This window comes from Rhizobium rhizogenes NBRC 13257 (assembly GCF_000696095.1).
GTDB lineage: Bacteria > Pseudomonadota > Alphaproteobacteria > Rhizobiales > Rhizobiaceae > Rhizobium > Rhizobium rhizogenes.
The window spans coordinates 1-115343 of the sequence record NZ_BAYX01000016.1 but is presented as its reverse complement, the minus strand read 5'-3'; the positions used below and the strand labels follow the sequence as shown (position 1 = coordinate 115343).

The window sequence follows — 115343 nt, the reverse complement described above, 5'->3', positions numbered from 1 at the left end:
ACTGCGAGTTGAGCGATTACGAAGGAGAGGCGCCTGGAAGCAATGACGCCGACACGGACCTCCTGATCCACCCCAAAGTTCCGGAGAAGTCGAGCTAGTCTGTTGGCGGCAGCGTTCATATCGCAATATGTCAGGCATGCGCTATGCGTCTTCACCGCAATCTTGTCGGGATGCTTTAGAGCCTGAGCTTCGAACATGTGATGCAGGGCGGCCTCTGCGGGTGGAGGGCCGGCAGTTTCATTCCAGCTGTCCAGAAGCGCAATCTCACGCTCCGGAAGCCGCGACAGTTCCGACAACCTTCGGTCAGGCGCAGCCGTCGCCTCTTCCAGGAACACAAGCAACTGCTCGGCCAGCCGCACAATCGTCGCATCATCAAAGAGATCCGTGGCGTATTCAATCTTGCCCTCAAGATGAGAGCCACGCTTCAGCAAATGAAGAGAAAGGTCGAACTTCGCATTGCCGAGATCGACATCCATGCGCTGCAGATCAAGGCCCGCGCACTGCCGCTCTCCTTCGGCCACGCTATGCATGGCAAGCATCACTTGAAAGACCGGATGCCGGCTCATATCCCGTGCAGGCTGAAGATGTTGAACAATGCGCTCGAATGGCACATCCTGATGCATATATGCTTCAAGACACATCTGGCGTACGCGATGCAATACGCTCCGGAACTCCGGATCACCCGACGAATCGATGCGCAAAGCCAGAGTGTTGACGAACAAGCCGACGAGACTCTCGCTCTTCGAATCCGTTCGGCCCGCGACAGGTGTTCCGACCACCACCTCGGGCGCATTCGACCATCGCGACAGGATAACGCCGAACGCAGCGACAAAGACCATAAACTCGGTAACACTTTCCTGGCGCGCGAGGGACTGCAGGTGTTTGAGGAGTTCCGGCGCCAAAGCGAACCGATGCACGGCTCCGGCATACGATTGCACGGCGGGGCGGGGATGATCCGTTGGAAGATCCAGCACTGGAGGCCCATTCGCCAAACGTCCGGCCCAGTAGCTCAACTGATCCTCAAGTAGTTTCCCGTGCAACCAGCTGCGCTGCCAGATTGTATGGTCCGCATAGTGAAGCTTTGGTTCGCTCAGCTGGGGCTTCTTGTCCTGCGCAAGGGCATCGTAAAGCTGCCCCAACTCATTGAACAATACTTCGGTCGACCAGCCGTCTGACACGATATGATGCATGACGAGCGTCAGGACATGAACCGTGTCCGACAACGCAAAAACCTTGAAACGCACGAGCGGACCGGTCGCAAGGTCGAAGGGACGACTGGCCTCTGCAAGGATATGCCGGCGGACCAGATTCTCGCTGTTCTGCGAAAGCCGTTCAATGTCAAGATCTACCGTCGTGGGGGGAGGGTCTATGACCTGGACCGGAACTCCATCACAGGTTTCTATCCGCGTCCGAAGACTTTCATGCCGATTCACGAGGGCATGGACAGCACCCGTCAGGGCAGAAAGGTCGAGGGGGCCGCTCAGCCGCACCGGCAGCACCATGTTATAAGCCGAACCAACGGCGTTGATCTGATCGAGAATCCAAAGTCGCTCCTGCGCAAAGGAAGCAGGTACCCGATCAGGACGCGGCTGTGCTTCCAAGGGCGGCAGGATATGCCCTGTTTCCTGTCGGCGTGCTCTGCCAATTTGACCTTCGAGTGCAGCGATCGTGGGATGCTCGAAGAGCGCGCGGATCGGCAGATCAACGTCGAATGCCGCGCGAACACGACTAATGATCTGGATCGCCAGAAGCGAATGGCCACCAAGATCAAAGAAGCTGTCGGTCATCCCAATGCCCTCGATCTGCAGTACATCCTGCCAGATCGCGAGCAGTACATCCTGCATCGGCGTCGTCGGCGCAACTCGCTCACCCGCGTGCATGAGTGCACCGTCGGGCTGCGGCAGTGCCTTGCGGTCTGTCTTGCCATTTGGCGTCAGCGGCAACTCATCGAGCGTGACCAGAGAAGAAGGCACCATGTAATCCGGCAACCGCGCCTTCAGGTGCTCCCGGAGCGCAGCCATATCATCAGCCGTGTTATCGCCACTCACGACATATCCCACCAGACGCCGGTCGCCCGGATTGTCCTCACGCAGGATCACCACAGACTGCCGCACACCAGGGTGCTCAAGAAGCGCAGCCTCGATCTCGCCAAGCTCGATCCGGAACCCGCGAAGCTTGACCTGATGGTCGATCCGCCCAAGAAAGACAATCGTTCCGTCCGTATTCCACATGCACCGATCGCCGGTGCGATAAAACCGCTCTCCAATACTAAAAGGATTCGGGACGAATCGGTCTGCAGTCAGATCAGGCCGACCCACATATCCGCGCGATACCCCAAGCCCGCCAAGGTAAAGGTCGCCAACCACTCCAAATGGACATAGCTGGCCGGCCTCATTGAGAATGTAGGCTTTGTACCCCTTGTGAGGTCGACCAATGGGTAGTGGTCCTGACGCAACATCTTTGGGAACCACATAAGCCGCGCAAGTCATCGTCGACTCCGTGGGGCCGTACTGATTGACAATATCGAAGTGTTCTCCAAAACGCTTTCTCAAACGCTTAACCAGGTCAACCTGCAAGACCTCCCCCGATATCCCGATTGTTCGTAGATCAGGACATGACAGGGTACCATCAACAGAGTCGACGACCGCGCCTAGGAGGGAGGGGGTAATGCTTAAAATTGCCGTCACACCATTTTCCAGCTCCCGACAAATCGCGGCAGGGTCCTTTGCCTCGGCCTGGTTCAAAAACCGTAATTCTGCCCCTGCGACCATCGCCCCTACGATGTCTCGTATGGATGGATCAAATGATATCGGCGGGATCTGAAGGACCACATCTCCTGGCCCGACACCCCGTTCTTCCACGATGTAGCGAAAATAGTTGACCGCGTTTCGGTGCTCGACCATCACCCCCTTTGGTCGCCCCGTGGATCCCGAAGTGAATAGAATATACGCAAGGTCTGAACTCAGTCGAGTAGGCGCGTCCTCATTCGGGGGCGCAATATCAGACATCTCTTTCAACTTTGAAACGTTTATTCTGCGAACCTTCGAACTCGGACATGTCGCGCAGTAGGTGTCATCTGTGATGACGATCTGGCATGCAGCATCATCCATCATGCGCTCGATCCGGCTCGGTGGGTAATCAGTATCGAGGGGGAGATAAACGGCTCCAGTCTTCCAGATTGCCAGTATTACGGCAACAAGGTCGATGGAGCGTCCTAAATAAACGCCACAGATATCCCCATGGCCAACGCCCAATTGCTTGAAATGACTGCATAGCCGCTCCACTTCGGTCCCAAGCTGTTCATAGTTGACCGCCTGCGAACTTGTTCTCACGGCAATAGAGTGGCCGTATCTCTCACACGTCTTCTCGAAAAGCGTGTCCAAACGCTCTTCGGAGAAAACGGCAGGCTCCGCCATCCTGCCAACCGTCTCGATATTACTCTGAACAGACGAAGAAAGAAGGCCGAGGGCATTCACTGGCGTTTCAGGAAACGCGATGACCCCGCGCACAAGCGTCTCGAAAGCGTCAGCCAAGAGTGCGACTTGATCCGCTGAGTAAACGTCCGTGCGATATTCGAAGCGAACTCGAATTGAAGGGTCACTCGTCCACAGATAGAGACCAAGGTCGACCTTGGCGTCTGCATTCGGATTTGGAATTTCCACAATTTCAAGGTCTGAAAGATGTAAATCCGCGAGGCCCGCATCCTGCGCGTTGACCATGACCTGAAAGACCGGATTACGGCCGGCCCGCCGTTCGGGATTCACGGCTTCAACAATTTTTTGAAACGGGAAGGCTTGATGCTTTAGCGCGCGCGACAGCTGTTCACTGACCTCGCCGACAACATCACGAAATGTCTTGTTGACAATGTTGCGTAGCCGAACCGGCAGGATATTGATAAAGCAACCGATAACACTGTCAAAGTCAGCCCTTCTCCGGTTGGCGGCCGGTGTTCCGACAACCAGATCCGAAGCACCGGAAAACCGCATTGCTATGATCGAAAATAATGCCAAGATGATCGCATAAAGTGTAGTTTTGTCCTGCCGCGCAATGTCGCGCAACGCCGTGCTAACCTGATTTTCAAGACTCAGGCTTCTTGTAGCAGTCGTAAAACCGTTCGTGGAATCGGGGCGCCCCGGGAATATTTTGAAATCAGCGGGGATGCCTGCGAGTTGACCCGCCCAATATCGAGTCGCGTCAGTAAGATAAGCCGGAGAAAGGTCCTTTTCCTCAGACACGACAAAATCGCTGTATGACGCCCTTGAGAACTCGTCCCTTTTCTCAGCTACGTCACGTTCGTTGTACCTGCGCACCAACTCTTCAAAGAAGACACGAACCGACCAGCCATCAGCGATCAGGTGATGAAACCTGAACACGACAACATGCGTCAAGCTGTCGATCCTTAGTGCTGCAAAATCAAAAAGAGGACCGCCCTCTAGAACAAAGTCCTGGCGACTAACAGCATCAATCCACGCCTCACTGCTTTCAAACGACGACGAACAAAGATCGAGAGGCTCATCAATCAAAGGTGCCGCTGAATCGAACGACTGGACGGCCTCACCATCTCGTGCAGCAACAACAGTACGAAGCGCCGCATGATCGTGCAGTATGGCCCGGACAGCATCACGGAAAACGGCAAAATTGAACTGCCCATTCAGGCGATAAATTGTGACAATATGATAGGCTCTGGTGTTCGGCTCAAAGGCCTCAGCGAACCATATTCTTTTTTGCGCATAGGAAAGCGCATCACTCTCATCCTCCCGTACCTCCGCCTGCACCGCCATCGAGGTGATCTGCGGGACTTTGACGCTTTGCGCAAATTGCCGGATGGTATCTGCCTCAACCAGTTGTTCCCACACCACCTCGAAGTCTACGTGAAATCGTTCGCATATCCACGCCACCAATCGCGATGCCGTAAGGGAGTCGCCACCGACCTCGAGAAAGTTGTAATCTCCCAACGGGTCGGGTGTTCCGAATATCTCGGCAGCTCTTTCGCATATTTGCCTCTCGGCATTCGAAGCACTGAAGTTCAGCGTCATCCGCGGCTCCCACTTCTCACAATCGCCGGAAAATCAAAAGTTTACTGCTATTCCCTATAAGTTCGAAGAAACGGGATATGCGCCGCAATTTTCAGTAAAGCGCCCGCGAAAAACATGGCGAAGGCCAGTCGGAAGTCGAGATCAATTGCGAGTCCGTAGAGCCCAAAACCAAAGATGCGGCCAAAGCCATGATTCACGACCAATAGAGACTGCAGACGTCCGACCATGTTCGCTTCCACGTCCGTCTGAAAAAATGACAGAAAGAACGTGACATAGTAGGAAAGGAAGAAATATACGAGCAGTCCAGCGACAGCAAAGCCAGCCATGCGTGCTCCAGCATTATTGCTCAACCAAGCCGACACGTTACTGTTTAACGCCAGCAGATATAGGCCCGCGGGAAGCAGAAGCCCGACGATTCCTAGAAGAAGGTTTTTGGACCTGCTAACCTTTTCGAACAGCACCGCGAGAGGTGTAGCCGCGATTCCACCGATCGCATAAACGCTTTGGACAGTGCCGAGCTCGACTTCCGTGCCCGAAAAAAACTTCAGATACATGAAAGGCACTGCAAGCAGCATAAATGGAAAAATCAAAAAGTGCGACAGAAAGCCGTTTACGGCCAGTGACACGTGCGGGATACGGACAAGGAGATAGGAGACAGAGGCTTTGAAGTCTTTCAAAATGCCGGACAATGTCGGCATTTGCCTATTTCTAGACGCCCCTTCAGGAACTCGCAGAAGAAGCAATTGTAGAATGAGCGCAACAAAAAGAATAAAACTCGCGCAGATCAAAACGGCTCGAATATTTCCTAGACTGTAAAGCAGGCCTCCGGCAGCCGGTGCGGCAATTGCAGCAGTTTGCCGACATCCCAACAGAATGGCGTTCATCCTCACCACTCTGTCCTTAGGCAGCATTGAAGGGATCAGACTCGCGATCAGCGGGTTCATGAAAGCTTCACTGCACGCCAATATGAATGTTGTGATATAGACTGCCGCCATCGGATTCAGCGCTGTTTGTACATAAAGATATAGCGCGACGCTAACGAACAACCGGATGCCGTTAATCAGCCAAAACAAACGACCCCGATTGAACCGATCCACCAATGGTCCCGCAACCGGCGAGAGGACAATAAGTGCAGAGGCACCAGAGATAAGCACCAGTGAAAATATACTTGCCTGTCCCGTTGCATTGAGTGCGTGGAGCGCGATACCAAATGTCACAAGGAGAGCACCAAATTCACCCAGGACGGTCACACTCAACAACGCAGACATAGCGCGACCGTCCTGAATACGCGTTGCTACTCGGCCCAAATTTATCAAAATCCTGCCTCCATCTTCATCGCTCACACTCCATCATCCCTAACCAGCTTTGGTTTCTCTCAGACTTCTGGGGCGTAGATCCGTCCATAATTCCGCGATCCTCTCCAGTCGGCTCTGCTTGCTGCCCGGTTCACCCACAATGGACCAGCCCTCGGGCAGCCGACTCCCGGCAGGCCAAAGTGAGTACTGTTCTTCACCATTGACTACGATGAAATAATCGACCTCCTCATCATCCCACATGTTTTGTACTCCTTTTACTCGTGTGTCTGAGAGTCTCCGTAAATTCAAATTACAACTAAGAAGTGAACTGAATGGGCTGGGGCAGGAATTTCATAGCTCCCATCACGGCAATATATTTGTCTATGTCGGCCGCACTCGGTGAAGTTGGCACCTTGGCTCCTCCGTTAGATTTCAGCACGCTGACATCAAAGGTTGCCCTAAACGGACGTCGAAAATCACCGTGGCCGTCGAAAACCCAAAGATATGCGTTTGCACTTTTGTCAGCCTTCCTTTTGGCGGCAACACGGCTACGCCATTGGGACTGGCTTACTCGACCGAGATCATAACCCCTGTATCGCAGGTGATCGACAAAGGTCTTCAAGGGAACCTTACGCTCAGGAAAAACGTGGAACCTTCGCCCCGCGCTCCAATCTGTCTCCATGAGTTCGATGATCGCATCGGCTATTGAATTCGCAGGAGACATGGGCAAGGCGATTGTTTCGTCCAGATCAACTATTTCTGGTACGGCTTCCAGCATGACCATCGATTTGACGAACGCCCAAATGCTGTCCTTGAGGTTGCAAATTCCGTGGATTGTGTGGCCCGAGATGTTAGGGAGCCTGTAAATTGCAGCAGGTACACCTTGGGCTATTGCTTGCTGCGTAACCTGTTCCGCAACAGCTTTTGTTCTGGAATATCCTCGATCGAAAGGAGGCAGGATATCAGGGCAATGTGCCTCAGTTATCACCTCGTAATTGTGGTATTCTTCACTGTCGAAAACCGCGTAGGTGGACATTAGGTGAAACCGTTTGGCTTTCGTTTTGGCGGCCAGTCGCAGGAAGTCTACCGTGCTTCCGACGTTAACGTTGTAGAGTTTGTCGTATGGGTAGATGTGATTAACGGCGGCCCCGGAATGCACGATATGGTCGATGCGGTCGGCCAGTGCCTCCCACATCGCTGGATTCAGTCCAGCGTTCGATTCGCTAAGATCTCCAATCACGATCTCAATGCGTGCAGCGTCCTCTGGGCGCCAAAGGCCCAAATCGTTCATCGCGGCACGGAGCCTGCCCAGTGCCCGGTCGGGGCTCTCGGCCCGGATAACGCATGTTACTGTCTTATAGGAACGATCAAGTAAGCCGCGCAGGAGATGTGCGCCGAGAAATCCCGTTGCGCCTGTCAGCAGCACGGTTTGATCTGTCTGCGGCGCGTTGACCCGCGCTATTGGCTGGCCGGCAGTAAACGTGATCTCGGTTTGGGTATCGTCACGTTGCTCTGCCGTTTCCCGAGCACTTTTGGGTGATCTTTTGGCCAGTAACGCTTTCACTCCCCGAACCGTTGGATCGTCCAGGAATTCAGCAACGGTTATCGCCCCTTCCTTCAAGGCAGATATCTCGTTTAGCAACGCGACACTCGCTAGCGAGTCGCCTCCCAAATCGAAGAAAGACGCGGTCTCGCTAGTGATCTCTACCCCGAGTACGATCTCGAATGCCCGCTTTACAGAACACGGTTGACTTTCTTTTGACAACAACTTTGTGGGAACTACAGTCGTCTCGCGCGGGGCGGCTCGCGGCTCCGTTGGCCCACGTTCGTGAATCATTGAATAGTGTTTGCGTTGAAAACTGTATGTCGGCAACGATACACGCGACCAGTCCCTTGCCGGGCTCAACCTTTCCCAATCGATGTTACATCCATGGACCCACGCAAGTCCGATAGCTTGCTTTACATCTGAAAGATTGGAGGATGGCTTCTGGCCGGTTACAGCGACCGCCCTAACGTTGGTGGATAGTGCGTTGCTACGCACAGCATTCTGGACGAGTCGTGTGAGGGTTGAACCTGGGCCGCATTCAATAAAGAGGGAGCAAGTCTCGGCAGCAGATTGGCACGCGTCATGAAAGCGAACCGAGTCGTCGATATTTCTGCGCCAATAATCTTCTCCGTACAGGTCGTCACAATTAAATCGGCGACCCAGAGTGGACGAGATCACTTCGAATTTTGGCTCGGCATATGAACGCCGAGCAGCAAAGCTGGCAAACTCCTTTGCTGCCTCACTCATAAGACTTGAGTGGAATGCATGATTAGACACAAGATCCACAGCAGGAACATTCTCTTTGGATAGGTCTCGTTTCAACTGCTCGATAGCTGACGACGGCCCACTTAGCACTATCTCGGATGGCCCATTTAACGCCGCTATGGACAAGCCACGGATATCAAAGCGCCCACGCAAGTCACCTTCAGTTGCCTTGATTGCCAGCATTCGCCCTTCAGGCGCGCGTGCCATAACCTCACCGCGCTTGACAACCAAGTCGAGCGCGGCGTGTAGCGGCATCGCGCCGGCAACACAGAGCGCCGCCAGTTCGCCTAGACTGTGCCCGATCAAAGCAGACGGCATGATCCGCCAGAAGACTAGGGCGTCGGCTATCGCAAATTCGACGGCAAACAAAACTGGCTGAAGCAGAGCCGTGGCGAGTGGAATGTCCTTCACCGTATCTGACTTAATGGCCGCCAAAACAGCAATTCCATGCTCATGCTCAAGATACCTGACACACTTCTCGAACGCTTTCCGTATCTGGGGTACAGCATCTATGAAACTCAGAATTCCACCTGGGACCGCAGCGCCTTGTCCAGGAAACAGAAAACACGTCCCAAGTCCCTCAGCGGGCGCAGCGCTCAGCATTTTTGTGCCTCTGTCTTCCTGAAACAGAATTGCGCGTCTGTGATCGAAAGAAACTCGGCCGTACTGAAGTGATCTGCAAATATCGACGGTACGGATTCCTGGGGTTGATCCAATATAGTCGGTCAGCCTATCAACTGCCCGCTCGGCGGATTTTTCATTCTTTGCGCTGATCGGAGCGATTGAATCCCCAAGATTCAGTGACGGAAGCTGGTTTGTCCCGACACCCGATAACACCGCGGGGTTAGCCTCTTGAAGCGCGACATAGGCGTTCGTCCCGCCTATGCCTAGTGAGCAGACCAATGCACATCTTGGCGACGACGAGAACGTTATCCAATCTTCGGTTTTAAGATTTACCCGAAAAGACGACTGTTCCATTTCGAGCAAAGGGTTTGGCGCGCGGAAGTGAACAGTGGGAGGAATCTTTTTGTAATAGAGCGCAAGGGTGGTCTTTATGAGCCCCATGATTCCTGCCGCCGAGTCCAGATGGCCAACATTCGACTTGACAGAACCTATGACACATCGCTCCGGCCCCGAATAATGTCCCGAATATGCTTTTTTGATTGCAGCAATTTCAATGGGATCGCCAATTCGAGTGCCTGTCCCATGTGCTTCAACAAAGCTGACCCTGCGATTGTTTTTTGACAAGATGTCGAATATCCCACGCATCGCCTCGATCTGACCGTCCACACTTGGCGCCGCGTAGCCCGCTTTACGGTTTCCATCGTTGTTGACGGACTTTGCTGTGATCGAGGCGTACACTCTGTCACCATCGCGCTCTGCGTCGATCAATCTCTTGAGCAGAACAACCCCACCTCCCTGTCCCGGAACAGTACCATTGGCGCGAGCATCGAACGGTCTGCAATACCCTTCCGGGGAGTGAATTCCACCCTCTTCAACGTCATAGTCTGTGGTCCGGCGGATGTTCGAAGCGCCAACCAAAGCAAGATCGCATTTCTTGTCCCGTAGTGCATCGACTGCAATCGAGATTGCACTCAGCGACGATGAACACGCTGTGCCGACGCTCATCGCCGGCCCGTGAAAATCAAAAGAATACGCGATCCGGCTTGCAGCGTAGTCAGCATAACAGCCGTGCTGCGCCAGTGTACGCATCGACGCATTATTTCGCAAAAGATCGGTGTCTAGTATTTCCAGTAAATAGCGAGAGAAGGATGTGGCCGTAAACACACCGACATCACCACCCGTCCGGTCGATTCTGATGCCGGCGTCCTCGAACGCTTCCCAACTCATCTCCAGCAAAAGTCGCTGCTGGGGGTCCATCAAACGCACCTCTGTGGGCGTCAGGTTGAAGAATGGCGCGTCAAACTCTTCCCAGTTCGGAACCTCCGATTTGATAGAGACAACGGGCCTGCCTTGCTCTTCGCGAACAGTTCTGTCCAGAAAATCTGATCCACGCAGGAGCTCTGTCCAAAACTGTTGGGGGGTCTCGATGCCGGGTGCCCGAACAGATAAACCGATAATACCGATTTCCTGAAAAGGTTGTTCACTATCAATCATCTACACCTCACCTGCTGGGTGGAAGAAGAGTGCTTTGACGCGAATAGGGCAGCAAACTTTTTGCGTTACCCAAAAATATAAAATTGCCCTGCCCTCTAGGTCCCGTTTCCGAGGGAAAACTGCCTTTTGCTCTATCTTCTCAATCGCGAGAGAAGAGACGTTTCAACTGGTTCAACCAAAACAGGCGATGATCTTCACCCGACTGTAACCTTCCTACACTCCGACAAAAGTCGAAAAACTGATGATTGGGCGCAGAGTATAGATCCTCAATCACCAATGCACTTAGCAATGCTGGAGGCATGTTACGTTGCTGGATAGTGTTCAACGACATAAGCATGAATCGCAGCGACATGACGCGCTCTAAGCCTTGATAGTTCCAGCCAAGCGCCGACATCGTTTCCTGTTCCGATACAGTTTTCCGCTGCTGCCGCGCGTTTACCAAAATCAAGCAGAGTCGGTCGAAGTCGTTTTCCATTGGCACTCCGCTCTAGGCCGCCGCAGTGTAAAGTGGATTCAGTGTGCCTTCTTTGTACATTTGTCGGCAGAGTCCTCTTTGTATTTTACCGCTAGACGTTTTGGGAACAGTCAATGGCCTGACAAAGACGATATCGTGAACGGCAACCTCATGCTCTGCGAAAACCCTGCTTCTCGCCCGCCGGGCCAATTCGGACAAATTCACGCCATCGAGTTGACGCCTCTCAATTTCCTGGACAATAACGACCTCCTCTCCGAGGTCCGAAGGGACCGAAAACGCCGCTCCACCAGACGGTCGAAATGACGGATCGACCATTAGTACGCTATACTCGATATCCTGCGGATAATGGTTTCTTCCACGGACGATCATGACTTCCTTGATGCGCCCAGTAACAAACAACTCGCCTTCGATGAGGCAACCCAAATCACCAGTCCGCAAAAATACTCGATGTGTCCCGCCAGCCTCTAACTCAATATACTTTTGATTCGTCTCCTGGGTGTTGTTCCAATAACCTTTCGTGATATTCGATCCGGACACACAAATCTCGCCGATACGATTCTGCGCGACCGGAGTACTGCTATCCGGCTCTAGTATCTTGACCAACTGATCACCAAGCAAAACACCACAACTTACGAGCTGCCTTGCTGTCGGAGCCTCGGAGCGGAATATCTCCCCCTTTTCCAGTTGCACTGGATCAACACCAATAATTCTGGGCTGTTCACTGAACTTCGTCGCCGAAACGATAAGGGTGGCCTCGGCCAGACCATATACAATACTGGAGGTTCCCGCACGGTAGCCGTAATGAGCACACGCTTCGTCGAACTTCCTTATAGTCTCGAATTTTACCGGTTCTGAGGCATTGATCGCTACCTGTAAGCTTGTTAGATCGAGTTTTTCCAAGCCTTCACTAGCGAGTCGCCGCGCGCACAACTCAAACGCAAAGTTCGGCGCCATTGTAACCGACGCCCTTGTCTGCTCGATGATTTGTAGCCACCGTAAAGGGTTTTGCATGAACATCACAGGCGCCATGAGAATGCAGTGGGCACCGGCGAATAAGGATTGCAAGACATTTCCAACCAAGCCAAGGTCATGATGCATCGGCAACCACGTCAGAACGACCGAATTCCTTAATATTTGTAGAGGCTCGACAGAGTTTTTCGCATTTTCCACGAGATTTCGATGACTGACAATTATGCCTTTAGGCGCTCCGGTCGATCCTGAGGAATATTGCAAGTAGGCAACCGCCTCAGTTTCCAATTGCGGGAATATATGGGCATTGCTAAAGGGGACGGATAGGTCAGTGGTAATGTAAGTTTTTGAGCGAAGCTCGGGAGACGGTTGAAACCAATCCCTTAATTTCTCGCTGTACTGCTTCGTTGAAAGGATTGCGTCTGCCTCGCAATCTATTGCTACTGACAATAGACGCGCCCAGCTATTCTTTCCCAAGCGGGATGTGTGGCAAGGTACTGCAATCACGCCTGCGTAGAGACAACCCAGAAAGCCAATTACGAAGTCTATACCTGGCGGATAGATCAGAAGAGCCGTTTTACCGGCCAATTGAGCTTCTGTGAGTGTGGACGCTACACGTAGGCTCTCTGCTCGGACTTCGAAATAAGAAAACGTCGTTTCAACGCGGCTTACGCTATCGATAAATCCTATGCAATTCGCTTCCGGGTATTGCCGAACATTTTCATCAAAGTAATCTGTCAACACCTTCATACTTTGCCTCTATATTTTCTATTTATACTGCATTTAATCTCACTGCATTATTCGTTGACGTACCGAACCTACGCTTGTTCGGGATAATTCCCAAGCGTCACGCTATCGTGATTTTCGCTTCCCCGAGAGGATGGACGGGACAAATAGTGAGCACACTTATTCTGAGCATGCTGCATTGCACCGCAATCTAAAGGGGATTCACACTATCTGTCTAGCTAAAAATAATTGATCCTGCTGAATGATCACGTAAAATTGAATATTAGGCCTTGGGTTGGCCGTCACGGTTTTTACCAAAAAAGCTTGCCCATGATCACACCTGCTAAAATCTGAACTATTGAGTAAGGGGATGCCAAGGGGCGCTGCCCCTTTCTCCCCTCAAACGCCGCCTGCACATGGCAGGGCCGCCAGCTCTCAGACCGGTCATATCGGGTCAGAACAAGATTAGGGCGAAATCGTACGCTAGCCGAAATTGTGGGTGTTTTCGGTACTTTGCCGCCTGCACCAAACGTCAGGTTTTAGGGAGAAATGCATCAGGAGCGCCCAGTTTTGGGGACGAATATCGATCTCGATCATTGTTTTCTCACCTAAACGTACGATTTCGCCCTAATCTTGTTCTGATCCCAGTTTAGGATGCCAACGCTGGACAGTTCCGCCAGCGCCCGAAGCCATCAGCAATGGCCTCGGTACATACCATTTTACCTGTCGGTCTCCCTAGGTGACAACAAATCGCTCAATCATCTTCTCGAGCTGTAAGTTCTGCCCGCGAAGCTGTTCAACCAACAGCCTCTTGAGCCGCTTGTTTTCTGCATCAAGGACGGCCACTTCGTCGAAGGAAATCGGATTCACGGCAGTCTCGGATTGCCCGCCTTGATCTCCAAGCGCGGTCATGGAAATATGCGGGATCCGGCGACCGGAAGCACGCTTGCCGCGATTTTGAGTAACGCCGATTGTTGTTGCATGGGGGTGAGATGCTGGACCACTTTCCTGCACCTGCGCAACACCCTCATCTGCCGAGTGATTTGCTTGGTGCTGCGTCGTAACGTCAGCCTCCACAGCTTTGGCCGATGGTACCGCCGGTCGTGTAACATCAAGATCGACCGCGTCTTCGCTGGCAGAAGCCGTATAGATCAGATCAGACGGCATGTCGCCGTCTATATCGGGCGTGCTCGATGCCTCTTTTGAACTAAACAGATGGGATGCCTTATCTTCGACTTCGCGCGCCAAAGCCTTAAGGTCCGTGTCACCCCAAATTGACTTCGGTCCCATTTTTAGCTGTCGCCGCCCTGACTTGAATGCAACAACGAAGCTCCGTTGTGTCGTTTTCATATACTCTTGACCTCAAGCAAAGCCGTAAAATCGACGCCGATCAGCGTCACGTCATTCCTGCCGGCGGGCGAATACAGTTCTTCACTGCGCTCTGCAACCGTTACCAGCGGGAGGAAACACATTCATAACTCTAATGGCTCACCCTAGTGGGGAAATTGGAGAGACGCCCAAATTTTTGCTATAACGCTGGAACGTGCAGCCAATGGAAAAACTGAGCGCCAGTTCAGTCCCAATTCTAAATTATTCCAGCCCGAGCCTCTTGCGCAGTTCGGCATTTTCCGCACGCAGCTTTTCCGCGAGAATCTGGCGTAGCCGCTGGTTCTCTCTTTCAAGTTGAACAAGATCCGCAAACTCATCGCCGACCGGAATGGGCTGCTTGTTCTCTTGATCAACGGGCCTTACAGCCCGTTTCCAGTTATAATAAGTCTGTTCGGATATGCCGGCGCTCTTGATGACGTCCTTGAGCATGGCTGTGCCTTCGGCAACGCGCATCTCTATCATCTTGAGCTTCTCGGTTCTTTCCTGTTCGCTAGACCTTTTGGATTTAACAATCGGCGACCTTGCAGCTGTCGCCTTTGATGCTGCTCCAACCAAGTTGGCAGCTTCCTTCTTGCGTGGTGGCGATTTCTGCTTCTTGGTCGTCGATGCTTTGGCCACGCCATCCTGGCCCACAACCGCAGCAATTGCTCCGGTGTTACTCTCATCGGTCATTAGTATTTTTCTCCATAGCCATTGCCTATTTTCGGCGGAGTGAACTACAGAGTCAACATAAACCGTCGGCACCCACCCTTACGGGTAGGTTGATATCGAGTCCGTGTTGGCACGAAGCTTGTGTTAGAACGAGATTTCTACTGTTAACACGCCAAAATTGAATTTTACAAAACTCTATTTGCTTTGACTGAGTTTTGAAAAGCAAAGAGTGGGGAACTTCATTCTCCTGACCATTTTGTGCTGCACCAATCGATGAAGGGCCACCGACCTCTCGTGAATACTTTCAAGGTGTAGCTGGAGCAACTCTTGTTCTGGCCCAATAATGCGGCGACTTCCCAGACATTGACCCACATCGCTAAAGGCAGGCCAGTATCCGACGCGCTTAGGTAACGGCAGTCCAGGTCCGAAGCCATCAGCTACGACCATTGCATGCACGCTTTTTCTCGACTATCCACATGGCAGCTACCGTCATCTTCTTTGTTTGGCTAACGAGCCCTGAGCCTAGCGGATCTACAGAAACCGCTTCAGGCTCAAACCCGCCAACAAAATGTAAGGCGGCATGCCGAGCGAATAGTGACCACAGTTTAATTCCAAAATATTTGGCTGAGCGCCGGCATCCTTCAGCCTTTTCATGAACCTCTGCGATAGCTCCGGCAAAACGACCTTGTCTCTCTTAGCCAACACAACGTGAAGATCGAGATCACGCCGTGCCAAATTATGCGCGTAATTCTCCAGGTTGAGTGGAGCCCAAGCCCTACGGAGGTCAGTCAGCTTTATTTCAGGCTCAAGACTTTCACGTATCGATCGTGTCGCGCGCCCCGTCCAAACCATATCCGCGAGACTTCCCGCCGTCAGAAACAACGAGGCTTTTGACACAGCCGGTTCGTGCGCGGCGATCAACCCTGCGACCCAGGAACCTAAGCTCATACCAAGAACGGAAATCTCTCGATAGCCCTCGCTTTTCAACCAGCGAATGAGTTTTCGCCCGTCCCATACTGCCTGCCTTACAGACTGAATGGTTCGACCGAGATTCGAGCTAAGCATGTAATCGGCGTGCGCGGAGCCCGGGCGTCTGCGCTCGAAATGATAAGGCATAGCAATCTCGACAACCGTGATGCCACGTTTCGAGAAAAAGCTGGCAATCTGTTGATTCCGTGCACTTGCATTCCAGTGATGAAAAATCACCATCACCTGATCGAAAGACCCGCTTTCTGTGATTTTCGCCCAGACGACATTGTTCTCTTCAACGTCAGTGGACATGTCCGATGGAAATTTGAGCCACCCATCTTGCTTTTGAAACCCTTGATCGCTCCCACTCGGTTCATCGAAGAAGGCTGGATCAGCCACGGCCTGGTCCGCAAGAACACAAAACTCCTCTAGACTTGCTGTCTTCCTCGCGCCCGGAAAGGCCCGTTCCGCGTCGAGGACGAAATCCGATGTTTTCTTCCCCTCCTCGCCGCGCCGCGCCCGCCGCTCATCCCATCGATCAAGCCAACTATGATACACTCTGATTTCCTATTTCACTCGTTCGCGATGCCCCAAACCCTGGATCGCACAGGCCATATATCCCGAGGAGCACTCCAATGCCCAGAAGGATCGAAAAGCCTGCGAATGCATCGATCAACAAGTAGCTGACAAAGAGTAACGCTACGACCGCCGACATCTTCCACAAGGGCAGTTGAAATCGACTTCCGCCACCTAAACGGATGGAACCATACAGAAAAACAACACAGGCTGAAACAGCGACAAGAAGGCTGCTGTAATGCGTCGGCATTCTATAGCTGAACCTGTTGCTGACATCCGCGTGGTGATGCAGGGCTGATGAGATATCACCGACAAACCAAGCCACGATGTCCTCTCGATTCGATGTCAGGTAAGCGCTTTGGGCTTTCATGCATACGGCGACCAGAACACCCAAAACCGTACACCGAAAAATTCCGCGCATCAGTCTGAGGCCGAGTTGATTGAGTTCACGTCGATATTCAGCCTCCGGCCGCGACTTCGATGCCTCTTCAAGTCTCCAAAGATCATGGACCATCGTGTGAAGCAAAATGAGACCCACGAAAAACAGGTAAAAGCACAGGCACATGTATAGATAGGCGAGCGCTGTGAACACAATCGACATTGGCACCGATATAATTTCGGGGCGCACAACAGCTAGTGAACCCCAACTTGTCGCGTAGTCGGCACCGCCTTTCATGAGTGGGATCAAACACACGCCGATCCATTGGAAAACACCGGCGAACAATACGCAAATCAAAAACACCGCCCAATATGAATAGGAAGAAGCCTCTACATTGCGCCCCCAATCATGGTCGCTTTCCATCTGGCCGCCCTGCGCTAATAGCTTCAAGCGCCCTTCACCTTTCCAAAAGACAAGCAGCTCTGTCACAAGCGAAAAAAACAGTGGCAAAAGCACCATGAAGAGGAATGTCCAATTCGGTGCCCAAAGAAACCCAACCTGCTTCACGACGCCATCCGCCCGAATGTAAGTGGCGCTATGAATGCCCGTGATATACGACAAGAACCCAAGAGCGGTGGCACCCGCAAAGACCGACGCCGGTAAATTCAAGGGAGATCCGTGAGAAAAAAGTGCTTCCGATCTCAGAGCCAAACCGGGACGCCGGTCCGGCCGCTTGATATCGGTCTCGCGTGCCAACTCCGCCGGCGCTCGTGTTACATCATCGCCACTCGCGGTCCACGCCACTTCTGGAACCTCGGGGGCAGCGCTGGCGCTGCTTCTCGCATTCTTTGATTCTCGTCTCTTTGCCGTGAACCGAGATTGCGCCTCGCTAAGCTGCATCTGCCATTCACTGGTTGCGACTGGATCATCGCACCCAAAAATCCTTGCAAGCCAACGAATGTTGGCAGTGCTGATCCCCTTCTCGTTCTCTTGAAACCAAAGCTGTACCGTTCGCAGATCCACCCCAACCCGGTTCGAATCAATCTGTGAAATCGCCAATGCAAGAAGCTCGGGCGTCCACGGCCCTGCAGGGAAACCGTCACTGCCTAAAGGCCGGCCCGCTCCGGCTGCAGCCAATCGCTTGAATAATTCTTTGAAATCACTCCCGTCGTTTGGCGGAGGGATAAATAATTTTCTGTTTTTTAACAAAAGCTTACCGGCTTTGATTTCGTTGTATTTCGTATCTTATCGTGCCTTTGTCCTCAATCAACCGCTATATCAACCCACCTGCATCGTCCATCAGAGGGACGAGGTATGCCTCGACACTCGACCGTCTCCGCGTTGTCAATCATCACTTTAGGAAAGTGAGTTCGAATATGGCTAATGCCGCTAACACCATTGTCGTAAATGTCCCCCATATCGGCTTGAGCAAGGACAGTGCGCGAGGTTTCGCGCTAGACCAGCTCGCCCGGCAACAGGGCTACCAATCCTTTGCTGAATGGTCAGTCAATTGCTTCGATCAGGGGCTGCAAATTTCTGGCGAAGTTCGTGAAAGCGACTCCATAGACGTCGTCACGGATGAGGCCGGACCAGCAGGATTACTCCTAAAAACTTTTGGATACGAGGTCGTTCTCCGTCTGCGAAAAACCGATAGCTGACGCACGACTTCCACAAGCATGCCCTCAAACTGATCCTGACGGTGGCTTCTCCAGCGTCATCAGTGACTTTGCCGTATGAGCGGATCCTGACGATCATTAATGTGCCTTTCGAGTTGATGCCGCCATCCCGAATAGAGATCGGCTTAGTCTCAAAGTCCCTTGGCGGCTCCGATTGACCAGTTCTCGCAAATAGCCGCCCGCGTTCGAAACGGAGCCATTTGCATTGCGTTCAGCGGTCAGCGCCAAGGCGACGATCGCAAGATCCTGCCCAAGCACCTCCACGGCCTCCTGATAGACTTGAGAATTGACGTAACAAAGCCGGCAAAGAAGCCCGCCCGATGAGCGGAACGCCGCCCAGTGATCGAATACCTCGGGTACCATCTGAGACAAATGGACAAACGCCGAGCGCAGCAGCGGCAACGAAACATTGATGACGTCGTCATCCGACGACGACGCCGGCGTATTTCGCTTGCCTGGCACGGAAGTCTCCGCAGGCTTGTTTTCATAAGCCGTTGCGCCATCAGCGCCATTTTCATCAGTGTATTGCGCGTCAGCGCAATTCCGCTCGTCATTACAAGATTCAGAATCTGGAGTTTCAGCTGTAGTTTGTAGAGGCCGAAATTTCGCCACCGCAGTGTCGGAATCTCGACTGTCATAAAGAGCTTCGAGGAGATCGACTGCCTCGGCACGCAGGGTTACAAGCGCGTCAACGACGTCCGCCAATTCGACCGATCCCCGCCCGCGTTGCTCACGAAGTCGATCAAGGCGTGCTAGCAGCGAATTCCACTCATCGTTGAGTGATCCCAGTTCCAGTCTCGCCGCCTCTATGATTGCCGCGATGCCCCTCCTGAGCAGAGTGCGCCGATTGGAGAGGCCCTTGCACTTCCGTGCTTCAAAGTCCGCTGCATCTGCGAGATCGAGTAGTTCGCTGTACTGGGCCGCAATCGGCGATAAATTGATGCCATAGGCCTCGACGATGCGGCCATCCTCGCTGCGCCGGCCGCGACGCTGGTAGGTCGGATGATCCGAGTAACAAATCAGGCCTGCTTCGACCAAGCCGGCAAGATGGTATTTCAGCGTCGATACCTTGATGCCCAGTCGCCGCGCCAACAGTTCATTTGATGGCCAAACGACAGGAACAATCTCAGTGTCGGACCAGTCGAGAGTCTTCGAAAACGCAAACAACTGGTCGATGAGCGCAATCTTTGCAGCTTTAAGCCCGATTGCCGACGCAAAGCGTTTGGCCACCTGCAGCGCCTGCGTCCGCGACGGGCGGATCATGCTGGATCCGCTTCGACGATCCGATTGGAAATCTGCAACGATGCGATCAGTCTCAAGGCTAGCGGCAGTTACTCGCCGGTTTGCATAGGCTCGATGGGAGTTTGGGATGCTTGCCATTCGCGTCCTCTTCCAAGGACACGGCAACAGAAAACCATTCGCCAAAGCGGCGTCACTGCTTGACAACTATGCGTTTTATGGAGAAGATCACCGTACTTCTTGTGGGTGATGAACCCCGTATTCAAGCATTGAGCTTTGACGGATAGACCTTGAAAGCGCCAACTTTCAGGGTCTTTTTCGTTGTGCCGTGTGCTGTCCTTTCACCTCATCAATCGAATCATCGAATGCCCGATCAATGGTGTAAATCGTTGATATTGAACCCGTTCGCTTTCAAGCAGTTCAGGGGGAACCGCTTAAACGAGCAATATAGCAAACGATAAGGTGAATACAAGCAGCTGCGAATCTTCCCGGGCGACTGGGCGGTCACGACGGCATCTCAGCAAGAGAATTTCAGGAGGGCGTGATGTCGTCGATCACCTGCCCCGTGACCTCGAGGTGAGCGGCATGGATCGCTTTGAGAGCATCCGGGCGGATACTAAAGATCTTGGCGGCCTTGCCCTTTCGAACCGACGGGGCGCTGCGAACATCAATGACGCCTCGGTCCTTCATGATCTTTGCCAACCCGGTGATTTGCGAAACGTGGTTGTCCGTGCAGTTCGCGATGGAGCTCGCCGTCGGCTTTCGGCCAGCGGCAATCTCTGCCGCTACTGCTCCTAGAAAACCAACCTGCCTCAACCGCGTGGATCCCGTATCATTGGGGAAGCGCGACGCCAGGACGACATAGAATAGCTTATGAAGGCTATCAGCCGAGATAGGCTCGACGCTGTTCGTCTTTTCAATGGCTTCGTCTTGCGGCTGAGCCGGGAAGACAGGTTCGGTCTCGGCCTTCTCTTCTACGCCCTTTATCTGTGCAACAACGAGCTTACCCAGAACGAAAGGAAGTCGCTCCTCGACTTCTGCTGCAAAGCGCACAACCCAGTCATGAGCTTCCCGCGGCAGGAACACACGCGATTCCGTCAGGTGGTCACCGAGCGATTTCGCCCACCAGGCCCGGCGATAAGCGTTGTATTTGTCGCGTGATGTCATGATGAACGTAAAGCCAAGAAAGCAGGTCGACGGAAATGGGCCGAGCGATATGGACGCTCTTCGTCTTCATATAGATCAGAGATGCGACCTGCAAGGCAACAGCCGTTGCGCGTATAAATTGATAGTCAAACTTAAACTTTATCGCGATTTTCCAGCTTTGCTGACGATCCCGTTGTTGTTCGATTTACCAGGAGGAAACTGGTAGACGGTTCTCCTCTTCGAATTCCGTCATGGAATGTTCCAATGCAGCCTTAAGATTGCCGAGAGCCGCCGCGAGTGCGTTCGGATCGCTATTCTGCTCATTGCCGATCGCGGCTTCCGCAACGTCCGTGACCTGGTCTATGACCACCTGGGCCGATGAGAAACCCAAGTGCAGATGGTTGGTCTCGTCCTCGTCGGCATTAAGATCACCCGCCACAATTGAATTGATGCCGCGCGAGAAAAACAATTCCTCACGCTCCGCCCTGTCGGAGAGCCGTGCGCCAATGACAGCCCATCGCGCTTCAGAGATCGCCTTGCGCAGCGGCCAGACCGACGCCAGCGCCTGCTCTCTTGCGCGTCTGTCCTGGCGAACAAAGCGGCTTTTCTCTCCTTTTATATCCCCGATCGTTCCAGGCGCCGTCCTCAGTCGAAATAGGATATCGGCGGTTAGCTGGTCGTCGATCGCCGCTATCGCCGATCGATAGATATGCATGAGCCGCGCTGGCTCGACGAACACAGCGCCCGCGTGCTCCAGCACGATCATCTCGTGGTCAATGGCCCGGGATTCCCGCTGTTCAGCCCGAACTTCTGGCAATTCCACGATCAACCCCAGTGGCTGAGGCTCGAATAGTGGCCATTCGGTCCTGATCCTGACCTGCGGAATCACAAGCTCGCTCTTCCATCCCTCAACCTCCCGCCGTCGCGCTATAAACCTGATATCGCTATAGAAGTTCAGCTTGTTCAGGATCGCGCCATAGCCGCCGCGTATCTGCAAAATGGTATTGTTGTCATCCAACCGCTGCACCGAACCTGGATCCATCAGCGGCACCAATTCAAACCGGCCCGACGATGCCTGCTTTCCAAAGAGAAGCCCAGTCTGCCGCCCCCAGCCCTCACGCTCCACATATTTGCGACCGAGATTGTCGGAGACGATTTTCGCCGTGGCGTCATCGCCAACGGCGATGCTGAGCTTGACGTCCATGTTGCCCAGAAGCGCATTCCGGGTTTGCTGGCCGTACCGCTCGTCGAGTTGCGGAATGTTTTGGGCGACGAGCGCGATCGTTAGTCCGTAGCCAGCGACGAGAGGGGCGCGCTTGATGATCTCGGGCAATCGCTCGAACTGGTAGAACTCGTCGAGCATCATCAGGATCTTGTGCGGTTCGTCGGCGCCAGGTAGCGATCGTAACATCACATCATGGATCTGCTGGATCAGAAGCCGGATAATCGGTTCCACCGTCCCGAAGTCCGAGACAGGTGCTGCGATGAACAACGAGAACGGCTTGCGACGCAGGCTACGGATGTCGAAATCACTGCCTGAGCAAGCCTCAGCGATCAGGAGGTTGTTGAACCCAGCAAGCGCCGTCGTCACATGCCCCTCGAACGAAGGCCGCTGTTCCTCGTCACGCCCGAGATGTTGGCGAAAGCTTCCCAGAATAAACTGGTCGAGCTCCGGTTCATTGTCGATGATCTCTTGCAGTACGGCCGAGAACGAACGGCCGGTCGAGAATAGCCGCAGCACGGAGCGCAAATCTCGCCTGCCCTCCATTGTCGCCGACTCCAGCACATAGCCTAGAGCGCCGGCAAGCAGCCCTCGAGCGGTTTGTTTCCAATAGGCCTCCTCCTTCTCACCGATCGGTAACAGGGTTGCTGCCAGATTGATCAGATCCGTCGACCGCTCCGGCCAATCGCGCACGAAGTCGAGAGGGTTCCAACGATGCGAGCGAGCCGATCCGGGCGCGAAGACATAGCACTGCTGTCCCATCGCTAGACGCGCCGACCCGGCCAGCGTGTAGTTTTCGAGCTTCACGTCAAGCACGATGACCGATCCCTCATACTCGAGAAGGTTCGGCATGACGAAACCGCGACCTTTGCCGGAGCGGGATGGGCCGTTGACGAAGAAGTGGCTGTCACCGCTATAGCGGACGTCGACCGCATTGCGGCCCTTGCCGAAGGTGCCGAGCAGCACCGACTTGCCAGTTGCGCCGCCCAGTAGCCCCGCACTCTCGAGATCCTTGAGGGTCGCGAAGCGGGAGCCGTCAGCTGGTGGACGGACTTGCCAGGGCCGCTTGATCGCCAGTGTGATCGCAACAGCGACCACGGCACCCAATACCAGCGTCGAGACCGTGGCAGCGGAAATCAACTTCGTGACGATCGGATTGCCAAGATAGGTCCAGGCTTGCTTTGCCGGCATTAGCACGTCGCCGCTCACAAAACTCTTCCACATGGTCGAACTTTTCAGCATCAGATAAGAGCCGGCCGCGTAGCTCGCCGACCAGGTGTAGAAGGCAGCACCTGCGCCCACGATCGGTCCCGCGACGAGAGCCACGACTTTCTCGAAGCGGTTCATCGACTGCTCCATTTGCTGAAATAGATCTCGCGCACGCCGCGCTTCATGGTGGCGGGATCGCGGGCCACCTGGATGACCACGGGCACGACGAAGCGCACGAACTCCATCAGCTCCGCCTTCGTCAGCCCAAGCCCCGCCTGCATCGTCGCCATGGCGAGCCGCTCATAGGCGCCGCGTGGATTGTCGGCATGCAGCGTCGATAGCGACCCTGGATGCCCGGTATTGACCGCCTGCAGGAAACTGAAGGCTTCTGCACCGCGGATCTCGCCCATGAAAATCCGGTCCGGACGGAGACGCAGTGCTGCCTCGAGGCATTCCTGCATCGTGGTCCGTGCCCTGCCCTGCCCGCCTTTGGAGGTAACGAGCGCCAGATAGTTCGGCTGCGAGGGTTTTAGCTCCCGCGTGTCTTCGATCGACACCAGCCGCTCCCATTCCGGCACGTCCTTCAGGAGGCCGTTGAAGAAGGTGGTCTTGCCGCTCGATGTTCCCCCGGAAATCAGCATCGTGATGCGGCTTTCGACCGCAAAGCGCAGCCATTCACGCCGCGCCGCCGGCGATGGATCCGTTAAGCGGGCGATCAGTTCCTGCTCGAGATCGCTTAAGTCCTCACCAGCCGCCATACCGGCCCCGGTCACCCTGACATCATCGAGCCCGCCGAGCGCGACATAGTCATCGAGCGTCATGTCGCGGATGACCTGCTTGCGGATTGCGAAGGCGCCGCCCAAAACCGCGACCGGAGACAGCACCGCCTGAAACCGCTCGCCATGCGGCATGGCGGCGGACAGAAGCGGCGTCTCCTCGTTGACGCTTTGCTGTGTCGTTCCGGCAATCATCTGCGCCAGTGCCGTAATCGCCCTCTCATCGAGCGCCGGCACGTCGTAACGGATCATATGATGGCTATTGAGGCTCTCGATCCAGATTTCTCCAGGTCGATTGCACATGATCTCGATCACGGTTGGATCTTCCAACCACTTCCGGATCGGCTGGGCCGTCTGCCTGACATAGACGGGCAGGCTGTCCCATAGGGATTTTGGATCCTCGGACACTGGCTCTTCGGACGTCAGCACGTCATTGGCCGGAGGTGCCGGCCGTATTCCTGATCCGGGCGCGACGAAGTTCATTGACGGCTTCCTTGACTGGGTCAGGGTACAATGAGGAGAAATCGAGATCCTTTCGGACGAACACCATGATCTGAGTGCCCTGATCGACATAGATCGTCGGCGGAATATTGATCGAATCCTTCAGCGCTATGTTCGCCATCTCAGCCATCGTCTGAGAAAGGGTTTGTTGTGCCTGGGTTTGTGCGTCCGAGCTCGTTGACGACGACGAGTCTGAGCTGCTGGATCCATCACTGTTCAGGCCGGCAACAAAGGAGGAGATACCTCCGACCATGCTCAGCACCGCAGCGGCGCCGAAACGCTCGAGATAGTGCTTGTCGACGAAGCCGGCCAAGCCTGAGCGGCCGAGATCGTCCGTTCCGTAGGAACCGAGGGCGACAGATGTCCCGTCGCTGCGCAGCGCTCGCGTCCAGACGATCAGGATACGTGTCTGACCACGCGCCATCCCGCTCTTATACTCGCCTGTCAGCATGGTCCCTTTCGGCAAAAGGACCCGCCGCCCATCGAAGGAATAGACATCGGTCGAGATCACGGCTCTGACCATGCCAGGCAGATCGGACTGGATCGCCGTTTCGAGCACACCGCGGATCAACGTTCCCTGGGGAATAAGCGCATCAATCCGATCGTTGCGGGAGGCCGTCACCGTCTCGATGTCCTGAGATCCCACCGACTGCACGAACCTGCGGTTCGGGTCTTCGTCGGCACTGGCATTCGCATTGCCACCGGAGCCGGCATTTTGCGCAGATGCCGCACCAACAACGGAAGCAGCACTTTCGCCCCTGACGGATTGATCAACGACCAGCATGTTTGAGCGGAGCCGGGCCTGGCGCAGCTCCTCTTCTTTCCTTGCCCGCTCCGCCTCTTCAGCAGCACGCCGTGCCGCCTCCTCGTCGATGACCGGCGGCATGACGACCGGGGCGGTGATCTGTGGTGGCGGAATTACCGTCGGAGTGGGTGTCGGCGGCACAAGAACGAGCTTGTTGTCAGAAGGCGGTGGGCTCAAGTTTGCCGGGTCGAAGTTCAGGTGAGCGGCGTGGCTCGCCGTCTTGAACTCCTCATTTGCCTCCGTCTTCCGGGCAGCCTGTGGCTTGATGAAACTGACATAGCCGGCATAGCCAAGCACCACCAGAGCAACTGAGGCCAACAAAACCGGCATCAACCTGCCACGCCGGCTATCCACGGGCTTGGCGACCGTCTCGACAATGCGCGCCTCTTCCTCGAAATCAATGGCCATGGCTGAGCTCCTGCGGCTTTCCTTCTGCCGGCTTCGGGGTGCCGATCGGGGGCTTCATATTGAAGACACAGGTCACGACATTGCCGGACCGCAGGGTCCATTGGCGGGCAACCTTATCGACGACGATGTAGTCGCCCTCGCGCCGGTAGTTGACGAGAGATTCGCTGCCATCGGATTTGACGGCGAAGAATGCCGGAACTTCTCCGCTGAACTGAAAGAAGGTCTTCGTGCCGTCGTCGAACGTGGATGTCGGCCTGGCATCGACAGCGCCCTTATAGCCATAGTCGTAATTGATCCGGCCTGGGTTCGCCAAAGCCGCGCGAACATTGGGCATGGCCGCATTCAGGCGGGCGGCCGCCAGCAGATTGGCATCCAGCGACTCCTCCGGATAGGAAAAACGGAGTTTAATGACGGCACTTTTCGTGTTGCCGGGCTTCGCCCCATTCAGAAAGAAGGTGTAGACCCGCTTCGAGGTCACGACATTCATATTGGTTTGCGCGTCAGGCTGCAGTGGCTTGATGAACAAGAAGCGCTTCGATTGATCCGGAACGGCTTGCCAGGCCAGGCTGTCACCCATGGCAACTGTTGCGATCTGTTCGTCCTCATTGAAGACGATCATCGTCGACACGCCCATCATGCCGGCGAGATAGACGACATTGTCCTTCTGAAACGGAACAGTGCGAATGCGGGCGTCGGCCCGTACAGACTGCGGCTGCACTTCCGCCAAGGCGATCGGCGCGCGCGCGACCATCATTGCGGCGGCAGCCGCTACAAGAAAATGCCTTGTCCTCACTGGGCATCCTCCCCAGAGGTGACCGTTTCCTGATCGCGGCGATATTCGGTCACCTGGAACCCCAAGGGATTGTCGAAGCGCCAGTCGTTTCGCATTGGCTCCGAGGTATATTTGAAACGGACATTGGCGACCCAATGGTCCGTGACAGTCGGACCTGATGTGCCGGAGCGGGTCGTCGAGAAGCGAACAGCCGCCGTATTGTCGTTCAGGAAAATCACGCTTTTGACGAAGACACTGACCGTCGTGTTGGCGCCGTAGACCTTGACGGGATTGGCCAGGTTCGCGCCGGAATAAGCGTTCGCCAGATCGGCGGCAGCTTTGCCCGTTGAATAAAGCGATGCCAGGTCGAAATTATCGCGCAACCCCTTCGGGTCATAGGTTTCGCGGGCACGAATGAAGCGCACGATATTCGCCCGTGTCACGGCTTCATTTTGCGTGAGGTCGCCGCGCTCCTGCAGCGGCCGGCTTGCCTCGATATAGCCCGTCGTCTTGTCCACCTCGAGCACAACGACATCAAAGGATTTGAGTGGCAAGAGCATCCAGAGAAGACCGATCGCCGCCGCCAAGGCAAAGCCAAGCAGCACCGCAACCACTCTCCATACGCCGCGAGACATGGCCACCGAACGATAAACCGAGCGCTCCCACCGTTCGCCCTCGCTGTAATAGCGGGAATCGATCACGCCGGAATTCGTCACTCGGGCAGGCGTACCGAATTCGGCCGCCGCATTGTCAGTCTTCACCATTCCCAGATCTCCGAGGGTCGCTATTCGACAGGCTTATTTGCGAGCATTTGCGGCGGCGGCGCGGACCTGCGCTGCCGCGGGATCGCCGTCCCCGATCGTCGCCGGGCCGCCGGGCCTTTGATTGAACAGATATCCGCCAGCCTGGGCGGCGCCTCGCCCGGAACCGGCGGCAGCTCTCCAGGCAAGCCTCGCCGTCATCAAGCCTGCCGCTGCACCGAGTGCGTCAATTCTTGGGCCCCCGCCGGCGATTGCCAGTGCGATCGAAATCGAGTGGGTCAAGAGGAAGGCTGTCACGATCGACATCAGCATGAACGGAGCCAATGTCGTCATGTTTGCAGCACTGGCATCGGCGGTCAGCGCATCGACCCTGCCCTTCAGCAGGGTCAGCATAAAGCCCAGGATGACATAGACGATGATCGGCAACAGCGCATAGCCTGCAAGACTGGAGATCCAGCCGTCCACGACCCGTGAGGTCACATTGAAGAGCGCGCAACACAAGACGATCGGCCCGATCGCCAGCAGAATGAACATCGTCATCTTGCCGATCATCAGCAGCGTGACGGCGATAGCGCAGAGAATGCAGACGACCGCCAGCACGACGATCGCAAGGATGTACATGCCGACAGCCGTGATGCCACCGGCATCCGCCATCGCCTTGACCACCGCAAGCCCGCTATTCCAGATATCGGTCAGGCCTTGGGTGACGGACGATCCGGAACTACCGTCCCCGCCGCAATTGCTGCCGCCGGTCGACTGGCAGACAATAGTCGCCATACCATCGGGCGCTTCCAGGAGGGGCTTTACGATCAATGGCTGATAGGTGGCCCAGGACACGATCAGGGTGTAGCAGATGAATGCCCGACCAAACCGCCAGACGAAGGTGCCCGCGGTCATCTGGGCACGACCGAACAGCATCTCATATCCCCACCAGACCACATAGACGGTGAGGGCCGCCAGAAACAGCGGCCCGAGATAGCTGGCAAGCGTCGTATACATCGTCTGCACCGCACTGACGCCCATGCTGTCGATTTTGCCAAACAGGATATCGAACGGGTTCATGCTGCCTCGCTGCTCAAAGAATGGTCACGGCCTTTTGGCGGACCATCGGCCCGCAGCGATCATTGGCGGGACTGGCATAGGCTTGCGTGGAAAAGACGGAGCTGATCCCGGCCGAGCACGGAGCCTTGAGCTCCTTATGGCTGGCGCATCCCGGCAAGGCAGCAAAGGCAGCGACTACCAATGCGAGGAACTGCACTTTCAGCATTTGCATCATCTGCCCCTTTCACTGGCCCACGAAGGAGACTTGGCCTGCCTCATAGGTCATGAATGCCGCCGTCGCGGCTTCCGCCGCCAACTGACGCACCTGTTCGGCATTAAGGGCTGCGTTTCCGGCATTCACAGCACCGACGAGTTCGTTGACCGTTTGCGCGGTCTGGGTCTGCACTTGCGAATTCTGATCGATCGAGCCCTTGATGTCGGTTGCCGTCCCGATCTGCCCCTGAACCGCCTGGAAGGCGGTCGAGCGTTGCTGGGCGCTGTTTTGCGTTCCGGCGATGGAGGCGGTCAGCGCCGTCGCCGTATTCACCAGGCCCTGATAGGCCTTGTCGCCCCGCGTCAAATTTGCACTTCCGGTCTGGCCGGACAGGGTTTTGACCAGGTTCAACCCGTTCAGGATCGTTGCAGCGGTATTGCCGAACGAACCGAGATTGCCCCAGGACATCTGACCGCTGAGAAGTGAGGAAAAATCGGGCGCGCTCCCGATCGAAAAGCCCGAGCCAAGAGCCGTGCCCGCGATCTCACTGGTCGAGCGATTTCCCGTGACCGCAGCAAGCGTCCTGTTTACCGTTTGCAGGATATCGCTGTTCGACGACATGATCTGAGCAGTGTTCGAGGCGGTCTTGGTGGCCTGTGACAGGGTCGCGTCGTCGATGACAGGCACCTGGGCAAAGACACCGCCGCATGGAGCCACTGCAATGACGACGACCAGGGCAGCCGGCAGGGTTTTGAATATTTTCATCCAGTGATTTCTCCTATTCATTGCCGCCGACGAACGAGACCGAGCCCGGATCGTAGGTCATGACTTTTGTCGCGGCGCTTTCGGCCGCGGCTTGATCGACAAGCCGCTGGTTTCGTAATTGAACCGTTGTTGTCACCGCCTGGATTGTCTGGTTCCAGATCTGCGCGCCGGATAGACGCGCCGCCGTGTTCTGGTCGAAGGCGCCCTGCAGGGAATTGGCGGTGCCAATCGCGGTCGCCTGGTTCTTGAGTGTCGACGTGTTGGCGCTGATCGCGGCGGCGACCGCCGCCAACGCGCTCACCACCTGGCCTGTGTTCTTCGTCTTCAATGCCTGCACGCTTTGACCGACGGCCAGAAGGATCGACAGGTCGCTATTGGCTATCGAGGTTCCTGAAAACGGCGACCCGGAAATACCTGCTCCACTGACCTGCTTAATGCCGGCGAGATCACCCTTCGATGTCACGCTGGTTGTCACGCCACGCGAGGGGGTGACGGAGGACTGTTTGAAAGTGCGTGCTCGTTGCATGCAGGCGGCGGTATTCGTCTCCTTCGTCGTCCGTGCCGCATCATTGACCGGCACCTGTGCCAGCGCCGGTGAGATGGCCGAGGCTGCGATCAGCAGCGCGAGGCACAATTGAATGTCCCGGTCGCGTGCCCTCATTGCGCTTCCTCCTGAATTCCTGAGGGATTGGAGGGCTCTTGCCGCCAGCCGCAGAAATACGGGAGCCAGTTTTCCGGAGCGTCGCCGTAGCGGTGGCGCAGGCGCTCACACTCCGCGACCGTCTCCGCGCGGCCGGACAGGACCTTAATGAATTCAGGGAGTGCGGAGAGATCCAGACGTGCGATCACGCTGTCGTGATCATGTTTGACCAGGAATTGCCGGCTCGTCGACGAGGTCGATTTGACCCATTCGAACTCGACCTCGGAAAGCCCGAAGCTCGTCACATAGCTTTCCCGGTCCGCCTTCGGATTCGGGAAGAAGATGTTCGTCGGGCTCTGCTCAAGAAGCGTGTGGGCGATCCGCGATGTCGTGATGTCACGGGCTGACTGCGTGCCGATCCCGACAATGCCGTTCTTCTTGCGGATGGTTTTGAGCTGGTCGTTGATGAAGGCGCCGGCCTTATCGTCGCCGAGAAGTTTCCAGCCCTCGTCGACGAAGAGCATCATCGGCCGCTCACCATCCAGCATCTGGCCGATCCGGAAGAAGATATAGCCAAGTGCTGCTGTGCGGATTTCCGGATCGTCAAGCACTGCCGTCAGATCAAAGCCGAAGACGCCACGATCCGAATCCCAGAGATCCACCGGGTTGTTGAACAGCCATCCACGCGTGTCACACCAGGCCTCAAAACGCGATGCCAGATCGTCCCGCCCGGCAGCCTCGCCACCGCGCAACAGATGGATGACATCGGAGAACAATCGCTCCCGAATCGGCACGTTGAAGATATGGTCGACCGCCCGAGCAAGAATCTTCTCCTGTTCGGCCGACAGCTTTTCGGCCTCATTCTTCGGCCGCACCAGATAGCTCAAGAGATCGTAGACGAACGCCCGGTTGTCGGGACTGTCTTCGAGCTGCAACGGGTTGAAACCTGAGGGCGTGCCGGGCTGCAGCACCTCATATTGGCCGCAGCAGGCACGGATAAAAATCTCGCCGCCGCGGTCCTTGTCGAAGAAGGCGCAACGTGGCTGCGGCCTTGCCCGCATTGCCTGCGACAAGAGAAACAGCAGCGCCACCGTCTTGCCCGACCCTGTCGGGCCGGTGACGATGAAATTGCCGACTTCGCCCTTATGGAAGTTGAAAAAGTAAGGCGTCATCGACGTGGTCTGCAGCAACGACACCGCCGGCCCCCAGTGATTGCCGCTGGGCTTGCCGAGCGCAAAATTATGGTACGACGCCAGGCCGCAAAAATTCCGTGACGAGATCAGCGCCCGCCTGGCAATATAGGCAAAATTGCCCGGAAGCTGCGCATAGAAGGCGGGCTCGGCATTCAGATCCTCGCGCACCGCCACCATGCCCGCATTTTGCAGTTCCTTGGTGATTGCCTGGGCGCTGGACTCGGTTTCCTTGATGGTATTGCCGAGCGCCATGACCGTCAGATGGTGATAGCCCATGACGCTGCGACCATTGACTAGCTCGTCCTTGGCAATCGAGATCGCGCTTTCAAGGCTGGTGCCACGTTCGTCCGAAACGCTGATCTGACGTTCGATCCGATCCATCTCGGACAGGATTGGCGCGCGATCCTGCAGTGCAAAGCTTTGCGAGACGACAAATTCGCCGGGGATTTTTAACAGCCCGTCGATCATGCCTGAAGCGGTGTAGGGCGGGTATTCCCGGATCGACAGCATCGCGCCAAAACGGGTGTCATCGTCGCTTCCACCTCGCATCTCGAACATGCGACGCCCGAAGGTAATACGGCGTGTCGGCAGATATTGGTCGAGCGGCATGCGTGGCAGTACCATGTTGACCTGTTGGCCGCCATTCAAAAGCATGGCCAGAAACTCCAACGGCTCAGAGGCAACACTATACTCGCGCAACGCTGCCTTCAGGATCCGAGCGCCATAATGCTCCATGCCCTTGACGATATTGGCGACATGCTGGCGAAGCTCCTGGAGTGCTTCTCGATCGAGCGCCTCCTCGGACAGGCCGGCGGCCTTGCGGAAATGAGACATCAGCGCATCGGCAAGGCCCACCCTCCCCTGAAAACCGCGCCGGATGATCGTCAAATAGAGTTCGTTGGTATACATGCGGCTGTCAGCCAGACTCGCCATATAGCGCTCGTCGAGATCTCTGCAGAACGGAATATCGAACGCGCCGCCGATATCAGGCGGAATACGACGCCGGACGATATGGGAGTAGACTGCAAACCGGCTGTCGGCGAGTGCGCGGATCAACGTGTTGCGCGCCGTCGCCTCGACATCGATGATTTGTTGATCGGCGGTCTGGTGACAAAAGCCATCGACCTTGATGATCGTCAGCAGCATGCCGTCTTTGGTCCGAAGCGTCTCCTCATCGACATGCCGCAGATAGGGGACATGCGCTGAGATCGGTTTTTCGCGGGCGATCTCGGCGCCGAAGCGAAGATCCTTGCGAACTGCCTTTTCCATCGCTGCCCCTTACTGTTCTGAAGAGTTACGGTTCATAGGAATTGCCACCCCAGAAGTGACGGTTCTTCGTCCAGGGGCATTTGGCGATCCGCACCCGAACGACGTTCGGCAGATGCGGATCGCGCACGGTGATGACGTAAGCCACGGCATGCAGAGGCAGGAAGAGAAGGAACATGGCCAGGTTCTTGGTGTTAAGGAATGTCATGACGACGATCATCAACTCACCGACGAACAGACCGATCGGCACGCCCCAGAACATCCTCGGCCGGGTGAGACCGAGAACGAGGGGTGCCACCTCCGCCTTTGCCTGGGCTTCGCTCATCAGCCGCCCAAACCGGAAGACATGGAGGATACCAGCTGCGCGCCGCCAAAGATGAAGGCGATACCGACGATAATGGAGAAGCACCAGCTCCACGGAATACGGCTCGTCAGCGCCATATAGCCGACCGCGGCGCATGCGATGGTCGCCGCGGTCGTGGCGAAGGTTCCGGTCATGAAGTTGAGAAGCGTCGTGAACACCGAATTGATCGGTTGGAAAATGTCACCGGCGGCATAAGCCATATCGGCATTGCCGATCGCCACGGCCCCGGCAATGCTCGCAAGGACAAGAACATTTCCTTTGATCGGTATCGAGGACATCGCGGACTGGACGAGTTCGTACAATTTTGACTTCATTTAGGTCTCCTTCTGGCTACTGCACGTAGAGAACCGAACCGCCGATCCAATCGCGATCGCGGGCTTCAGTTCTGGTTTGATTGATGGGAATTGGTTTGTCTGAGGATGGCGTTTCCGCCAGCAGGTTGACATCCGCCACAGCAGTTCTAGTGCCTGGTTTGATTGCCTGGCCGGACCGCTTGCCCCCCTCCATGACATTATCGAAGCCAAAATAGGCGTTGGTGACGAGTGCTGTGTAGGAAACGGTCTCGGCAATCGCCGGCACGCCACGGGCTGCAACGACGCGGCCCTCTCCTGCATTATAGGCGGCAACCACCAGCATGATGTTGCCGCCGAACATGGCGGAGAGATCCTTGAGGTAGCTGACGCCACCGCGAATGTTCTGAGCCGCATCGCAAATGTCCGCCACCTTGTAGCGTGCGGCCGTTGCCGGCATGAGCTGCATGGGGCCGCGCGCACCCGCCGGCGAATTGACGTGGGCGCCGAAGCCGGACTCCTGATCGGCAATGGCAAGCGCCAACCTGGCGTCAACACCCTGTCGCGCCGCTTCTTTCGTGATCAGCTGCCGAATAGTCTCCGCATCCGCCGCACCATCGGGGCAATAGGAAGAGACTGTGACGGAGGCAGCGGTCGAAATTGGCGACACGCCATTTGCCAGAACCAGCGACGGAAAAACAAGGGTTGTGACAAGCGCCGCAGCGCGCACGGAGGCTATGGACATTTGCGTCTCCTGATTTATATAGTGCATATATATAAAATCATGATCCATACGCAAGTGGCTTTGTAAACAGTTTGTAACGGGTGGGTATTCGTATGTTGCCGATCACTAGATGCGGTGTTTTTGCCTCGGCCACGCTCGCTTTTTGGCTCTCTGAGCACCAGCTGGCCCGAGCCGCGGATGCAGATTGGGGGTGTCAGATTGTCCTTTGCGTCGCAGCGCAAACCCCAAGCTGGCACGGCATCCCCTACTGTGTTCCGCCAATGCAAAAGCTGATTGCCGCAATGGCGTTGCCCGGTTTTTCCTGGCCGATCTGTACCGCTGCTGGCACCGGAGCACCCGGCTATGACGCGTTTGAAGATTGTCCGAGCGGGTATGTCGAAGCGGAAGCCCAATCCGGACACGGGGGCAACTCGGAACAATATTGCGCCAGGTACACGACCGAGCGCGGCGAGCGGATCGAGCTCGACCGTAAACCGCGACCCCGGAGGGACAGGCCCTGGTATTTCGACATCAGGCAGACGAGCGGCACAAGCACCCGTGCATGGTTCGATTTGAAGAAATAGCAGGCGAGCATCCGCTCGCCGAAACGCAGGTTCAAAGGAATATGCTGATGCGCAAGGAGATCTGGTTCTTCCATCGCCTGGGTTTGATAGAGATCGTCATTGCCGCGATTGCAATCAGCGTGACGACCACGATCGGCGGGATATGGGTCACGACCGCGGCGAAGTCCGTCTACATCAATCCGACGGACAACCTCCCCTACACTGTTCTGGTGTTGGTGCTCTATTTGCTCTTCAACGGCTTGCTCATCGGACTTTGCTGTGCGGCAGCACTATGCATCCTGAAGTTCCTATACGTCGCCCTCGGTGCATTCTATCGACTTTTGCGCACATTGCTGGCCCAGCCAATCCATCTTGCGCGCCTCATCACCGCGGGTTTTGCCGCGCTGATCGACAAGGCTCGTGCGATCCGGCGTCGTCTGTCACGCTAACCTTCCTCGAGGCCTCTCATGAAACCAATCCTCGCCGTTTTGGCCACGACCCTGATCCTCGGCCTAGCCTCCACTGACCCTGCTGCCGCCCAGGATGGCTATAAGCTTGCGCTCAAACTCACCGCCAAGGATGCCACGCATGATCCTGATGGCGTTTGGACCGACGACGATCTCGCCGGAATTCGACAGGCGGTAGGAACCGCCAAAATCTACACGGCGCGCATCGCAACGCCATCGGGGACGTGGCTACTGTCCCAAACAAATGGCGATTGCAATTTGCAGGGCATGTGCACCGCTCTGCTTGTGCAGATCAGGACCGGCACACCACCGACGCAAATGGCTAATCCACAGATGCCGCTTGGTGGCACGGCCATCCTATCGCCTGACACGAGGAAGCTCACGACCTCTGAAATCGGTGAGAACGGCAAGGCCTTCACCGGCTCCTATGAGGTGGAGCCCATTCGATGACATCTGTTGCTCTATCCACGCTTCCTTCCCCTTGGTTGCCCAACAAAAGGGATGTCTTCGCAAATCTCGGCCTGGCATTTGGTCTTGCCGCGTCCTTGGCATTCGCCGGCGAAAGTGCGGTCAGCCTTCTGAACGCCGGAATGCCGGCCGAATGTGCCGAGTACGCCTCCAACGTCAGCCAAAGCGAAGGAAATTTCAGCAGCGTTTCTCCCGTCGTCAACGGAACGCGCTGTTATGGCGCGTTCCAATTCTGCGATAGCGGCACGCTGCAAGCCTATTGGGACGGCTCGCGCGAAGATTTTTTGAACAGCCCTTCAGCACAGGTGACAGCCTGGCAGCGCTATCAGCGCGGCCAATGGTACGCGGCCCAGAAAAACGGCATGACGAGCCTGATCGGACAGCAGGTCTGCTACCAGGGGACATGCGCCACGATCTCGCAGTCGTCGATCCTCAAGGCATGTCAATTCGGCTGTGGGGTCGGCGGAAAGCTCTATAACCTCGCGAAGTCCGGCCTCGACTGCAACGCGGCCGGTACGCGCGATGGCGCCGGCACCAGCGTCTGTTCCTACCTCATCTCTGGAGCTGGCTACAATGTCGGCTGCATCACCAATTCCAATGATGGTGTGGACTGCACGCCTGTTGCTGCGAAAGAGGTGCGGCAATGAAGCCGGCGAGCCTTGGGGCAGTGAGCTTGGTGTTCACCGCAAGCGTCTTGGCAGCGACGGCATCCTATATCCCCGCGAACGCACAGTCCGCACAGCCATCATCCCACGTATTTGCGGTTCCGCAGTCCGGCGTCACCTTCCTGACCGGGGATAGCTGGCAACAGGCAGGTCAAACCATGCGCCTCTACGGTGTCCAGGCCTGCATTCGTGGCACGACCTATACCGACACGTCCGGCCAGAAGCAGGACTGTGGAGCTGTATCGCTGGCCATACTGGCTGCGATCGTCAAGGATACAAAGCCCACCTGTGCGCCGGTCGCCCAATTGACGGCGCCAGCCCCCGGCGAAGCCTCCACCATCCTCGTGATCTGCTCGGCCCATATCGGCAACAACGCCCTCGACGTCGGCACTCTGCTGATCACGCAGGGGTTTGCCTTCGCCGCCTTGGCCAACACCGGCAAGCCCGTCTACCTGCCCTATAGCCTTGAGGAATCGATCGCCCAGCAATCGCGCGTCGGGCTTTGGGCCTATCCCGATATGCCGCATCCCAATCGGATGCTCTTCTCCCGCCAATGAGATGCTCGTCGCCTGCGCCAACGATCTCGGTTCAATTCTAACAACGGAGAATGCTCTATGACTGCAAATACAAAAGAGCTGACGAACTATGTCGCGTTTTCCAAGGACAGGAAAAGCCTAAGAGGGAATTTCGCTTCGATTTCCTACGACATCGATGTTGCCGGCGAAACCTACATCAGCGACAACCCCAAAGCTCCGGCCTACCGCCTCTTTGCCGAGAGCCCAGTGGGCAGGCGCATCGAAATCGGCGGGATTTGGAAAAAGCAGAACCAAAGCGGCGGCGAATATTTTACCCTCGCCGTCAATACCGGGTACGGCAAGCTCAACGCCAATCTCGGCCGCCACCCCGGCCAGGGCAACGATGACCTGATGGCCATCATTCCATGGGATTGAGCGTGATGGGGAGGTTTTGCACTGCTATTGCGGTTCTCGCGCCTCTTTCCATGGGCATTACAGCGCCTGTCGATGCTCGAGGGGGAGTGGCCAATGTTTCGTTCAGCGTTCACGCGACCTATTGCGAGAACAGCGCCTGCGAACCCGTCACCTTGCGGATTTCGAGCGGTGACAGTTTCGTCATGCACAGATGGGGCGATCATCGAGAGCAGGTCAGGATCGCGAATATTGATGCACCGGACGAACACGCCCGATGCTTCGGCGAACGGACAAGCGCCGAACGAGCGGCCGATAGGCTCAGCCAACTCTTGAACCGATCGACCTTCACGATGGCCCGCATAGACACCGACCAACGCGGGAACTCGATCGCATTCGTCTCTATCAGCCGCCGCGACCTCGGTCATCAATTGGTGCGCGAACGGCTCGTCTGGCCGTGGGAACCGAGACACCGGTCCTGGTGCTGATTTTGGTAGTCACGGCCCTAGATTCCGAGCCGGCCTCGTATTCGATCCCATTCCTCCGTAAGAGCGATGTTGTGCTCATGGAACAGCTTCGAGGATAGGGAAATTGCGGCCGTCGTCTTAGCGGTTTCATAAGCGGAGAAGAAATCGATTGCCTGCGCTTGCGCGAGAGGCTTCGTGAATGGCTTCTTATTGGTGAAAAGCCTGTTCAGGTTGTCGAAGACCTGCTCGCTGCGGAAACGGAGCCACTCCATGCGAAGCCAGCGCGCTATGATCTCTTCGCTAAACAGGGCCTGCGCCGCTATTGCAAGAAACTCAAGATTGGAGGACCGGTTCAGCGCGGCGATGAGATAGACGACGACATATGCCACGGTTGTCGCCCGTTGCATCCGAAGCATCCTTCGCACGATAGCATTCGTGAAGAAGCTGCTTTCCATGACCGAGGCCGCCAAACGCTTGAACGGATTGGTCTGGTCGTTGTTGTAGTAGCCGACCGTCTCTTCGTGGGTCAGCGCTACGCCGAAGCTGTTAGAAAGTAGTTCCTGCTTGCGTTTATCTTCGGCGCGGGGGAAAAGATAGAGCCGCTGCATCAAGCCTAGGATGAAGAACAGGAATGCAAAGATGATGAAGGCTACCTGCAGGACGTCGTAAGTTGTGGGATGGGCCACCTTATCGGTCAGTAGCGCCAATACCGACAGAATGCAGCCTCCCCAGAAAAGACAACCGCCGAAAGACTCGGCATACTCCAATGGCTTATAATAGTTGTCACCGACGGTATCGACCTTCGCCATTTCTTCTCCCCTGCTCTTACTTGATGACGACGTAGAACGGCTCGCTGTAGCCTACCAGCCGATCATCTCGCCGCCTGATGATGAATGCTTCCGCCATGTGGACGCCGCGGTACTGCAGTTCTTCCCACCGCCTGTCACCTTCAGTGGGCTTCTCGAACCAGCCTCGCCCCTTGTTCAGCGCCATCGCGACCGCCCCGGTATTGGTGATGCGCCAACGGACGTAGCAGTCTGAAGGCACGGTCTGGAACTTATTGACGCGGACGTCGAACCACAGCCCGCCCCGCGGCGGCAGCGCTTCGCCCGGGTTGACCGGATGCCCCCTGCCCGAATGTTTCGATGCACGGTACTCGGCTGATATTCGAACGCTGCGAGAGATATGTTCAGCGGCAGCCCACGGAGGTCTGTGAAGATGGGTGGGCGTTCGGAACGACGATGGCAGGATGCTGATGCCGAAGTCGATGACCGTCTCGACTAGGGCGTCGAGGTGGGCCGCACCGTCGCGCAGAAGAGCAAGAGCCTGACTGCTGGCGGATGCTTCTGCCTTCTTGACGTTTTCGCTCTTGGCGAACTCGTCGCCGAACACCTTGCGCCACTTCTCGATACTATCGGTGCGGGTCTCCGCGGCGATCGCCTCGTCGATCCACTTCCGATACTTGTTCACGAAATTACGAAAGTTGGCATACTGGGTCTCGTTCCAGAGATCGGCGAAATCCTCCGACGGCAAGGATGGGTTCTCGACCTGCGGCTTCTCGGGACGATCCTGCAGCCAGTCGTCCAGTTTCCCAATGATCGTCTGCAGCGCGGTCGGTGTGTCGGCAAAACCCGCCGAATCCTTGTCCCACCACTCGATCCGATGGCCGATGAGGGTCGTCAGCAGCACCGACTGGCAACTGAAACGCTTCTTGATATTCCGGATGTACTTGATGAGCCGCGTGGCCTTGCGGAAGGAGTTGTTCCCGGAATAGCCGTTCTTCTCGCGGATCCATCGTGTGTATTCGACCGGCGACGACTCCTCGAAGCAGTCTTCTTGCTTGTTACAGACTTCAAGCGTTCCCTGATAATCGCGGTCCATTACCAGAGGCGCGATATCGATCTTGCAATCGTCGGCGTAAATGATCGTCACGCAGTAGTCATCGACCTGTGTCTTGTCGGAGTACCGGCCGCTTTCACGGAAGACCCGCCCCAGTTCCTTCACATATTGAGCTGCACTCCATCCGTCGACAGGCTTGACCATGACAAGAAGATCCGCGTCGAATTCACCGCCATCGACCGGACGAATGATCGTGTCGTGAGCCCACGACCCCTGCTCGAGGAATTTGGAGATTTTGGGCTCCCAGTCCGAAGCCCTCAGGAATGTTTTTATCGTCTCCACACGTTCTTCAAGTTGAGTAATGCGGGTTTGATTGAGATTGACAGTATCACGAAGAAATTCTTTGAAATCATCTGCAAGTTTCATTTTAGCCTCCGCAATACACGTAGGCTCACGAAGCATTGATTTCAACTGATGCGATCATTTTTCTTCGATAGAACAACTACCTTCTTTTCGCGAGGGAGCGAAGGCGTTCTCTCCACGTGGTTCGAATACCGCAACTGGGTATTCGATAACCCTGCATCAGAATCGCAATTTCCTCATTGCGAACAACACGGATTCCTCTCGCATTGGCTGTCTGATATAGACCGCTTTGCGCTGCCGCTGATGTATGCCGGATGGGCGCATCAGCGGTGCCTCGCCCTGTTGCTACCTGCCACGCGGTAGCGACAGGGCGATTTCCTCCGCAACAGCTGACCACGCCACGCGAATTCCATAGCGATTCTCGTGTTCGGAGTTGAATCTGATCGCCATAATGTATATCTTCCCCTGTATGGGAATATTTTATGGAGAGCAAAGTGCTCCGCGAGTCAAACCTGCTAAAGACGACCGAAGCGGCCATCGTCGCCAACGTCGATGTGCACCACGTTAACAAGCTGATCGACGAAGGTATCCTCCCAGGGGAACTCTTCGTCCTCAATCATGCCCGACGCGTGCTCCTTGGCGGCTGCGTGGCGATTAACTTCTACATTAATACCGCCGACATTCTTGACGCGTCGGCGCGCAGATATGCTATCCGCTTTCTCATGCCTCGACTACGCGATCTCTGGGCGTTCGATATTGACGGCAGCTCACCGGAAGACTGGTCCGTACATCGCAAGTTCGTAACCATCGATTTCGGTGACGTGGTTGCCGATACAAGAACCAGGCTCGACGTGCTGGAACGGGCGCGGGAAGCTGTCACATCAGATCCGGAAATACTTGGCGGGACGCTGGTTTTGAAGGGTACACGTGTTCCAGTCTACGGTGTCGCCGCAATGTTGTTGTCCGGCATTCCCCATGAGGAAATCCTTGAAGACTATCCGAGCTTGGACAAACTAAAGCTTGAACTCGCAGCGATCTACGCAAAGGCCAATCCGCAACGCGGCCGCCCTTCTGAGCGGATGAAGGTGCCAGCAGGCTCCAAACTCGAGGCCTACAAGACCTTTCCGCGCAGGAAAGCGGGATGAAGCTGCTAGTCGATGAATGCCTCAGTCCCCAGCTCGCGCAACGAGCTCGGGACGCAGGTTTTGGCGAGTCGTCACATGTCACGTGGATGAACAAGGCGGGCTGGAAGGACTGGGAGCTCAAGGGCTTCATTCTGGAGGGAGACTGGACGTTCGTCACAATTAATTCGGTCGACTTCCGCGGTCCTCGATCAAATCCTGGCTCGTCTGGTGAATATGCCGGCGTCGATCTCCATGCAGGCCTGATCTGTTTCAATGCCCCAGATGGAATTCGTCGAGACGCGCAGCTTGAGATGCTCGACGCCGCAATCCAGATCATAGAAGAGCACGGCGGGGAGATCATCAACATGCTTATCGAAGTCACGCTTGAAGACGATGGTATCGAAGCACAAATCTTCTCCCTGCCGCCGCAGGAACTGGACTGAGCGGTGGGACGACAGGCGCTCCAAGCATCGCGTTCAAGGCGTTGGTAAAAGATCGCGTTTCATCGAGCGAGCGGATCTACTTGAATATGATCGAGGACAACCCAAGAGGGGGAATCTTCTAGTCGAGTACGGGCTTTCGTCCTTACGGAACAATTGTGGGGTATGTGATAAATGACACCCTTTGAGACCACCGCTTCCAATCGAGAAAAGCCATTCCCGGATCTAACGCTTCGGACGGCAACCCCGGCGGACTATCCAATGCTTGCGCAGATGAATCTTGAGTTGATTCAGGACGAAGGTCACCGAAGTAACCTCGGACTTCCAGAACTCGAGAAGCGCTTCGAGCACTTCCAGTCGAAAGAAGATTGGATTGTCGAAGTGGTTGAACTCTCAGATGAACCGGTTGGCTTTGTCACATACCGCTTCGAGAAGGATGACACATTGTCTGCTGGCAAGCGTGCTTACCTCCGACAATTCTTCATTGCTCGCAAGAGCAGGCGGTCCGGGCTTGGCCGCGCTGCGATTGAATTGTTGCTAGATGAGCGTTTTAAGGAGCTCATGATCGTCCGACTCGAAGTTTGATTCCAACCCGAAAGGGTTTGGGTTTTGGACGGCCGTTGGCTTCCAGGGATACTCAAGAAATCTGGAACGCACGTCCGCGGCATCCAGCTAAGCAGAATATCTGCAATAGAACCCTTGAGATCATATTCTCTTGAAAAGCGGTTGTCTCACGCCGGATTCCTTTTTCTGTCAGCATCAAGCCAAAGAGTGGCCGGCAAATCCGAGCATATATTGTTTTGTGAACTCGACGACAGCTTCAATGAAGGACGCCTGCCTCGTCATCTTATCACTGCCTCGGCGCCAAAATATCACATATTCGTAGTTGACGGGCGGATGAAACGGAACAACCTTCAGGTCGAACATCTCGCACTGCCGAGCGATGAATTCATTGACGATGGTAACGCCGGACCCATGTGCGGCGAATGCAGCTGCAAAACCGATGGCGTCCGTGCGCACTTTCACCGTTGGACTGCGCCCTTTGTAGGAAAGGCCCTTCAAGGCCAGCGTGTTCGACGAAAACTCACGATCGAGTGTAATCATCCGCTCCGATGAAGTGTCCTCAGCAGTGATACGCTCCTTGTTCGCGAGAGGATGTTCAGGGTTCACCAGGCAGACGCTCTTGCTTTCGCAGATCGTCCGCCACTCGAAAAAGCGCTCGTCCAAAGGTAGTCTGGAAATGCCGATATCCGCCTCGCCGGTCAGCACATGCTGGGCGATTTGATCGTAACCTTGAGCCCGGATATAGAACTCCAACGAAGGGTCGATGCGCTCGAACTCCGCGACGAGCTTGGGAAGCAGCGAGAGACAGACCAGATGTGGAGCAGCGATGCTCAAGCTGTTTCGAGCGACGGCGAAGGACCCCAATATTTCCCGTTCGATATGGCCAAGGGTTTCGAAATAACGGTCAATCCTGCTGTAGATTTCGATCGCGCGGGTCGTGGGGATGAGGCCGCGGTGATCGCGCACGAATAGCTTCTCGCCTACCAGCTCCTCGAACTGCTTCAGGTGCTGACTGACGGCCGACTGAGTGATCTGTAATACCCTGGAGGCACGTCTCGTCGATCCCGATCGGATGATCTCCCGGAAGATCTGGGCTCGCCGTAACCCGATACCCTGCTCCTCGTGAATTTCGATCATGCTACGCTCCGTTCACTTGTCATCAGACGACCGTCCGACAAGCCTATTAGTAAAGCTAATAGGGCGGCGAGAAAACTTAATAAATTGACGGGTCTCCAAGATTTTCGAATTGTGTCGAGCAGGATTGCGTGAGGCGGAGGGAACGATCTTTCGATCGAATTACCGCTATTTACGTTGATAATAAGGGGAACTCCGGATGGGAACATCAACCCGCTTTCGCTCCGCCGCCCTGGGCGCAGCCGCCGTATTAATCACACTGTTCACTGGAGGTGCTGCACCTGTGGTAGCCCAGGAATTGCGCATCGCCACGTCGTACAAGCTGATGACGCTCGATCCACATTACTCGACGCTGAATGAGAACTCGTCGCTTCTTTCGCAAATCTACGAACGGCTGGTCTATCAGGACGAAAAGTTCAACTTGAAGCCCGACCTGGCCACCTCTTGGCAGCGGCTTTCGGATACGCGATGGGAATTCAAACTCCGGGAGAACGTCCGATTTCACGACGGATCGCCCTTCACGTCGGAAGATGTGATCTACAGCATCAATCGTATCCAAGCCTTCCTGAAGCCGCCAGGTGGCGGTTTCCAACCCTATACGAAGGCCATCAAGTCCGTCTCGGCTCCAGATCCGCGGACTGTCATCTTCGACACCAATGGCAGCCAGCCGACATTGCCCCTTTCGCTCTCCTCGATTTTCATCATGCCGAAGAGCGCGTCGGGGTTTAAAACCACGGACGACTTGAATGGCGGCGTGCCCCCGATCGGGACCGGACCCTACAAGTTCAAGAGCTGGCGCTCGGGCGAGGTTTTGGAGCTTACCCGAAACGAGGACTATTGGGGTGGGCGCCCTTCCTGGTCTGATGTCACCTTCCGGATTATCGAGAGCCCTGCCGCCCGCGTCGCGGCGCTCTCGACGAATGATGTCGACATAGCGGATTTCATTCCGGCGCGGGACGTTCCCTCCTTGAAGCAGCATGGGTTCAAGGTGGCGAACATCAGCGCCGCCCGCGTCAATTTTGTGCAATTCGACCTTGCGAGCGACAAGGCTCCGGGCGTCACGAACAAGGCCGGTGAACCGATCCCGAACCCGTTCCGTGATCCGAGGGTTCGGCGAGCGCTTTCCATGGTCGTGGATCGAGGCGTTCTCGTTGACAAGATCCTCTCCGGTTTTGGCACGGCCGCCGCACAGGTTTTTCCTCAAGGGTTGCCGGGCACCTCCCCCTACCTGACGGCAGGACCGCCCCGCTATCCCGAAGCCAAGGCCCTCTTGGCGGAAGCTGGTTATCCGAAGGGCTTCAATGTAGTTCTGGCCGGCCCCACCGGACGGTATCCGGGCGACGCGGAGTCGCTGCAGGCAATCGCGCAAAACTGGGCGCGCATCGGCGTCGGTGTACAGCCAGTTGCGGTTCCGTTTTCCGTATTCAACACAAAGCGCGCCGTGGGCGAGTACGGAATCTGGTATGGCGGCGGGTCCGGTGAGTCGGTGGACATTCTGCTCGACGCGCTCGTGGCATCACCGAATTCTCAACGCGGAACAGGAGCACTGAACTACGGGAAATACATGAACCACGCTTTCGACGAGATGCTCATCAAGGCGGAAACCCTCGAAGTCGGCCCCGACCGCGACAAGGCACTTGCGGATGCAACGGAATTCGTGATGCGCGACCAACCAATCATTCCGCTTTATCATTTCGATCATCTGTTCGGTTACGGTGCCCGTGTTGCATCCTACACCATGCATCCGCGTGGGTGGACGACCGCCATGCAAGCCGCACCGACTGCGAGGTGAGCGACCATGGCTCTTTTGTCCGCTATCGCTGGAAGGCTGTCACAAACCTTTCTCCTCATCTTCGTGATGTCGCTGGTGGGGTTCGTCGGCATTCATAGTGTCGGAAACCCCATTTACAACATCGTCAACATCGAAACCGCAACCCAGGAAGATATCAGACGCGCGACGATCCTCCTCGGCCTCGACCAGCCGCTATGGCAACAATATCTGGTCTTTGTCGAAAACGTCGCGACGGGAAGTTTTGGGATCTCCTATATTTACCACCAGCCGGCATTAGGGCTGGTTTTAAGCAAGCTGCCGGCGACACTCGAGCTTGCTGTGTTCGCGATCGTCTTCGCCACAGTTATTGGAACCGGTCTCGGACTGCTGGCAGGCACGCGTCCTGGTTCGACGCTCGACCGCCTCATCGTCACCTCGAGTGTTTATGCGCTCAGCATTCCGTCCTTCTGGCTGAGTATGATGCTCATCCTCGTCGGCGCCGTCATGACAGGCTGGTTTCCGCCGGGAGGTCGAGGCGCCACCGTAAGTCTCTTGGGCTACGACTGGAGCTTCTTGACCGGCGACGGGCTGAAGCATCTCGTTCTTCCGGCTCTGGCGCTCGCCATACCGAACATCGCGCTCATCGCGCGCCTTGCCCGCGCTGGCACGATTGAGGTCGAAAGAATGGAATTCACTCGATTCTGCTTGGCGAAAGGCTTGTCGAAGCAACGGATCCTCATCCGCCACACATTGCCGAACATCAGCCTGCCGATCGTGACGATCGTCGGGCTCCAGTTCGGCGGCATGTTGGCTTTCGCGGTGGTGGTCGAAACGATCTTTGCATGGCCAGGGGTTGGCAAGCTGCTGATCGATTCCATTCAGCTTCTCGATCGTCCGGTCGTCATGGCGACCTTGACCTTCACGGCGATCGCGTTCGTTGCCCTGAACACGCTCGTGGACCTCTTCTATGCGGTGCTCGACCCGCGCGTGCGGATTTCGGCCTAAGCGAGGAACGATGATGAAAGTCGAAGCTATCAAAATGCTGGAACGAGTTTCCTATCGGCACCTCCTGACGGTTCCGAACGTTGTATTGACCTGCTATGTCGCGGTCGCCGTCGCCGCTCCGTTCATCGCGCCGCAAAACCCTTACGATCCGCTACAGATTTATGGCTGGGAGGCGTCCTCTCCTCCCGGAACCGTAGGCACCGGCGGATTCACCTACCTCCTCGGTACCGACGGCCTCGGCAGGGATATCGCCAGCTGCATCATCTACGGCCTTCGGATCAGCCTTCTGGTGTCGATCACAAGCGCGATTGTTGCCGCATTCATCGGCCTGATCGCCGGAGTGAGCGCCGCCTATTTCGGCAAGTGGGCCGACGCGGTGATCATGCGGCTTGTCGATCTTCAGCTCAGCCTGCCCACCATGCTTGTGGCACTGATCGCAATCGTCACTCTGGGGCCGGGCGTGGACCGCATCATCCTCGCACTCATCATCGTCCAGTGGGCGATCTATGCCCGGGTCGTGCGAAGCGTTGCTCTCAGCGAGACGGGCAAGTCCTATATCGACGCGGCACGCTCAATGCCTTTGCCAAGCGCGCGGATCATCCTGCGACATCTGCTGCCGAACAGCATTGCCCCCGCTGTAACCCTGCTACCGATCGAAATCGGCCATGCCGTGGCGCTGGAAGCGACACTCTCCTTCCTGGGGCTGGGCGTTCCTCTCGATCGGCCGTCCCTCGGCTCCACCGTCGCCAACGGATTTCAATATCTGCTGACCGGGCAATATTGGATCAGTCTTTTTCCCGGCTTCGCACTGTTTGGGCTGATCGCAACGATAAATTTCGTCGGCGAGGACGTCCGCCGCCTGTGGGATCCAAGGAGCAGATTAACATGAACGTATACAGCAAGACGCCTCCCCTGCTCGAGGTGCGGGATCTCACCCTCCGGCACAAAGGGGAATGCGGCCCGACGACCATCGTGCGGAACGTTAGCTTCGACCTAGGACGCGGCGAGGTTCTTGGCATCATCGGTGAATCCGGCGCCGGCAAGTCGACCATCGGAAATGCTGTCATCGGCCTGCTCGGAAAGTCCTTCGAGCAATCCGCCGGAACGATCCGACTAAACAACGTCGCGATCGAGACGCTGGGCCACAAGGAGCGCCAGAGGCTACGGGGAAGAACCATCGCAAGCGTCTTCCAGGACCACACATCCTCGCTAGATCCGCTCATGACCGTCGGCGCGCAGCTTAGCGAAACGATATCGACGATCCTTCCCGACCTTTCGCGAAAGGAGGTTTACGCTCGCGCCATAGAGCTTCTCGGGCGCGTCGGTATCTCTGATCCAGTCGGGCGCTATCATAGCTACCCGCACCAGCTCTCCGGCGGGCAGCGCCAGCGGGTCGTCATCGCGACAGCCTTGGCCGGATCGCCGTCCATCATCGTCGCCGACGAGCCGACCTCCGCGCTCGACGCCACCGTCCAGAAGCAGATTCTCGACGTTTTGCGGCAAATGGCCGACGACACAGGCCTCTCCCTTATTCTCATCACACACGACATGGGCGTCATCGCCCAGATCGCCGACAAGGTCCTGGTGATGAAGGACGGCGAGGTGGTGGAGCATAATTCGACATCCGAGCTTCTCGAAAGTCCGCAGGACGCCTACACGCGAAGCCTGCTTGCGGCAGTGCCACGCCTGCGCCTCTCACCATCGGCATCACAGGAAGCCGGCCATCCCACACTGGGACTCGATGGCACGCAAGCGGCGCCTATTCTCATCGTTGAAAATCTCTCGAAGACATTCAATGGGAGAAACCTCCGCAATGTATTTGGCAAGGCATCGACCAGGTTCGCTCTAGAGAACCTTAGCCTTGAGGTGGCGCGCGGTGGTGTGCTCGGAATTGTCGGCGAAAGCGGCAGTGGCAAGACGACGATCGGCCGCATCCTTGCCGGGCTGGAGACTGGAGATACCGGAAACGTCATTTTGGATGGCGAGGCCCGCAGCATCTCCCGGCGAGATGCTGGCCTCGGCCTGCTCGGCCATGTTCAGATGATCTTTCAGGATCCGTCCCTCTCGCTCAATCCCAGAATGACGGTGGCCGAGACCCTGAGCGAGTGCCTTCGTTTCACCGCAAGAGCCGGGGCCGACTGCAAGCCCTCCCGTGTCACGGAGGTGACCAACAGATTAGGCCTTGCGCACATTCTGCTGTCTCGCTACCCGCATCAGCTTTCCGGAGGTCAGAAGCAGCGCGTCTCTATTGCTCGCGCGCTTCTCGCGCAGCCGGCTCTGATCATTGCCGACGAACCAACGTCCGCCCTCGATGTTTCGGTGCAGGCCGAAATCATCGCTCTCCTCAAGGAGACGATTGCGGAAAGCAACCTATCGATGATCTTCATCTCTCACGATCTCGCGGTGGTCCAGGACATCTGCGACACGGTGTGCATCATGAAGGACGGCCGGATGGAGGATTTTGGCCCATCAGATTTCATCTTCGGCCGATCGGAGAATTCTTACACGCGGCGCTTGATCAATGCCCGCCCGACGATTTTTACCCACTGAGCGCCTCATGAGCGGACAGCCCTGAGGTCTGCCGGTTCCCGGCGGATCGGATGGATTCGTGCGTCCTGAAGGCAGAGATTTTTGAGCCGGCATGGATTTGCCGCACTAGGCGAGGTGTTCCGATGAATAAGGATTTTACGCTGGCCGTCACCGGTCAATCACTCATAAAATATAATATGAGGCAGGCAAATACGGCGGCCTTCCGGGAGGTGAGCGCTCTTCTGCAGGAGGCGGACTTAGCCTTCACCAATTTTGAAAGCACCATATTCGGAGCCCACGGCGGCTGGCCTTTGAAAGGGTCCTTTTTCGGAAGCAGCGCGCCGGACGTGCTCGATGCATTGAAGGAAATCGGCTTTGGAGCGCTTTCACTGTCGAATAATCACGCCTTCGACCTCGGGCCCTCAGGTGTGCTCTCTACCCTGGAAGAAGTCGAACGGCGCGGCTTCCTACATGCCGGGCTCGGGCACAACAAAGCGGAGGCTTCCCGTCCGGCGGTGGGAAAGATCGGCCAACGATCCGTCGCGGTCGTGGCAATGGACGGAGGTCCAGGCCCGGACTTCATGTACGCTGCAGGCGCGGCCAATGACCGACCAGAGCGCCCTGGCGTCAATCGGCTTCGTTTGTCGCAAATACTGGAGGTCGAAAGCGTCGCTTTCGAGCAGCTCAGGGAAATGCGTGACAAGATCGGTTATACCACCATAGATCTGATCAACGACAGCCAACCGGATGACGCACCTGTGATTGATCAGGACAGCGAGATCGGCATAGGACGTGCCATTTTTCGTCGTGCCGATCAATATGGGCGAACTGTCCGAATTGACGATGCGGATCTTGCCCGGAATCTCGACGCAATTTCCGACGCGGCGAATTCGGGCAGTCTGGTAGTGGCCTACCTCCACCACCACCATTGGGCCTCAGACTGGCTGGAGGTCCCCAATTGGGTCGGGGGCCTGGCGCGGCAATGCATCGACGCCGGTGCGTCTATTTTCGTGAGCCACGGCGCGCCGGTCCTGCAACCACTCGAAATCTACAAGGGCCGGCCGATCTTCTACAGCCTCGGCAATTTCATCTTTCACACCCGATCAGATATATCGACCTGGAAAAGAACGGAGGTTTGGGAGAGCGTGGTCGGTCTCTGCTCCTTCGGTTTCGACAATCGCCTGACCAGCCTGAAGCTTTATCCCGTGCTCATCGGCGGCGAGGAAGGCCTGCAGGATCCTACGATCGAGCGGCGTCTCGTCCCCCATCTTGCGATCGGTGCCAGTGCGGAAAGAATATTGCAAAGGCTCGCTACCCAATCCGAGAGGCTAGGCACCCGAATCGATATCGTGGAGGGCGTGGGCATACTCCGATTGAGCTAGGATAGCCTGCCACACATGATATCCCCTTTACCACCCAAGCCACGGACAGGAACTACCATGGATCCTTGCGACGAACTGATCGAGAGATTCTTTCGCTATCTCGCAATCGAAAGCCAGAGTGATGCCAAGTCTCCGACGCTGCCTTCGACGCCGGGTCAAGCCAGGCTTGCGGCATTACTCGCCGATGAATTGCGAGGTTTCGGCCTCGATAACGTGACCATCGATGACCATGCCATCGTGACCGCGATGAAGCCCGGCACACGGCCGGAAGCGCCGCGCATCGGATTTATTGCGCATCTCGACACCGTGGATGTCGGCCTGTCGCCGACCATTCGCCCGCAAATCCTGCGTTTCGACGGAGAGGACCTGTGTCTCAATCGTGATCGAGACATATGGCTTCGGGTTAATGCACATCCCGAAATACGCGGTTGGGAAGGTCAAGACATCATTTTCAGCGATGGGACAAGCGTGCTCGGCGCGGACAACAAGGCGGCGATCGCCGTTATCATGACATTGCTCGGCCGGCTCAATGCTTTGGGATCGCATGGCGACATCTGCGTTGCCTTCGTCCCGGACGAGGAAATCGGCTTGCGGGGCACAAAAGCGCTCGATCTTGGCCGTTTCCCCTGTGACTTCGCCTATACGATCGATTGCTGTGAACTCGGCGAAGTCGTCTTCGAGAATTTCAATGCCGCCTCTGGTGAGGTCGTTTTCACCGGGGTTAGCGCTCATCCCATGTCCGCCAAGGGCGTCCTCGTGAACCCGCTTCTAATGGCGATCGACTTCATCGCCCAGTTCAATCGTGCTGAGACCCCCGAGCGAACCTCCGGACGTGAAGGATATTTCTGGTTCAAAGACATCATAGCGAACGATACGGAAGCCCGGCTCAAAGTCATGATCCGGGATTTTGACAAGGAGAGCTTCGAGCGGCGCAAGCGGCGGATCGCAGAAGCAGCCGATACGGTTGGCTCGATCTACCCAGCAGGGCAGATCGTGCATCAAGTAAGCGACACCTACCACAACATCCACGATCACTTGGGTGATGACAGACGTTCCATAGACCTGCTCTTTGCTGCTTTCGACAGGCTAGGTATCGAACCGAAGCCAATTCCCATGCGGGGAGGAACCGATGGAGCCGCCCTCTCTGCAAGAGGATTGGTGACGCCGAATTTCTTCACGGGCGCCTACAATTTTCATTCCCGCTTCGAATTCCTTCCAGTGCCTGCATTCGAGAGATCGTTCCAAGTCGCGCAGACCATCTGCGTTTTGGCGGCTGGCGATGTCCGACACTACCCGTAAAATGGGCCCGAACACGACTATTGCCGATAACACTTTTGTCGTGAGCATCGCTCATATCGGCTTGGGCAAAAACAGCGCGAGAGCCTTCGCCCTAGATCAGTTCGAAGGCAACAGGGATATCAATCATTCGCCGAATGGTCGGTCTATTGCTTTGATCAGGCGCCACGGATTTCTGGTGAAGTCCGTGAAAGCGACTTCATCGACGTTGTAGCTGACGGGGATGCATCAGCAGGCTCTTTGCTCAAAACTTTCGGATACGAAGTTATGTTGCGTCTTCGTAAGTCAGATAACGCGCCTAGCATCAGGCGATCTTAGAAGAAGAAAATAGTTACAACAGAGCGGAATTTCACTCGCAGTGTCTCGGAGCCGCAAGGCTCTTCACAAGCCTTTCGACGATAGCACCATATCGCTTTTGGTCGACTTGTGGGTATTCGAGCGAAAAATTGCCCATGGCATCATCGCAGAGCGCAATCTCTCTCACATAAAGGATGCGGCCGTCTCGGACCCCGGAATAACTCGCCCAAGCCGTCGCGTGCTTCTCGTAAGAAATCTGCCAACCTTCGTCAGAGTACGACTTGCGTCGGTAGTCGCTCTCCGCTTTGAATCCTCCCTGCATGATTTGGTTGCCCCACACCAACAGCATCGCCGATCCATTCAGCGAAACCAGCTTCATACCGTCATTATTGTCGGCGACCGAAACGACCTTGAACTCCGATGGGAGATCGATCGAATAGCCGAACCTCGAATTCTGGTAGGGCTTGTAGTCAGCAGCCACAGCCGATGTTGACAACAAACATAAAGTGACTACAGCGCGCCCAATCATGCATTTCCTCCTGTAGAATACCAAGATGCCGACCTTGGATTTCTTGTCACCAGCGATCATCGTGGGCGGCGTCAGTCGTCTTTTGCATACTGCGTAGTTCTGCAATTTTCCACTCGACAGACTGAAGCTGCGCGTTTCTGTGCGTTCCATGTCAGTAGATGATTTCGATGACTTCGTAGCTCTTCACAAAGGCGCCTGCGCCTTCATTCAGCAACGCAAAGATGCTTTTCTTCGAGATCGGAACAGTTTCGATCTTCTCAAGCTGCATGGGCGACCACGTGTTCTCCGGCTCGCTCTCGACGTCTGCGCGCAGATCATGAAGCGCCTCGCGTGCACTGCTCTCGTCGTGAAAGAAAATCTCTGGAATACCCGTATAGGCCCACCGATCATCGCGGCCCTTGCCAGCAGTTGAGTAAGTGTAAAAGGTGAACGTCTCGCCATGGGACATGCTGTACCTCCAAATGCTTTCCGATACTGTGAGTGGCTATCCAGATCGAATATGACCAACATTCGAGCCGGGTCGCTACTCATAAAAGTATTAGCTCGCCGTCAATTGTAGGATCCTACAGTCCCCGCGATATGTGTTGCAGTCTGCCCCCCCAAAGCCAGCAAGGAATCGCGTTAAAGGTCATGACTGACACAGAAACAGCCGTTCGAGGCCGGGAGACTCTGACTGGCATTAAGCCTCTCGCTGCGGAATATTACCGGCTGACCCGCAAGCTGCGCGCCTGACGGGAGCGGGGAACGCATCCAGATCCAGGGACGAGCTTTCAACTCGCGCCAGAGGCTCGGCCGGATTAAGCAAGCTGCAACACGGTCCTGCGAGTGCTTCTCGACCACGCCACTTGGATCTTCGCGAGATCTGGGAGGCACCCTACACGGCCGTCGCAGAGCGGCTTGCGCGGCCAAGGCCCAAAGCTCGGAAGCGGCGCGCGCTTGGTGTGCTCGAGTTCAAGCGCCTTGCCGTCAAAGTCTGGCCAACTGGCTGATGGCACCTGTCGTGGCCGTTGGCCTGGTGTTCTCACCTGCGGGTCACCGCGCCATACATACTTTGTGGCCTGCCGCTCCGAGTTCTCTCATGTTCGTCAGAAGAGCCAAACCCTCGAGAACCTATTGCCTCTGACGTGGCTTCCGTGACTGCTTTTGCGCTTCGACCTGACGGTTCTCTTGTTTCTCAGCTAGCAGCTCCTGTTGGATCTGACGTTGGCGCTCGATTTCAGGCGACTGATTCACATCGACCGGGATCGGCTTTGACGGATTCTGATCCACCACGCGTTCGGCGCGAACGGCCGCACTTGCCTCGGCCTGGGTGCGATATGCATGATCCTCGCCGCCGCCGTCGACCGGCCGCTCATTCGTGGCGGCACCGCGCTCGGCTTGGCGAACCTCGCGCTGCGCCTCGGCATCCGTTCGATCACGAACGGTTTCAAGCGCGATGGCAATTTTAGCATCGCTTCGACCTATAGTATTGTCGGTAAGCTTGTCCGAAGGACCCGCCCGCCCGATCTGCCAATTATGGCGATTCCTGAGTTCACCATCGACAACGACCGGCTCGGAACCGGTATAGCTTACGGTGATATGCTCGCCGATCTCAGGCCTATGCGTCCGCATTTCCCTTTCGAGGCCGACACCCCAGATTGTTTGCTGGTCGCCATTGGCCCGCGCAAGCGTAACATAATAGCTCGCGTCATTTTCCGGATTCTGCTCGTAAGGCGCAGCACCATGAGCAACAAGCCGACCTTGTCTCATGGTCGCGCTGACGGAGCCGGCCTCCCTGCCCTCTCCGACCGGGCGATCGAGCTCGGTGTCGCGCAGTGTCTGTGAGCCGTCGACGAACCCCGTCAGTTTTTCTTCCCGGGCCAGCTCTCTTTGCCGGCGCTGATCGACCTTCTCCCTGGCGGCAGCGAGCTTCTCCTGCAGCTCGGGATTGGAAATCTGGAAACCGTGTTCGACCGCAAGCTCGACAGCCAGCGCCTTATCCTTTGCGGATCCGTTGACGGTGATTGTATCCCATTTTTTCGCGGCCTCGCGCATTGCTGCGAGCATCGCGCCCCGGTCGCGGTCGGCAGGCCTGACCTTGTCGCCGTCGATCACCGGTTCCGACGACCTTTCTGGAATGACGAGCTCAGTAGCAGACGCCGGGGTCTCTATTTGTGTCTCAGGCTTTGCGCTCTCGGGGAGTACGCCTGGGGCAATCCCGGCACGACCAGCCCGATTTCGGGCAATCCGCTCACTCGCCACGACGAGCTTGTCCTGCAGCTCAGGGTTGGTGATCTTGAACCCATGCTCCGCGGCAAGCTCGACGGCGATCGCTTTGTAGCTGTCGGTTCCATTGATCGTCAAAGCGTCCCATTTCTGCGAAGCCACCTGCATGGCCGCCAGCACTGCCTCGCGATCCTTCCAACGGGCAATCTCGACTTTGTCGCCATGATCGGTAAACGCAACGGCGCCGGCGCTGCCGTTCGCCGTCCGATTGACATAGCGGATCACCTCACCCCGCTCCTCGGCAGCAAATTGGCTGAACTCATGTTTTATGGGCTGGACAAAGCTCTCGCCCTCGACCGTTCCCCGTCTCTTCTCGATCGTCTCTTGCGCCTTGAGCATCTCCTGCTGCGTCCGCTTCAGCTTGCCATGCAGTTCGTCGATTTGCGGTTGGCGGTCGGTCGGAAGATTTTTCCTGATGACCTCCATCTGCTCGTCCATCTCCGCGAAGGAGGTTTTCATAGTATCGAGATTTGCCATGTCGTCGGTCTCCTTTGTCGCAGTGCCTATCTGATATCCGGGGGATTGGTCTTCGTTGGCGATCTCCTCGATCGCTCGAACAGCAATCTCGCTGCGTTGGCGAAACCGCATAATCCTTGCAGTGGTTGCTTCTGCCGGAGGAACCAGGCGCATCGTGTCCGCCAGTTCGCGGGCGACCACGAAGCGGTCATCGCCGCCGCCCATGCGAGACTGACCGCGCGCCGGCTTGATCTGATGCATCTCGGTCGGACGAACATCGATGAAGCTCAGCGCTCCGCCATACCGCTCGGCCAATTCCGCAGCCTGGGCGCGATCACGGGTAAAGATCGGCGCCGACGAACGGGAGGCCGGCCGTTCGGCACGATAGAGACGCAGCACACCGGCCTCCGGAGCGATCTCAGGAACCGCCTGCGTGGTAACAGCTGCCACGTGACCCCAACCATGCGCCGAGGCCGCCGCACGGCGCTTGCCCTCTTCCCGAGCCGGAATATGAACGGCACCATTCTTCACCGCTTCGACGCGTCGGCGCGCGTTGTCCGTGGCGATGCCGCGTTGAATGCGACGAATATCCTTCAGCTTGTAGCCGGGCGGATTGGCCCGCTCGAAACGGCTTACCGCATCCATCGGGATATCCCGCTCCCGCGCTTCTTCGGCGAGTGTCTGGCGCCAGCGCTTAAAATCCTGGATGCGCGGATGAAGACGCTGGCCGGTCTCAGACTGCATTTTCACCGCCGCGTGAACATGCAGATGTTGCCGATCCTCATGCAACACAAAGGCGTAACGATGCCCGGCAAACTCCCGGGCAAGTGTTTCGCGCACGGCGTCAACGAAGCGTTCGCGCGATGTGCCAGGTTTGGCGCTGAAGATGATATGGGCGACGTCGCGTCGTTCCTGCGAGCGAAGATCCCGCTTCCAGTCCTTTGCTTCTGCCAGAGAGCTCGCGCCGGCGCCAACCAAGACATCTCCAACGAAAGTTCCACCCTTGTCCATGCGAGCCGACCACACGGCATGGCGCGTCCCCTTGCGGACCTGGGCAAGATAGCGGCCGACACCCTCAACTCCATGCGCAAAGCCATGAACCTCGATTGCCGTGCCAGCACCGAATGTGTCTTCGAGCCGTGCCGCGAGGCCGGCCAGTGATTTCCGATTGTTGTAGATGCGCTGCACGTGGTGCTGCCTGGGATGAGCGCGCGCCGCGGCACTCATGACGAGGTCGACGATCCGCCCCTCTCCCGCGTCAGTCGGCCGGCTCGCCCATGCTATCCGATGACCGGGCAATGCCACCTTCAACGCCGCGCCGATGGTTTCATCAGAATCCGAACGAACTGACAGCGAGAGCCGCAGTACATCCTTTGACGGCTGCCGGCCGTCCTCTTCCGCCCATTCGTCGGCGAGCGCCTGGATCCATTGCCCACCCGCCATTTGCGCACCGGTCTCGCGCTCGACGGCCAATTCACCATCCCGGTTCTGATAGGTGAGAAGTTTTGCGACACGGCTGCTTCCGGCGGCATAGCTGACGAGCTTAACGACAGCCGGCTGTGATCCCCCGGCGATCGCAAGGCGTTCCTGCGGACCAGCGATCCGGATGCGAGTTTCCGCCTTCGCTCCCGCAGTGCCAGTGCCGGTATTCGGCCCAGGTTTCAGCTTGGTCTTATCAGGCTGACTGAGGCTGCGAGCGGGTAAGCTGCCCCCGCCTCCCCCACCCCTACGACGCTTGCGCCACTCATCTTCGAGCAGCAGATCCATCGGTGCGGCACCCGTGCGCGGCTTGCTGCCCGTATATGGTAGACCAACGGGCCCATGCCGCTTCGGCTTTGGTCCGGGCTTCTGCCGCACCTTCTTCATGGGCAGTATATCGACGCCCTGCTGCGACGGGAAACTGGCGGCTATACGCTGCCTTTTGCGTCGCTCGATGTCATCAAGCAGTTCGACGAAGGCGTCGACGTCAAACATCGGTTCTCACCAGACGCAGTCCGCGAGTGCGCCCCCTCGCCCTCAGCTCGTCGAGATCACGTTCGTGCTGCGCGACGAGCCTTGCGAGCCTTTCGACACCGCCCAGCAGAGGCTCATAACCGGGTGTGCTGCCGCTGTTCAGAACACGCGCAATCTGGTTCAGGTTGACGCCGATCTTACGAAGCTGAACGATTGTCGATTGAATTTTCTTCGACATATCTCCCTCGAAAGTTGGACCAAGGCCAGAAGCCTCGCGGGCCAATCGCCTCAACACCTCGCTGGTGGGCAGTGCGGCATCCGTGGCAAAGGCGATAAGGGCGCAGAATTCGGCCTCCGACAGCCTGACACGCACCGATCTGTTTCGGTTCGTTCGCCTTTGTCCAATCCCGATCTCGCTCATGCCTTCTCGCTCCGGTCGCCCTTATGGCGACTGCCGGACGAGCCAATCAGCCGTTAGGCCGCCCATCGGGCACAGACAGTTTTCGTACACCGAAAACTGCTATCCTGCCAACCAAATAATTCACTTTATCATTATATTTCAGTTACTTATATAACTTCTAGAAGTGGCCACACTGCAATCATTTCCGGCAGTATCAGTAGTGATGACAGTACGCGCACTCCCAAAACGGAGCACAGTGGCAAGAGCGCATGACGGGCTGGAGCTGATATCAGTGATGCAAGCAACGGCCCTGCACAAAGTCAGATCAGCGACCGCAGCTTTGGGACTAATGCTGCTGGCAGAAGCGCCGGCACATGCACAGCTGGGACCAGCACCCAACCTGCGATCAGTGCCTGTAGCAATAACGCTTGCAAAAGGTGGAACCGGTATTTATTTGGTATATATAAATACATTCACCACACCATGGGGACTTGCTCAATGACCATCATCGCTGTGGCGAACTCAAAAGGCGGTGTCGGCAAATCCACCTTATGCCTTCTCATCGCATCCGAGCTTGCCCAGAACGGCGCCAAGGTTCTGATCATCGATGCCGACCAAAAGCAACAATCCTGTCTTCAGTGGGTGAACCGATGCCAGCGCGCTGGCACCTTGCCGCCATCACTGATGGTGGTACCGGCAAACACGCCACAGGATCTGAAAGTCGCGCTCACGACATCGAATGCCGAAATCATCCTGATCGACGTCCAGGGTTCCATGAACGATCTGTTGATCGCGTCGATTGTCTCGAGCGACATCACACTGGTGCCGACCAAGGCCAATGTGATGGAAATGGTGGAGACCGTAAAACTCTTCGAGTGGGCTGAGAACAATCTGAAACGAGCACCCCTCAGGCTCATACTCAATCGCGTTGAAGGCATCGACACCAACACGACGGCGTTTCAGGACGCGGTGAAGATGATCCGCGACAACAGGCTTCCGGCTCTGCCGACATTCGTGCGAGCGCGGAAAGTCTACGAGCAATTTTCGAAAGAGGCGGGCTCGCTTGCCCATATCGGAAAAGACCCAGGCAAATCCGAGCAGGTGGCCAAGGCTCGAGGGAACATTATCAGCGTGATCACCGATATCACCAGGATCGTAAGCGACGCTGCATGAAGCGAACGGAGGACGACATGACGGATATTCCGCCTCTGCCAAAGTCACGCCGCAATTTGACAGACCTGGATTCCTTGATCGCCGATTCCATCGGAAGACTAGGTTCCTATGATGGAATGCACGGGGCGTCGGCAGGCAGCCGGAATGTCGTCGACCCATCAACCACGGAAGAAAAACCACAAGCGGCCGCCCCTCCTAATCCTGGCTCCATCGACGAAAAGCCGGAACGGTTTCAGATCGCTTTGTCCGGTGCTGTGATCATTGCCGCTAAGCTCGAGGCATTGAAACAAAAGACGACGGCCAGCGATATTACAGAGCGCGCCCTCAGGTCATATCTGGGGATGCCTCCCAAAGCTTGATCTCGAATTGGACACACCACTCCGGGAGGCTAAGGCTTGATCGAACGAGTATCACCTGCATCTTCAGTCAGGTTTCCCACAAGGCTCCGCGATGAATTTTTGCGAGCTTGACTCCGCGTCGAAATGAGAACATTTTGAGAACAAACGCGAGCTGCGCCCCGGCCTGAGTTTTCAAACAATTTGATGAAGCGAACCGCCCCATCCGGCGGAATGGAGACGTGCGTCCAATGAGTATCGAAGCCGCTGCAATAGTAGAAGAACCTGCAATCGATCCGATCGATGCGATCATTGCCGCCCATAATGGGGACGCCAGGGCAGCCGTCACTGATCTCGTGCATAGGATTCAGCACCTTCGACATCAGCTTTCTCTTTCCTCCGCCGTGATGAGCAAAGGCATGACGCGCGGTTGGCAGCCGAGCCTTGACCAAACCTGAGGGAGAGAGATGATGAGTAATGCCATCTATCGAAGTGGGAGCGCGCGCATGCCAGGGGATATGGCGGGACAGCTTGAGTATATGGCCGATCGCATTGGCGACGCATCCCGCGCCGATCTACAGGTGCTGCTGCGACGTGCGGCGCTCCTGATCCGCAACGCCGCGCCGATTGGTCTTGAAGCGGAAATAGAAGACGCCTTGCAATCCATCGCCGGCGAGCTCGGTATGACGAGGAGCGACATGATCCGTCATATCGTCAAGGAATGGCTGGAAACGAATGCCTATCTACCGGTGCGCGAATTGGACGAGGATAGCGAGTTCAGCGGAAACGCCTAACGCAATAATTGCAGACGGACATTTCTCGAATGTGGGACGGTCTTCTCGCCGCCACCGCTCTCGGCATCCAGACACGGATAGCGTAGGGACACACTCAATGCGGTGATGCCTGCACAGACAGGAGCAGTTCGTGCACCGCTGCATTCACGATCTCCTCGAGTTTACGCCAGCCGTAAAGATTGCGTTCGGACACACGCTCTTGAATCGCGGCCAGCATCCAACCCGCTGAGGCGACGTCACCTGCGTCCTTATGGATGTTAAAGTGTTTCAGGCATGCCTCGATACACGGGCCAGCCGAACCGCCATCACGATCTATCGACATCGCCAGGGAACAGGCGTCATGATAGGCGTTCGCTATACGCTGCTTGCCTTGAGCACCGCTCTCAACGATTTTCCTGATTGTAAAAAGCAAGGCTTCCAGCAGATCGACCGTCTCATCGGGTATCACCTTCATACACCTCCTGCGACCTCAGACGCATTAAGGCCTAGCTGCGGTCAGAATGGCTGCATCGTTTTGTCGCCCACATGCAGATAAATCGAGCCCCACTTACGAAAACGCCCGGTTTCAAAGAATATCTGAATTTAAGATAACTGAAAAGCAGATATATTGAAAGCCCCATCTTGTCCGAAGATGGGTGATGACGTGACGAAAACTCTCGGCACGAAACGACATCGGGCGCTGATAGCGCTTCTAATTGAAAACCGTGAGGCCAAAGGCCTGACGCAGACGGATCTTGCCGGGAAGCTCGGCGAATATCAGTCTTTTGTCGCACGCCTTGAAAGTGGGCAGCGTAGAGTGGATGTGATCGAATTTCTTGAGCTTGCCGAAATCTTGGGCTTCGATGCAGCACAAGCTCTCAGTGCCGTCGCAAAAGCAAACTAGGCCTCAGTCTCGCTGCGCCAGGATGTGGGCCTTTGTCTCCTATTAGGCCAAGAATTTATGTGATGGCACTGCCCCCTATTCAATCAAGCCAATCAATTGAACGGGAGCCCCCTCGAAGGCGAACGGATTGAGGAATTGCCGACGCCAGAGAAGGTTTCTGTCGATCTCAGTCAGTCCACCTTCATCACAAACCTCGGACCAGCGATCCCGCACGGTAATAATCTGTCGCTCTATGATGCCGATAGCCTCCTCGACGCCCAGTTGAAACTGCGCGGCGGCCTCGATGCAGACAGAGAGACGGCTCTGCCTGTTGTCGCCGGCAATCAGCATCGCCTGCGTTGCCTCGTTGCCGGTTCGACCCTGCGGGCAGATATCGTAGGCGGGGGTCAGAGCAAGCGAAGTCCCATCCCAGAAGGCGGCATGATTTCGCGCGTGGTCGTCGGTGTTTCCGCACAGGATGTTGAAGACAAGTCGGCCAAAGAGCTCGTGTAAGGTCGCGCGGGGTGCCGCAAAGCGGTGGCGAATGATTTCGGTCAGATCCTGATAGCTCGCATAGCGGGCCATAAACTCATCCAGTTCGAAGAGGGTCAGTGCCGAAACTATCGCCTTTCTACGCCAGCCTCCTAGTAACCACAGGCGATCGAAACGCTGAATAAGCAGCACATCTTTACCAGCCGCACCCACAAGACGCACCCGCGCCACTTCCAACCCGGCAAGAGCGGCAAGCCGCATGGCGACGAACTCGGCCTTGACCACATTGTAGACGTCGGTTCGGGAGGAGAACTTAGCGATGTATTTGGTATCAGGCTCCTCGATGATTGCCTTGGGCCTTGCTCCTCCGAGCGAACTGCCATGAAAAAGCGCCTGATCAAGTTCCGGCGTGATTGGTACACCGGCCTCGACCCTCTCGGCAGCCGTCAGCAACTCCTCGAGAGAGGCCGTGTGCGCCTGTCGTGGCTCATACGCGGTTGCCGAGCGCTGGAAATCAAGGGCTCCGATGCGATCCGAGCCGGACTCAATCAGATAGGTCAGTTCGTCCAACTGGCCGATATCGATCGCCGCCCCCTTCTGTCCGAACCGGCGATTGACGATGACACGCCTCCCCCAGGCGTCGGGCGCAGCATCACGCAAGCTGCTCGGCATGGACAATCCGGCAGGAAGGGGAAGAACTCCCACTTTGAGCGGTAGTTCTGGATCGTAGATTGAAATAGCGTCGGGCCGTTCCAGATAGGAGCGGCCATAGTTGAACACCAACGTCGATCCGGCGCGTGACAACAGGCCGGCCACGACCGGCTCGGTTTTGCCCGGAAGCCAGATCCAGACATAGACTTCATCGAGTGCGACCTCAGAAGTCATCCTTGGCTCTCCGGGCGGGGTTACGTACGGATTGAGGAAGCAAGGTCAAGAGCTGATCATTCGTCGCGACCTTCGCGGCGATAGTCGTCTGGTCGGCGTCAAAAAGCCGAACGCCAACGATGGCGGCTGCCTCAAACACCGCACCAATCGCGCAGCCCATGTCGCCCTTCTCAATACGCTGGACAAGGCCCCGCGACATGCCAGCACGTTCCGCCAGTTCCTCGACAGTCAGCTTGCGATCTATCCGCGCCAGCTTGATGGATTGACCCAGCAAACGCGCTGCCTCCTCACTATACCGCGAATAGCTTCTAGCGGCTGGTTTGGCCATAAGCCTACTGCTCCATTAATCAGTCACGAACACATCTTGCGATCTATTTATGGGGATATTACCGCGCGAATGAGGCGAGCGCAATGATGCATAAATAGGGCACTGAAGAGATTTACGCACCATTTATGGATCAAATTTTTCGATTTTTGCCAAATGGAGATCACTAGAGGACATCTATTTGCCTTTAAAGGTAAGCTTCAATCAAAAAATCAGGCTAAGATTGTCCAATGCGCCATACCGTAATCCGCCGCTCGCAACACGCGGTCAGCCAGGGCGCGTTCCATACCGGCACTATTACGACTCTCGAGCAGATAAGAATGGCGAACCCTGAATCACCCGAACGACAGACCGCACGCTTCACCTACGTCTACGACTCTGAACAGAATTCGGCATTCAACGGCCAAATGGCATCGCATAGAATAGCGAGTTCCCGACGAACCGACATCCTATTCATCTCCACTTGCACTCCGACCACATCAATGGGATCGATAGATTGCAAGCTATGGCGCACGCCTTCCCAGTTGCACTTAATTTGACAATCTCGATACGCCGAATCTCAAATTATCTGTCAGACCAAACTGAAACGGTCGCATTCTTACGTCTAAATACCAAAGGACATCCGTGCCGATTGACAGCGGTTGAACCCGGCCGATGCGCTGGCATGTTTTCAAACAATTGGCTCGGCGCCATCACCACGCCGAAAGGCGGCGTGGTGATCTCACAAATGCGGCCGGTCATCTGCCGGCCGAAGAACTAAAGCTCACTATTGGAGCGTCAACGAGAACTGTCCGTCCTTGACATTAGCCTGCCAAGTACCATGGGTGGCTTGTGCTTGAGACAGCGTCCCCTGTTCCAGCACCTTGTCGCCCCGCATTTTTTGCACGATTACGTTAAAGGTAAATTGCATCTCTTCTTTCTTCCCGGCTGCGGTTGGAAAAGGAAACGAGAAAAGCGTCTCGCCAGGAATTCCTTCTTTCTCAATGTCGGAATGGCCTGCCTCGGTCATCACCCTATCCTTTCGATAAAGCTGATAGTCGTATTTAACCCATCCTCTTCCCTTGCAGCCCGCCCACACATTGAAAGGACCACGAATCGCGCCGCATCCTTGAACATGACCGCCAACGAAAACACAATGATCGCCCGATGGATTGATAGGACCAATGGAGCTTCCACAATTTGCCGATGGGTTAGAGATGTCCACGTGGTCAAAGCCTCCATTCTTGTCGATCAGACAGTAGTTTTGATCGACTGAATAGGAATCGTCGCAATGGCCGTTACCAGTATTGGAAAATTGCCCCTTGAGGTCAGGCAGAACCGTATCGACAAGATGACTTGTCGTAAGCGTTCCTTGTACATGGAAAGTTATCGGCGGATTGATCAAAAACTGAACGGATGGCGCAGTTTCAAGGCTGCGCGATTTCTCGGAACATCCAAGAACAAATCTTATTTTCCGTGTAATTGTCGTTAGTCCGTCGAGCGTGGCGCTAATCGCAATTTGCTTGCCTTTTGCGTCATCCAAAACGGATTGCGGTACAGCAAAGGATATTTCGGTATCTGTCCTTTGAAGCACCTGGGCTTCCGTTTTCGCGAACGAGACCTTTAGGCCTTTTCCCTGCAGCAAGAAGTTGCCGCGGACATGAATGACAGGTGCCTCATCATCCGCGCTTATCTCGACCGGTTCGACCTGCATCACTCTTGGTTTTGTGGTTCGACATGGCAAAGAATAGCTTGTGTCATACGCCACAATGTCACCCTCAATCATTAGGCTTCTTGCTCGATCAAAATTTTTCTTTGTAAGCTCGTCTGTGGCTTCTTTGGTCAGTGCAACAAGACGCTCGCCGTTCTGGACAAGTTGTCGCTGCTGATCAGTCATCTTATCAAACGCTAAGTTCAGATTCTTACCGAACATCTTATCGATATCAGTTAGAACGTTCTGAGCGTTTGCTTGATATGAGTTCCCTACACTTTTTGCATCATTGGTCGCCTCGTTTAGCGCCGACCGCATATCACCAATTGCTTGGGTAAGGCCTTGAACCACAATCCCCGCTGTTATCGGGTCAGCCTGCGCGAATGCCAGGGACGTCGATACCAAAACTATACCTGCGAATGAAATCAATGCGCTAATAGTTTTCATTTTCCCCTCCGTCAAAACTATAGCAATGATCGCACTTCAAGCTCTCACAACTCCCAAGAATAAGCAACTTATTCTTTTACATTAAATATCATTCATACAACTTAAGGTAATTTCGGATGAGATTCGGTTGTTAATACTTGAAATAATGTAGATATGGTCCAGATCCGCCAATCATGACACCGAAGGAAACACGCATTTGTCGACTCCGGTTCATAGCTACCTTGTAAATAACCTTTATCTGCCGTCGGTATGCTGCAAACTTCGTTTAATAAAAATAACTGTAGTCAAAAACATGATCAGGTATCCTTTGCCCAAACCTTGATCTGTGCGACATCGTTTTACGCGCGGATCTTCGCAGTTCGGGATGGAAATAGGTTGAATATCCAAAATTCTGATCAGGATATTCCACACCAATTGGCCGACAGACTTCCATATCCATGACTTGCCGCTCATAGGCTTGATGCAGAATATATGTTCCGCACTTACGCAATCACAGGCGAATTCCGGTGATAAGAATGTAGCAAGATTTCGAAAGTTTCGGCGCCGCCCTTCTCTATCATCGTCATCTCCAAAATCGGGGTATGACATGAGCAAACAACGAACGACATTCACCAAGATACGCCGGCACAAGGCGACACCTCAGGCGGAAACACTATCCAGAATCCATCCCGTCGACTTTTACGTCGGGCAACAGATCCGCATTCAACGAGTTCGTGCCAACCTCTCCCAAACCGAACTGGGAAAAGGGGTCGGTATCAGTTACCAGCAAGTTCAAAAATACGAGGTCGGCACAAATCGTGTCAGCGCTTCCATGCTTTGGGAAATTGGCAATTTCCTGAACGTGTTGCCGGCAATGTTCTTCGACGGGCTCCCGGAATCCGGCGCCGGAGATCTCACTCAAATTTCCCCACAAGCCAACGAAAGTCTTGCGTTCATTGCGACAACGGAAGGGCGCGAGTTGGTCGAACGACTGACGGATATGACGCCAGTGGCGAGACGCCGTCTTCTACTGTTGCTCAATGCCCTGGCGCAGGCATAGGGCTGGAACCACGCTCCGGTGGGCTAACCGGGCAGCGGAACTTATCGCTCCCCACTTCCCGGCTTCTTCCTGATTGCCTCCCAACCTCAAAATGAGACGATCGAAGCGCCAAATATTGCGGCCAGCTTTACATGCCTGCCCTATCCTCCTCTATTCCATCAAATGGTTGAATCGTTTGGGCCAGACCGATTCAAACCTCTGATTGGACGCAAAACCGCACCCGTGCGACTCTTCCGCCATGAGCCCGCAACCTTATCGACTTCACATCCAGCGCGTCGACCCCAGCAGGAACATGGCGCGCTTCTATGAGCTCGCGCTCGAGCCGACGCTGTTTGGCGAGACTTCGCTGGTGCGGATATGGGGTCGCCTTGGCACCAGGGGACAGCAACGCATAGACGTGTTTCCGAGTGAAAAGCCAGCTGTAGAAGCGTTCCTGGAACTCTTGCGGCAAAAGCGCGCAAAGGGTTACAGGCCTGGTCGGGTTGTAAATGGTCTAGAGAAACCCATTTTATAAAAGGGTATCTCTGTAACCTAACGGCGCAGCGACACCGCCATTTTATTGCGAAACCCTTTCAGGGCTGTCATCAAAATTGCACGTTCCAGTGTTTATCGGAACCGAGCAAGGAGAATGACCGATGACAAAACCCTGGACGGAGAGCCAAGGCGTGATCCCCGCAGCCTCTTCTGACCTCAACAAGGCTGAAGCCATTTCCGTATTGCTGATCCGCCCGATCGATCTTCTTCCCAAGTCAGCTGGTGACCCAATCCGCCCTTTTGCCATTGGCATTTGGAACGATATTCGCGCACTCCTGAAACCTGATACCGCCGTTACCGCGCTTCGGCGCGCAGTTTCCGCCTACACCCACTCGAAACGCTATTTTCTCGCCTGCGCCCAACCGGATGCTTTCCGGCATGATATCGACGGCAACGCGATCGCCCCAATTACGGAAGAAAATCGGATGGCCGCGCAGCTGGCGTTCACGAAAGTGGCAAAGCGTTCATCGGATGCTCCCGCCCCTCCCCTCGAACCGACGCCAGAACCACCGGAGGTTTCACGAGCAGCTCAAATCCGCGCCGGCCTGCTCAGCCGAAGCAAACCGAAAGCAGCGCAACCTACCCCGTCCTCCGTCCAGTAGGAGCATTTGCGCGCACCAGCGACATCAGCATCGGACCGATCGCAAACTGTCCTTGTTCAGTTCGCCGGGTCAGATCACGAAGATAGCCGCCAGCCGAGTTGATATGGCCGCCACGTTCGAGAATGCAGGCCATCACCGTCGCCGCATTTTCAGGCCCCATGGCCAAACAGGCATCTTGATAGGCAGACGGGCTCACTTTCAGCATGGTTCTGACGACGACAGCAGCTGACAACAGGTCACGCCAACTGCCGATCACACCGCTCGGGCCGTAATCGACAATCTGCGGGCAGGCTTGCAAGACCAGGCCCAGCGGAAATGATTTCAAATCCCCGTGGTTTTCCGCATTCGTGCCACCTACCGCGCCGGCTGATTTTCGCCTACCCACTTGCCGCGGGCTAACGGATACATCTGCCTTTTCAGCTGTCGGCACGGTTAGCGGGTCAGGTTTGTCTTCCGCTGGCGCGCCCTGCTTCGTTTCGAAGCTCGGTTCAAATTCAGTTGTAGATTCGGGGTTTGAATTCTGTATGTGACGCTCATTTTGATAGGGATTGCCGCTTTGATTTTGTGTTTTCAGCTGCATTTCCAATTGGATGACGATGTCGTCACGCAAAACGACCAGTTCATCGAGCAGATTCTCCAGCGCTGCTGTGGTCGGAAAGCGTGGGAGGCCCTCAATTAGGCTTCTGAAGCCCGTATGGATGCCCTGCCAATCTCCGCGGATCTGCTCAGCGAGTGCCGTCTCGATCAGTTTTGCGATATCGCGACGGCAAAGACTGATGCGTTCACGCAGCTGTTGGATATGGAGCCGCTCGGCTACCACTGTGGCGGCGAGATGCTCGATCTCTTCGGCTCGAGAAAGCAATGGGGCCAATGAAAAGCCAAAAGCCTCACTGACCTCCCCTTCCCTACCTCGGCGAGCGTAACGCTTGCCGTTCGGGCTATCCTTGCGAATGAGAAGCCCCGCATCGACCAGGGCGGCGAGATGGCGCCTAATCGTCTGCTCGGCCATGCCATGCGAGCGCAGTGACAGCTGAGCGTTCGAGGGGAACACGACCAGGCCGTTATCCTCGGACAATTCGTTCTTCGGATAGAAGCTCAGAAGCGCGTTCAGAACAGCGAGCGCACGATCAGTAACACCGAGCAATGGCTTGGCTTCACAGAGGGCACGGTAGATCTTCCATTTGTCGACCGACGTGGCAGGGTCGATTTCGCGCGTTAGCTTTTGGCTTGCGAGCATCCCAAGCGTCATCGGCCGCCGCCCAAAGGGCGTCGTCACATATCCAGTTTCCATTTGCCTTCACCTACGTTGAGGCAAAAAAAATCCGCTCATCAAAACGATGCCAAAGACTCTTGACTGTGATTCGTGAAAATGCGATTCTTGATTTGCTTAAGATCAGAGAAGGGCTTCCACGACAGCGTCGTTTTGGGGGCCTTTTTCTTTTGCGGCTTACGCTCCTTTACCTTGCTGAAATTCCGCAAAGAGATCCTGAAGTCTCTCCTGCACAAACTGATCGAAACCAGGTGCGGCCTTGCTATCGAAGACAAAGGTTGCACTGGATGCTGTCTTTTTGAATTTTACCGGAACGCCTGATATTTCCGACCTCGCGACCGATGATTCAGGAACTTGAGATTTCTTGGTCGCCAAAACCAGCGCACGCTGAAAGCGCTCATCACTTGAGAGCTTTCGAGAGTGGTCCGCGGACAACTCGACAATGATTGGTTCTGGAGCAACGCTCTCCAACCGCTCTCCCAGTTCAAGCCAACGTCTGCGGCCAATCTCTGGAGCAGCGCCGATGGTACTTATGAGATCCAATGGTACCTGCCTAGTGATAATCAGCATTTTAGAGAGCGCGGCCTTGTCCACTCCCAGCGCCGCCATGATGATATCTCGGCGGAAGCTGCGCTCTTCAAGCCGCAAAGCAAATAGTGCTTTCTCGATGTAGGAAAGATCAGTTCGCGCACTGTTTTCTTGCCCCTGGCTCACCACCAACTGATCGTCCGTCAGGTCTCGGACAACCGCTCGAACCTTGAAACCAAGCTCCCTTGCCGCCGCTAATCGGCGATGTCCATAGGCTACCTGATAGCGTCCCTTGGATGTGGGATGCGGGCGCACGAGGATCGGAACTTGCTGCCCATGCTCGCGGATCTGGTCTACGAGTTGAGCGAGTTTAACTGGGTCAATCTCCAATCGATCTGTGACGAAAGATCCATCAATCAGATCAGGATCAACGTCGATGATCGCCTGCCCTTCGGCAAGTTGCCGCTCGAGATCATTGGCGCGTTCCATTTTTTCGGTGATATTTCCAAGAGTCTTGGTAATGCCGCCAACCGGAATTGCGCTTCTCGTCTGAGGTACAAAACCGGCAATGGGTCGCGTGTCCCTCGGGGACTCAGCGTCGGACCGTGTTGTACTTGGCATGGAAACTTCAATGAGATTCTTTCTCGCCATCTACCTATTTCCTTCCCCAGGTCGACCGGATATGAGCCTCGATCTCGGCGTTCACTAGGTTAAGCGACTCCAACGCGCGATCATAAGTTCCCCGCGTGAACTGAGCCCGCTCAACTTCATAAAGGGTCTGCTTCGTCACGCCGGCGTCAGCAACCGCCGTCGATTTCAGCATGGCATTATGGAGCATGCGATTCCCGAAGATCGCCCTCATGAAGCCGGTCATTTGGCTTTGCGGGCCGTCATTAGGCTCAAACCGCGTAACGAGGTAACGCATCCAGTCGTAACTGGTGCGCCCCCCGGCCTTCTCCACAACAGACATGAGCTCGCTCGTCATGGTCAAGAATTGTGACATTGACATCACGTCCAGCATTTGCGGATGAACTGTGATCAAAATCGATGTCGCGGCGCACAGCGCCGACATTGTCAAGAAGCCAAGCTGTGGTGGGCAGTCGATAACCACGACATCGTAGAGGCTTTCGATTTCCGTCAATGCCTCCCCGATACGGGCAAAAAACATTGTCTCTGCCGTACCCGCCACCATTGCTCTGGGCGTCTCATGCTCGAACTCCATCAATTCGAGATTTCCCGGGATTAAATGCAGGTTCGGCGTATAGGTCGCTCGCACGATCTCAGCGATTGGTCGCGGTTCATCATAGCGGATCGCACCATAGAGTGTCTCTCCTTCCCCGACATCTAGCTCAGGCTGATGACCAAACAGGGCGGAAAGGGAAGCCTGCGGATCAAGGTCAACCGCCAATACTCGATGACCCCTCAACGCCAGATATTGCGCGAGATGCGCGGCTGTCGTCGTCTTTCCAGATCCCCCTTTGAAGTTCATGACGGAAACGATTTGCAGCTTTTCGGATCCCCTGCGGGCCGGCACATATTTCGGGGTTCCGTTACGTTCATCCAGGACCCGGCGGATACGATCCATATCGTCGGCACTATACAACCGCCGTCCATTTGGGAGCGGATCTGGGCCATGCCCATCAGCTGCAACCTGCCGAAGATAACCCTCACCAATACCTATGAAGCTTGCAGCTTCAGCAGGTGAAAACGCCCGCATCGTCTTTTGCGAATGCGGCGGGAAGATTTTAGCCTGGTGCTGCTGAAGCTGATAGGATAGCTCCTGCGCATCTGTTGCCAGAAGCGACGGAAGGTGCTCTTGATCGTCCTGGAGAACGAGACTCGGCTGCATAATGGTTTTCCCGTATAACTGCGCAATTTTTGCGGAATGCCCTCAAACTGCGCAGTTATAGTATGCCCCGATTCGTTACCAATTTACAAACGCTTAACCAAACCGCAAATTCCAGCAGTTTTCCGGGTGTCGCGCCCGAATATCAGGTACTGGCCATGGCAGAGTACGGTGTCAACTTGCGTTGGCGATGACCGGTTAAAAGGCTGCCCTAACCTCTCTGGTTCGTTGATCTCATCGCTGTGCAAGTACCACGGTACCTAAGGACTACTTATTCCGACTTGCGACCCAACCGCCACTTCCAGCCGTTTTGCCTTGCAATGTTGAAGTGGCGCTATTCGCGTACAGAGCGCGTTTTCGATCGCATGACGCTTGGTAGTCCGCGGACTACCAAGCGTCATAGCTAGACTACTTGCGAAGGGCACTACTCCTTCGCTTTTTAAAGGAAGAGCGAAGTTCGTAGTCCTCGCGTTCCGAATCGCGCTCATTTTGACGGGCAGCCATATCTTTCCGAGGGATCAGCCAAAGGGCTCCGCTTCGATCTTGTCACGCGCGCTTTCGTCGCTATTGATCACAGCCGGCTCCTCCAAAGTAGTCCGCGGACTACTCACCACGACGAACAGCTCAGCCGCCGGCACAACTACCTGTCTACGCAACGGCGACAGCGACGTCCTCGTGCGTGGTCTACGAACCGAACAAATGGCTGCTGATACAAGCGGGCGTTATCATCGAAGTTGCGTCGCTGGGCAGGCATTTGACGTCAGGCGAAGCCTGGTCGGGATTATTTTGCCATCGCCGACGGGGAGACGGCAGCCTTAGAACCCGAGTCTGGCGACGCAACAACCCCGGCCTTCCGGCCGGGGTTGTTGCGTCTTTACGATCAATCCCAGGGGATGACGGCCATGAGGTCGTCGTCGTCCTGACCTGGATAACGGCCGAGATTGGCGTTGAGCCTGCCGTATCCGATATTGACGGTGACGGTGAAGTAGTCGCCGCCGTTCTGGTTCTGCTTCTTCCAGATGCCACCGATCTCGACGCGTTTGCCGCGAGGGCTCTTGGCGAAGAGTCGATAGGCGGGTGCCTTGGCGTTGGTGCTCTCAAATTCCTCGCCCGAAATGTCGAGGTCGTAGGCGATGGAGGCGATATTGCCGGACAGCATGCCGTTGTCGTTGAAGCGGATGAAGTTAACGAGATCGGTCACTGCAGTGTCTCCTTTGTTTGCGTTGCCGATGGTCACGACAAACGGCGGTGCTTCGTTGCACTGCACCCGAAGTGCCCGCGGCACCGGAGGGGCGCAGTGCAACGAAGCACCGCCGCAGAAGGGGATTTTGCCGCGCGAGGAATGGCGCTCAGCGCGACAAGCGGAGCTTGCGCTGGGCGACAGGGGGAAATCATCCGCGCAGGCGGTTGCTGGCTGTCCGGCCCGCCGTAGTGGTCCATCACTCAAGGCAACACGAACAAGGAGATACGCAAGACGTGTGGTTTCGTCTCATCCGCGTTCAACGATAGATGCCCAGACGAGCAACATCGCCTCTATCGCTGCCCGCGGCTGATTTGGGCTGGTGGATACGAAGCACCACATCTGTCGGCGCGGCGGCCAAACGTTTGATCCCGAATGCCATGCGCAGGAATCGGTGGCATCTGGAAATACAAAGAAATGGAGCCGGCTGTCGTGGCCACATAACAAGCGGCGCGTTGGGAGATGCGACCCACCATATGTCCGCCAGAAGGTTGTCAGACCATGCCTCAAGCCTCGACGCGGGACCGATCTCGGAGGCGCAACACCTGGCTTTCGGCCGGGGTTGCCGCCTCGGGCCAACATATGTCCAAAGGACATTCCGCTCCTGGGCGGGCGGGGAGTATCGAGGGGAGGGGATCGGGACTTCCCTCGGGCCTGATCCGCGCTGCTCGATGCGGCACGGAACAGGGAGGCGCGGTAATGGCGCTCAAGCCGCCGGTCGAGCGTCAGATTTCGCAACAAGGGATAGTCTGAAGCCAAGAGCGTCCGCCACTTTGACAATTGTTCCGAGCTCCGGATTTCCTTCTCCGCTCAATGCCACGATTGCCAAACACTAGCCTCTTGTTAACAGCGCCGCCCAAAATGACGGCGCCTCTGTGTTTACATCCCGACTCAACGGATATGCCCGATCACTATCTTGCCGCCTTCAGCTCAGCCATCTTCTCACCGATCAGCCAAAGCGCCTTATTCAGCTTGATATCCTGATCGATGCCATTGACCGCACGCGACTTTACGCGGCGAGGCCGGCCAAGGTCCTCCCGGCCGATGCCACGCAACCCCCCTCTTATGACATTTTCCTGCGTCACGTTCCAAACGGTCCAAAGATCGTCGGCGCGATCGTCGTGCCGGCGAGGCAACAAAAGCTGTTCCGGCTTGATCGGTGTTTTCGTTTCGCCGTCATTATCACCAAAACGCAAGACATGGGCTGCCTCGGCCATGATCTGCTGTTCGTCACGATTGAGCTTGTGGGTTGCCCAATCCTGTGGCGCTACAAGCGTGCGCTCGGCCTCATTCAGGACCCGGTAAGTGCCCTCAATGACCTTGGCACTGACATCGCCGGAATGGCGGATCTTGATGGCATCGATGGTGCCGGTCTGGGTGACGAGGGAATTCATGCAGCGGATACGGAAAAGGCCCGCCAGCAGCTCGTAGGCGCTCGTGCCATCATTGGCGTTCTTCAGCAGGATTTCGCAGACGGTATCGCCCACTCGATAGGTCTTCCCGTCATCGACGCGACGCAGACGAATAAGGTGTTTTGTGAAGTCGGCTTTTCCTTCGGTGCGGCTTGCCGATTGTTTGGCACCGACAGGGACAAACCCCTCTGCCATCAGTCCACGCAACACCTCGATCGTTGGAATCGGCTTGAAGCGGTCGGACCGGCTTTCATGGGCGGTCGTCGCAAAGATCGAAGGGGCGACCTTCCACATCTCAGTTTCGGTCATTGTTCTTGCGGTGTCGAAGCGTGCGGTTTCGGTATAAATAGTCATCTCGTCTCTCCTTTTTGATCCAGCGAAGCGGGAGCGCCTGCTCCTGCTTCCCGAGTTCGCGCGGAGCAGCGGGGGAGTGGGGGGCAGGGAGAAAAACCGAGGGGTATCGCCCACCGCGTCAGCGGCCGGCCGAACATGTTCGGCCAGGTCCTGCAGGCCTTCGGGCCGAAGGATGGGGAAACGGCTTTTTGTCCTTGCTGGGGAGAGGGGGCAGAGCCTCATAGGCGCTAACTTAAGAGTGAGTTTCCTCTAAGTTGCGCGGAAGCGGTTTTGCGCTTTCGGGGCGGATCGCAGATGTGACGAATGATCCGGCCAAAGGAAGATCGGATTTGCGTCGTTCCCAACGCCTTCAATATTACGTTGAGAATAGCATCGCGCAAAAGGCTATGAAGTCTCCACAGGGATAGAGACGCAGCAACCTGTTTCTCCTTCCCAGGGGGGAGAGTCGAGGACATCGGTGATGGCCTCGTCGATCATTATCGCCATGATCAGGTGGGCCATCAGCCAACTTCGAGCCAGCTGCGGGTCTTTGGCAGGCAATTTATGGATTCCGAGCCCGCTTTTCAAACGCTTGAAGGCAAGTTCAATTTGCCATCGTAACCGGTAGGTTCCGACGATCTGGCTGGCACTCATTTCTTCCGAGGACAGCGACGTCAGTAACAGAAGGAAACCCGCTGAGGTTATCGTCATTGGCTGCAATTGCTTTTGATTTCGCCGCCGCTGATGATCTCTGCGGGCTGTCTTTTCAGCTTTCTCAGTGCCCGCGGCATCTTTGCGCTGAACAACAAGCCTGGCATGGAAAATCGGTTTGCCCTGGCCTCTGCCTTTTGGCCCTGCATGCTCGACAAAGATCTTCTGTTCGTAGAGATCGCCATGCTGCATAGAGGCAAAGACGGTGTTCCAGTCCAATAGTTCTCCATCTTCTGAAGTCAATCTAATAGTCGACCAACCCACTCTGACAATGAAGTCGGCGCCAGTATCCAGCACCTTTTTCAAAGCAGGGGCCCGGCCATAGGCGCGATCGCCAAGCGCGATATCGCCGCCACGCAAGGGAAGGTGAGAAAAACCTTCCGCGCTGTGAATATCGCCAAGTTCGAAATGTGTGAAGCGAGCAAGTGCAGGTTCATATGTGGCATGAAGCCGCCAGTTTATGCCGCCGCCGCCAGGGTGGCCAATCGAACTTCCATCGGCAATCCGCAAGCGGCGATCCGTAGAAATTGATCCTGGAACAGCAGCATTTTTAAGCAACGCACCCGCAAGGTCGCCCAACCAATCAGCGGCCCCACGCAGGCGTTTCAGCAGGCCTACATTTGATAGGTTCGCTACGTCATTCAAACCCGCCCAGGCTGCCGCAGAACGAAGGCTCATGCCGCCAGGACCATAGGCCAGCGCCAGGCGCAGCAAGGTAGACGCGTCCCCGACGCAACGCCGCCGCACGAGCGCACCCGAAGTTCTCGCCGTTGCTTCGAGATCAATCACTGCTGACAGCTTCGATAGCAGGGCCTGCCAGTCGGTTTCGATGGAATCAATCGTTCGCATCTATCCGATGAATCACATCACGATTCTTGCTGTCTAGCCTTAAGTTAGCGCCTATGGGGCAGAGCCTTCTTTCCCCGCTCAAAGGAAAGATCTCGCCGGCGCCGGCGACATGATGCCGCTTCAGCGGCCTGATTGCGTGATCCTCATCGACATCGATGAGGCCTAACATTTGTGATATACGATCCTAGCCGAATGAATTTTGAGCAGCTCTCGGTCCGACCCTCGATTGGCAAATGTTCGTAAGCAAACCGCTTCTCAACCATGATGAATTTCTGGTTTGGGCCAAATCCGAAGGTTTTGCGGATACCGTGGCCTCGGACAAGCTGCATGTAACGATCGCAACCTCCCACGGTATGGTGAACTGGGAACAGATATTGCCATGCGTAAGCGATTTGACAGTGCGCGTTGGGGGCCGAAGATCGGTGCGGAATTTCGGCGGGGTGATCGTGTTGATCTTCGGCTGCCAGCGGCTCACTCAGCGCCATGCTGAGTTTCGCCGGCTCGGAATGAGCTGGGATTTTCCCAGCTATACGCCGCATATTTCGTTTGCGTTTGACGAGGGTGTCGATCTAGCCAAAATTCAACCCTTTCTTGGTCAACTTCATTTTGGCCCGGAATGCTTCCAAGTCGACACGATGCATTCCCTCGGCTTCTCTCCCTTTATGGATTGACCGTGAGCCGGAAATATCCTCGATGTTAAACAGATGGAGGGGTGTTGCCCGCCAATTGCGAGGACCCATGACGATCAAAACGCTGACCCGTGCGGATATCACGCATTCGATCATTCGACAGATTGGTCTGTCACGGACCGAGTCAGCAGAGCTGGTTGACACCATTTTAGAAGAAATTTGTAGTGCTTTAATACGTGGTGAGAACGTGGGGCTTTCCTCTTTCGCGGCATTCAACGTACGTGAGAAGAGTAGGCGGCCAGGACGCAATCCGAAAACGGGAGAGGATTACCAAATTGCAGCCCGTCGTGTCATATCCTTTACGGCATCAGATGCGGTAAAGACCCAGATACAAAAGGCTCATGTTGGGCGAAAGATGAAGGCGAAAGCGCGACCGATTGATCCTACGTCCGGCCCCACGTAATCGTCCATCGCCTCCGGCAGAAGCAGCAGTTGCGCGCGATCTGCTCCTGAAAGATGGGCCATGGCATAAACTACTATGGACGCGGCTTGCTTTGAATCCCAACGTATCGCCAATTGCACGAAGGTGAGCAGATGACAGCACAACCGCGCCTGTTTGGAGCAGATTATAGCGTTTACGTCCGGATTGCTCGACTATGCTTGATTGAGAAAGGCATCGAACATGAACTTGTGCCACTCGATATCTTTGCAGATGGTGGTCCTCCAGCCGACTACTTAGCGAAGCATCCTTTCGGGCGCATTCCTGCATTCGAGCATGAAGAATTTAGTCTCTATGAGACCAGTGCGATCACTCGATATATAGATGAAGCTTTCGAAGGGCCGCAGCTTCAGCCCTTAGAGTCGGTGCACCGTGCAAGATGCAATCAGTTGATCAGCATTGCTGACAACTATGCGTATCCTCAACTGGTGTGGGGAGTTTACGTGGAGCGGATATCGAAGCCTGGCAGAGGCGTTCCCACTGACGAGGAAAAGCTTGCCGCGGCTCTCCCGAAAGCACGCAACTGCTTAGCGGCGATGTCCCACCTGATGGGAGATGCTCCATGGTTCGTTGGCCAACACCTAACACTTGCCGATCTGTACGCCGCTCCAATGTTTGACTATTTCCTTATGACACCCGAGGGGGCGGAACTCATCCGCCAACACGCAAATCTACAGGAATGGTGGGGACGCATGGCATCACGGCCTTCAATGGCCGTAACTAAACCGTCTTAGTTTTGGTCACCTGCGGTGTGTATTTGTTGCGTCGCGCCTTTTGAGGTGGGTCGTAGCGTAAGATTCCGTCCCTCCCGCAAATGACCCCAATCAGTCGTGGGAGAACATACGTCTAACTAGAACGGACGCTTGGAACGTCTAAGTGAACAGAAGCTCACGTGGCGACAAGCGTATCGAGGTCAGGACGTGCAGTTAATATCGCATTGCGAAGCACTTTAGCGCCCTCCTCACCAAGGCGTCGCTGCGACACCCCAATGTATTGAAGATTGGCACCCGGCGACGCACGCCACGAGATAATCGCCGGCGCGCGGCCTTCAGGAAGCTTGGCCGTTTCGATCTGCTTCCATAGGATTTGCACCGGCGAGCGGACCATCCGGTTTATGACCAAGGATGTTTCATCCAGGCTCACATGGATTCGACAGCATATCAAATTAAACGCGACGACAACGGCCCATAGGGCAAAGAAAGAGCCGATGATTAGCGCGGTTGAGGAGCCGAGCAGCCCGTCCCGGATATTCCAAACAGCAACTGCCACCATGAGGAATAAATTGACCAGCATCTTTACAGTCTGGCGTGGAGGTCGGCGAAGTTCTTGCAACGAATCGGCTCCTGATGCGACATAGATTTCAATTCCTATCGAATCTTGAATGGACCGCCAAGCTTGTGAGCATTGCGTAAAGCACTTGACGTCAGCAGCGGGAAATAGCTTATTTTTGAAATTCGCCTGCATAGCAAGGGCGGTATGCGTCCATTAAGGCTTCGCCTTAGACGACTAAGGCAAGGCTCCTCGTCTTCCACCCACACGCTGCAGAAAAGAATTTTCGAGTTTTGCGACGGATTTCGTTCGCTCGCCCGTTCAACCAGCGCAAATCTGACAAGAACCCTGAGTGATGAGGGCCTTTGAAGTCAGGAACATCATGGTTCGATGCTGGAGAGCGAGAATGGTTGTATCATCCCACGCACCATTGCGCCGAAGCTGCGAGTTTCCGGCCTTCACCTCAACGCAACAAGATCTTTTCCGTGGAAAATCGCCAGCGAACTCGCTTGGACGGAGCCTACCAAACGCCCTTTAGAGGAGGCGCGCCGCCCGCCCACTGCGTCGGGTCGCGCTGTTATAGTAGCTTGAGGCTTGCTGAACCGAACGGTGGCGAGACTGCTCCATGGCCTCGGGGAGGGGGATGCCGCGGTTGGCAGCTTCGGTCAAGTAGCCGGACCGCAACCCATGCGCGGAAAACTCCCCACTATCTAATCCCGCCATCTCCGCCCGCTGCTTCAGGATCGCATTAATCGACTGCGGATCGAGCGCCCGCCGCGAAAGAGTCCCCCAGCGCCCGATCCCCCGAAACACGCTCCCGCCCTCGATCTTGGCGGCCACCATCCAGGCATTCAGCGCCTCGACCGGCCGGCCGGTGAGATAGACGATCTCCTCCTCCTCGCCACTGCTGGTCTTGGTGCGGCCGAGATGGATGGCGACAGAGGGGAGGGGAGGGCCGTCTTCGACGGGAATCGGCGGCTCGGTACTCAGCTGCTCAACCCGCAGTCCAGCAATCTCACTGCGCCGTCGGCCGCCGGAGGCAAACGCCACCATCAGGATCGCCCGGTCGCGCAGATCGCGCAGATTGTCGGTGGCGCAAGTCGCCAGCAGCTTTGCCAAGATATCGCCGGTGACCGCCTTGGCGCTCTTCCGGCGTCGCGTCCGGGGGACGGCGCGCACCGCGAGGCGAATGGCCGACTTGAGGGCAGGGGAGGCGAAGCCGCCGTCAAAACCGCGCCATTTGCTCAGGGTCGACCAGTTCGCCAGCCGCCGGCGCACGGTTCCTGGCGCATGCGGGCCGACGGTTTTGAGAAATCCCTGGCGTCGAAGGTTTTCATCAATGTTGGCCGGCATGCCGTGATCGGAATCGGTTTCGCGGCGTTTTGGATCCCACAGGTGATGGGCGACAAATTTCAGCAGCAGCGCTTCGGGCGCCGGCCACGGCAGGGATTGTCCGGTCGCCGCCATCCCCCAGGCTTCGAGATAGGCGAGATCCGAGGTCAGGGCGCGCAGGGTGTTGTCGCCCATGCCCTGGTTGACGAGATGGCGCAGCGTCTCGACGTCCTGGTCGGTGAGCAGCTCGGCAAGTTCGTCGCGGCGCTCGATCGGCAACACGGCGGCAATCGTGTCGAGCTCTTCGGCACGGCGCTCGACGGGAGTTTGGATTTTCCTGGTTTTGGCCACGGGCACTCCAAAAGGACGGTTTCGGCGGCCGCCAGGACCGTGAATCTGTACGATTCTTGCTGATTTGCGCCGCGAAATCAATCTACCATCGATAACCAGTACTTATCGATGGCTAGGCGTGGCCTAGTGCATCATAGGAAGTGAGGAACTTCAATTTTGATATAGAGTTCCTTTAGAAAATCATTTACCATGATTTCAATGGCTTACGATCTCGCGAAAATCAGCATGACAGCCCTGCTGCGGCCGGCTTTCGACGCCGGCGTCGCTATGGCGCGTCTCGACGAGCGCATCGCCCGCTCGCCGGTCGGCCAAGGATGGATCGAGCGGTCCCACTTCGCCGATGCCTGCGCCTCGCTGTGGATCGACGGCGAACTCGTGCATCTCGAAGACCTGGTGCTGCACGACGCCACACGGGATATCCGCACACCGACCCATGAGTTGACAATCGCTCGTGACGTGCTGCGCACCCGCCGGCGCATCGCTGGCCAGTTACCAGACTGGGCATTGTCCGCAGATGGTTTGCGGACACTCCGGCAGACATCGGAGATCACGTCGGCCGACGCTGACGAGGCGGGGACCGCCAAGGCGATCCGGCACTCGGTAGTGATCGACGCGCAAGGGGAGGGGGAAGATGTCGACGACATCGAAAATCTCACCGGCGTCGACTACGCCGCCATTGATGCCGTGCTCGCCCGATCGGATGCGGCGATCGAGAACGCAACGCGGCCCGGCCGCGCCAGCGCGGCAGACAGAGACGCACTGGTCTATGATCTCGACTGGGACGAGGATTCCAGGCTCGACGAATGGCGCGGCGTGCTGCGTCAGGCTGAACACTTGCCGGGGGTGCTGCAGGCCATCGTCGCCCTCGATGCCTGGAACGAGCTCTCCGTCCTTCAGCACGCGCCCTGGCTTGGCAGGCTGCTTTCCGCCTCGATCCTGCGCCAGGCGGGCATCACCATCGGAGCGCATCTCCCGGCGATCAATCTCGGCCTGAAAACTATTCCCGTCGATCGGCGCCGGCATCGTGATCGGGAGACCCGGCTGCTCGCCATCGCCCACGGATTTTTGGCGGCCGCCGAGATCGGCATGAAAGAGCATGACCGGCTGGCACTGGCTCGGCAAATGATGGAGCGTAAATTGTCGGGAAGACGAACGTCTTCGAAACTGCCGGAATTGGTCGAGCTGGTGATGGCAAAGCCGTTGGTGTCGGCCGGGATGGTGGCCAACGCACTCGACGTGACGCCGCAGGCGGCGAGGCGGATTGTTTTGGAGCTGGGGTTGCGGGAGATGACCGGGAGGGGGAGGTTTCGGGCGTGGGGGGGCATCTGACATGGCGGCGCCCTGAGGCGGTAAACCAAGATTGCTTAACCTTGCGGAAAGCTGCATTTCAAATGCAAAAACCTCCGCGCGGGCGGAAAGTTTTATTCGCTCTTCGCTCTTCAAAAGACAAGCAAATTTCAGTATTGCCTATCGTATAAATTGTATTGGGGGGGAGGCCTCGAGCCTATGCATGACTGCAGGCCGCCATCGCGTGCACTACGGCGGTGGCTTAGAATTTTTGACTCAGATCCGGTTGACGGCAGGTACGGGCATTTACTCCTCGTTGAAAATCCTGAGAGGGATGATGACCTCGGCAACCAACTCAGGCCTTACTTCGAGTCAGCCCACGGCGACGCCCGCGAGTATTTCGCTGGGGAAATTGGGATATCTCTTCACCCGGACGCCGATGAAGATGATGACGACGCGTCCTTGCTTTATCCCGGCTGTCTCCCCGACACAGCCAAACGCGGGCTGTTTGGCGAGGTAATGGCCGGCTTGGTCACCGAGCACTATGAATTCGTCGGGGGTCACGAATGGAGGATCCCGATTTTCTTGTTTCGGTACCATGCCGACGTCGAAAAATACCTGTTTGATTTAGCTCGGGACGCTGCACGCGAGCGTGCGGTCTTCGGGCGGTTCGGATCTGATTTTATTGGCCTCAAACTCGATGACGACGGTGCGGTCGTTCGATTGATTGTCGGGGAAGCAAAGTGGAGAGCGGAACTGAGCGACAGCGAGGTCCAGACGCTGATGCTCGGTAAGTGGAAAAAGAACAAGCGCACCGGGGAGCGAAAGCGCGCTGGAGGTATATGGTTCGAGATCAACCGCGATCTCGATGTCCCGCATGGGGTGCGCCAGCTGCAGAGACTTCTGAAGGAGCGTGACCGAGATGGCCATGCCGCAGCGATCGTCTCGATGGACAAGGCCTTGGCGTTGAGAAACCCGGTCCCAATGCCTCGCACCAACCTGATCATGATCGTTGGAAACGGTAAGGCGACGAGAGACGAGGGCGAGCCGCTACTGGTATGGAAGACCATACCCGAAGAATATACCTCTCGACACGATCTTCAGGTCGTCGAAGTCATCCTGAAGGATGGTGAAGATCTGATCGACGAAATTTACGACCTCCTCTGGACGGTGTGATCATGGCTGAACGGGATCAAGAACGTTTAGAAGTCGCAAACACCGTTCGAATCGAGATCGGCATTGAGAATGTTTTGTCGGCCAGGCAGGCTCGCTCCTTCGTCCGATGCCTGCAGACCGCTTGGGAGGTGCCGCTGATCCAATGGGGCGCCAATGAGTCGCTGCTTGAACTCGCCGACGCACGCCGTCTTCTACACGTCGCGGAGATCTATCGCGAAATCGAAGGGGCGGACTCTGCAGGCGCTATCGAGTGTTATAGGCGGGCCGGTGAGCTGCTTGAATGGCTTTCTAGGGCCAAAGACCGGACCCGGACGACCGCACCTATCGAACTGTTCGCAGCGGCGGCTTATCAGTTGGGCGGTCTTCCAGCGATGGCAAGTGGTCTCATCGGCGAAGTCGAGATGCTGGACGATGGTACGCGGCTATATGGGGCCTTTTTGAGAGCCGACTTCGACGGCGTCCTTGAAGCAGTTGCAACCTTCTGGGCTCGTCATCCTGACTTGACCGATCAAGCGGCACCCCGACGGCTCTTAGACGCCGAGAGCGACGGTGGGGTGTCATGGTATTTCACGGTCGAACTGGTCCGAGTTCTTGGTCTTTTCGCCGATACTCTTCGACGGGGGCAGAACGAAAGATTGGATCGGGCGATACAAAAGCTCGATGCCTTGGAACGGATGGCAACGCGCACCTTCAGTGCGGACAGTTCGCTTCTGATCACGCTTCTCCGGGCAGTGGCGAACGGCTACGTGCAGGCTTCGATCCATCGACCGATCGTGGAATTATCGGCGCTCAACCCGGGCAGAAGTCGACGTCTCACCCGATTTGCTCGCGGTCAATTTAGCCGCGGGCGCGGCATTTTGTGGACGTCGCAACGTGCTGGGCTTGACCGTCTTTTGAGCGAATCCTCCTTCGCTCTCTGCACACCGACCGGATCCGGCAAGACGCTTGTTGCTAATCTCGCGCTGGTGAAGGAACTGCTGCTCCCTACAGGTCTAGAAAGGTCACCACTTGCGCTTTATCTCGTTCCATCGCGCGCATTGGCAGGTGAAGTCGAAGCGAAACTGAAGAGCGAACTCGGTGAAGACTTGACGATCACCGGGCTTTACGGCGGGACGGACTGGGGAATTACCGACTATTGGCTGCAAGCTGAAACGCCGACTGTCCTGATCGCGACTGTCGAGAAGGCCGAGGCACTCATGCGCTACGTCGGCCCTCTTCTGCTTGCACGCTTGCGGCTCTTGATCGTCGATGAAGCTCATCAAGTCGTTGCCGTCGACGATGACCGGACCAAAGCCGACCTCGCTGAACACGGGAACCGAGCAATTCGTCTGGAGAGCTTTGTTTCTAGGCTGCTGGCGCGGGCCCCCGAAATTGTCCGCATTGCGTTGACAGCTGTCGCCGGAGGTGCAGCACCCTCGGTCGCGAAGTGGATCGAAAAACGGGACGACGCATCAGCGATCGGAACGCGGTATCGCAGCACACGCCAGCTGATTGGGGTCTTAGAGACGACGCCAAAGGCGTCCGACCGCGTCTCGCTCGAAATCCTGAATGGCCGACGGCTGTTCGTGCGGGACCGAGACCAGCCGGTCTATCTACCGTTGCGCACGCCGGTCATGCCGGACCTACCAAATCAGTGGCAACAAAGCGTGTTTCGATTCAACGAGTTGGCAGTGCTTTGGACGGCGCTACACCTCCTTGAAACCGAGCGGCGCATCTTGATTTCGGTCCTGCAGGAGCCGGAACAGACGATGCGATGGTATCGGAAAGCTTTGGAGCTTGAGGATTGGTCCAGCATTCCGCCCTTCAAGGTCCCTGAAGGATACTTGGGGGAAGTCTTTCAGGAAGCGCGTAACGCGACGATAGATTATTGTGGCGAAGATTCACATGAGTTGGCCCTTCTCGATCGCGGTATCGCGACAAATCACGGGCAGATGCCCCAGCGTCTTCGCCGTCTCATGGTCGAATTAATCGACAAGCGGATTTGCCCTATCACCGTGGCGACAGCGACCCTCACGGAGGGGGTCAATCTCCCGTTCGACATCATTTTTCTGACGTCTCTGCGGAGGGAGTCTTTCGATGTAGTCAATGATACGCGCGAGATCACGCCACTCTCGGTCGCTGAATTCCGCAACCTTGCTGGGCGCGCTGGAAGACCCGGAGCCTCGAGTGGTCTTGAAGGAATGACGCTTGTGGCGGTCCCGCAGGCGAATTCAAGTCAGAGGGCGTCTGCTCGGTCGACGCAGGACCGACAGCGTCGACAGATACAAAGAGACTACGACAATCTATTGTTGAAAGTTGTAAGAGAAGAGCGGCAAGATGGTTCAGTTCAAAGTCCGCTTGCACTTCTGCTTAACGCGATCGCGCAACGCGCTGCATCGATCGGCGTTCGCCCGTCAGACTTCCTGGATTGGCTCGATAGGATAACACCGGCAGCGATCAGTCTAAGCGCCGGCGTGGCGGCGACGACGCCGGCAGCCCGGCTGGCTGATAGTCTCGATGAGCTGGACGGCTTCCTTTTGACTGCGCTTGAAGAGCTTGAGCTCGGAGATGGACGAGAACTTGATGGTGCCGCAGCAGAAGCTTTTTTGGTCAGCCTTTGGCAACGCACGTTCACCAAGGTTGCTGCGAGCCAGGAGCAGTGGATGGAAGATGCATTCATCAGGCGCGGAAGAGCGATCGTAGAGACGATCTATCCCGAGCCTGAAGAGCGCGAGCGTCTCTACCAGTATGGATTTACGCCACACGTGGGCCGCCGTTTTGCGGCTGTCGCAGATGAGATCGAGAGGATTCTATCCGAAGCAACGGATTATGGAAATTTCAACGATGAAGCTCGACTTCAGGTGTTCAAAGACATCGGTGAGCGGATCGAAAACGACCGCGGATATGGCTTCCGTGTAAGGCAAACGCAGACGGATCAAAGGTTGCTCGCAAACTGGAATGGTGTTTTGGCTTGGTGGATGAGATCTGGCGGCGCGGCTGCACCTGATGCTGATGCACTGCGGGCTTGGCAGCGGTTCGTATCTGATAACCTCGAGTTTCGGCTTGGCACGGCTATCGGAGCAGTTGTTGCCCAGACCTGGTCCAACGGCGCTGACGATGGCGCAGAGGTCCCCACACTGGAGGACTGGCGCGAAACGACGGGCCTACCATGGTTTGCGTTTTGGGCTCGCGAACTCCTGAGATGGGGAACGCTCGACCCGTTTGTGGCTTTTAGTCTCGCTCAAGGCCTTGCAAAGACGCGAGAGCAAGCAGCGAGTAGACGAGCGGAATTCGATGGATGGCTTTCTGCCGAAGGGTATGACGTCGACGCCGAAAACAAGATTGACCCGCAGCTCTTTTTGAAATGGGAGAGCAGTCTCCCAGGCCGTTTTGACGATTTGTTCGACGAATTGCCGGACGCCGCGACCTTGCTCGGAACCGACGGCCGGAAACGCCGCTACCCGGTCATTCCTGTCGACACCGAGGGAGGAGTGGAATGGCTCGATCCGGCCGGCTTCCGGCTGGCCCGAACGGAAAATGACGATGGCGATCTCACTGCTCATACTCAAAAGGATGATTTCGAACTTCTGGTTGGCAAGCGAGAAGTCACCGTCTCTCGCGTTTTCACAGCCCATCAATAGCAGTGCCGCCGAGGAATTCGTGTCCCTAACGGTGGGGTAGGTCGATAGGGGGGCATTGGGATTTTCCGGTAGGGTTGGGTTGTCCAAGCACAACCTGTTGGAAAGTCCACCGATGACCAAAGACATGATGGACCCTCGCTCGCTCGTTGAGAGGAGCGTGATGCGGATTTGCTGCGCGAGATGATCGGCTTTGCGGCCGAGAAGCTGATGGAGTCGGAGGTTGGGGCGAAGACCAGCGGCTTATGGGGAGAAGAACGACACTCGACTTGCTCAATGTAACGGAATCGAGATCGCGACTGTGAGACCCCGACGTGAGGCCACAGGCAGCGCGGCGGATTGTTTGGAGCTGGGCTTAAGGGAGATGACGGGGAGGGGGAGGTTTTCGGCGTGGGGCACAGTATAAACATGCCGAGCCACGCGGAAAAATCGGTGAAGATATGAGCGAGCGAACGAAACGACAGCATGTGGTCCCCAGGTTTTATCTGAGGCATTTTACACAGTCCGATGGAGAACTTTGGACCCACGACTCCGTGACCGGGACTGTTCGTAAATCAACACCCGAAAAGACCGCATTCGAGACCAATATCTACACGCCAACAGGCGAAGATGGGGGCCGGATCGACTTAATCGAGGACACGCTCGCGAAGATTGAGTCGCAAGCCGCAACTATATATCCCGACCTCCTTGCCTTCAGGCCCCTCGACCCAGTCGCGAAGCTCGATTTTGCGGCGTTTCTCGGCACCATGTTTGCGCGAAGTCCTGCGCAGCTCCGGCAGTTCGCTCGAACCATGGGTCAAATGTTCTTGTGGGGTGGCAGGCATGAAATGGACCGCGATTTTCGGGAGAAGGAGAAACAAGGCGAGGTTTCGACCGTAGACAGGGCCGTCCATAAGATACTGCACGACAACGAAATGTTCACAGTTGACGTTGACCGGCGGGTCGGGCTCCTGGCTTTCCAACAAGCAAAGCCCTTGATGGACCTTATGTCACAAATGAGCTGGAGCTATGAAATTTCCGAAAACCAGCAGCTGGCCACGAGTGACAATCCCGTTTTCTGGGTGAAAGGGGGCGGCCCGTCGGATCCCCGGGGTTATGGTTTTGGGTTGGGCAATCCCTTCGCGGTCATTCCGTTTCCTTTAAGTCCAGGCGTGATACTTCGGCTTGACTGGCGCCGCGATGGGGCATGGAAGAAGGCCAAGCTTGAACGTCGGCGCGCAATGCTTGCAAATCAGTATCAGGCTAAACACAAGGAGCGGCTTCTGTTCTTCCGTGACACCGATCAGGGGCTTTGCTCCCTCGCGATGAAGTACAAGGCTCCTGTGAACCAGATTGACCTTGGAGTGCCATCTCCGATCATTGATGTCGTTCGGAAATTGAAGGCTCCGTGAAGCGGGCGTTTGCGCTTTGATTTAACTGGCTTTCAAGTGAGGAGGGTGAGAGATGCGAATAGCAGTACTTGGTTGGGGTTCGCTCATTTGGAATCCTCAGCAGCTCGAGGTCATCGGGCATTTCAACGCCGGCGGGCCGCCGCTTCAGATCGAGTTCAGCAGAGTTTCTGGAAACGGACGGTTGACGCTTGTAGTCGATGAGCAAAACGGGACCGTGTGCCCGACATTCTACGCCGTCAGTTCATCCGATGACCTGGGCAAAGCGCGCGAGAATCTTCGTAGCCGTGAGGGTATGACACACATCAATGGCGCAGGGTTCATCGACCTGACGACTGGCGATTTAAGTGAGCGCGCAAAAGAGCGCCATCCCCAAGCTATTCCCGGTATAGAGGAATGGGGACGGCGTAATGGGTTTGACGCGATAGTTTGGACAGCGCTTGCATCCAACTTCGCCGAGGTCACAGGACGTGAATTTTCCACGGACGAGGCGATCGCGTATCTAAGCGCTCTGTCCTCCGAAAATTTTGCTCTTGCAGCTGAGTATATCAGAATGGCGCCGCCGCAAGTCCAGACACCTGTCAGGGCAGCATTCGCCGCGAGATGGCCTCATACCTAGCGCGGCTTTTCGTAGTCAGTTCCGGAGGCAACGCCATGACCATGTCGCGAATTGTTTAGAACTTTGCTCAAGAGGGGCAGATCGAAGGCGGCTTAGCTCGATGAGGGCTTCGTTACCCCTTGCCGCCCATGAGGTTGAGCTTGTCGAAGAATACGCGGTTTCGTTTCTTCGCGTCGGTCAAAAGCTTTGCGTAATCAATGACTTCGAAATAGACCGAGTGGTTCTTGTGATACCCGTAATAGCTCAGACCGTCGGGGGTCCCCGTTGCATCCCGATCAACAAGGACTTCCCGCAGCGAGGGAGTGATGTCGCAGATGATATAGGCGAACGTCGGCACCTTTTCATAGGCCAGCACGATCGGCCGACCCTTCTCGTCTTTGACCTGGCCCTTGCGAATGTCACGAATTTGGTCGAGCACCTGCTGCAGGGGATTGTCCTGGTCAGAATAGTCGTCCCGTTGGGGACGTTTGAACTCGACCACCACCAAGCTGTTGACCGGCTGCTGGCCTTCTTCACCCTCTGAGAATGTAATCTTCCGGTCAAATATGAAGAGATCTGGTCTTAGAGGGGACGTTGACTGAAAATCATCAAGTTTCTTGAGCGGTTTGTCAGAAGACAAAAACCAGTGATAGGTAAGTCGCTCGTCAATCATCCACAAATTATGCTGAGAATAGAGCGTATCTCTGTCCGTCGATCGCATAGGGAACAGAATATTGTGAACCGCCTCTTCCAACGGATACTTCTCCGTTTTTCGGTCTGCGGAAAGTGCTTTATCGAAAAGCTGTAGAACAATCTTTCGATGCATTACGTACTGAGCTAAGGCACTTGCGCCCAGCTCGTTAGACTGTTCGAGGAATTCGGCAAGTCTGTCCCGATATCCATCGTAGTCTTTGAGCTTTGCCGCCTCTATCAGGATTTTCCCGCTTTCTCGTTTGAGCGCGACTTCCCGCCGATGGAGTTCTCGATGCAACGCGAACTCAATATCCGTTTTGCTGGCATTCGGAGCGATGTCTCTGATGAAGAACGGTAGATAGCGCAGCAGGGGCTTGTATTGGGGTGCGTCTGTTTGGACGAACGACATAACACGCTGCGTCTTGATCTCATTCAGCGTGGCGATCAGTGTCGCCAGGTCGCGTTCGATGAAGTCGATAGATGCATCCCTGATCTCGGAACGCCGAATTTCGCCGGTAACAACACCTAACAATTCTTCTTCAGTGTCCTCACTCATCTCGAAGTCAGTGCGAAAATTGTTGACCTTGTCGTTCAGATAGTCCCCTTGAACCACGGCTAGGTAGGCGAAGCTCTTTCCATCCACATTCTGCAATTTAGTCGCGAGGTTCGGGACGAACTTGTCGAGCATCTCAGACAGCACACCACGTGAATTGGCGGCATAGATCAGTTTATGCTTCGTCGCACGCGGCGCCGTAAGTCGGAACCCATGGATTGTGAACGTCCTGTCGCCGATTGTGAAGGAGCTATCAGAAGCGTACTTCGCGAAATGATCACGGTAGACCTTGTTCAGCGAAGTTTTGACACCGCCGTCAATCAGGTCAACGAATGGGCAATCCGGGCTCATCAAGACAACAATAAAGTGCTCCGCGAGACGTAGTGCGAGCTGGTCCACATCGCGTGGACATTCTTCACTATAGGGACGCTTGAAATTTTCGAGCCGAACTATCGTCCGCGAAAGTTGAGATCCGGCCTCTGACAATGACGCGAATTCCGGATCATAGGCAAAATCGAAAGTGAATCTTCGCCTCCAGCGAGTGATTTCACCGCTGTCGTTAGCTTCAAAGACACTATCCACCTCCACCCGATCAAATGCCTTGAGCCACATAAAGCGGCCGAGACCTTTGCCGCCCCGATCATACTTGTGGTCTGAATACGCTGTGTTGAAGGATTCGAAATTGTCATCATCGAATCCCACACCGGTATCTGTAATTACGAAACCCTTCACTGCTGGCGTCTCGTCAACGAAGAGGCCGGGTTCGTCGCGTTCGATTTCGATTGTAATGCGGTGTTCCCGATCAGCGCTGGAGTCTTGTACCGCCTGAAACGAATTCATCACCGCTTCGAAAAGCGGCAAAAGCGACTTCCACTTTGGAAGAGGCGTCTGCCTGATCTGATTTCGCAGGTTCGTGCGGAGCATTCCCGCTTGCGTTGGCTTGATTTGGTCCACTTTCGACACCCGCGAATATATCTTTGGGTTGTAGCAGGTATCCCTTCCGCTCGCTACCTGCGACCGCAAGATAAGGCGCGGAAATCAGCATAGCGAGGGGAGCGGACGCGCGGGCACAGAGCGGCGTCTCCTGCATTAATTTTTTTGTTGGAGATCATGGCCGGCGCAACCTCATGCGTGCAATAAAGTAGGTATGCTTAGAGTGGAACGTTCTGCGTCTCAAGGGAGGGGAAATGGCGACGAATACTACTGGTCGGTTGCAACAACATCTCCCATTGCGGCATCTATCGGTTCGAGTGCCATGGCATGATGCAGGTTGGAATGGAACCGTCTGCATCCGCCCCAGCGAAAATTCGAGTTGTCTGGCGCTCAACAGGATCGGCGCCGTCCGAAACGACGGCGTCGAGACCGTTTATGCGGGGAGGTTCTTGCACGACATTCCGTCCGAGCACGCTCCGCCCTGCTTTGCCGAACGGGTCAACTTTCTGTCGCCGAAGCCGCAGCGGCGGATGACGCGCCATGCCTACGCCAGCACCAGCGAAGATCATCGCCACATCGCTGACACCCAGTTCATGCACCCCGCGTTCTCGACAGCGGCGACGCCGTTCGGCTGGCTTCTCAAGGAACGAGCCTGGGGGGCACGGTGGCGGCAGGGCGAGATCGATCCTCAGTCGATCGTCGAACGCTATGGGATCGACGCTCGTCCGGATTACGAGCCGTCCGAGCCAGAGTGGCTGGCTGAACGCCCATGGATCCAGGGCGAGGCCAACCAGAAGGCTCTTCTCAATGCGTTCTTTAGTGCGATCCAGCCGCAACGGAGCTTGGTGTTCGTCTATGCGAAGCGCGCACCGCTGATCGATGATGACCAGTGGATGATCGTCGGTGTCGGCCGTGTCACCTCGATCGGGAATCTCCAGGAGTGGGACTACGAGGCACCAGCCGATGGTGCGCTGCGATCGTACCTATGGGAGCGCTCGGTGTGCCACAGCATCCGGCCTCACGGAGACGATGGCGTGCTCCTGCCTTATCACGCCCTTCTGGCGCGCTGTGAGGCCGACGCAAGCCTTGATCCGAGAGATTGCATCGCCTTTGTACCGGACGAGTATCAGGGCGAATTTTCATATGCGAGCGAGCATGTCGCGTCTGGAAGCGCGATCGCGGCGCTTCTGTCGGTGAAGCAGGCGCTCAGCACTTATGCAGAGCGCTTCGGTGGGAACTGGTCGTCGCAACTGCAGTGGATCGACCATCGGCTTGGCGAGCTCTGGAGCCTACGGGGGCCATATCCGGGCCTCGGTTCCGTCCTCAGCTCCATGGGAGTCGAGCATGGGTATCAGCTCGCCCACTACTGCTGGGAAAAGGCCGGTGAGAACGCCGATCCGTGGCCTGTCCTCGCATCACTCGTACGCGACCCGAAGGAGCTTTCCGGCGACCTTCGAGCCCAAATTAAGGGCTTCGCTCAGACTTGGAACTACTACGCTAGCGATCGCGGACGGAAGCGACTGGACTTCGCAAAGCTGCTTGCGAGATTCGACATATCTTTCCAACAAGCGACGCGATGGTGGGACGGGGCCGCTCGAAACGAGGCGGGTCTTCGCATCGGTGAGGAAGAGATCTCCGATGCAGCAGTCCTGAAGAACCCCTACATGATTTACGAATCCGACCGCCTGCAGCCCGAGCCCATCGCTTTCCGTACCCTTGACCAAGGCGCATTCCCTGAAAAGCAAGTGGCGAGCGCACACCCACTCGCCGCGCCTTCGGCGATGACCGGGCCGATCGACGGCCGCCGTCTCCGGGCGGCGACGACTGCCGTCATCGAGGCGGCGGCGGTGGAGGGCCACACCCTGCTCGCCCGCGAAGACATCATCTCGCGGCTGCGCAAGCTCACGCTGAGTCCGCTGCTGCCGGCAACCGAGGATCAGTTCGAGATCCATGCGGCGCGGCTGGCGCCGGTCATTGTCGCCTGCTCGCTTAAGGACGGCAAGCCTGCGTTTCAGCTCGATAGGCTGGCCGTGACGCGCGAGCTGATCGCGGATACCGTGCAGAAGCGTGTCAACAGGGGCAAGCGCCACGTCATCGAGATCAACTGGCGCGCAGAGCTCGACCGGGAGTTCAAAGGCACACCTGCGCCGAAGAACTCACTGGAGGACCGTGGCCGCGGAGAGAAGGCAGCCGCGCTCGAAGAGCTAGCATCTAGCCGCTTCTCCGTGCTGATCGGTGCAGCCGGCACCGGCAAGACGACATTGTTGAGGTTTCTCTGCAAGGCCGGGCCGATCAAGGACCGCGGTGTTCTTCTGCTCGCTCCGACGGGGAAGGCGCGCGTTCGCCTCCAGCAAGCGACGGGCATCGACGCGCGGACATTGGCGCAGTTTCTCCGCCCGAGGCGGTACGACGAGCGGACGCAGAGCTACCGTGTCGTCGGCGACCTCGAGCGGGTATCGAGCTTCAAGACCGTAGTTGTCGACGAAGCCTCCATGCTCACGGAGGAGCAGTTTGCTGCCTTGCTCGATGCCTTGAGCGGCGTCGATCGCATCATCCTGGTCGGTGATCCGAGCCAGCTGCCGCCGATTGGTGCTGGAAGGCCGTTCGTCGATATCGTCGAGATGCTGACGCCCGAGACGTTTCCGGCAGGAAAGCCGCGCGTCACACGTGGCTATGCCGAGCTCACGATCGGCAGTCGACAAAAGGGCGATCATCGCCAGGACCTCGAGCTGGCGGAGCTTTTCAGCGGCCGACCAACCGGACCCGGCGGTGACGAGATCATTTCGAAGCTTGCTGGGGGTGACTGCGGCCAGCATCTGCGCATCTGTTCGTGGTCCTCACCATCGCAACTTGCGGCGCTACTGCCCAAGGTGATCGCGGAGGAGCTTGGAATCGACGCGGCCGACATCGAGAAATCCTTTGCGATGCGTGCTCTGGGCGGCAATGAGAGCAATGGCTACGTATATTTCAATTTCTGGTCCTCGGGCAGCGCCGCCGATCGCTGGCAAGTGTTGTCGCCCCTGAAAGGGGAGGCTGCCGGTACGATGATCCTGAATCGGCTGATCCAGTCGGGCTTTCGGGGAGAGACGCGAAAGCGCGCTCAGAACGAAGATCGTCGCTTTGCGAAGGTACCGGCGCCTATGGGTAGCGACGGGATCATTTACGGCGATAAGGTCATCAACGTTGGAAATCATCGACGCCGGTGGGTGTATCCAGACCAAGATAAGGAGGGAAATGAGCCACTGAAATATGTCGCCAACGGGGAGATTGGCATCGTCACCGGTCCGTTTCGGAAAAGGGGAAGCAGCGTCAGCCTAGACCAACTCAAGGTCTCGTTGTCGTCACAGCCAGGTTTTGAATATGCTTTCTGGCCGAGCGACCTAGATGAGGACGGACGCCTTTTGGAACTTGCGTATGCGCTCACCGTGCACAAAGCACAGGGCAGCGAGTTCGACACCGTGTTCGTCGTTGTTCCGAACCCCTGCCGCATCCTCTCGCGTGAGCTGCTCTATACGGCATTGACGCGGCAGAGCACGCGTCTGGTGCTTCTCTGCCAGGGTGATCCCTTCAAGCTCCTTGAATACCGCTTCATGTCGGACACTGGACGCAGGCTGACCAACATTTTCGGCCCACCCGAGCCGGTCCAAGTGGGCGAGCGCGTCTTCGACAAGAAGCATATCCAACGGTCGCGGCGTGGAGAGCTCATGATCTCGAAATCCGAGGTGATCATTGCCGATGCGCTGGCGGCGGCTGGGATAGAATACGCCTATGAGCTACCGTTGATCGGTAGGGACGGGACGCGCCGCTATCCAGATTTCACCATTGAGGACGCGGACACCGGCGAGAACTGGTACTGGGAACACCTCGGCATGCTCGGGGACGCCGAATACGATTGGAAGTGGACTGCGAAGCTCGCTTGGTATCGGACCAACGGCATCCTTCCACACGAGGAAGGCGGCGGTCCGAACGGCACGCTGTTGACGACAACGGAGACCGAAGGCATCGATCGACCCCAGATCTCGCGCAACATCAAGACGATAAAGAGCGGCGGCTAAGCGCGCCCACCTTTGTCCCGATCGGAGAAGTGTTCGGCGAAATAATCAATCATCTCGGATGATCGCGAGCCTTTGCGGAAACGGCGGTTTTCTTCGAAATCGATCGTCGGACTCATGTGGATGAATTGGCCGTCGGCATAGATTTTGGAAACTTCTTCAGGATCCAAACCGCCCGCGCGTATCCCAGCCATAGTGGTCGCACCTTCAATTGCAGCGCCGATCATTACATCCGCAAGCTGCACGGCGGGGCTGCGTTTGGAGTCCACCTGCACCACTTCGGTCAGTTTCAGCGGGAATTTCAGGCTCGCGATTTCGGTGGTCCGAAATTCGATCTCTTCGTCGTGGTCGATAAATTTTTTGATCATCGCGTGGTAGGCAAGGAGGTTTTTGGACTGGTCATGTTCGACCCTGTACACTCCGTTGGCCATCGCTTCCATTCGCGAAATGAGCGATTGCAGCACGATCCAGGCAGCGTCGGTGTTGACGCCAGGGGTCACGATCGCTTGCCAGCAATCCGGGCAAGCCTGCGTGATCGGTCCTAGAACCTCTTCGAGCCGACGCCAGTCGATGTTTCTAGCAGCTGAGACCAGTCTGATCCGCGACAGCGGCGATTTTTCCTTCACCGCTAGCTGGAATGCGGTCATTAACTCATCAAACCCCTCCCAGCCGAAAAGCGTGGGTCCGACTGTGTACAGCAAGGACGCCATGGCATAGTTGCCGCCATCGACATAAAGGTCATGGCCTCGTTCATAGTAGAAGGGTTCGACAGCGTAATCGACGAACATGAGTGTCAGCAGATAGCGCTTATCACAGACATAGGTGACGCACTCGAAATGCGTGTGAATATCGCGCAACAACCCAAGCAGTCTCTCGTGGTTTCCAGGCCGTCGCGACAAAGACCGATATTTTAGCTCGCCTGCCTGCAGCCGCGGGAAGTAGTTGCGGATGAGCCTGGCGGCTTCGTCATCTTCTATGGCGATCGCGGATGCGCCTTGGAAACGCTGTTCCGCGTTCAGCAAATCGAAGCCGGTGTAGCCGCTCTCGTCAATCCGGAAGCACTCCATCGAATACCCGTCCTTCAAGGTTGCTGCCGCGCAAACGGGATGAGCGATGCAGGAACGCTAAGCAGAATTGTACTCTCTGCAATAGATTAAATTTTTCCATTCTGGTCCATGTTCAACCTTGAGATTGAAGATTGAGACGGTGTCAATTTGGGAGATATTCCCTTCACCCGGCCGACGGTGATCGCGGCAAGCGAGTTTCTCGGTTTCGCGCTGAAAACGCACACACAAGTCAACAAGATTGTCGTTTGGCAATTAATCGTAAGAATGCGCCCGTTCCGGCAGATGATGGCACTCAATATGAGATTTTTTGGTTCGCGTTTCGGCGCTTGACGCTTATCAAATTGGCAATAACCTATTGTGATATCTGGAATTTTCAAGTGAAGATTGGCCGGAGGCAGCCATCTTTTCCTCGGCGGCGAATCTCACTTTAAGTGCTTAAATCGATGCCAGAATCTCAAATTAAGTGCCCAATCTCAAATTAAGTGCCGGGCTACCTTGTTGAAATCATTGTATGCAGAGTCTTGCGATTAAATGCAAAACGACACAAGTATCGACCGAAGGCGGAGTACGCATATCGTCGGCCGCCTCAGCACCGGCAGAAGAGAATCTCGACTATTGGTTCGTATGGGGGGTATATCGTGCGGTTGATTTTTCTGAGCCTTGTGATATTCACTTCAGCCGCGACCGCTGCGAGTGCGCTTGAATTAAGGATGACATGGCAGGTCGTTCAGCCATTTCGTTTTTTCAGATATGCCTCCGATGAGCTCATTCAGGAATGGGCTTACACCGATGCGATCAAAAATTCGGGCGGTAGTACCACCACGATTGTATCCGATATGGAATCTCGTCTGAATAGCGTTGGCTGGTGGAATGGCCCGTCGGACGTTGCTGGTGAGACCCGCCTCGTGCGCTTTCAACAGCTCCGGCACGATGAAGCGATCGATTTCAGGCGACCAGAAATCAACTTTGATCCTCGCCTTGGTTGGGCATCGATGCTCAGGAGTGAAGAAGGCACGTCGCCGGCAGCCGGAACATGCTGGAATCCTATCGACAAGAGCTATGCGGGCTGTCTCAGCGATCTCGGTCAAATGAGCGGTGGCACATCTAACGAGTACGTGGTGCCAAAACGGCATTTTGTCGAGCTCAAGATTGAGGCTCGGAATGGGTATGGCTGGCACGCATACGAAGGCGCATGTAAGTTTTCAATTGGTGGTGAAGCGACCGCCGGGTTTGGGTTTCTTCCGCAACCTCTATACCGCGGCGCGGAGCGATGGAGCTACGCCAGTCACAATTGCGGCGTGCCGATTTATCTGCGTACGAAGTACGGAAGCAGCTATCCGGTCACCGTGACGATAGATGATCCAACGGTGCCAGCTCTTTCCGAAACGATTGCGGTAAAGGATCTGCTTATTGTTGGAATTGGTGATTCTTTCGCGTCGGGGGAGGGCAATCCCGATGTGCCCGCGAAACTTGACCGCGTCAATGGCGTTTCGCCCTACATTGGCGTCTCCGCTACGAGGGCCAACCCTAGTTATCCGAACCTCATTATTCCTTCTCGTGAAAAGCGAACTGATGGTCGGATCAAGGCGGGCACCGCTGCAAAGTGGCTCGACGACCAATGTCACCGCTCGATTTATTCCGCGCAAGCCCGCACTGCGATCGCACTTGCGTTCGAAGGTGCTCGCCATCACTCGATTACGTTCATTTCCTACGCGTGTTCGGGAGCCGAGATCTCCGATGGGCTATTTTGGCCACAGGACCATCGCGAATGTACGGTAGACGATAGTGCCGGGCAGCGTTTGCATCAGCCTCAGATCAGCGGTGTCATCGACGCATTGAGCGGCGGCCGGATCCAGTACTCACCTTTCCCCATGACGCTCGATGCGCAGGACAATTACTTCAGGAACGATATCCATCGAGTTGAAATTCTCGGCCAAAGGCAGGGCATTGCTGTTTTACGACATGACAATCAGACTTGTGCGAGTTGGCCGGCGAGCTCGACCATAGATCGCTACCCGAAGCTGCGAGCAGGCAAGCTCCAACGGCCGATAGATTTGCTGCTCGTCAGCATCGGAGGGAATGATATCGGCTTCGGTCCGCTTGTTTCGAAGGCAGTGATGAATTCTGGGATTCTACCTATTGACCTCGGTCCCTTCTCGGATCGGGCTTTATCGATCTACCAACACGCTGCAAATGTGATCACGATCGGCGAAGCCGAAACGCGAATGCAGCGCCTTGCCAAACGGTTTAATATGCTGGAAGCTGCAATCGCAGACAGGTTTGAAATGCGGGATCCATCTCATGTTCTTCTGACAGCCTATCCCAGATTGACACGCGGAGAGACCAGTTTTTGCGGGAGCGGGAACCGTGGAATGAATGTCTCAACATTTTTCTCCATCGTGGAACATGACAGTCCAGAAACGGTAACACCGCGCACCGCCGATCAGATCGTCGATGAGTTGAACGACAATATCCGAGGGGTTGCGAGGCACAACGGCTGGACCTTTGCCGACGATCACGTCGGCAAGTTTGCCGGCCACAGCTTCTGTGACTTCGGAGACGAGCGTGGCCCAGTGGGGGACGCGATCGAGAGCTGGGACATCCCTCACAAGAAGCGCAGCGATGGCCAGGCAAACTGGCAGGTATTCAATCCTAGCACCGCATTTTATCCTTACGAAAGCCGGAAGCGATGGGTAAGAACCTTCAACGACGCGTACATGCTATCCTTTTATTTTAAGGGCGCCGCTATCAATGAGCCTGCCAAAGATGAGGATTTTGGAGTTTGGCAGGCTGAACGTTCGCTCGGAGGCCCCATGCATCCATCGGCTCAGGGTCACGCTCACATTGCTGACGCGATGCTAAAGAAGGCCGATGGCATCCTGTTTAGTCAGGGTCAACCTGTCGTCGGATCACGCTGAGCCTTAGAGAGTTTGCTAACCGGTATATCAGCTGTCCAGCTGTTGACATCACGTCAGACCTTGCCGGTGTCACAATTTATTGCCAGCGCTGGACAGTCGGGGGTGACGTGGCTGAAGCCAGCGGCCGAGGTCATCCTCAAAAGCGAGGCGGTTATTGCACGGCTGTGAAGACTTATGAATCCGACGGCGACGCCTAAGCGGTATCCGTCTGCGCGATACAGGTGGCAGCCCTCTGACAAAGGCCGGATTATTCTGCAGCGGTCTTCGGCAATCGCTTGCGAGGCGCATGCTTGACACCAGCCATAAGCGTTTCACAACACAAAATTAGCTGAATGCCATAGGCCTGCGACGCCTGGAGCACAAAGTCCTTATTTACCGCAAGCACCATGAATCCCGAATGGAAGATGACCGCGATAACGGCGATTATCAACCTCCCGGGGGATTGCAGAGCTGGTAGGTCGACGCGGAATGACACCGTCATTGCGACAACGCATGAGACGAGCACGAGGAGATTGAGTGTCAGAGCAACAGGCTTCAGACCGAAGAGGTTTCTCCTAAATCCATAGGTGAAAAGCTCGTCGGTCAAAATCCGGAATTTCTGTTGATCGCGAGTATGGTCTCGGAGCCAGGTACCAGCACTTAAATAGAACTGTCGAGCGGCTTTCGGATCGCCGATTTCCATTTCAGCTGTCGGTGCAGCTACACCGAGCTGTGTTGATATAAAGTCCCGGTACCTGTCTTTGGATATTGTATCGACACCATCGTTGTCGCGAAACCACAGTTCCGGAGTGACTCGAGTTCCCAATTTCGCTTCGGCTTTTTTGCCGAGGTGACGGGAAAGATCGGCAAAAGCAATGAGCAGGACGAACGCCATCGTCGCCGAAATCGCTTGGGATACGTTGAAATGATCCCACGGAATAATAAGAAACAGAAAGGCGAGCGTCGGTAATCCTGCAATGAGGGCCGGTACAACTCGAGCTCTTACGGTATAAGCATCAAAAAGCTTGAACAGGCCCATGGTCACGCTTCCTCCTCCGATATGCGAGCTATCATCACAGCAGGTTCGTTTGTATCTTCAGCGTCCGCTGCCTCGACGACGAGCCCATGGAAAACGGAAGGCGTGCGGATCAGGATGACGGCAGGAAACCTCTGTCCGAAGGCGAGTTGCACTCCCGTAGCGAGGTCAGTTCTTGAAGCCGCGCTGTCGGATAGATGGTTGTGCCAGGTTCCGATCGGGTACAGCGTTCCATGGCTGCGGTCCACGTACTCGGCGATGCGCTCGGCCAGTCCGGCGGTGCCAAGGGAAAAAAGCGTCGCAGTGAATTTGCTGTCGCTTGGCGCACGGATCAAGTCAACCACATGAAAACTGTTGGTGCTTTCGTTGAAGCGGCCGATTAGAACTCCGCCTGTCTCGACGCCGCTATGAGCCTCGATCGTTTCGTCGATTATGGAAGCAACACGTCGGGAAATCCTCACTGACGGTGCGCTGGGATCATCGCCTTTGAGTTTGATAAAAGCTTCCACCTTGTCTCGTCTCCAAGACTGACCAAGCAGATCCTCCTCAACGACCCCGATCATAATCTCTCCAGAACCTTCTGGAGCGACTTCATCTAAATCTAAGAGGTTTGAAAATTTCTTTGCCATCGCCGGTATCGGCGCTGAAAGCATTGCGTCTGACATTCGAGCCGTTAGGGTTGAACATCCTTGGCCGATTGGGACTAGTTCGCCGCTCCCGTTGAACGCAAGCCCGCGCAACGTGTCATCGTTGGCAAAGATCCTGTAGCTCTCAGCGGCAAGGTCTTGAACATTGGGATTTATACCCGTCCCCTCCAGACCGAAATAAGCAATTCGACCACCCGCAAAAAGACTGGTCTCCACGACCCGCGGCCGAGAACGCACGATGTTTGAGAGGCAGAGCGCGTCCGTAACGGACGGAGAGCCTGTCGCGTCCACCAGAAATTGCGTCCCACGCGGCCAAGCTCCTTTCCATTCTTCGTCTGTCCCGGCGGACGCAAGCCACGCTACATCCGTGTAATATCCGGTAGAGGCTTGCCCCAACATTCTTACAGAATGGCTCAGCGCTTGCGCTTTGACGTCGTTTAGGGCGTCGAAGCGAGATAGAGGCAGCAGACCGTGTCTGCTGTAGTTATGAGGCCGCATCAGACTGCTGTCGATGACTGTTCCGGGGCCTCTGCCTTCCCGGGCTAGATGAATTGCGAGCTTGGATCCGACGCTGCCTGCGCCTAGCAGGGTCCATTTTGGCGGATCAGCGATGATCTTCCGCCCAGCCATTGTCGACAGGAGCTTTGGACTAATCGCATCTCTGTGCGCCGCCAGTCGGACAGGAGACAAACTGGCAGGCGCCAAGTCATCGGAATTAGAAACCTCCATGACATAGGGAAGAATCTCGATCCGAGATCCTTGTCCGATGACCTCGAAAGGACGTCGAACCAGAAGAGCGACTGCAATGACGGTCGGGACACCGCTTGGCACCGACTTCAAACGTGTACGAACGAGGCCAAGATATGTTTGCAGTTGTTTAGAAAGACCAAGCGAGCCGGCCCGCTCATAGAGTTCTTGGACATTGGTGACGGTCTCTGGAGCGTAAGTCGAGGCGACAACCTCTTCGCCGGTTGGTGATCGACCAGGCCAGACGACGACTGCGATCCCAATCTGATTATATTGGCTAAAGAGCGTTTTGGCGACATTCTCCCGCAATTGCAGCCTTTCCAATACATGGCAGCATATCGATCGAGATTTGCTATCTCCTATCATTGTGAAGGGAGCCCGGAAGAAAACCCCACCGCCATCCCTATCAACCAGGGCTCGGAGAATGTCTGCATCGGCTTCAACATAGTCGTCGAGCCGATCTCGGCGAACAGGCTCCCACCCCTGTATCGGACTGATCAGTTCCGCGGATGCCGCTTTTTCAAGCCAGTCGGCGACCTGGGATATGACACCGTGCATGCCTCGAAGTCGAAGAAAGTCGTGGGGATGTCCGTCTATATAGCAGGGGCGTGGTGGCTCATCGGGGCTACCTGGTAAGAGGTGTGGGTGCGACCGATCGAAATCGGAACGCAGACTAATGTCTGGGCAGTTGCTTGGATAGTGTTCTGAGAATCGAACCGTAATTGGCTCGGTCAACTGAACGCCGTTTGGGCTGACGCCGTCTGCTTGCCACCGGCTCCCTAGACCGGCGTTAACATGGGCAACAATCGATATGTCGCGGTCCAGGTTGTTCTCCACCCAAACAACGCGAGGGTGCGCCATTATCTGGCGCACCGCTCTGAAGATTGCAGGCGACAGCTTGCTCAATCGTCATCACCATGCTTGAACGGCTGCGAGCCGAGTGCGGTTTGACTGCCTGCTGCAGCGCCTGAAAGGCCGAGAAGCGCCGGCGCGGCCAGCTTCGACTTGTTCGTGGATCGCTCCATTCGTCTCGGCCCAGCAGACGAGGTAATTTCAAACTCCAGCGGAGCGTCACCGGATAGCTCGCCCAGGCATGTGAAATTTCCATTGACCGATTTCAGGATCGACTTGTACTCACGCTCTGCGCGAATGCAGGGCGGATCGGCATCATCGTCCTTGATCTCCTTGCTGCTAGCGATGACGAACGCGCCAGACATTGGCTGGCCGAGAGCAGATCTCGCGTCGTCAGAAACCTCGGCGTCCTCGCCAAAATCCGACCAGCTGTCCCACGAAAGGCTATGCCAGGAGCAGTGATGCGGAGCGATCAAGATGTCATATTGGAACTGGGAGGGGTCATCTCCGTACTTGCCCCAGAGCTTTTCCCAAATGCCCACCTCTGCATCTCCGCCGAGGAGATAGTAGCTGGGGTTCTGAAGGTCGGCCTTGCCGAGCGAAATGTTGATCACAACACTCGAGTTGTTTTTGCTCAGAAACTCGGCTTCCTCATCGTCATCCGCCAGGAGTGGAGCAAGAAGGTGCGCGGAGAAGGTGTTGTCAGTTACGCCCCTAATCGTTTGAAACACGTCGCCACCCACGACCAAGATTTCCGTCAGATCGTCAGTCTTGCCATCGACGTCTTCACCCAAGATTTTGATGCGGTCCCCGTCGTAGGCATAGCCATTTGCCCGGAATTCCCGAACTCGCCGACGAGCTTCGGCAGCCCATGCTTTGGCATCCGCGCAAAGGGTATGATGCCGAGATGCCCGGCGGAAAATGATCGGTGAAGACCACATTTCACGGATTACGATCTTATCGTCCGCCTTCTTCCACTCATCGAGCGGTCCGAGATGAAAGTGCTTCTCAAGACCTCTGCAATGGTCAGCGTCCGGGTGCGTCAACAAGAACGCATCGACGTAGAGGCGGCCCTCATCATCGCGCGACAGCCGTTCCCGGAGTTGCTTCGCAACATCAGGTGCGTCGTCGTTCGGATCATCTGCGACTGCCCGAATATTGATGTCCACGACGATGGAGTGGCCATCGCCCGTCTTCAACAGCGTCATGTCACCGTTGTTTACTTTAAAATGTGTCGTCTTCGCTGCCATTGATCAAACCTCGCTCGAACTTACTTTGCTGATTACGCGTTTAGGTCGAGCGAATATCCCGACAATCGACGCACTGCCATTTCCGATGCGTTGACGGCACTATCTTGTGCCTCCATAAAAGGTAGGTGCGATTGGATAATCAATCAAGTAATGCGATGCATCTTTTTGAGATGAATCGGAAAAGGAGACGAGTCTATGGTGGATCCTGCGGATCGCGATTTGAGGTGGGGTGTAACCAAGAGATTGGAATTTATTGACTTTCGACTCTTTTGGGACGGAGCATTCAACCGAAAAGATCTTGTGGATTTCTTCGGTATCTCGGAACAACAGGCGTCATCCGATATCGCTCAGTACCAGATTCGCGCTGAGCGGAATCTCAGATATGACCGAAGCCAGAAGAGCTTCATCCGGACAGAGCAGTTCATTCCAGAGTTCATCGGACCATTTTCCGACCGATACCTCTTGCAACTTGTGGCAGTGCAAAGGGGTTGGATGAGCGAGAGCGATACCTGGTTCTCTGAGACGCCCCCTGTCGAGGTTATAGGCTTTATCAAGCGGCGTTCGACTAGCCCAGGCCAGCTCATTCGAATACTTGACGCCATTAAACAAAATGCTGAACTCGAAATCGAATACGCTTCTCTTACGGGTACCCCAGCGGGAAAGCGGATAATCGCGCCCCATTCATTTTTGTTCGCCGCGGGCCGTTGGTACGTGCGTGCCTGGTCAAAAGAGCACAACGATTTTAGAGACTACAGTCTCAACCGCATCGCGGATGCCCTCCTTCTTGGAAAATGCGAGGTTCATGCCGATCAAGACCTTGAGTGGCATCACACGATGGAGCTGATTATGATACCGAACCCAGAGCTCGACAAGCTCAAGCAGGCCGCTGTTGCGTCAGAATACGACATGACAAACGAGGAATTGCGGGTGCCGTCACGGCTGAGTGCCGCCTTCTACATCATCAATGAACATAATCTGGACGTCGAGGTTGGTGTTCTTAAGCCGGAGAAGCAACAGCTCGTTCTCAAGAATCTCGACGAGGTCGTTCAGACACGGGAAGTCGTGCGACGTCTTTCTGTTGAAAAACTCAGGAAAAACAAAGACGCGAGCCTTGGCGCATGACCAGGTTGGGCAACTACTGATATGACCATAACAGCAATGCTTTTGTTCGGAAGTCACGCTAGGGGTGACGAAGACATATATTCCGATACCGACTTGCTGCTCATCTCTGAGGATGACCGGCCGCAGCATGTGCAAAAGGGCCATTTATCGACCTCGATCTACCCACTGGATGACCTGCTGCAACGGGCGAATAATGGTGATCTGTTCGTATGCCATATAGCCCATGAGGCGAAGGCTATCTACGATCCTACCGATCAACTTGAGCTCCTGCGCGAGCATTTTGTGCTGCGTGCCTCCTACGAGCACGAAATTATCCACGCGTCAGACCTTGGATGGTTCATCATTGACTTCGGCCACAAAGGTCATCTTCAGTCGCTCGTCAACCGGCGCATTGCCTGGTGTGTTCGGACCATTCTGATAGCAAAATCAGCCGAATTAAAACGGCCGGTGTTTTCCGCGGCGGAATTGTCGGAATTTGCGCAATCAAGTGATGTTTTGACGCTGATAAAGAACAAAGAAACAGATCGGGCGGACCCAGAGGCTATGGCAATGCTCGGCAAGTTTCTTAGTGTTTTTGGCACGGTGAGATTTCAGCACGGCGCGACAAGCTATGGTGCTTACGTCAAACGCTTTTCGGATACCTCAAACAGCGTGGCCCTCTCGCTGATTAAAGCTGAGGCATCCTCGCAGACGTTTGATTATTGAGACGTATCACGCCTCCTTGCCTGTCCGGTAGCAACCGATGAACCTTGTTGCAAGATGGTGCTTCAAGCCTTTCTAATGCGACGAGCTAAGGTTCTTGGTCTGCGGCCGCGGTGTACGCTACTATTCATCAGTGCCAGGCCTGCGCGTTCGGTGTACGCAGATGCTGAAGGCCGCGGGATATTTGGTCGCGGGCATGTTGTCATTTCGGCATGGAGATCGACGAAGACAAGATCGACGATGCTGTCTTGGCGCAGTTAATGGCCTGCATTCTCGAGAGGGCAGGGCACATCAATTCGGACGGAGGATATCTGCGGGATCTGACGCGCCGGGCCGAGAATGGCGAGTTTTCGCTTGGGCCGATGTTGATGGCGTTAATGCGCTCTCACCCTCCGCGGCGTAGCGTTGGATAGCAGGATAGTCGACGCCGCGTGGATTAACGGAGAGCGAATACAGCGTCTAGGCTGACGATGAAAAACTGCGTCACTGCTGGTAAGATGGCATTAGCGCAAGCCAAGACAATGCAAATGTCTTTCGCCCACCCGATCAACGCACGTCAATTTGTATAAAATTGACATTTGAAGATGAGATTTTGAGCGATATGGACGAATTGACGGATAACGCAATTTGCTTCGAATGTGTCGGTGAAAAATATCTGAGAATGCTGATTGAGACGGAAGGGAAGATCCAGGTATGCAGCTATTGTCTGCGAACTGCCTCGGCGTTTACGCTCGAGGACATGGCAGATCGCATCGAGTTGGCCTTTAAACAACACTTTCAACGGACAGCTTCAGACCCTGACGACTTTGAGCGAATGAAGTCGAACGATCCAGACTTCAATTACACTTGGTACAGGGCTGGTTACGATAGCACGACGGCTATCATGGGAGCCGCAGATATTTCAGAGGAAGCCGCTAGCGAGCTGCAAGAGATCCTTAGCAACAGGCACTTCAATCATGATGTCGCAGCTCTCAGCGAGGAATGCGAATTTGATGGTGATGTCCATTACAAGGAGAAATCGCCCGACGACCGCGAATGGCGAGATGCATGGGAAATGTTCGAGCGTTCGATAAAAACTGAGGCACGTTTCTTCAGTCGTGTGGCAGCCGAACAACTCGCGGCACTCTTTGGCGATATTGACAAGTTAGAAACTAGCAATGGCATGTCGGTCATTGTTAAGGCTGGTCCGCAGACAGATCTGCCCCATTTTTTCCGCGCGCGCGCTTTTCACTCCCGTGGAGAACTTAATGAGGCGCTGAAACGCCCCGATCTGCACTTAGCAGCGCCTCCAGCTCGAATTGCCCAAGCCGGCCGGATGAATGCCAAGGGAATCTCAACATTTTATGGCGCGACTACTCCCGAGATTTGCGTTGCGGAAGTCCGGCCGCCTGTGGGAAGCAAGGTCGCCATAGCAAAGTTCGATCTGATCAGGCCTCTTCAGCTGCTGGACCTTAATGCTTTGAGGGAAATTTATACGATAGGGAGCATTTTCGACCCTAGTTATGCGCGTTCACTTGGCCGTGTTACATTTTTAAGACGTTTATGCGAACGCATTTCTCGGCCAATTATGCCGGGTGACCAGGATTCAGAATACCTGATTACTCAAGCAGTCGCTGACTATCTGGCCACGGAATGCGTCGTGCCACTTGATGGGATTTTGTTTCCATCTGTCCAGGCCGGCGGGGAAGGGGTGAATGTGGTGCTATTCCACAAGGCATCTTATTCCAAGGAGTTGGTCATCCGTGATGGTGCCGAGCTCAGCGTCTGGGATAACGACGAACCGATAAGTTACATGGTATTCGAAACGGTTCCCGCGCGGCCGCCCCCGCAGCAGGAACAACCGCCTTCATTCCCAATTTTGAGGATAGAGCGGCCTATGGATCGCGATCATTCTATGCAGGTCGATCTTGATTCAATCGAAGTTCGAGCCATCATATCCGTAAGCTTCAAGGCAAACAGTCACCCTGTGCACCGACACACGTGGTCTGGTGGACATACACCTTTCTAAAGCCATTCACGAATTCCGTCGTTCGCTGGTATAAGTGCCTCGGTTGTTCCCAGAAGTTGGATAAAAAATCGGAAAGTGATGGTTATGGGCGGAAATCCTATCGATGCATTGCCATTGTCACCATATGATTTTCTAGGGCGTGCGAACGATTTTTATTGTGCCTGCAGGTTTTTACCTGACTTTAATGCCGGCTTCATGCCTATGTGGCCGCAAATTGCGTTGTTTGGGCATGCTATAGAACTTGTCCTGAAAGCCTATTTGCTTTCCAAAGGCGTCAGCGCTCAAGAACTCAAAAGCGGCTTGGGGCATCGCCTTGAAGAGCTGATTGCCCGATCAGTAGCTTTAGATCTGCCTGACGAAGAGCGGGTCGCAAGAATGATAGATTTTGTTTGCGGACCGCATTTCACCGCGAGAGCGCGCTACCCGAATCCACGGGACAATGACAAGCCTATCGCGCCCGTGCAACAGTTCTATCAAGATTATGAACGGTTGGTCCAGACGGTAACTGAGGCTATGAGCAACGCTCCAGCTTCCGGAGGTTTGCCGCATACGACGAATTCGTGATGACAGGAAATGGCGACGGCCTGCCTAAGAACACCGCTGGACGAAGTAGGCCAGCCTCGGACTCATCCGGATTAACCGAAAGAAAGCTTCGCCGCCAAGACTTTCTTGGTGACGTATACACCGACTTCTATAGGGGATGGGCGAGGCATGCTATGTGCAGCAGGGATGCCAAGTTAACTTCTTCACGACCATCCAAAGAGCGCCTTCGCGGGGACGAAAACCTTTCCTGTTTCCGCAGCCGCGCGCACTTTTCGATCGAGAACTTCTTTGATGGGCACGTGCTTTCCTAATGCGTCATAGATTTCTTTGCCCTCCATACAGATCAACCTTTTGCCTGTCCCGAAAGCCATCAGACCTTCAGAAGAGTAGCCTGTATAGCTGACAAAAAGCCCTCGTGCCCACACGGCCTTCTGGGCAAGCTTTCCCTCCAAAACATGCAAGTCTGCAGCGCCGGTGCGTTCATTCTGCCACTTTGCCTCAAGCAAATAGATCTCGTTGCCGAGTGAAAAACTACCGTCAATCTGCTCCCCGACATTCCGAAATGGATCGCGAGGCGTCAAACCCGAGAATTCAAACAGCTGTTTGAGAAATTTTTCAAAGGCATAGCCTCTGGCCTGTCGAGGTTGCTTATCAAGCCCTAAAAGGTCGTCGCGAAAGGAACTGATCTTTACCAAGTTATTTGCCGCAATCGGCGGCTGGCCGGAACTCTGGTCGGTTTGGCCCTCTAATTTCGCAATCAATGACAAGAGCCGACCTTCCGCATTCAAGACAGTGTCTGTTTGTCGTCGACCGTTCTTGAGCAATTGGCTCCGTCGCTCCCACAGTTTCCGGAGCGTTTTGATAACTGAATCATCATCAACCACTTCCAGGAAACGGCGGAGGCGCTTTCCCTTCGAATTTCCAAGTGTCTTATAGGCTGGATCGTCGATATCAACGTCGAGTTCGGTGGAGAAAAAGGTCGAAAAGGTCGCGTCAGAAAAGTCCAGCACGTAACCCTTGCCGTTTATGAAGTCGACTAGCTCATCGACGAAGTTTAGATCAATGCTGCGCAGCGAGCTAATGGCTCAACTCCTCGTGTGTCGTGCTTTAGTTGCAGAACCTATTAAATTGCCTTCTTCCATTGGCAACGAATAGATTTCGACTTCAATTTCATTGTCCGCCAAGGTCACTTCCACAACCTTGTTGATGATGTCGACACCCTCTGCTGCGATTGCATGAAGTACTGCATCCAACATCAGGCATTGGGTATCCCGGTTGATGTCGTCTGGCCCGTTGAAACAGATAAGGCCGGCGTGAATCTCCACATCCGCATATTCACCAGCCGATCCCGGTTGGTCGCGTGGACCGCGGAAATCGACAGAATTGATCGTCACGAATGTCCAGTCTCCTTCAAGGATGAACGGCTTTAACTCCCAATCTTTCCAGCCGGCCTTATTCAGCCAAACCACATGACTGGATTCTCCATGGCCTGTTTCCTGAGCCCTCAACGCAAGTTTCGGGCTCAGGCATTCATCAATCAGCAGCTTCATTGGGCTTTCTCGTTTGGAAAGCTTTTACGCAGACTAAGCTTCGACCCCTCTCGCAACTTAAGATGGGTCGGCCGACCTCGCGGCGGATTGGCTTTCGCGTAAACCGCCGCCAGCTTTAGTTTTACCAAGTCTAGGCTTGGATAGTCTTCCAGAATTTCGTCTTCAGGCGTGTTCGCTGCCAGCATGGCCGCGATCGTATATACTGGAATGCGAGTGCCTTTCAGCACTGGTTTTCCCCCCAGGATCTCAGGATCGGAGACGACCGCTGCACGCGCAGCGTCCAATTCGTGAAACCTCGTAAAGGTATCGACGAGGAACGCATGAAAATCGATCGTAACGAACTTATTCGTCACGTCCCAATCCCGGTCCCGCACGGGATCAACGTTTGCAACCCATAGATCGCGCAATCGAGGCGTCAAATCCTTGATGGCCCGTTGGCGTGCTACGGCTTCCAGTATGCCAGCGGTGTGGACGTAGAAGTTGATCGCAACACAGCCGCCAGGGCTCACGCGCCGAATTTGATTCTGCACGAATAGATCCGTTGGAAGAATATTCTCATCGATCAGCTTGTTGACGTTGTGCACGTCGACATTCGCCACAATGGCCGCCTCTGTCGTTTTTAGCATTTGAGCCTCAAGGCGCATTCGCATACTCCAATAAATCTTCACCTGTTCGGGAATATATAACTTCGACGCTCGGTTTGCAAATATTTTGCGGTCGCTCTCTATCACGAGATCATCAAATGTCGTCCATAAGCGCTCCGATGAACGACGTGATGAATGCTGAATCACAGACGATCACTGTGAGATTCGACAGTTGCGATGACGAACCATCGATGATTTTCTGCCGCAATGGACACAAAACTCTCAGATCTGAGAATCCGCCCCTCGCTCCTGGCTGAATTAAACTAGCTTGGCTATGAAACTACAGGAGATATCGGTCATCTATCCCCGGCAGAGATTTTGCGGATTCCCGGCATGGGCGGGAGAGATTGGCGCAAGATTGCTGCGGCACAGGGCCGCGATCCCTTTCCGCCAGTGGGGACGCGGCGGAGGAGATCAAGGGCTTGACCCGGATCGCGAGTGTCGCCTGATAAAGGCCACTTCTCGAGAGACAACGGTTCTCTCAGATTGAACAGATGCCGCTGTTACTCGGAATCCGTTACCTTGAACTCTGAATGAGATATCCTTATGCTTAGAAGGGATATCCCGTAAATATTTGGGCCTATCGCAGTTCTCCTCTGCAGCCTATCGCAATGTCATCGTCCCGCCGCGGCAGGACGACCCTCTTTGCATTATCGCGATCAAGATCATGGTAAGAGGGGAACGGGTCCTCCCAAGACACCATGCCCATTATCCCATCGATGGGATTACCTCCGGCTCTTCAGCCACATTCTGATAACGCGCGAAATATCCGGGCCAAGGCTAAAGCCCCATGCAATTCCGATTGCCGCAAATACGCCAAGGCCCGCAATCGCACCGAAAATACCGCCAACAATCCCTGTTCCGCTACCAATCAAAGCACCGAGAATGCCTCCCGCTGCCATCCCTATAAGCCGTGCCTTCATCATCGCGGATTACCTAAATGCAGCACGCTGCTATTTGAGTTAGGCGGTTACATCTGGTTCGGCAAGTCATGCAGATTCCTGATGCGCAAGTCTGCTGGAAGAATTCGATCGAGCCAACCGTTTGTGAACCGTCGCAGCCGGAAGTCGGCGAGCGCTATCCTCATCGGTTTTCTGCATGCGATAGTCCACGGAATTTAAGCCGCGTCGGCAAAATGCTGTGCCGTAGATCAGACATCTCTATACTGCTCTTATTGTGCCGAAGCGATCACCAAGATGGTCTCAATTCTCCCACAATTGCACGGACGCTGTCGCAGGGGCAGTCCTCACCGATGCGAACCTGTTTGTACTTCAATATTCGTCAACCTTGTGCTGATTCGTCTGCAGTCTCTATTTTGAAACAGACGGCCGCGCTTGGATCCAGGATTTCAATCTCAAATTTTTCGTAGATATCGACCAGTGCTTGCGATCTCAGATGCAACTCGGGTTCATCTTGCTCTGCCAGCCAATCTGGATTCTGTCTAATGATTTCATCGCGTTGCATTTGGTCGGCATTGAGATCGGTAACTTTGATCACGAACCGGTCAAAGATGGAATCCTTGTCAGCCGGATCGCTGCTTGGCAGATATTGCTGCCAACGCAAATATCGGCTCCCATCAAGTACTATGACTAGATTTCGCTGGTCCGGCTCAAAAGGCAATATGTCGAAAACCGGGACCTGTTTCGAGCTTAGATTCAAGATTCCCTTGAAGCCGAAAAAGGAAATCCACGGGCTCCGTAACGTCCGATCGTAGCTCGCTACGAAAGCATCACTACGGTTGAACTCGAGATCCTCGGCGTCGAAATCCAGGCTCTGCAGCACAATTGGATTGCTGAAACTTTGAATAGCTTTTCCGATCTCCGAAACCACAGTGCCGAGCGCGATCCGCCGAACGATTCCTACCCCCTTAACAATCTCCCGCAAAGTCACCGAATCTTCGCTTCGAGCTAAGCCTTCACCATAGCTGCGCCCCCATCCAGCAAAACTCGCATATTCTTGCGAGATAAATGCGCCCTTATCGTCAATTTGCTTGTAGCCCAACGAATTTGCCGATGGCTTTTTGTCCTGTAAGGGGACGTTGTCTATAGCGCCAAGCTTATCAAAAATCGGACGAAGACGACCGCGTTCCTGGAGCAGCTCCTCGCGAAATTCACCGAGCTTACCTGCGTCGAGCTGAGCATAGCGGGTATACTCATCTCTCTCATCTTTCTCGCGCCTTTGGACATCGGCAAGAAGGCTGCGCAAAGTTTCGATACAGGCGAGCGCCTTGTTTCCAATGAGAGGGCGAAAAAGGTCGCGTTCCCTTTCGATTCTATCCAAGCTGCGCAACAGCCCCTGATCATTGTTTTCTCTCGCCATCTCCGCAAATGACTTAGTGGTAGGCAATCGTACTCTTTCTTGCGCCTCTTGCGACAACGCTGCCAATTGCCGCAGGATTAACGCACAAAAGATCAGGTTTAGATTGGTGTGCCGATCGACGTGATGTACTTCCCCGTCCGAGGGTAAGTCCCAATGATACCAACCCCAGGCGTCTGCGACGTTCCATTCATTGGCTGCGGCATACACCTCGGCTAAACCTTCGGGAGAATCAGGCATCCCCGAAGAGATCGATCTTAACATCTGATCAAGCTGGCTATTGCCAGGATCCAATAGTGCCTGGACAAACAGCCATCCGCCCAACGCCAGGAAAATCAGTTCATTGTTCTGGCGGAGTTTTTTGGCTGCTATCTCCCGTTCTAGTTCAACCTTCAGCCTCTCTTCCAATGCTGACTTTTGAGCATCGTCACCAGCGCGCTCGATCTGCATCCGAAGCAAAATGATTTCAGCGCGGTCAGATGCTGCCGTTACCCGACGGAAGAGCTTCTGGAGTTCGGTCGTCAGATTCTGGAAGCTTATGGCGTCCCGTCCGTCAGCCATCAGTTTCAATAGATCGAGAAAAACGCGCTGCGAATCGCTGGCAAAATCGGCCATGTTCCGCAACACTTCTGGATCGGGTCTATTTGCCGCCAGCTCCGGAAGGACGTAAACTTGGATAATCTCTTTTGGCCAGCGCCACGACCTGTCCACGAGCCAATCTCGCATCCGGTGATTGCCTGCCTGGTCTTTTGCTAGATAGTAGAAAAACGTCGCAAACTGCAGAAATTGCTGAAAAAGGTAGTGATCTCGAGCCTGTATAGATCGGATCGCAATGCCAAAAGGCAGATATCCGATACTGCCGACGACATCGATACTCCCTGACTCGATGGCAATAACGGACAGCTCACGCAAATCGTTTCGAAGCCAACCAACTTCTGACCAACTTTCGAAGGATTCGCGTTCCTTTTTTGCTTGCTCAGCGGTGTACCCACCGCCTAGTTCTACCAACTGAGTTAGAAACTCTTCTGCTATCTGGATGTAAGTCTGGCGCAGATCTTCGATCGAACCCAAGCTCCGAGCGCGAATTGCTTGCGCCAGCTGATCCTTGGTTCCTTGCATTTCACGCCGGACGATGGCCGATGCTGGCTCTTCTGTGGTGAAGCGGAAGATGTGCGAAAGAGCGCTCCGGACATCCTCTAGAAATGCATCGTCCTTTTGAAACGCTGCAGGAAGTGCCAGCAGTGCTCGTTGCTTGCCGGAAAACACGGTGTCGGATGATACTTCCTCAAGATAGCGCTTGAGCAGATAGGCTTTTTGGACCTGCTCATGCCTAACCGTTTCGTTGCGTATTAATGTATCACTTCGCGCTTGAACCGGCGCGATTCCCTGTCGCAGGGCGAAGCCGAGCTTCGCTCGCGCATAACGGTCGAGCCGCTCGGCGAGCTTCTTTAGCTGATCAAGTTGAACATCCGAGATACGACCATTGCTTGGCACGTCGATAAAGATGTAGCCGTTACGATCATCCTCGAGCCAAGAACGCGAAAGGGCATATTGCAACGTGTCTATTCGTTTCCCCGGTCCCAGTTGTTCCAGCAGTATGGCATTGCCGGCTCGCTCTCGTGCAGAGTCGGCAATGGTACGTCGAACGCGGTTTCGTAGGAGGTCTACTCGGTTCTTCGCCCGGGATTCTGGGTCAAGCAAAGAGCGCAATACGCGGCCAAACGCGACAATCGTAAAACCGGCGATGATGACCACGATTAGAATGGTTAAGCCCGTCGTGGGAGACCAAAGCAAGCCGAACGGAATCAGCGTAGCTGCAAGGCCAAGTGGCCAAAGCCAGCTAATGCGAACCAAATCGCGCTTTCGCTCAAAGTCGTTATCATCGCGAATTGATTCAGCTACGAATACGATCAACGCGACAATTATTACAACCAGTCCGGTAAATGCGCTTGCGATGGCTGCGCTAAGGGAGCTGTCGTTCGCGCTCGCTATCGCCTCGTTGCTCGATAGATCGCTCACCATGCTTGCCAACCCCTCACGCCAATTCGAAGGCCACGCCATTGAGAATGGGGGCATATGCGGCACAAGAAAAAAGAAGGCGACACACAGCGTTACAACTACAAACGATGCAAGAGAGGGCAGATAAGGCGCTTTAAGGTCAGAAAGTAAGGGACCACGGACCTGAGTGAGTATTCCGTCCCAACCTTGTAGAATTGCAGGTTGCCATGCAGATAGTGGCATCCAGGCAACCCACCGCACGCGCTTACTCGGAGGACGACTCGTTGCTGTCTGCTTGAATTGGAGATCTATGAGATTCGATAGCCAGCCCTGTTTCCATCGACGGTGCGCTCGAGTCAAGCACACGCTTGTGACAACTAGGGCAAAGAGAAAAAGGGCAAAGGGCGTCCATGGCCAATCGACGACTGTCCGCCATAAGAGCTTGAATCCCTCAATTATATAGAGCCAGGTTGGGCTAAAATATTGTTTGAACCATTGTAAGAATGGATTGAGGCGCTCGCCGGTTCTTTGCCAAATTTCTGAAATTGATGCCGCTTCGTTGTTCATTAGAGACACTTGGATTGAGCGCTGGGTTTACTAAGACCGTGCAGTGCTAGCTAGTAGAGATGGTCGTTTAGTGGAGCTTTTCGCTGCGCGTGCCGGTGTAGTCGTAACATAACGGTAGCTCTCTCTGGAATAGCGCAACCGAGGGTATTGCTTCTCAACGTTCTACGCGAACCGCTACCAAGCCGCGTTAAATCACTAACCTCGGTGAGTCTATCTAGCAACAGCCGTTAAGCAATCCGCGGTGCAGTGGATTTTGACTGGATCTCGTTGGATCGCTCACGATATTCCTGAAATCGCGGATGGCATTGTAGGTGGGTGAGTCGGTCCTTCCTGCACAAACGGGAAATCTCATGGACGCGCAAATAGTTGCCATCTGGGCGACGCAAAACGGATTCGATTCGCTCGATCCTGGAAGGTATCGTCGCCGTGACGAAGGCCGTACGATCACTATCGAGATAAAGAAAATGTCGGTCGTGTTGATCGATCAGAGGCTCGGCCTCCAGCCGCGCATTGTTTCACGATTGTTCAAGGAAATAGGCCTTGGAGGCGCGAGGCTGGAACAACTTATGCGAGAAGGCTGAAGTTGCGCCGTCTTTTGCCGGAGTGGCTGGTGTCATTGCGCGACGCCTGTTCACCGGGCGGTGCTACTCCTCAGCCAAGATACCAACGATTGAGACGATCCGGCTTCTGACGCGAGGCGAAAGGATCAAAATGTCTTCCACTATGCTTCGCTTCTTGGGCTCCGCAAAGACAAGTTGGGACGTTTCTAGGCCTTCGTATTCTCGCATCAGGATGAATTGGCGAAGCGAGGCGGTCGTTCGGCCGTTCGCGGATGTCGCCTGTCGGACGGGCAGGGCCATGCCATTGTCGTGACCTTGGACGGGTATGCGTTTTTTGTGCGTTAGCACTCGGGCGTCCCAGTAACCGAAGTGCATCATGCCGCCATTGTTGCGCGAGATCTACGGGGTCATAGAAACGCTTCGGCGGACGGAGCGCGCAGTCAATTTTGACGCAGGAAGAGCCATCCCTAGGAGGGCAGTATGAGCGCTGAGAGGACGTCATTTCGACTTGCAGGCTCCCGGGCATCTATCACGCGCTGGGCTCAACGCCATCCTCGTCGTCGATCGATATCGCGTCGATGAAGGTCTTGATTGTCTCGTCGAGGCTCGCTCCAGCTTTCGTCCATGCAGCGGCGCTCGTCATTCCCCTGATGCTTACTATGCCGCATGCTTCGCCGGCTTCATCGTCGATGGCGATTTCCAACGTACCAACGGGGATGCTGTCAGGAGCGAGGTAAATGCCAACTGAGTGAAATTGAACTTCAGATCGGTCCGCGGCTGCCAATATCAATTCCGGTTCTGCCTGGTCTGGAGGCATATCGCTAGGAGGGGACCAATAGTAGAACGGCTCGAAATGAGGATAGTCCAGCAAGGTATCGAGGATCTGGCGCATGCGGTCGAGCTGATCGCGCAAGGCCCGCGACTTCATCATCCCCCTATCCTTGAACCGTTCGTCATAACAACGAATGCTCACGTGGCACATGAATTCATTGAGCGCCATCGCATCGGCGCCGCTGATAGTCATGACGTCTGCCTTCGGCTTGGGCTCGTCGCTGCACTGATCAGCATCGTCTTCCAAATAGATCACGTCACCCATTGTGGTTCTCGTTCAGGTTCGCTCCGTCGTAGACACCGATGCCTTTGAGCACGCTTCGGGCTTCGCTAATCCGCCGCTGAAACGCGTCAGATTTGGCGATAGCGCCGTTTCTCTGCCGCTGATCAAAGACGTCCTCACCGAGGAAGGAGACAAGATCCCTAAACACCTCCGCGTCGTGGGGCGTGATTGTATAAGCGGTCGTTTGCATGGCGCACGTCTCCGTTCTGCCAATCAATGGCGGTCCTAACCATGAGAATTTTGGAAAACTCAGGCTTGCTAAGCCTCGTTTGTTCTTATTATGTTCACGTTGAGAGATTGAGTCAAGACGAACCTCGAAATGCTATGGAGACGATATGAGAATCGCCGTTGCCATCATTGCTGTTCTGATCCTTGCCAATCCGCTCTACGCTGCTCAGGCCGTAACGGCTCAGGTTGGCGTGTGCTTCACGCCTGTAGAGCAGTGCGAAGGCCGGATTGTCGCGGAGATCGATCGAGCCAGATCCGCTATCCGCGTTCAGGCCTATGGTTTCACGTCGCTGCCCATCATCCACGCGCTCCAGCGAGCTGCGAACAGGGGCGTCGAGGTCCTGGCGATCCTCGACAAGGTGAATGAGCGGAAATATTCCGGCGCGACGCTGCTGGAAGCAGCCGGCATACCGGTGTGGATCGATTTCGAACCGACGATTGCTCATAACAAGATCATCGTGATCGACGGGCGCCTGGTGATCGGAGGCTCATACAATTTTACCACGGCGGCCCAAAAGCGGAATGCCGAAAATGTCACCTTCACCGATAGCCCGGAGGTGGCAAAGCAGTTCTCCGCCAATTGGGACAGTCGGCTGAAGGTATCCAGGGCGTTTGAGGGAACCGCGTCGGAGAATTGACTGTTGAATTCCGCCATGATTTGACCCACACCCCGGTTTTTTCCGCTTGGCGCCGACCCTACTATGCGGAGACAGACCTATGAAGTGCTTCACTATTTTGAACCATTTGCGGTTATCGCAAAATGGAAAAGGGGGTGAGTTCATATGGAATTCAGCATTCTCGCCTCATCGAGGGCCGCCTTGATGCCCACGGCCATGAGATAAAAATCCGCAGAGTTACTTCCGCCTTGCGAAACGACCTCTAGTTTTGCAGTAGTTTTGCCTATTGAGAGAGCCAGAGGATAAAGCGGACAATTGATGTCGG

General features: G+C 55.5%; 97 protein-coding genes and 4 pseudogenes (1 of these 101 running past the window's edge). 45 read left to right on the top strand and 56 right to left on the bottom strand.

The window, feature by feature from the left end:
- The 10 genes from RRH01S_RS28015 to RRH01S_RS27970 form a co-directional block, all read right to left on the bottom strand.
- Positions 1 to 5036 carry the beginning of a non-ribosomal peptide synthetase gene (locus RRH01S_RS28015; protein ID WP_042475883.1) on the bottom strand. Its footprint begins 5200 nt before the window's first position, so only the first 5036 of its 10236 coding nucleotides appear in the window; its start codon is at positions 5034 to 5036; its stop codon lies beyond the left edge, outside the window.
- A 47-nt stretch (positions 5037 to 5083) separates the two neighbouring features.
- Entirely contained in the window at positions 5084 to 6379 is a 1296-nt protein-coding gene (locus tag RRH01S_RS28010) for an MFS transporter (RefSeq protein WP_042475880.1), read from the bottom strand.
- A 12-nt stretch (positions 6380 to 6391) separates the two neighbouring features.
- On the bottom strand, positions 6392 to 6592 hold the full coding sequence (locus RRH01S_RS28005; RefSeq protein WP_042475877.1) for an MbtH family protein: 201 nt from the start codon (positions 6590 to 6592) through the stop codon (positions 6392 to 6394).
- Positions 6593 to 6647: 55 nt separating this feature from the next.
- Positions 6648 to 10760 carry a type I polyketide synthase gene (locus RRH01S_RS28000; protein ID WP_042475874.1) on the bottom strand — a complete coding sequence of 1371 codons (4113 nt, stop codon included), beginning with the start codon at positions 10758 to 10760 and terminating at the stop codon, positions 6648 to 6650.
- Positions 10761 to 10899: 139 nt separating this feature from the next.
- Positions 10900 to 11235 carry a hypothetical protein gene (locus RRH01S_RS27995; protein WP_042475871.1) on the bottom strand — a complete coding sequence of 112 codons (336 nt, stop codon included), beginning with the start codon at positions 11233 to 11235 and terminating at the stop codon, positions 10900 to 10902.
- A 12-nt stretch (positions 11236 to 11247) separates the two neighbouring features.
- Positions 11248 to 12954, bottom strand: coding sequence for a fatty acyl-AMP ligase (locus RRH01S_RS33710; protein ID WP_065663938.1), 1707 nt, complete (start codon positions 12952 to 12954; stop codon positions 11248 to 11250).
- 711 nt (positions 12955 to 13665) lie between these two features.
- Positions 13666 to 14280, bottom strand: a complete 615-nt coding sequence (locus tag RRH01S_RS27985) for a hypothetical protein (RefSeq protein ID WP_042475869.1) — start codon at positions 14278 to 14280, stop codon at positions 13666 to 13668.
- A gap of 240 nt (positions 14281 to 14520) precedes the next feature.
- Positions 14521 to 14991, bottom strand: a complete 471-nt coding sequence (locus RRH01S_RS27980; RefSeq protein WP_042475865.1) for a transposase — start codon at positions 14989 to 14991, stop codon at positions 14521 to 14523.
- 510 nt (positions 14992 to 15501) lie between these two features.
- Entirely contained in the window at positions 15502 to 16497 is a 996-nt protein-coding gene (locus tag RRH01S_RS27975; RefSeq protein WP_042475863.1) for an RcgR family putative quorum lactone hydrolase, read from the bottom strand.
- Positions 16487 to 18103: an RcgA family putative transporter gene (locus tag RRH01S_RS27970; protein ID WP_042475859.1), complete on the bottom strand. Its 1617-nt coding sequence runs from the start codon at positions 18101 to 18103 to the stop codon at positions 16487 to 16489. The genes RRH01S_RS27975 and RRH01S_RS27970 overlap by 11 nt, the downstream gene beginning before the upstream one ends.
- 167 nt (positions 18104 to 18270) lie before the next feature.
- On the opposite strand from RRH01S_RS27970, the gene RRH01S_RS34550 reads away from it, so the two are divergent.
- Positions 18271 to 18552: a hypothetical protein gene (locus RRH01S_RS34550; RefSeq protein ID WP_042475856.1), complete on the top strand. Its 282-nt coding sequence runs from the start codon at positions 18271 to 18273 to the stop codon at positions 18550 to 18552.
- A 96-nt stretch (positions 18553 to 18648) separates the two neighbouring features.
- Here RRH01S_RS34550 and repC (RRH01S_RS27960) read toward each other — a convergent pair whose 3' ends face one another.
- The 15 genes from repC (RRH01S_RS27960) to RRH01S_RS27890 all read right to left on the bottom strand — a co-directional run bounded on the left by repC (RRH01S_RS27960) (position 18649) and on the right by RRH01S_RS27890 (position 33927).
- Complete coding sequence (gene repC, locus RRH01S_RS27960) at positions 18649 to 19950, bottom strand: plasmid replication protein RepC (protein ID WP_080705489.1); 1302 nt, start codon at positions 19948 to 19950, stop codon at positions 18649 to 18651.
- Positions 19951 to 20340: 390 nt separating this feature from the next.
- Complete coding sequence (locus RRH01S_RS27955) at positions 20341 to 20976, bottom strand: hypothetical protein (RefSeq protein ID WP_065695875.1); 636 nt, start codon at positions 20974 to 20976, stop codon at positions 20341 to 20343.
- Positions 20977 to 21160: 184 nt separating this feature from the next.
- Positions 21161 to 23524 (bottom strand): type IV secretory system conjugative DNA transfer family protein, encoded by a 2364-nt coding sequence (locus RRH01S_RS27950; RefSeq protein ID WP_042475849.1) that lies wholly within the window; start codon positions 23522 to 23524, stop codon positions 21161 to 21163.
- On the bottom strand, positions 23521 to 24645 hold the full coding sequence (gene virB11, locus RRH01S_RS27945; protein WP_178128734.1) for a P-type DNA transfer ATPase VirB11: 1125 nt from the start codon (positions 24643 to 24645) through the stop codon (positions 23521 to 23523). Before virB11 ends, RRH01S_RS27950 begins: the two co-directional genes overlap by 4 nt.
- Positions 24593 to 25876, bottom strand: coding sequence for a type IV secretion system protein VirB10 (virB10, locus tag RRH01S_RS27940; protein ID WP_042475845.1), 1284 nt, complete (start codon positions 25874 to 25876; stop codon positions 24593 to 24595). The genes virB11 and virB10 overlap by 53 nt, the downstream gene beginning before the upstream one ends.
- A complete protein-coding gene (locus tag RRH01S_RS27935) occupies positions 25866 to 26669 on the bottom strand; it encodes a TrbG/VirB9 family P-type conjugative transfer protein (protein ID WP_234711769.1) in 804 nt (267 codons plus the stop codon). Before RRH01S_RS27935 ends, virB10 begins: the two co-directional genes overlap by 11 nt.
- Positions 26666 to 27412: a VirB8 family type IV secretion system protein gene (locus tag RRH01S_RS27930; protein ID WP_042475842.1), complete on the bottom strand. Its 747-nt coding sequence runs from the start codon at positions 27410 to 27412 to the stop codon at positions 26666 to 26668. Before RRH01S_RS27930 ends, RRH01S_RS27935 begins: the two co-directional genes overlap by 4 nt.
- 33 nt (positions 27413 to 27445) lie before the next feature.
- Positions 27446 to 28471 carry a TrbL/VirB6 family protein gene (locus RRH01S_RS27925; protein WP_234711768.1) on the bottom strand — a complete coding sequence of 342 codons (1026 nt, stop codon included), beginning with the start codon at positions 28469 to 28471 and terminating at the stop codon, positions 27446 to 27448.
- A 13-nt stretch (positions 28472 to 28484) separates the two neighbouring features.
- Entirely contained in the window at positions 28485 to 28682 is a 198-nt protein-coding gene (locus RRH01S_RS27920; RefSeq protein ID WP_234711767.1) for a hypothetical protein, read from the bottom strand.
- A 12-nt stretch (positions 28683 to 28694) separates the two neighbouring features.
- On the bottom strand, positions 28695 to 29429 hold the full coding sequence (locus tag RRH01S_RS27915; protein WP_042475834.1) for a type IV secretion system protein: 735 nt from the start codon (positions 29427 to 29429) through the stop codon (positions 28695 to 28697).
- Between the two features lie 13 nt (positions 29430 to 29442).
- Entirely contained in the window at positions 29443 to 30090 is a 648-nt protein-coding gene (locus RRH01S_RS27910) for a hypothetical protein (protein ID WP_234711766.1), read from the bottom strand.
- Positions 30087 to 32531, bottom strand: coding sequence for a VirB4 family type IV secretion/conjugal transfer ATPase (locus tag RRH01S_RS27905; RefSeq protein WP_042475831.1), 2445 nt, complete (start codon positions 32529 to 32531; stop codon positions 30087 to 30089). Before RRH01S_RS27905 ends, RRH01S_RS27910 begins: the two co-directional genes overlap by 4 nt.
- 25 nt (positions 32532 to 32556) lie before the next feature.
- On the bottom strand, positions 32557 to 32853 hold the full coding sequence (locus RRH01S_RS27900) for a VirB3 family type IV secretion system protein (protein ID WP_042475828.1): 297 nt from the start codon (positions 32851 to 32853) through the stop codon (positions 32557 to 32559).
- Positions 32853 to 33206, bottom strand: coding sequence for a TrbC/VirB2 family protein (locus RRH01S_RS27895; RefSeq protein ID WP_080705488.1), 354 nt, complete (start codon positions 33204 to 33206; stop codon positions 32853 to 32855). Before RRH01S_RS27895 ends, RRH01S_RS27900 begins: the two co-directional genes overlap by 1 nt.
- 16 nt (positions 33207 to 33222) lie before the next feature.
- A complete protein-coding gene (locus RRH01S_RS27890; RefSeq protein WP_042475826.1) occupies positions 33223 to 33927 on the bottom strand; it encodes a lytic transglycosylase domain-containing protein in 705 nt (234 codons plus the stop codon).
- Positions 33928 to 34019: 92 nt separating this feature from the next.
- Here RRH01S_RS27890 and RRH01S_RS34235 point away from each other — a divergent pair, with 92 nt between their 5' ends.
- The 7 genes from RRH01S_RS34235 (at position 34020) to RRH01S_RS33245 (ending at position 37483) form a co-directional block, all read left to right on the top strand.
- A complete protein-coding gene (locus RRH01S_RS34235) occupies positions 34020 to 34490 on the top strand; it encodes a hypothetical protein (protein WP_080515912.1) in 471 nt (156 codons plus the stop codon).
- A gap of 47 nt (positions 34491 to 34537) precedes the next feature.
- Positions 34538 to 34918, top strand: a complete 381-nt coding sequence (locus RRH01S_RS27885) for a hypothetical protein (protein WP_234711765.1) — start codon at positions 34538 to 34540, stop codon at positions 34916 to 34918.
- Positions 34919 to 34936: 18 nt separating this feature from the next.
- Complete coding sequence (locus tag RRH01S_RS27880; RefSeq protein ID WP_042475817.1) at positions 34937 to 35386, top strand: hypothetical protein; 450 nt, start codon at positions 34937 to 34939, stop codon at positions 35384 to 35386.
- Positions 35383 to 36051: a hypothetical protein gene (locus RRH01S_RS27875; protein WP_042475816.1), complete on the top strand. Its 669-nt coding sequence runs from the start codon at positions 35383 to 35385 to the stop codon at positions 36049 to 36051. Before RRH01S_RS27880 ends, RRH01S_RS27875 begins: the two co-directional genes overlap by 4 nt.
- Positions 36048 to 36626, top strand: a complete 579-nt coding sequence (locus RRH01S_RS27870) for a thermonuclease family protein (RefSeq protein WP_042475813.1) — start codon at positions 36048 to 36050, stop codon at positions 36624 to 36626. Before RRH01S_RS27875 ends, RRH01S_RS27870 begins: the two co-directional genes overlap by 4 nt.
- A 57-nt stretch (positions 36627 to 36683) precedes the next feature.
- Positions 36684 to 37019: a DUF736 family protein gene (locus RRH01S_RS27865; RefSeq protein ID WP_052365309.1), complete on the top strand. Its 336-nt coding sequence runs from the start codon at positions 36684 to 36686 to the stop codon at positions 37017 to 37019.
- Between the two features lie 86 nt (positions 37020 to 37105).
- Entirely contained in the window at positions 37106 to 37483 is a 378-nt protein-coding gene (locus RRH01S_RS33245; protein WP_234711764.1) for a thermonuclease family protein, read from the top strand.
- A gap of 17 nt (positions 37484 to 37500) precedes the next feature.
- On the opposite strand, the gene RRH01S_RS27855 is transcribed toward RRH01S_RS33245, so the two are convergent.
- Positions 37501 to 38271 (bottom strand): hypothetical protein, encoded by a 771-nt coding sequence (locus RRH01S_RS27855; RefSeq protein ID WP_042475809.1) that lies wholly within the window; start codon positions 38269 to 38271, stop codon positions 37501 to 37503.
- A 16-nt stretch (positions 38272 to 38287) separates the two neighbouring features.
- The gene (locus RRH01S_RS27850) at positions 38288 to 39727 is read right to left on the bottom strand and encodes an SMODS domain-containing nucleotidyltransferase (protein WP_042475807.1); all 1440 of its coding nucleotides are present in this window, start codon (positions 39725 to 39727) and stop codon (positions 38288 to 38290) included.
- A 419-nt stretch (positions 39728 to 40146) separates the two neighbouring features.
- Here RRH01S_RS27850 and RRH01S_RS27845 point away from each other — a divergent pair, with 419 nt between their 5' ends.
- From RRH01S_RS27845 to RRH01S_RS27835, 3 genes are all read left to right on the top strand, one after another.
- Positions 40147 to 40809: a DUF433 domain-containing protein gene (locus RRH01S_RS27845; protein WP_042475805.1), complete on the top strand. Its 663-nt coding sequence runs from the start codon at positions 40147 to 40149 to the stop codon at positions 40807 to 40809.
- Complete coding sequence (locus tag RRH01S_RS27840; RefSeq protein ID WP_042475804.1) at positions 40806 to 41231, top strand: DUF5615 family PIN-like protein; 426 nt, start codon at positions 40806 to 40808, stop codon at positions 41229 to 41231. The genes RRH01S_RS27845 and RRH01S_RS27840 overlap by 4 nt, the downstream gene beginning before the upstream one ends.
- A gap of 171 nt (positions 41232 to 41402) precedes the next feature.
- Complete coding sequence (locus RRH01S_RS27835) at positions 41403 to 41813, top strand: GNAT family N-acetyltransferase (RefSeq protein WP_052365306.1); 411 nt, start codon at positions 41403 to 41405, stop codon at positions 41811 to 41813.
- 174 nt (positions 41814 to 41987) lie between these two features.
- Here RRH01S_RS27835 and RRH01S_RS27830 read toward each other — a convergent pair whose 3' ends face one another.
- Positions 41988 to 42929: a LysR family transcriptional regulator gene (locus RRH01S_RS27830; protein ID WP_042475801.1), complete on the bottom strand. Its 942-nt coding sequence runs from the start codon at positions 42927 to 42929 to the stop codon at positions 41988 to 41990.
- Positions 42930 to 43125: 196 nt separating this feature from the next.
- On the opposite strand from RRH01S_RS27830, the gene RRH01S_RS27825 reads away from it, so the two are divergent.
- The 6 genes from RRH01S_RS27825 (at position 43126) to pepT (ending at position 50912) form a co-directional block, all read left to right on the top strand.
- The gene (locus RRH01S_RS27825) at positions 43126 to 44718 is read left to right on the top strand and encodes an ABC transporter substrate-binding protein (RefSeq protein WP_042475800.1); all 1593 of its coding nucleotides are present in this window, start codon (positions 43126 to 43128) and stop codon (positions 44716 to 44718) included.
- A 6-nt stretch (positions 44719 to 44724) separates the two neighbouring features.
- On the top strand, positions 44725 to 45702 hold the full coding sequence (locus RRH01S_RS27820; RefSeq protein WP_042475798.1) for an ABC transporter permease: 978 nt from the start codon (positions 44725 to 44727) through the stop codon (positions 45700 to 45702).
- A gap of 34 nt (positions 45703 to 45736) precedes the next feature.
- Positions 45737 to 46591: an ABC transporter permease gene (locus RRH01S_RS27815; RefSeq protein WP_374188771.1), complete on the top strand. Its 855-nt coding sequence runs from the start codon at positions 45737 to 45739 to the stop codon at positions 46589 to 46591.
- On the top strand, positions 46588 to 48252 hold the full coding sequence (locus tag RRH01S_RS27810) for a dipeptide ABC transporter ATP-binding protein (protein ID WP_042475796.1): 1665 nt from the start codon (positions 46588 to 46590) through the stop codon (positions 48250 to 48252). Before RRH01S_RS27815 ends, RRH01S_RS27810 begins: the two co-directional genes overlap by 4 nt.
- 122 nt (positions 48253 to 48374) lie before the next feature.
- On the top strand, positions 48375 to 49613 hold the full coding sequence (locus tag RRH01S_RS27805; protein ID WP_042475793.1) for a CapA family protein: 1239 nt from the start codon (positions 48375 to 48377) through the stop codon (positions 49611 to 49613).
- Between the two features lie 57 nt (positions 49614 to 49670).
- The gene (gene pepT / locus RRH01S_RS27800; RefSeq protein WP_042475791.1) at positions 49671 to 50912 is read left to right on the top strand and encodes a peptidase T; all 1242 of its coding nucleotides are present in this window, start codon (positions 49671 to 49673) and stop codon (positions 50910 to 50912) included.
- 346 nt (positions 50913 to 51258) lie between these two features.
- Here the strand turns inward: pepT and RRH01S_RS27790 are convergent, their stop codons facing one another.
- The 4 genes from RRH01S_RS27790 to mobC form a co-directional block, all read right to left on the bottom strand.
- Positions 51259 to 51885 (bottom strand): hypothetical protein, encoded by a 627-nt coding sequence (locus tag RRH01S_RS27790; protein WP_234711763.1) that lies wholly within the window; start codon positions 51883 to 51885, stop codon positions 51259 to 51261.
- A gap of 1 nt (position 51886) precedes the next feature.
- Positions 51887 to 52183, bottom strand: coding sequence for a hypothetical protein (locus tag RRH01S_RS27785; RefSeq protein WP_042475787.1), 297 nt, complete (start codon positions 52181 to 52183; stop codon positions 51887 to 51889).
- A gap of 662 nt (positions 52184 to 52845) precedes the next feature.
- A complete protein-coding gene (locus RRH01S_RS27780; RefSeq protein ID WP_042475784.1) occupies positions 52846 to 56430 on the bottom strand; it encodes an LPD7 domain-containing protein in 3585 nt (1194 codons plus the stop codon).
- Positions 56423 to 56830, bottom strand: coding sequence for a plasmid mobilization relaxosome protein MobC (mobC, locus tag RRH01S_RS27775; RefSeq protein ID WP_042475781.1), 408 nt, complete (start codon positions 56828 to 56830; stop codon positions 56423 to 56425). The genes RRH01S_RS27780 and mobC overlap by 8 nt, the downstream gene beginning before the upstream one ends.
- 477 nt (positions 56831 to 57307) lie before the next feature.
- On the opposite strand from mobC, the gene RRH01S_RS27770 reads away from it, so the two are divergent.
- From RRH01S_RS27770 to RRH01S_RS27755, 4 genes are all read left to right on the top strand, one after another.
- Complete coding sequence (locus RRH01S_RS27770; protein ID WP_042475778.1) at positions 57308 to 57982, top strand: ParA family protein; 675 nt, start codon at positions 57308 to 57310, stop codon at positions 57980 to 57982.
- A 17-nt stretch (positions 57983 to 57999) separates the two neighbouring features.
- Positions 58000 to 58341, top strand: coding sequence for a hypothetical protein (locus RRH01S_RS27765; protein ID WP_234711762.1), 342 nt, complete (start codon positions 58000 to 58002; stop codon positions 58339 to 58341).
- A 227-nt stretch (positions 58342 to 58568) separates the two neighbouring features.
- The gene (locus RRH01S_RS34545) at positions 58569 to 58775 is read left to right on the top strand and encodes a hypothetical protein (protein WP_042475772.1); all 207 of its coding nucleotides are present in this window, start codon (positions 58569 to 58571) and stop codon (positions 58773 to 58775) included.
- Positions 58776 to 58784: 9 nt separating this feature from the next.
- Positions 58785 to 59111 carry a ribbon-helix-helix protein, CopG family gene (locus tag RRH01S_RS27755; RefSeq protein WP_042475771.1) on the top strand — a complete coding sequence of 109 codons (327 nt, stop codon included), beginning with the start codon at positions 58785 to 58787 and terminating at the stop codon, positions 59109 to 59111.
- Positions 59112 to 59205: 94 nt separating this feature from the next.
- Here the strand turns inward: RRH01S_RS27755 and RRH01S_RS27750 are convergent, their stop codons facing one another.
- Complete coding sequence (locus tag RRH01S_RS27750; protein WP_052365303.1) at positions 59206 to 59565, bottom strand: hypothetical protein; 360 nt, start codon at positions 59563 to 59565, stop codon at positions 59206 to 59208.
- A gap of 177 nt (positions 59566 to 59742) precedes the next feature.
- Here RRH01S_RS27750 and RRH01S_RS27745 point away from each other — a divergent pair, with 177 nt between their 5' ends.
- Positions 59743 to 59994 carry a helix-turn-helix domain-containing protein gene (locus tag RRH01S_RS27745; protein ID WP_052365301.1) on the top strand — a complete coding sequence of 84 codons (252 nt, stop codon included), beginning with the start codon at positions 59743 to 59745 and terminating at the stop codon, positions 59992 to 59994.
- 75 nt (positions 59995 to 60069) lie between these two features.
- On the opposite strand, the gene RRH01S_RS27740 is transcribed toward RRH01S_RS27745, so the two are convergent.
- The 3 genes from RRH01S_RS27740 to RRH01S_RS27730 form a co-directional block, all read right to left on the bottom strand.
- Positions 60070 to 61350, bottom strand: a complete 1281-nt coding sequence (locus RRH01S_RS27740) for a type II toxin-antitoxin system HipA family toxin (RefSeq protein ID WP_042475769.1) — start codon at positions 61348 to 61350, stop codon at positions 60070 to 60072.
- A complete protein-coding gene (locus RRH01S_RS27735; protein WP_041724081.1) occupies positions 61340 to 61678 on the bottom strand; it encodes a helix-turn-helix transcriptional regulator in 339 nt (112 codons plus the stop codon). Before RRH01S_RS27735 ends, RRH01S_RS27740 begins: the two co-directional genes overlap by 11 nt.
- A gap of 763 nt (positions 61679 to 62441) precedes the next feature.
- The gene (locus RRH01S_RS27730; protein ID WP_012653106.1) at positions 62442 to 63812 is read right to left on the bottom strand and encodes a hypothetical protein; all 1371 of its coding nucleotides are present in this window, start codon (positions 63810 to 63812) and stop codon (positions 62442 to 62444) included.
- Positions 63813 to 64398: 586 nt separating this feature from the next.
- On the opposite strand from RRH01S_RS27730, the gene RRH01S_RS27725 reads away from it, so the two are divergent.
- The 3 genes from RRH01S_RS27725 to RRH01S_RS27715 all read left to right on the top strand — a co-directional run bounded on the left by RRH01S_RS27725 (position 64399) and on the right by RRH01S_RS27715 (position 65987).
- Positions 64399 to 64851 (top strand): helix-turn-helix domain-containing protein, encoded by a 453-nt coding sequence (locus RRH01S_RS27725; RefSeq protein WP_012653105.1) that lies wholly within the window; start codon positions 64399 to 64401, stop codon positions 64849 to 64851.
- Positions 64852 to 65089: 238 nt separating this feature from the next.
- The gene (locus RRH01S_RS27720; RefSeq protein ID WP_041724079.1) at positions 65090 to 65365 is read left to right on the top strand and encodes a WGR domain-containing protein; all 276 of its coding nucleotides are present in this window, start codon (positions 65090 to 65092) and stop codon (positions 65363 to 65365) included.
- A gap of 121 nt (positions 65366 to 65486) precedes the next feature.
- Positions 65487 to 65987, top strand: a complete 501-nt coding sequence (locus RRH01S_RS27715; RefSeq protein WP_012653104.1) for a ProQ/FinO family protein — start codon at positions 65487 to 65489, stop codon at positions 65985 to 65987.
- On the opposite strand, the gene repC (RRH01S_RS27710) is transcribed toward RRH01S_RS27715, so the two are convergent.
- The 6 genes from repC (RRH01S_RS27710) to RRH01S_RS27685 all read right to left on the bottom strand — a co-directional run bounded on the left by repC (RRH01S_RS27710) (position 65965) and on the right by RRH01S_RS27685 (position 74176).
- Positions 65965 to 67278, bottom strand: a complete 1314-nt coding sequence (repC, locus tag RRH01S_RS27710) for a plasmid replication protein RepC (RefSeq protein WP_012653103.1) — start codon at positions 67276 to 67278, stop codon at positions 65965 to 65967. The two genes, RRH01S_RS27715 and repC (RRH01S_RS27710), sit on opposite strands and share 23 nt — an antisense overlap.
- A gap of 156 nt (positions 67279 to 67434) precedes the next feature.
- Complete coding sequence (gene repB / locus RRH01S_RS27705; RefSeq protein ID WP_012653102.1) at positions 67435 to 68436, bottom strand: plasmid partitioning protein RepB; 1002 nt, start codon at positions 68434 to 68436, stop codon at positions 67435 to 67437.
- A 4-nt stretch (positions 68437 to 68440) separates the two neighbouring features.
- Positions 68441 to 69634 (bottom strand): plasmid partitioning protein RepA, encoded by a 1194-nt coding sequence (gene repA, locus RRH01S_RS27700; protein WP_012653101.1) that lies wholly within the window; start codon positions 69632 to 69634, stop codon positions 68441 to 68443.
- A gap of 877 nt (positions 69635 to 70511) precedes the next feature.
- A complete protein-coding gene (locus RRH01S_RS27695; protein WP_041724269.1) occupies positions 70512 to 70832 on the bottom strand; it encodes a DUF736 family protein in 321 nt (106 codons plus the stop codon).
- A 950-nt stretch (positions 70833 to 71782) separates the two neighbouring features.
- Positions 71783 to 72637 (bottom strand): DUF932 domain-containing protein, encoded by an 855-nt coding sequence (locus RRH01S_RS27690; protein ID WP_042475762.1) that lies wholly within the window; start codon positions 72635 to 72637, stop codon positions 71783 to 71785.
- A gap of 384 nt (positions 72638 to 73021) precedes the next feature.
- On the bottom strand, positions 73022 to 74176 hold the full coding sequence (locus RRH01S_RS27685) for a transposase (RefSeq protein WP_042475759.1): 1155 nt from the start codon (positions 74174 to 74176) through the stop codon (positions 73022 to 73024).
- 233 nt (positions 74177 to 74409) lie between these two features.
- Between RRH01S_RS27685 and RRH01S_RS27675 the strand changes: the two genes are divergently transcribed.
- From RRH01S_RS27675 to RRH01S_RS27665, 3 genes are all read left to right on the top strand, one after another.
- A complete protein-coding gene (locus tag RRH01S_RS27675) occupies positions 74410 to 74847 on the top strand; it encodes a phage prohead protease (RefSeq protein WP_012653096.1) in 438 nt (145 codons plus the stop codon).
- 67 nt (positions 74848 to 74914) lie between these two features.
- The gene (locus tag RRH01S_RS27670; protein ID WP_012653095.1) at positions 74915 to 75268 is read left to right on the top strand and encodes an integration host factor subunit alpha; all 354 of its coding nucleotides are present in this window, start codon (positions 74915 to 74917) and stop codon (positions 75266 to 75268) included.
- A 131-nt stretch (positions 75269 to 75399) separates the two neighbouring features.
- A complete protein-coding gene (locus RRH01S_RS27665; protein ID WP_012653094.1) occupies positions 75400 to 76038 on the top strand; it encodes a glutathione S-transferase family protein in 639 nt (212 codons plus the stop codon).
- A 154-nt stretch (positions 76039 to 76192) separates the two neighbouring features.
- Here RRH01S_RS27665 and RRH01S_RS27660 read toward each other — a convergent pair whose 3' ends face one another.
- Positions 76193 to 76636 carry a hypothetical protein gene (locus tag RRH01S_RS27660; protein ID WP_131597890.1) on the bottom strand — a complete coding sequence of 148 codons (444 nt, stop codon included), beginning with the start codon at positions 76634 to 76636 and terminating at the stop codon, positions 76193 to 76195.
- Positions 76637 to 77107: 471 nt separating this feature from the next.
- Positions 77108 to 78256 (bottom strand): site-specific integrase, encoded by a 1149-nt coding sequence (locus RRH01S_RS27655; RefSeq protein ID WP_042475752.1) that lies wholly within the window; start codon positions 78254 to 78256, stop codon positions 77108 to 77110.
- 189 nt (positions 78257 to 78445) lie between these two features.
- Here RRH01S_RS27655 and RRH01S_RS27650 point away from each other — a divergent pair, with 189 nt between their 5' ends.
- From RRH01S_RS27650 to RRH01S_RS27630, 7 genes and pseudogenes are all read left to right on the top strand, one after another.
- The gene (locus tag RRH01S_RS27650) at positions 78446 to 79585 is read left to right on the top strand and encodes an RHE_PE00001 family protein (protein WP_042475749.1); all 1140 of its coding nucleotides are present in this window, start codon (positions 78446 to 78448) and stop codon (positions 79583 to 79585) included.
- Positions 79586 to 79762: 177 nt separating this feature from the next.
- Complete coding sequence (locus RRH01S_RS27645; RefSeq protein WP_042475746.1) at positions 79763 to 80719, top strand: hypothetical protein; 957 nt, start codon at positions 79763 to 79765, stop codon at positions 80717 to 80719.
- A gap of 2 nt (positions 80720 to 80721) precedes the next feature.
- Positions 80722 to 84339: a DEAD/DEAH box helicase gene (locus RRH01S_RS27640; protein ID WP_042475743.1), complete on the top strand. Its 3618-nt coding sequence runs from the start codon at positions 80722 to 80724 to the stop codon at positions 84337 to 84339.
- Between the two features lie 112 nt (positions 84340 to 84451).
- Positions 84452 to 84645 (top strand): annotated as a pseudogene (locus RRH01S_RS34065) (transposase); the annotation flags it as partial.
- Positions 84646 to 84647: 2 nt separating this feature from the next.
- Positions 84648 to 84742, top strand: a pseudogene (locus RRH01S_RS35280) (helix-turn-helix domain-containing protein); the annotation flags it as partial.
- Between the two features lie 34 nt (positions 84743 to 84776).
- A complete protein-coding gene (locus tag RRH01S_RS27635; RefSeq protein ID WP_042475740.1) occupies positions 84777 to 85727 on the top strand; it encodes a DUF4238 domain-containing protein in 951 nt (316 codons plus the stop codon).
- Between the two features lie 52 nt (positions 85728 to 85779).
- Positions 85780 to 86343, top strand: coding sequence for a hypothetical protein (locus RRH01S_RS27630; RefSeq protein ID WP_042475738.1), 564 nt, complete (start codon positions 85780 to 85782; stop codon positions 86341 to 86343).
- A gap of 112 nt (positions 86344 to 86455) precedes the next feature.
- Here RRH01S_RS27630 and RRH01S_RS27625 read toward each other — a convergent pair whose 3' ends face one another.
- Positions 86456 to 88522, bottom strand: coding sequence for an ATP-binding protein (locus RRH01S_RS27625; protein ID WP_131597888.1), 2067 nt, complete (start codon positions 88520 to 88522; stop codon positions 86456 to 86458).
- Positions 88523 to 89031: 509 nt separating this feature from the next.
- On the opposite strand from RRH01S_RS27625, the gene RRH01S_RS27620 reads away from it, so the two are divergent.
- Positions 89032 to 92556, top strand: coding sequence for an ATP-dependent DNA helicase (locus RRH01S_RS27620; protein ID WP_161600016.1), 3525 nt, complete (start codon positions 89032 to 89034; stop codon positions 92554 to 92556).
- Here RRH01S_RS27620 and RRH01S_RS27615 read toward each other — a convergent pair.
- On the bottom strand, positions 92553 to 93638 hold the full coding sequence (locus tag RRH01S_RS27615) for a DUF3800 domain-containing protein (RefSeq protein ID WP_234711761.1): 1086 nt from the start codon (positions 93636 to 93638) through the stop codon (positions 92553 to 92555). The genes RRH01S_RS27620 and RRH01S_RS27615 overlap by 4 nt on opposite strands.
- 620 nt (positions 93639 to 94258) lie before the next feature.
- On the opposite strand from RRH01S_RS27615, the gene RRH01S_RS27605 reads away from it, so the two are divergent.
- Entirely contained in the window at positions 94259 to 96538 is a 2280-nt protein-coding gene (locus RRH01S_RS27605) for an SGNH/GDSL hydrolase family protein (protein WP_131597886.1), read from the top strand.
- A gap of 247 nt (positions 96539 to 96785) precedes the next feature.
- Here RRH01S_RS27605 and RRH01S_RS27600 read toward each other — a convergent pair whose 3' ends face one another.
- From RRH01S_RS27600 to mblB, 3 genes are read right to left on the bottom strand one after another with little or no spacing between them, the layout of a single operon-like run.
- On the bottom strand, positions 96786 to 97556 hold the full coding sequence (locus RRH01S_RS27600; RefSeq protein WP_052365297.1) for a hypothetical protein: 771 nt from the start codon (positions 97554 to 97556) through the stop codon (positions 96786 to 96788).
- A 2-nt stretch (positions 97557 to 97558) separates the two neighbouring features.
- Positions 97559 to 99808 (bottom strand): anti-phage 6A-MBL system cap2_3 protein, encoded by a 2250-nt coding sequence (gene cap2-3 / locus RRH01S_RS27595; RefSeq protein WP_234711770.1) that lies wholly within the window; start codon positions 99806 to 99808, stop codon positions 97559 to 97561.
- 41 nt (positions 99809 to 99849) lie between these two features.
- Entirely contained in the window at positions 99850 to 101049 is a 1200-nt protein-coding gene (gene mblB, locus RRH01S_RS27590; protein ID WP_042475717.1) for an anti-phage 6A-MBL system MBL-fold protein, read from the bottom strand.
- Positions 101050 to 101244: 195 nt separating this feature from the next.
- Between mblB and RRH01S_RS27585 the strand changes: the two genes are divergently transcribed.
- From RRH01S_RS27585 to RRH01S_RS27565, 5 genes and pseudogenes are all read left to right on the top strand, one after another.
- Positions 101245 to 102171, top strand: coding sequence for a helix-turn-helix transcriptional regulator (locus RRH01S_RS27585; RefSeq protein WP_042475715.1), 927 nt, complete (start codon positions 101245 to 101247; stop codon positions 102169 to 102171).
- A 21-nt stretch (positions 102172 to 102192) separates the two neighbouring features.
- The gene (gene halB / locus RRH01S_RS27580; protein ID WP_052365295.1) at positions 102193 to 102876 is read left to right on the top strand and encodes an anti-phage Hailong system nucleotidyltransferase HalB; all 684 of its coding nucleotides are present in this window, start codon (positions 102193 to 102195) and stop codon (positions 102874 to 102876) included.
- 248 nt (positions 102877 to 103124) lie between these two features.
- Positions 103125 to 103286, top strand: a pseudogene (gene repC / locus RRH01S_RS27575) (replication initiation protein RepC); the annotation flags it as partial.
- 188 nt (positions 103287 to 103474) lie between these two features.
- Entirely contained in the window at positions 103475 to 104881 is a 1407-nt protein-coding gene (locus tag RRH01S_RS27570) for an RES family NAD+ phosphorylase (protein ID WP_042475709.1), read from the top strand.
- Positions 104882 to 104965: 84 nt separating this feature from the next.
- A complete protein-coding gene (locus RRH01S_RS27565; protein ID WP_131597882.1) occupies positions 104966 to 105445 on the top strand; it encodes a HEPN domain-containing protein in 480 nt (159 codons plus the stop codon).
- A 182-nt stretch (positions 105446 to 105627) separates the two neighbouring features.
- Here RRH01S_RS27565 and RRH01S_RS27560 read toward each other — a convergent pair whose 3' ends face one another.
- From RRH01S_RS27560 to RRH01S_RS27550, 3 genes are all read right to left on the bottom strand, one after another.
- The gene (locus RRH01S_RS27560; protein WP_234711760.1) at positions 105628 to 106434 is read right to left on the bottom strand and encodes a restriction endonuclease; all 807 of its coding nucleotides are present in this window, start codon (positions 106432 to 106434) and stop codon (positions 105628 to 105630) included.
- 75 nt (positions 106435 to 106509) lie between these two features.
- Entirely contained in the window at positions 106510 to 106974 is a 465-nt protein-coding gene (locus tag RRH01S_RS27555; protein WP_042475701.1) for a DUF5615 family PIN-like protein, read from the bottom strand.
- Positions 106971 to 107618: a DUF433 domain-containing protein gene (locus RRH01S_RS27550; protein ID WP_042475697.1), complete on the bottom strand. Its 648-nt coding sequence runs from the start codon at positions 107616 to 107618 to the stop codon at positions 106971 to 106973. Before RRH01S_RS27550 ends, RRH01S_RS27555 begins: the two co-directional genes overlap by 4 nt.
- A 207-nt stretch (positions 107619 to 107825) precedes the next feature.
- On the opposite strand from RRH01S_RS27550, the pseudogene RRH01S_RS34945 reads away from it, so the two are divergent.
- A pseudogene (locus RRH01S_RS34945) lies at positions 107826 to 108044 on the top strand (hypothetical protein).
- 299 nt (positions 108045 to 108343) lie between these two features.
- On the opposite strand, the gene RRH01S_RS33675 reads toward RRH01S_RS34945, so the two are convergent.
- Complete coding sequence (locus RRH01S_RS33675) at positions 108344 to 108544, bottom strand: tellurite resistance TerB family protein (RefSeq protein WP_234711759.1); 201 nt, start codon at positions 108542 to 108544, stop codon at positions 108344 to 108346.
- Positions 108545 to 108899: 355 nt separating this feature from the next.
- The gene (locus RRH01S_RS27545; RefSeq protein WP_131597880.1) at positions 108900 to 112499 is read right to left on the bottom strand and encodes a hypothetical protein; all 3600 of its coding nucleotides are present in this window, start codon (positions 112497 to 112499) and stop codon (positions 108900 to 108902) included.
- Positions 112500 to 112849: 350 nt separating this feature from the next.
- Here RRH01S_RS27545 and RRH01S_RS27540 point away from each other — a divergent pair, with 350 nt between their 5' ends.
- Positions 112850 to 113080 (top strand): hypothetical protein, encoded by a 231-nt coding sequence (locus tag RRH01S_RS27540; RefSeq protein WP_042475689.1) that lies wholly within the window; start codon positions 112850 to 112852, stop codon positions 113078 to 113080.
- Between the two features lie 508 nt (positions 113081 to 113588).
- Here the strand turns inward: RRH01S_RS27540 and RRH01S_RS27530 are convergent.
- The gene (locus tag RRH01S_RS27530; RefSeq protein ID WP_042475683.1) at positions 113589 to 114155 is read right to left on the bottom strand and encodes a hypothetical protein; all 567 of its coding nucleotides are present in this window, start codon (positions 114153 to 114155) and stop codon (positions 113589 to 113591) included.
- Positions 114148 to 114363, bottom strand: a complete 216-nt coding sequence (locus tag RRH01S_RS27525) for a hypothetical protein (protein ID WP_042475679.1) — start codon at positions 114361 to 114363, stop codon at positions 114148 to 114150. The genes RRH01S_RS27530 and RRH01S_RS27525 overlap by 8 nt, the downstream gene beginning before the upstream one ends.
- Before the next feature lie 145 nt (positions 114364 to 114508).
- Between RRH01S_RS27525 and RRH01S_RS27520 the strand changes: the two genes are divergently transcribed.
- A complete protein-coding gene (locus RRH01S_RS27520; protein WP_042475677.1) occupies positions 114509 to 115039 on the top strand; it encodes a phospholipase D family nuclease in 531 nt (176 codons plus the stop codon).
- Positions 115040 to 115343: the final 304 nt, after the last annotated feature.

Bases quoted from the DNA above. Each gene is read 5' to 3' on its own strand.
- RRH01S_RS27985 (WP_042475869.1), bottom strand. From the start codon at position 14,280: ATGAAAACGACACAACGGAGCTTCGTTGTTGCATTCAAGTCAGGGCGG.
- RRH01S_RS34235 (WP_080515912.1), top strand. From the start codon at position 34,020: ATGTTGCCGATCACTAGATGCGGTGTTTTTGCCTCGGCCACGCTCGCT.
- RRH01S_RS27885 (WP_234711765.1), top strand. From the start codon at position 34,538: ATGCGCAAGGAGATCTGGTTCTTCCATCGCCTGGGTTTGATAGAGATC.
- RRH01S_RS27665 (WP_012653094.1), top strand. From the start codon at position 75,400: ATGACAGCACAACCGCGCCTGTTTGGAGCAGATTATAGCGTTTACGTC.
- RRH01S_RS27835 (WP_052365306.1), top strand. From the start codon at position 41,403: ATGACACCCTTTGAGACCACCGCTTCCAATCGAGAAAAGCCATTCCCG.
- RRH01S_RS27630 (WP_042475738.1), top strand. From the start codon at position 85,780: ATGCGAATAGCAGTACTTGGTTGGGGTTCGCTCATTTGGAATCCTCAG.
- cap2-3 (WP_234711770.1), bottom strand. From the start codon at position 99,808: ATGGCGCACCCTCGCGTTGTTTGGGTGGAGAACAACCTGGACCGCGAC.
- RRH01S_RS27785 (WP_042475787.1), bottom strand. From the start codon at position 52,183: ATGTCCCATGGCGAGACGTTCACCTTTTACACTTACTCAACTGCTGGC.
- RRH01S_RS27670 (WP_012653095.1), top strand. From the start codon at position 74,915: ATGACGATCAAAACGCTGACCCGTGCGGATATCACGCATTCGATCATT.
- RRH01S_RS33675 (WP_234711759.1), bottom strand. From the start codon at position 108,544: ATGATGAAGGCACGGCTTATAGGGATGGCAGCGGGAGGCATTCTCGGT.
- RRH01S_RS27780 (WP_042475784.1), bottom strand. From the start codon at position 56,430: ATGTTTGACGTCGACGCCTTCGTCGAACTGCTTGATGACATCGAGCGA.
- RRH01S_RS27905 (WP_042475831.1), bottom strand. From the start codon at position 32,531: ATGGAAAAGGCAGTTCGCAAGGATCTTCGCTTCGGCGCCGAGATCGCC.
- RRH01S_RS27520 (WP_042475677.1), top strand. From the start codon at position 114,509: ATGAGAATCGCCGTTGCCATCATTGCTGTTCTGATCCTTGCCAATCCG.
- repC (WP_080705489.1), bottom strand. From the start codon at position 19,950: ATGGCAAGCATCCCAAACTCCCATCGAGCCTATGCAAACCGGCGAGTA.
- RRH01S_RS27830 (WP_042475801.1), bottom strand. From the start codon at position 42,929: ATGATCGAAATTCACGAGGAGCAGGGTATCGGGTTACGGCGAGCCCAG.
- RRH01S_RS27745 (WP_052365301.1), top strand. From the start codon at position 59,743: ATGGGTGATGACGTGACGAAAACTCTCGGCACGAAACGACATCGGGCG.
- RRH01S_RS27735 (WP_041724081.1), bottom strand. From the start codon at position 61,678: ATGGCCAAACCAGCCGCTAGAAGCTATTCGCGGTATAGTGAGGAGGCA.
- RRH01S_RS27725 (WP_012653105.1), top strand. From the start codon at position 64,399: ATGAGCAAACAACGAACGACATTCACCAAGATACGCCGGCACAAGGCG.
- RRH01S_RS27920 (WP_234711767.1), bottom strand. From the start codon at position 28,682: ATGCAAATGCTGAAAGTGCAGTTCCTCGCATTGGTAGTCGCTGCCTTT.
- RRH01S_RS27820 (WP_042475798.1), top strand. From the start codon at position 44,725: ATGGCTCTTTTGTCCGCTATCGCTGGAAGGCTGTCACAAACCTTTCTC.
- RRH01S_RS27570 (WP_042475709.1), top strand. From the start codon at position 103,475: ATGGACGAATTGACGGATAACGCAATTTGCTTCGAATGTGTCGGTGAA.
- RRH01S_RS27865 (WP_052365309.1), top strand. From the start codon at position 36,684: ATGACTGCAAATACAAAAGAGCTGACGAACTATGTCGCGTTTTCCAAG.
- RRH01S_RS27875 (WP_042475816.1), top strand. From the start codon at position 35,383: ATGACATCTGTTGCTCTATCCACGCTTCCTTCCCCTTGGTTGCCCAAC.
- RRH01S_RS27765 (WP_234711762.1), top strand. From the start codon at position 58,000: ATGACGGATATTCCGCCTCTGCCAAAGTCACGCCGCAATTTGACAGAC.
- RRH01S_RS34545 (WP_042475772.1), top strand. From the start codon at position 58,569: ATGAGTATCGAAGCCGCTGCAATAGTAGAAGAACCTGCAATCGATCCG.
- RRH01S_RS27635 (WP_042475740.1), top strand. From the start codon at position 84,777: ATGAGCGAGCGAACGAAACGACAGCATGTGGTCCCCAGGTTTTATCTG.
- RRH01S_RS27890 (WP_042475826.1), bottom strand. From the start codon at position 33,927: ATGTCCATAGCCTCCGTGCGCGCTGCGGCGCTTGTCACAACCCTTGTT.
- RRH01S_RS27915 (WP_042475834.1), bottom strand. From the start codon at position 29,429: ATGAAAATATTCAAAACCCTGCCGGCTGCCCTGGTCGTCGTCATTGCA.
- RRH01S_RS27685 (WP_042475759.1), bottom strand. From the start codon at position 74,176: ATGCGAACGATTGATTCCATCGAAACCGACTGGCAGGCCCTGCTATCG.
- RRH01S_RS27845 (WP_042475805.1), top strand. From the start codon at position 40,147: ATGGAGAGCAAAGTGCTCCGCGAGTCAAACCTGCTAAAGACGACCGAA.
- RRH01S_RS27925 (WP_234711768.1), bottom strand. From the start codon at position 28,471: ATGAACCCGTTCGATATCCTGTTTGGCAAAATCGACAGCATGGGCGTC.
- RRH01S_RS27950 (WP_042475849.1), bottom strand. From the start codon at position 23,524: ATGAACCGCTTCGAGAAAGTCGTGGCTCTCGTCGCGGGACCGATCGTG.
- RRH01S_RS27825 (WP_042475800.1), top strand. From the start codon at position 43,126: ATGGGAACATCAACCCGCTTTCGCTCCGCCGCCCTGGGCGCAGCCGCC.
- RRH01S_RS27525 (WP_042475679.1), bottom strand. From the start codon at position 114,363: ATGCAAACGACCGCTTATACAATCACGCCCCACGACGCGGAGGTGTTT.
- RRH01S_RS27995 (WP_042475871.1), bottom strand. From the start codon at position 11,235: ATGGAAAACGACTTCGACCGACTCTGCTTGATTTTGGTAAACGCGCGG.
- RRH01S_RS27815 (WP_374188771.1), top strand. From the start codon at position 45,737: ATGCTGGAACGAGTTTCCTATCGGCACCTCCTGACGGTTCCGAACGTT.
- RRH01S_RS27855 (WP_042475809.1), bottom strand. From the start codon at position 38,271: ATGGCGAAGGTCGATACCGTCGGTGACAACTATTATAAGCCATTGGAG.
- RRH01S_RS27810 (WP_042475796.1), top strand. From the start codon at position 46,588: ATGAACGTATACAGCAAGACGCCTCCCCTGCTCGAGGTGCGGGATCTC.
- RRH01S_RS27910 (WP_234711766.1), bottom strand. From the start codon at position 30,090: ATGAGGGCACGCGACCGGGACATTCAATTGTGCCTCGCGCTGCTGATC.
- mobC (WP_042475781.1), bottom strand. From the start codon at position 56,830: ATGAGCGAGATCGGGATTGGACAAAGGCGAACGAACCGAAACAGATCG.
- RRH01S_RS27955 (WP_065695875.1), bottom strand. From the start codon at position 20,976: ATGACATCACGCGACAAATACAACGCTTATCGCCGGGCCTGGTGGGCG.
- mblB (WP_042475717.1), bottom strand. From the start codon at position 101,049: ATGGCAGCGAAGACGACACATTTTAAAGTAAACAACGGTGACATGACG.
- RRH01S_RS27850 (WP_042475807.1), bottom strand. From the start codon at position 39,727: ATGAAACTTGCAGATGATTTCAAAGAATTTCTTCGTGATACTGTCAAT.
- RRH01S_RS27530 (WP_042475683.1), bottom strand. From the start codon at position 114,155: ATGGGTGACGTGATCTATTTGGAAGACGATGCTGATCAGTGCAGCGAC.
- RRH01S_RS27730 (WP_012653106.1), bottom strand. From the start codon at position 63,812: ATGAAAACTATTAGCGCATTGATTTCATTCGCAGGTATAGTTTTGGTA.
- RRH01S_RS27620 (WP_161600016.1), top strand. From the start codon at position 89,032: ATGACGCGCCATGCCTACGCCAGCACCAGCGAAGATCATCGCCACATC.
- RRH01S_RS27545 (WP_131597880.1), bottom strand. From the start codon at position 112,499: ATGAACAACGAAGCGGCATCAATTTCAGAAATTTGGCAAAGAACCGGC.
- RRH01S_RS28000 (WP_042475874.1), bottom strand. From the start codon at position 10,760: ATGATTGATAGTGAACAACCTTTTCAGGAAATCGGTATTATCGGTTTA.
- RRH01S_RS27870 (WP_042475813.1), top strand. From the start codon at position 36,048: ATGAAGCCGGCGAGCCTTGGGGCAGTGAGCTTGGTGTTCACCGCAAGC.
- RRH01S_RS27880 (WP_042475817.1), top strand. From the start codon at position 34,937: ATGAAACCAATCCTCGCCGTTTTGGCCACGACCCTGATCCTCGGCCTA.
- RRH01S_RS27540 (WP_042475689.1), top strand. From the start codon at position 112,850: ATGGACGCGCAAATAGTTGCCATCTGGGCGACGCAAAACGGATTCGAT.
- repA (WP_012653101.1), bottom strand. From the start codon at position 69,634: ATGCAGCCGAGTCTCGTTCTCCAGGACGATCAAGAGCACCTTCCGTCG.
- RRH01S_RS33710 (WP_065663938.1), bottom strand. From the start codon at position 12,954: ATGAAGGTGTTGACAGATTACTTTGATGAAAATGTTCGGCAATACCCG.
- RRH01S_RS27555 (WP_042475701.1), bottom strand. From the start codon at position 106,974: ATGAAGCTGCTGATTGATGAATGCCTGAGCCCGAAACTTGCGTTGAGG.
- RRH01S_RS27715 (WP_012653104.1), top strand. From the start codon at position 65,487: ATGACAAAACCCTGGACGGAGAGCCAAGGCGTGATCCCCGCAGCCTCT.
- RRH01S_RS27930 (WP_042475842.1), bottom strand. From the start codon at position 27,412: ATGGTGAAGACTGACAATGCGGCGGCCGAATTCGGTACGCCTGCCCGA.
- RRH01S_RS27640 (WP_042475743.1), top strand. From the start codon at position 80,722: ATGGCTGAACGGGATCAAGAACGTTTAGAAGTCGCAAACACCGTTCGA.
- RRH01S_RS27750 (WP_052365303.1), bottom strand. From the start codon at position 59,565: ATGAAGGTGATACCCGATGAGACGGTCGATCTGCTGGAAGCCTTGCTT.
- RRH01S_RS28005 (WP_042475877.1), bottom strand. From the start codon at position 6,592: ATGTGGGATGATGAGGAGGTCGATTATTTCATCGTAGTCAATGGTGAA.
- virB11 (WP_178128734.1), bottom strand. From the start codon at position 24,645: ATGAACTTCGTCGCGCCCGGATCAGGAATACGGCCGGCACCTCCGGCC.
- RRH01S_RS27550 (WP_042475697.1), bottom strand. From the start codon at position 107,618: ATGCGCCTTGAGGCTCAAATGCTAAAAACGACAGAGGCGGCCATTGTG.
- RRH01S_RS27900 (WP_042475828.1), bottom strand. From the start codon at position 32,853: ATGAGCGAAGCCCAGGCAAAGGCGGAGGTGGCACCCCTCGTTCTCGGT.
- RRH01S_RS27650 (WP_042475749.1), top strand. From the start codon at position 78,446: ATGATTTCAATGGCTTACGATCTCGCGAAAATCAGCATGACAGCCCTG.
- RRH01S_RS27585 (WP_042475715.1), top strand. From the start codon at position 101,245: ATGGTGGATCCTGCGGATCGCGATTTGAGGTGGGGTGTAACCAAGAGA.
- repC (WP_012653103.1), bottom strand. From the start codon at position 67,278: ATGGAAACTGGATATGTGACGACGCCCTTTGGGCGGCGGCCGATGACG.
- halB (WP_052365295.1), top strand. From the start codon at position 102,193: ATGACCATAACAGCAATGCTTTTGTTCGGAAGTCACGCTAGGGGTGAC.
- RRH01S_RS27740 (WP_042475769.1), bottom strand. From the start codon at position 61,350: ATGACTTCTGAGGTCGCACTCGATGAAGTCTATGTCTGGATCTGGCTT.
- RRH01S_RS27600 (WP_052365297.1), bottom strand. From the start codon at position 97,556: ATGGGCCTGTTCAAGCTTTTTGATGCTTATACCGTAAGAGCTCGAGTT.
- RRH01S_RS27645 (WP_042475746.1), top strand. From the start codon at position 79,763: ATGCATGACTGCAGGCCGCCATCGCGTGCACTACGGCGGTGGCTTAGA.
- RRH01S_RS27895 (WP_080705488.1), bottom strand. From the start codon at position 33,206: ATGAAGTCAAAATTGTACGAACTCGTCCAGTCCGCGATGTCCTCGATA.
- RRH01S_RS27720 (WP_041724079.1), top strand. From the start codon at position 65,090: ATGAGCCCGCAACCTTATCGACTTCACATCCAGCGCGTCGACCCCAGC.
- virB10 (WP_042475845.1), bottom strand. From the start codon at position 25,876: ATGGCCATTGATTTCGAGGAAGAGGCGCGCATTGTCGAGACGGTCGCC.
- RRH01S_RS27980 (WP_042475865.1), bottom strand. From the start codon at position 14,991: ATGACCGATGAGAGTAACACCGGAGCAATTGCTGCGGTTGTGGGCCAG.
- RRH01S_RS27790 (WP_234711763.1), bottom strand. From the start codon at position 51,885: ATGGAACGCACAGAAACGCGCAGCTTCAGTCTGTCGAGTGGAAAATTG.
- RRH01S_RS27675 (WP_012653096.1), top strand. From the start codon at position 74,410: ATGTTCGTAAGCAAACCGCTTCTCAACCATGATGAATTTCTGGTTTGG.
- RRH01S_RS27840 (WP_042475804.1), top strand. From the start codon at position 40,806: ATGAAGCTGCTAGTCGATGAATGCCTCAGTCCCCAGCTCGCGCAACGA.
- pepT (WP_042475791.1), top strand. From the start codon at position 49,671: ATGGATCCTTGCGACGAACTGATCGAGAGATTCTTTCGCTATCTCGCA.
- RRH01S_RS34550 (WP_042475856.1), top strand. From the start codon at position 18,271: ATGGCTAATGCCGCTAACACCATTGTCGTAAATGTCCCCCATATCGGC.
- RRH01S_RS27755 (WP_042475771.1), top strand. From the start codon at position 58,785: ATGATGAGTAATGCCATCTATCGAAGTGGGAGCGCGCGCATGCCAGGG.
- RRH01S_RS27565 (WP_131597882.1), top strand. From the start codon at position 104,966: ATGGGCGGAAATCCTATCGATGCATTGCCATTGTCACCATATGATTTT.
- RRH01S_RS27770 (WP_042475778.1), top strand. From the start codon at position 57,308: ATGACCATCATCGCTGTGGCGAACTCAAAAGGCGGTGTCGGCAAATCC.
- RRH01S_RS27690 (WP_042475762.1), bottom strand. From the start codon at position 72,637: ATGACTATTTATACCGAAACCGCACGCTTCGACACCGCAAGAACAATG.
- RRH01S_RS27805 (WP_042475793.1), top strand. From the start codon at position 48,375: ATGAATAAGGATTTTACGCTGGCCGTCACCGGTCAATCACTCATAAAA.
- repB (WP_012653102.1), bottom strand. From the start codon at position 68,436: ATGGCGAGAAAGAATCTCATTGAAGTTTCCATGCCAAGTACAACACGG.